The 115,343-nt window shown below is 41.8% G+C and carries 92 protein-coding genes, 1 tRNA gene and 1 pseudogene (2 of these 94 cut by a window edge); 61 read left to right on the top strand and 33 right to left on the bottom strand.

Features of this window, described 5'->3' with window-relative positions; translation table 11 throughout:
• From PSF28_RS13850 to PSF28_RS13780, 15 genes and pseudogenes are all read right to left on the bottom strand, one after another.
• A protein-coding gene (locus tag PSF28_RS13850; RefSeq protein ID WP_272685207.1) for an ImcF-related family protein crosses the window boundary here: on the bottom strand, window positions 1-3,113 show its 5' portion. 244 nt of this gene lie to the left of the window's left edge; 3,113 of the gene's 3,357 nt are visible here — the first part of the coding sequence; it begins with the start codon at window positions 3,111-3,113; its stop codon lies beyond the left edge, outside the window.
• A gap of 1 nt (window position 3,114) precedes the next feature.
• On the bottom strand, window positions 3,115-4,197 hold the full coding sequence (locus PSF28_RS13845; RefSeq protein ID WP_210839123.1) for a hypothetical protein: 1,083 nt from the start codon (window positions 4,195-4,197) through the stop codon (window positions 3,115-3,117).
• Between the two features lie 21 nt (window positions 4,198-4,218).
• On the bottom strand, window positions 4,219-4,476 hold the full coding sequence (locus tag PSF28_RS13840; protein ID WP_210839121.1) for a PAAR domain-containing protein: 258 nt from the start codon (window positions 4,474-4,476) through the stop codon (window positions 4,219-4,221).
• Between the two features lie 189 nt (window positions 4,477-4,665).
• The gene (locus PSF28_RS13835; protein WP_272685206.1) at window positions 4,666-5,778 is read right to left on the bottom strand and encodes a T6SS immunity protein Tli4 family protein; all 1,113 of its coding nucleotides are present in this window, start codon (window positions 5,776-5,778) and stop codon (window positions 4,666-4,668) included.
• Window positions 5,759-7,477 carry an esterase/lipase family protein gene (locus PSF28_RS13830; RefSeq protein WP_272685205.1) on the bottom strand — a complete coding sequence of 573 codons (1,719 nt, stop codon included), beginning with the start codon at window positions 7,475-7,477 and terminating at the stop codon, window positions 5,759-5,761. Before PSF28_RS13830 ends, PSF28_RS13835 begins: the two co-directional genes overlap by 20 nt.
• Window positions 7,478-7,518: 41 nt before the next feature.
• Entirely contained in the window at window positions 7,519-10,041 is a 2,523-nt protein-coding gene (locus PSF28_RS13825) for a type VI secretion system Vgr family protein (RefSeq protein ID WP_272685204.1), read from the bottom strand.
• Complete coding sequence (gene tssH / locus PSF28_RS13820) at window positions 10,038-12,701, bottom strand: type VI secretion system ATPase TssH (RefSeq protein WP_272685203.1); 2,664 nt, start codon at window positions 12,699-12,701, stop codon at window positions 10,038-10,040. Before tssH ends, PSF28_RS13825 begins: the two co-directional genes overlap by 4 nt.
• 168 nt (window positions 12,702-12,869) lie before the next feature.
• Complete coding sequence (locus PSF28_RS13815; RefSeq protein ID WP_004912469.1) at window positions 12,870-13,361, bottom strand: Hcp family type VI secretion system effector; 492 nt, start codon at window positions 13,359-13,361, stop codon at window positions 12,870-12,872.
• Window positions 13,362-13,363: 2 nt separating this feature from the next.
• Entirely contained in the window at window positions 13,364-15,100 is a 1,737-nt protein-coding gene (locus PSF28_RS13810; RefSeq protein WP_272685202.1) for an OmpA family protein, read from the bottom strand.
• 2 nt (window positions 15,101-15,102) lie between these two features.
• On the bottom strand, window positions 15,103-15,759 hold the full coding sequence (tssL, locus tag PSF28_RS13805; RefSeq protein ID WP_210836355.1) for a type VI secretion system protein TssL, short form: 657 nt from the start codon (window positions 15,757-15,759) through the stop codon (window positions 15,103-15,105).
• Window positions 15,756-17,093 (bottom strand): type VI secretion system baseplate subunit TssK, encoded by a 1,338-nt coding sequence (gene tssK / locus PSF28_RS13800; RefSeq protein WP_210836358.1) that lies wholly within the window; start codon window positions 17,091-17,093, stop codon window positions 15,756-15,758. The genes tssL and tssK overlap by 4 nt, the downstream gene beginning before the upstream one ends.
• A 22-nt stretch (window positions 17,094-17,115) precedes the next feature.
• Complete coding sequence (gene tssC, locus PSF28_RS13795; RefSeq protein WP_210836360.1) at window positions 17,116-18,660, bottom strand: type VI secretion system contractile sheath large subunit; 1,545 nt, start codon at window positions 18,658-18,660, stop codon at window positions 17,116-17,118.
• Between the two features lie 19 nt (window positions 18,661-18,679).
• On the bottom strand, window positions 18,680-19,177 hold the full coding sequence (tssB, locus tag PSF28_RS13790) for a type VI secretion system contractile sheath small subunit (RefSeq protein WP_210836361.1): 498 nt from the start codon (window positions 19,175-19,177) through the stop codon (window positions 18,680-18,682).
• 700 nt (window positions 19,178-19,877) lie between these two features.
• Window positions 19,878-19,991 (bottom strand): annotated as a pseudogene (locus PSF28_RS13785) (Arm DNA-binding domain-containing protein); the annotation flags it as partial.
• Between the two features lie 176 nt (window positions 19,992-20,167).
• A tRNA-Arg gene (locus PSF28_RS13780) sits at window positions 20,168-20,242 on the bottom strand.
• A gap of 353 nt (window positions 20,243-20,595) precedes the next feature.
• Between PSF28_RS13780 and mlaA the strand changes: the two genes are divergently transcribed.
• Complete coding sequence (gene mlaA, locus PSF28_RS13775; protein WP_004912414.1) at window positions 20,596-21,348, top strand: phospholipid-binding lipoprotein MlaA; 753 nt, start codon at window positions 20,596-20,598, stop codon at window positions 21,346-21,348.
• 571 nt (window positions 21,349-21,919) lie between these two features.
• Here the strand turns inward: mlaA and fadL are convergent.
• The gene (fadL, locus tag PSF28_RS13770) at window positions 21,920-23,203 is read right to left on the bottom strand and encodes a long-chain fatty acid transporter FadL (protein WP_210836363.1); all 1,284 of its coding nucleotides are present in this window, start codon (window positions 23,201-23,203) and stop codon (window positions 21,920-21,922) included.
• A gap of 353 nt (window positions 23,204-23,556) precedes the next feature.
• Here fadL and PSF28_RS13765 point away from each other — a divergent pair, with 353 nt between their 5' ends.
• From PSF28_RS13765 to sixA, 4 genes are all read left to right on the top strand, one after another.
• Complete coding sequence (locus tag PSF28_RS13765; RefSeq protein ID WP_210836365.1) at window positions 23,557-23,853, top strand: YfcZ/YiiS family protein; 297 nt, start codon at window positions 23,557-23,559, stop codon at window positions 23,851-23,853.
• A 271-nt stretch (window positions 23,854-24,124) separates the two neighbouring features.
• Window positions 24,125-25,444: an acetyl-CoA C-acyltransferase FadI gene (gene fadI, locus PSF28_RS13760; RefSeq protein ID WP_210836366.1), complete on the top strand. Its 1,320-nt coding sequence runs from the start codon at window positions 24,125-24,127 to the stop codon at window positions 25,442-25,444.
• The gene (fadJ, locus tag PSF28_RS13755; RefSeq protein WP_272685201.1) at window positions 25,444-27,666 is read left to right on the top strand and encodes a fatty acid oxidation complex subunit alpha FadJ; all 2,223 of its coding nucleotides are present in this window, start codon (window positions 25,444-25,446) and stop codon (window positions 27,664-27,666) included. Before fadI ends, fadJ begins: the two co-directional genes overlap by 1 nt.
• 345 nt (window positions 27,667-28,011) lie before the next feature.
• Complete coding sequence (gene sixA, locus PSF28_RS13750; RefSeq protein WP_272685200.1) at window positions 28,012-28,494, top strand: phosphohistidine phosphatase SixA; 483 nt, start codon at window positions 28,012-28,014, stop codon at window positions 28,492-28,494.
• Between the two features lie 19 nt (window positions 28,495-28,513).
• On the opposite strand, the gene smrB is transcribed toward sixA, so the two are convergent.
• Complete coding sequence (gene smrB, locus PSF28_RS13745) at window positions 28,514-29,056, bottom strand: endonuclease SmrB (protein ID WP_210836373.1); 543 nt, start codon at window positions 29,054-29,056, stop codon at window positions 28,514-28,516.
• Window positions 29,057-29,280: 224 nt separating this feature from the next.
• On the opposite strand from smrB, the gene hutI reads away from it, so the two are divergent.
• The 11 genes from hutI (at window position 29,281) to PSF28_RS13690 (ending at window position 41,335) form a co-directional block, all read left to right on the top strand.
• Window positions 29,281-30,519, top strand: coding sequence for an imidazolonepropionase (hutI, locus tag PSF28_RS13740; RefSeq protein ID WP_272685199.1), 1,239 nt, complete (start codon window positions 29,281-29,283; stop codon window positions 30,517-30,519).
• Between the two features lie 264 nt (window positions 30,520-30,783).
• Window positions 30,784-31,521, top strand: a complete 738-nt coding sequence (gene hutC / locus PSF28_RS13735) for a histidine utilization repressor (protein WP_210836383.1) — start codon at window positions 30,784-30,786, stop codon at window positions 31,519-31,521.
• Window positions 31,522-31,844: 323 nt separating this feature from the next.
• Window positions 31,845-33,524: a urocanate hydratase gene (hutU, locus tag PSF28_RS13730; RefSeq protein WP_272683803.1), complete on the top strand. Its 1,680-nt coding sequence runs from the start codon at window positions 31,845-31,847 to the stop codon at window positions 33,522-33,524.
• Between the two features lie 12 nt (window positions 33,525-33,536).
• Window positions 33,537-35,069 carry a histidine ammonia-lyase gene (hutH, locus tag PSF28_RS13725; protein ID WP_109911528.1) on the top strand — a complete coding sequence of 511 codons (1,533 nt, stop codon included), beginning with the start codon at window positions 33,537-33,539 and terminating at the stop codon, window positions 35,067-35,069.
• An 89-nt stretch (window positions 35,070-35,158) separates the two neighbouring features.
• Window positions 35,159-36,550 carry an amino acid permease gene (locus PSF28_RS13720; protein WP_272685198.1) on the top strand — a complete coding sequence of 464 codons (1,392 nt, stop codon included), beginning with the start codon at window positions 35,159-35,161 and terminating at the stop codon, window positions 36,548-36,550.
• Between the two features lie 213 nt (window positions 36,551-36,763).
• Window positions 36,764-37,696, top strand: a complete 933-nt coding sequence (prmB, locus tag PSF28_RS13715) for a 50S ribosomal protein L3 N(5)-glutamine methyltransferase (RefSeq protein WP_210836390.1) — start codon at window positions 36,764-36,766, stop codon at window positions 37,694-37,696.
• 115 nt (window positions 37,697-37,811) lie between these two features.
• Complete coding sequence (gene aroC / locus PSF28_RS13710) at window positions 37,812-38,900, top strand: chorismate synthase (protein WP_210836396.1); 1,089 nt, start codon at window positions 37,812-37,814, stop codon at window positions 38,898-38,900.
• A gap of 176 nt (window positions 38,901-39,076) precedes the next feature.
• Window positions 39,077-39,880, top strand: coding sequence for a TSUP family transporter (locus tag PSF28_RS13705; protein ID WP_004912371.1), 804 nt, complete (start codon window positions 39,077-39,079; stop codon window positions 39,878-39,880).
• Window positions 39,881-39,897: 17 nt separating this feature from the next.
• Complete coding sequence (locus tag PSF28_RS13700; RefSeq protein ID WP_272685197.1) at window positions 39,898-40,446, top strand: elongation factor P hydroxylase; 549 nt, start codon at window positions 39,898-39,900, stop codon at window positions 40,444-40,446.
• Between the two features lie 28 nt (window positions 40,447-40,474).
• Window positions 40,475-40,747 carry a YfcL family protein gene (locus PSF28_RS13695; protein ID WP_210836397.1) on the top strand — a complete coding sequence of 91 codons (273 nt, stop codon included), beginning with the start codon at window positions 40,475-40,477 and terminating at the stop codon, window positions 40,745-40,747.
• Between the two features lie 69 nt (window positions 40,748-40,816).
• Window positions 40,817-41,335, top strand: coding sequence for a GNAT family N-acetyltransferase (locus tag PSF28_RS13690; RefSeq protein WP_272664617.1), 519 nt, complete (start codon window positions 40,817-40,819; stop codon window positions 41,333-41,335).
• 4 nt (window positions 41,336-41,339) lie between these two features.
• Here PSF28_RS13690 and mnmC read toward each other — a convergent pair whose 3' ends face one another.
• The gene (gene mnmC, locus PSF28_RS13685; protein ID WP_272685196.1) at window positions 41,340-43,382 is read right to left on the bottom strand and encodes a bifunctional tRNA (5-methylaminomethyl-2-thiouridine)(34)-methyltransferase MnmD/FAD-dependent 5-carboxymethylaminomethyl-2-thiouridine(34) oxidoreductase MnmC; all 2,043 of its coding nucleotides are present in this window, start codon (window positions 43,380-43,382) and stop codon (window positions 41,340-41,342) included.
• A 201-nt stretch (window positions 43,383-43,583) separates the two neighbouring features.
• On the opposite strand from mnmC, the gene fabB reads away from it, so the two are divergent.
• The gene (gene fabB, locus PSF28_RS13680) at window positions 43,584-44,798 is read left to right on the top strand and encodes a beta-ketoacyl-ACP synthase I (RefSeq protein WP_210836399.1); all 1,215 of its coding nucleotides are present in this window, start codon (window positions 43,584-43,586) and stop codon (window positions 44,796-44,798) included.
• A gap of 55 nt (window positions 44,799-44,853) precedes the next feature.
• Here the strand turns inward: fabB and PSF28_RS13675 are convergent, their stop codons facing one another.
• The 4 genes from PSF28_RS13675 to PSF28_RS13660 form a co-directional block, all read right to left on the bottom strand.
• Window positions 44,854-45,315 (bottom strand): hypothetical protein, encoded by a 462-nt coding sequence (locus tag PSF28_RS13675; RefSeq protein ID WP_272685195.1) that lies wholly within the window; start codon window positions 45,313-45,315, stop codon window positions 44,854-44,856.
• 555 nt (window positions 45,316-45,870) lie between these two features.
• Window positions 45,871-47,376 carry a tripartite tricarboxylate transporter permease gene (locus PSF28_RS13670; RefSeq protein ID WP_210836401.1) on the bottom strand — a complete coding sequence of 502 codons (1,506 nt, stop codon included), beginning with the start codon at window positions 47,374-47,376 and terminating at the stop codon, window positions 45,871-45,873.
• Window positions 47,377-47,387: 11 nt separating this feature from the next.
• A complete protein-coding gene (locus PSF28_RS13665; RefSeq protein WP_210836402.1) occupies window positions 47,388-47,819 on the bottom strand; it encodes a tripartite tricarboxylate transporter TctB family protein in 432 nt (143 codons plus the stop codon).
• A gap of 11 nt (window positions 47,820-47,830) precedes the next feature.
• Entirely contained in the window at window positions 47,831-48,805 is a 975-nt protein-coding gene (locus PSF28_RS13660; protein WP_210836404.1) for a Bug family tripartite tricarboxylate transporter substrate binding protein, read from the bottom strand.
• Window positions 48,806-49,116: 311 nt separating this feature from the next.
• Between PSF28_RS13660 and tctD the strand changes: the two genes are divergently transcribed.
• Window positions 49,117-49,785 (top strand): transcriptional regulator TctD, encoded by a 669-nt coding sequence (gene tctD, locus PSF28_RS13655; RefSeq protein ID WP_210836406.1) that lies wholly within the window; start codon window positions 49,117-49,119, stop codon window positions 49,783-49,785.
• Window positions 49,782-51,209, top strand: coding sequence for a sensor histidine kinase (locus tag PSF28_RS13650; protein ID WP_272685194.1), 1,428 nt, complete (start codon window positions 49,782-49,784; stop codon window positions 51,207-51,209). The genes tctD and PSF28_RS13650 overlap by 4 nt, the downstream gene beginning before the upstream one ends.
• Before the next feature lie 65 nt (window positions 51,210-51,274).
• On the opposite strand, the gene PSF28_RS13645 is transcribed toward PSF28_RS13650, so the two are convergent.
• The 3 genes from PSF28_RS13645 to PSF28_RS13635 form a co-directional block, all read right to left on the bottom strand.
• On the bottom strand, window positions 51,275-53,365 hold the full coding sequence (locus PSF28_RS13645; RefSeq protein ID WP_272685193.1) for a hypothetical protein: 2,091 nt from the start codon (window positions 53,363-53,365) through the stop codon (window positions 51,275-51,277).
• Window positions 53,366-53,605: 240 nt separating this feature from the next.
• Window positions 53,606-58,270: a tetratricopeptide repeat protein gene (locus tag PSF28_RS13640; protein ID WP_272685192.1), complete on the bottom strand. Its 4,665-nt coding sequence runs from the start codon at window positions 58,268-58,270 to the stop codon at window positions 53,606-53,608.
• 355 nt (window positions 58,271-58,625) lie between these two features.
• Window positions 58,626-59,546: a DMT family transporter gene (locus PSF28_RS13635; RefSeq protein WP_004912327.1), complete on the bottom strand. Its 921-nt coding sequence runs from the start codon at window positions 59,544-59,546 to the stop codon at window positions 58,626-58,628.
• Window positions 59,547-59,647: 101 nt separating this feature from the next.
• Here PSF28_RS13635 and PSF28_RS13630 point away from each other — a divergent pair, with 101 nt between their 5' ends.
• The 12 genes from PSF28_RS13630 (at window position 59,648) to PSF28_RS13575 (ending at window position 71,346) form a co-directional block, all read left to right on the top strand.
• On the top strand, window positions 59,648-60,460 hold the full coding sequence (locus PSF28_RS13630; RefSeq protein WP_004912323.1) for a helix-turn-helix transcriptional regulator: 813 nt from the start codon (window positions 59,648-59,650) through the stop codon (window positions 60,458-60,460).
• A gap of 86 nt (window positions 60,461-60,546) precedes the next feature.
• Window positions 60,547-61,683 (top strand): 4-phosphoerythronate dehydrogenase PdxB, encoded by a 1,137-nt coding sequence (pdxB, locus tag PSF28_RS13625; RefSeq protein WP_210837024.1) that lies wholly within the window; start codon window positions 60,547-60,549, stop codon window positions 61,681-61,683.
• 74 nt (window positions 61,684-61,757) lie between these two features.
• Window positions 61,758-62,768, top strand: a complete 1,011-nt coding sequence (locus PSF28_RS13620; RefSeq protein ID WP_210837023.1) for an aspartate-semialdehyde dehydrogenase — start codon at window positions 61,758-61,760, stop codon at window positions 62,766-62,768.
• Window positions 62,768-63,583 carry a tRNA pseudouridine(38-40) synthase TruA gene (gene truA / locus PSF28_RS13615; RefSeq protein WP_210837022.1) on the top strand — a complete coding sequence of 272 codons (816 nt, stop codon included), beginning with the start codon at window positions 62,768-62,770 and terminating at the stop codon, window positions 63,581-63,583. Before PSF28_RS13620 ends, truA begins: the two co-directional genes overlap by 1 nt.
• Window positions 63,584-63,648: 65 nt before the next feature.
• The gene (locus tag PSF28_RS13610; protein ID WP_042851864.1) at window positions 63,649-64,335 is read left to right on the top strand and encodes a DedA family protein; all 687 of its coding nucleotides are present in this window, start codon (window positions 63,649-63,651) and stop codon (window positions 64,333-64,335) included.
• A 104-nt stretch (window positions 64,336-64,439) separates the two neighbouring features.
• Entirely contained in the window at window positions 64,440-65,411 is a 972-nt protein-coding gene (accD, locus tag PSF28_RS13605) for an acetyl-CoA carboxylase, carboxyltransferase subunit beta (RefSeq protein WP_210837021.1), read from the top strand.
• On the top strand, window positions 65,401-66,690 hold the full coding sequence (folC, locus tag PSF28_RS13600; RefSeq protein ID WP_210837019.1) for a bifunctional tetrahydrofolate synthase/dihydrofolate synthase: 1,290 nt from the start codon (window positions 65,401-65,403) through the stop codon (window positions 66,688-66,690). The genes accD and folC overlap by 11 nt, the downstream gene beginning before the upstream one ends.
• A 5-nt stretch (window positions 66,691-66,695) precedes the next feature.
• Window positions 66,696-67,337, top strand: a complete 642-nt coding sequence (dedD, locus tag PSF28_RS13595) for a cell division protein DedD (protein WP_004912302.1) — start codon at window positions 66,696-66,698, stop codon at window positions 67,335-67,337.
• A 179-nt stretch (window positions 67,338-67,516) separates the two neighbouring features.
• Window positions 67,517-68,020 (top strand): colicin V production protein, encoded by a 504-nt coding sequence (gene cvpA, locus PSF28_RS13590; RefSeq protein ID WP_004912301.1) that lies wholly within the window; start codon window positions 67,517-67,519, stop codon window positions 68,018-68,020.
• A gap of 14 nt (window positions 68,021-68,034) precedes the next feature.
• Window positions 68,035-69,552 (top strand): amidophosphoribosyltransferase, encoded by a 1,518-nt coding sequence (gene purF / locus PSF28_RS13585; protein WP_004912298.1) that lies wholly within the window; start codon window positions 68,035-68,037, stop codon window positions 69,550-69,552.
• Window positions 69,553-69,844: 292 nt separating this feature from the next.
• Window positions 69,845-70,669: a YwqG family protein gene (locus PSF28_RS13580; protein WP_210837017.1), complete on the top strand. Its 825-nt coding sequence runs from the start codon at window positions 69,845-69,847 to the stop codon at window positions 70,667-70,669.
• 104 nt (window positions 70,670-70,773) lie between these two features.
• Window positions 70,774-71,346 carry a UbiX family flavin prenyltransferase gene (locus PSF28_RS13575; protein ID WP_210837015.1) on the top strand — a complete coding sequence of 191 codons (573 nt, stop codon included), beginning with the start codon at window positions 70,774-70,776 and terminating at the stop codon, window positions 71,344-71,346.
• Between the two features lie 3 nt (window positions 71,347-71,349).
• On the opposite strand, the gene PSF28_RS13570 is transcribed toward PSF28_RS13575, so the two are convergent.
• Complete coding sequence (locus PSF28_RS13570; protein WP_272685191.1) at window positions 71,350-72,261, bottom strand: TIGR01777 family oxidoreductase; 912 nt, start codon at window positions 72,259-72,261, stop codon at window positions 71,350-71,352.
• 475 nt (window positions 72,262-72,736) lie between these two features.
• Between PSF28_RS13570 and yfcD the strand changes: the two genes are divergently transcribed.
• The 4 genes from yfcD (at window position 72,737) to PSF28_RS13550 (ending at window position 76,409) form a co-directional block, all read left to right on the top strand.
• The gene (yfcD, locus tag PSF28_RS13565) at window positions 72,737-73,279 is read left to right on the top strand and encodes an NUDIX hydrolase YfcD (RefSeq protein WP_210837010.1); all 543 of its coding nucleotides are present in this window, start codon (window positions 72,737-72,739) and stop codon (window positions 73,277-73,279) included.
• 238 nt (window positions 73,280-73,517) lie between these two features.
• On the top strand, window positions 73,518-74,762 hold the full coding sequence (locus PSF28_RS13560; protein ID WP_210837008.1) for a M24 family metallopeptidase: 1,245 nt from the start codon (window positions 73,518-73,520) through the stop codon (window positions 74,760-74,762).
• A gap of 10 nt (window positions 74,763-74,772) precedes the next feature.
• Complete coding sequence (locus tag PSF28_RS13555; protein WP_210837007.1) at window positions 74,773-74,970, top strand: DUF3311 domain-containing protein; 198 nt, start codon at window positions 74,773-74,775, stop codon at window positions 74,968-74,970.
• On the top strand, window positions 74,967-76,409 hold the full coding sequence (locus PSF28_RS13550; RefSeq protein ID WP_272664627.1) for a sodium:solute symporter family protein: 1,443 nt from the start codon (window positions 74,967-74,969) through the stop codon (window positions 76,407-76,409). Before PSF28_RS13555 ends, PSF28_RS13550 begins: the two co-directional genes overlap by 4 nt.
• A 58-nt stretch (window positions 76,410-76,467) precedes the next feature.
• Here PSF28_RS13550 and PSF28_RS13545 read toward each other — a convergent pair whose 3' ends face one another.
• Window positions 76,468-76,938: a DMT family transporter gene (locus PSF28_RS13545; RefSeq protein ID WP_210837003.1), complete on the bottom strand. Its 471-nt coding sequence runs from the start codon at window positions 76,936-76,938 to the stop codon at window positions 76,468-76,470.
• Window positions 76,939-77,033: 95 nt separating this feature from the next.
• Between PSF28_RS13545 and PSF28_RS13540 the strand changes: the two genes are divergently transcribed.
• Window positions 77,034-77,930, top strand: a complete 897-nt coding sequence (locus PSF28_RS13540; RefSeq protein ID WP_210837001.1) for a LysR family transcriptional regulator — start codon at window positions 77,034-77,036, stop codon at window positions 77,928-77,930.
• A gap of 54 nt (window positions 77,931-77,984) precedes the next feature.
• Here PSF28_RS13540 and pta read toward each other — a convergent pair whose 3' ends face one another.
• Together pta and ackA are read right to left on the bottom strand one after the other, a co-directional pair.
• A complete protein-coding gene (gene pta, locus PSF28_RS13535; RefSeq protein ID WP_210837028.1) occupies window positions 77,985-80,114 on the bottom strand; it encodes a phosphate acetyltransferase in 2,130 nt (709 codons plus the stop codon).
• Window positions 80,115-80,201: 87 nt separating this feature from the next.
• A complete protein-coding gene (ackA, locus tag PSF28_RS13530) occupies window positions 80,202-81,404 on the bottom strand; it encodes an acetate kinase (protein WP_210837000.1) in 1,203 nt (400 codons plus the stop codon).
• 596 nt (window positions 81,405-82,000) lie between these two features.
• On the opposite strand from ackA, the gene yfbV reads away from it, so the two are divergent.
• From yfbV to PSF28_RS13500, 6 genes are all read left to right on the top strand, one after another.
• Window positions 82,001-82,456 (top strand): terminus macrodomain insulation protein YfbV, encoded by a 456-nt coding sequence (gene yfbV, locus PSF28_RS13525; protein WP_004912272.1) that lies wholly within the window; start codon window positions 82,001-82,003, stop codon window positions 82,454-82,456.
• 139 nt (window positions 82,457-82,595) lie between these two features.
• On the top strand, window positions 82,596-83,090 hold the full coding sequence (locus PSF28_RS13520; protein WP_210837027.1) for a YfbU family protein: 495 nt from the start codon (window positions 82,596-82,598) through the stop codon (window positions 83,088-83,090).
• Window positions 83,091-83,542: 452 nt separating this feature from the next.
• Window positions 83,543-84,217, top strand: coding sequence for a sugar phosphatase (locus tag PSF28_RS13515; protein WP_272664629.1), 675 nt, complete (start codon window positions 83,543-83,545; stop codon window positions 84,215-84,217).
• Between the two features lie 88 nt (window positions 84,218-84,305).
• Window positions 84,306-86,135: an SLC13 family permease gene (locus PSF28_RS13510; RefSeq protein ID WP_004912265.1), complete on the top strand. Its 1,830-nt coding sequence runs from the start codon at window positions 84,306-84,308 to the stop codon at window positions 86,133-86,135.
• A 194-nt stretch (window positions 86,136-86,329) separates the two neighbouring features.
• The gene (locus PSF28_RS13505) at window positions 86,330-86,734 is read left to right on the top strand and encodes a hypothetical protein (RefSeq protein WP_210836995.1); all 405 of its coding nucleotides are present in this window, start codon (window positions 86,330-86,332) and stop codon (window positions 86,732-86,734) included.
• A gap of 63 nt (window positions 86,735-86,797) precedes the next feature.
• Window positions 86,798-87,196 carry a hypothetical protein gene (locus PSF28_RS13500; protein WP_210836993.1) on the top strand — a complete coding sequence of 133 codons (399 nt, stop codon included), beginning with the start codon at window positions 86,798-86,800 and terminating at the stop codon, window positions 87,194-87,196.
• 78 nt (window positions 87,197-87,274) lie between these two features.
• Here the strand turns inward: PSF28_RS13500 and yfbR are convergent, their stop codons facing one another.
• A complete protein-coding gene (gene yfbR / locus PSF28_RS13495) occupies window positions 87,275-87,856 on the bottom strand; it encodes a 5'-deoxynucleotidase (RefSeq protein WP_004912262.1) in 582 nt (193 codons plus the stop codon).
• Window positions 87,857-88,259: 403 nt separating this feature from the next.
• Window positions 88,260-89,474: a pyridoxal phosphate-dependent aminotransferase gene (locus tag PSF28_RS13490; RefSeq protein ID WP_004259802.1), complete on the bottom strand. Its 1,215-nt coding sequence runs from the start codon at window positions 89,472-89,474 to the stop codon at window positions 88,260-88,262.
• 792 nt (window positions 89,475-90,266) lie between these two features.
• On the opposite strand from PSF28_RS13490, the gene PSF28_RS13485 reads away from it, so the two are divergent.
• The 14 genes from PSF28_RS13485 to nuoN all read left to right on the top strand — a co-directional run bounded on the left by PSF28_RS13485 (window position 90,267) and on the right by nuoN (window position 107,284).
• The gene (locus PSF28_RS13485; RefSeq protein ID WP_272685190.1) at window positions 90,267-91,190 is read left to right on the top strand and encodes a LysR family transcriptional regulator; all 924 of its coding nucleotides are present in this window, start codon (window positions 90,267-90,269) and stop codon (window positions 91,188-91,190) included.
• Window positions 91,191-92,309: 1,119 nt separating this feature from the next.
• Entirely contained in the window at window positions 92,310-92,753 is a 444-nt protein-coding gene (locus tag PSF28_RS13480) for an NADH-quinone oxidoreductase subunit A (protein WP_004259806.1), read from the top strand.
• 18 nt (window positions 92,754-92,771) lie between these two features.
• Window positions 92,772-93,446, top strand: a complete 675-nt coding sequence (locus tag PSF28_RS13475) for a NuoB/complex I 20 kDa subunit family protein (RefSeq protein WP_004912254.1) — start codon at window positions 92,772-92,774, stop codon at window positions 93,444-93,446.
• Between the two features lie 74 nt (window positions 93,447-93,520).
• On the top strand, window positions 93,521-95,323 hold the full coding sequence (gene nuoC, locus PSF28_RS13470) for an NADH-quinone oxidoreductase subunit C/D (RefSeq protein WP_442958813.1): 1,803 nt from the start codon (window positions 93,521-93,523) through the stop codon (window positions 95,321-95,323).
• A 2-nt stretch (window positions 95,324-95,325) separates the two neighbouring features.
• On the top strand, window positions 95,326-95,874 hold the full coding sequence (gene nuoE, locus PSF28_RS13465; RefSeq protein WP_004912250.1) for an NADH-quinone oxidoreductase subunit NuoE: 549 nt from the start codon (window positions 95,326-95,328) through the stop codon (window positions 95,872-95,874).
• Window positions 95,871-97,229 carry an NADH-quinone oxidoreductase subunit NuoF gene (gene nuoF, locus PSF28_RS13460; RefSeq protein ID WP_004259820.1) on the top strand — a complete coding sequence of 453 codons (1,359 nt, stop codon included), beginning with the start codon at window positions 95,871-95,873 and terminating at the stop codon, window positions 97,227-97,229. Before nuoE ends, nuoF begins: the two co-directional genes overlap by 4 nt.
• Window positions 97,230-97,318: 89 nt before the next feature.
• Complete coding sequence (gene nuoG / locus PSF28_RS13455; protein WP_272664634.1) at window positions 97,319-100,051, top strand: NADH-quinone oxidoreductase subunit NuoG; 2,733 nt, start codon at window positions 97,319-97,321, stop codon at window positions 100,049-100,051.
• A complete protein-coding gene (nuoH, locus tag PSF28_RS13450; RefSeq protein ID WP_004912244.1) occupies window positions 100,051-101,028 on the top strand; it encodes an NADH-quinone oxidoreductase subunit NuoH in 978 nt (325 codons plus the stop codon). The genes nuoG and nuoH overlap by 1 nt, the downstream gene beginning before the upstream one ends.
• 14 nt (window positions 101,029-101,042) lie before the next feature.
• Window positions 101,043-101,585 (top strand): NADH-quinone oxidoreductase subunit NuoI, encoded by a 543-nt coding sequence (nuoI, locus tag PSF28_RS13445; protein ID WP_004259834.1) that lies wholly within the window; start codon window positions 101,043-101,045, stop codon window positions 101,583-101,585.
• 12 nt (window positions 101,586-101,597) lie between these two features.
• The gene (nuoJ, locus tag PSF28_RS13440; protein WP_004912236.1) at window positions 101,598-102,140 is read left to right on the top strand and encodes an NADH-quinone oxidoreductase subunit J; all 543 of its coding nucleotides are present in this window, start codon (window positions 101,598-101,600) and stop codon (window positions 102,138-102,140) included.
• Window positions 102,137-102,439 (top strand): NADH-quinone oxidoreductase subunit NuoK, encoded by a 303-nt coding sequence (gene nuoK / locus PSF28_RS13435; RefSeq protein WP_004912233.1) that lies wholly within the window; start codon window positions 102,137-102,139, stop codon window positions 102,437-102,439. Before nuoJ ends, nuoK begins: the two co-directional genes overlap by 4 nt.
• The gene (nuoL, locus tag PSF28_RS13430; RefSeq protein WP_210839115.1) at window positions 102,436-104,277 is read left to right on the top strand and encodes an NADH-quinone oxidoreductase subunit L; all 1,842 of its coding nucleotides are present in this window, start codon (window positions 102,436-102,438) and stop codon (window positions 104,275-104,277) included. Before nuoK ends, nuoL begins: the two co-directional genes overlap by 4 nt.
• 19 nt (window positions 104,278-104,296) lie before the next feature.
• The gene (gene nuoM, locus PSF28_RS13425; protein ID WP_115167032.1) at window positions 104,297-105,817 is read left to right on the top strand and encodes an NADH-quinone oxidoreductase subunit M; all 1,521 of its coding nucleotides are present in this window, start codon (window positions 104,297-104,299) and stop codon (window positions 105,815-105,817) included.
• A gap of 6 nt (window positions 105,818-105,823) precedes the next feature.
• Window positions 105,824-107,284 carry an NADH-quinone oxidoreductase subunit NuoN gene (gene nuoN / locus PSF28_RS13420; protein WP_210839117.1) on the top strand — a complete coding sequence of 487 codons (1,461 nt, stop codon included), beginning with the start codon at window positions 105,824-105,826 and terminating at the stop codon, window positions 107,282-107,284.
• 55 nt (window positions 107,285-107,339) lie between these two features.
• Here nuoN and PSF28_RS13415 read toward each other — a convergent pair whose 3' ends face one another.
• Window positions 107,340-108,323, bottom strand: a complete 984-nt coding sequence (locus tag PSF28_RS13415) for an alpha-xenorhabdolysin family binary toxin subunit B (RefSeq protein WP_272664636.1) — start codon at window positions 108,321-108,323, stop codon at window positions 107,340-107,342.
• Window positions 108,324-108,334: 11 nt separating this feature from the next.
• Entirely contained in the window at window positions 108,335-109,543 is a 1,209-nt protein-coding gene (locus tag PSF28_RS13410; RefSeq protein ID WP_210837241.1) for an alpha-xenorhabdolysin family binary toxin subunit A, read from the bottom strand.
• Between the two features lie 749 nt (window positions 109,544-110,292).
• Between PSF28_RS13410 and PSF28_RS13405 the strand changes: the two genes are divergently transcribed.
• The 5 genes from PSF28_RS13405 to menC form a co-directional block, all read left to right on the top strand.
• Window positions 110,293-111,627 (top strand): isochorismate synthase, encoded by a 1,335-nt coding sequence (locus tag PSF28_RS13405; RefSeq protein ID WP_210837243.1) that lies wholly within the window; start codon window positions 110,293-110,295, stop codon window positions 111,625-111,627.
• Between the two features lie 117 nt (window positions 111,628-111,744).
• Window positions 111,745-113,418, top strand: coding sequence for a 2-succinyl-5-enolpyruvyl-6-hydroxy-3-cyclohexene-1-carboxylic-acid synthase (gene menD, locus PSF28_RS13400; protein ID WP_210837245.1), 1,674 nt, complete (start codon window positions 111,745-111,747; stop codon window positions 113,416-113,418).
• Entirely contained in the window at window positions 113,418-114,182 is a 765-nt protein-coding gene (gene menH / locus PSF28_RS13395; RefSeq protein ID WP_210837246.1) for a 2-succinyl-6-hydroxy-2,4-cyclohexadiene-1-carboxylate synthase, read from the top strand. The genes menD and menH overlap by 1 nt, the downstream gene beginning before the upstream one ends.
• A gap of 12 nt (window positions 114,183-114,194) precedes the next feature.
• Window positions 114,195-115,052, top strand: a complete 858-nt coding sequence (gene menB / locus PSF28_RS13390; RefSeq protein ID WP_210837248.1) for a 1,4-dihydroxy-2-naphthoyl-CoA synthase — start codon at window positions 114,195-114,197, stop codon at window positions 115,050-115,052.
• A protein-coding gene (menC, locus tag PSF28_RS13385; RefSeq protein ID WP_272685189.1) for an o-succinylbenzoate synthase crosses the window boundary here: on the top strand, window positions 115,052-115,343 show its beginning. It continues 680 nt past the right edge of the window; the window shows 292 of its 972 coding nt (coding positions 1-292); it begins with the start codon at window positions 115,052-115,054; its stop codon lies beyond the right edge, outside the window. The genes menB and menC overlap by 1 nt, the downstream gene beginning before the upstream one ends.

The following is a 115,343-nucleotide window of genomic DNA, read 5'->3' as shown; positions in this document are numbered from 1 at the left end:
ATCCAAGACAATGAGGCGCCTGACGCGACGGTATCGGCAGGCCATACAAACCGTTGCCATTGTGGGAACTGGTTATCGTAGGTAAGATTTTGTTTATCGATCACCAGTACGGTCTGCATCACCTGTTTACTGGTTCCCGGACGCATTTCAAAATAGAGACGTGCTTCTCCGTTTGCGAACGCTACATCGCCTAGCTCACTCAAGGTATTCATCGCCTTTATAAACTCCGGGTTAAACCGCAAGCCTTGAGCATTCGTGCTATTGGGTACCCAATGGTTACCTTCTTTGCGTAAGACACCTTGCAAACGTGTTTCTAAGAAGCGCTGAATACGTCCATTATCAGGGCGAAGATATTGTGCCATCAGAGGCAAAGAAATATCACTTTGCGTGTCTTTCAAGGGATAGCGACCGCCAAAGGCGTTGTTCCATTCATTGACAATCGCATTTTGCCATTCGCTATTGATCCCTTGAGCGGTAGGTGTGAGTAGCTGTTGCCATGCCTGAGTCATGGGCTCCACTAACAGTGCATCGCCAAAAGGTTGCCACTCTTGCCCAAAACTGGCAGCAATCAAGCTCCCCATATCCCGCGTTTCGGCAAAATCGACACTTTTACTTTCTAGAATACTTTGTGCGAAGGCTTGGGACATGGCTTGTGGGTCGGGGGCATTTACCACTTGCTGAAGTTTTAAGCGCACACGAGTAATACGGGTTAAATACGCTTGTAAACTCAGATTATCACCGGTTTGTGAGGTGGCTTGAGGATCAACAAAGTTTAGGATAGGACCAAACGTCTCTTCCAATGGCCCCGTAAAATCGGCTTTTTGGTTAATCACCGGTTTTTGTTCTTTGTTGAGCAGCTCTTTTGCCGAGTTAACAAAAGAGTCGGCTAGTTTTTCTGTTTGGCGTCCGGTTTTTCCTTGGTAGGAAAGGGTATTCATCAGTGCAATGACCGGAGATTGGCGCACATCGCTCATTAGTGAGAGTTGGTCAATGGTATCGGACAGGTTTTCGGTATGCCGCCATTGCAAACTGTTTAAAAAATTTAACCAGCTACTTGAAAAATCGGCAAAATAACGCTCGGTGAGTTGCTGTTTAAGTACGTCAGGCGAAATATCTTGGCTAAGTTCATGCTGGTTGTCGCTCAATACCCAGTCAATTTCATTGCGGCGCGACTCGACCGTTTTTTTGATGGCGGGTTCAATGGACTCTTCCCACGCTTTGCGGGTAAAAATACCCGGTACGAACTCTTCTGTCGTCAATAAAAAACTAACATCAGTATCGTTTGTCATGTCATTGAGGGTCATATCCGGAAATTGGTTCTGTGCCTGCAAAAGCACTTTTTGGTATAACGAAGCACTTTCGCTGCGTTGGCCGATTTGTCGAATGAGTAAGGTACGGCTTTGATTAATCAGGTTATTGTTAGCTGATAATTGCCAGTCAGGGTGCTTGGGTAGCTGCTGCGCGTAGAACATGAGCAACTCTTTGCCGAGAGTGTGCCATTCCCCTTCATCCATTCCCTGAGGGGCGGGTAGGGTAGTTAGGATACTATCAGTGAAAAAAGCAGGTTCCATACGCTCAGGCGTACTCATCATGAGATAAGTTTTTAAATCTTGATATGCACGTTGTGTCGCTTGGCGACGCTCATCACTGTTTGGCGATAATTGTGCATAGGCTTGCAATCGTTGCTCAAGTTGTTGACGGATATTATCTCGCAGAGGAGGGAGTACCGTCTGCTGATACAACGGCCATAAATGTGCTAAGAGCGGCTCATTGCTATTCAAGCCAAAATGCAGCCAAAAAGGCACTGAGTTCTGTTCCCGATGCGTTAACAGTCCCAGAGTTTGCTGAAAGTCGTATTGGGCTTTAAGGCGTTCAGTTTCCGGTAATTGGCTGTTAGCGGCGACGCTCGCACTTTGGTAGCTCTCTTCGATAAGCTGGCGATTGGCGAAGTAAGAGACAATCATGCCTGCGCCCCACAAGGTCATGGCCGTGGCCGCGCCGTATTGAACGAGACGTTTTTTATCAAAGCCTAAAGAGGCCGGCTGTAAACCGGATGCTAGTTCAGATTGCAGGTTTAACCAGCTTTGCCAGCGGGTATCGGGGTGCCAGCTATTTGGCAAACGTTGCTGATTTAACGGATTGATAGAAGGGCTAAATGCGATGCCGGAAAAAGGCAGCGTACGTAATTGGGTATTGAGTGGGGCTAATGCGGTAGCGAGCTGTTGGCTGCCACCGTTTTGTAGAAATTGGGCTAAGGCGAGTAGATAGGTGTGTTTCTGTTCGCGAAGTAATGCTTGAGTTCCGTTGATCACAAGTGCAGGGATCAGGCTTAACAAGCTAGGCGATAGTGCCTCGGCTGGCATATTTTGCTCTATCATGCAGAGGGTCGAGGGCGTTTCAACAGCACTGAGGGATTGTTGATCACTGACACTCCATACCCAAACAGGCGCACGCCAACCTAATGCTTGAAAGAGGTTTTGGATTGCACGCCCTGCATTGTGGGCTGTTGCGGTATTGAGGTTAGTGAAAGTGACGTTGTTGTCTAAAAGCTGGGATGAAATGCTGTTTTCAGTCACCCAAATCACACCATCGAGCGGACGACGTCGGCGAAGTTGTTTGAGGGTTTCTAGTCGTTCAGAGTCTATGGAACTCCCGATATCGCCACCGTAGATGAGTAGGGTGCCATCACACTCTTGCCAGATTTCTTGCGTCAGGCTAGGGGCGAGTTTTTCGACGGCGGAATGGGAGCCGAGGAGGAGCTGAATGGAGACTTTGGAATGCCAGAAAGTGCCGTATTGGTTACGTAGTGCTTGAATAATTTCATCATGCAATAAGCTTATTTGTTTAATCGGCGCATGTAAATCGACTGAGCTATTCTGGGGCTTAAACGTTTTCTGCTCTTGCTTTTGTGAAAATTTATTTTTCATAGGATAAAAATAAATACTGAATAAAACAATGATACTGAATGTCGATATTCCAATATAGTAAGGTGTTAAGTCAAATGGTTGATATTGATAAGTGACAAATAAAACGATTGATAAACTTAGGAGTAAGACTAAAAAAATCACAAATAGCTTCCCACGAGGAAAACTCGTGGATATTTTATTTTTCATATTAAGACCTACGAATGTAAACCGCGTAACTGGCACCATGAGGATTTGGATGAATGAGAACTTGGTCTAATTCTGTTTTTAATGATATTTCTGTTACAAGTGAAAGGTATGTTAAAAATGCATTGGGATGTGGTGTTGAATAAGATAATGCTAAAGAACGAATTGGAATAGTTTTATCAAACTCAATATTTTTTTCGGTATAAGTGATTAGAAGATTATCGACTAAATCTTGTTTGGAATCGGTTATCCATGTTTGAAATTTATCTTTTTTTGATATTCCACTGTAATCAATGTATTTCACGATATCATTGTCAATATCTTGATTATCAAACTCTATTATCCTTTCTATCTCAATACGAGAACGACTTGAGTTAATTAGTTTATCATCGTTAGAAAATAGTTGAGCTGAAATAAATTCACTAAATTGTGATGCTGACTGGATAGTAATAACTAGAAATGTATCATTTATTTTATTCTCATAAATAGAGAAAATATCTTTATATAGAGATGGTTTAATAGGCTTAAGATGCCATTGATTATAAATTAGAACATCACTGTCATCGCTATTATTATCTAAAATATAAATTGTTGTTAGATAAAAACGATAATTAGGGCACTGTTTTTCGAGTTGCAGGTCGATGGCTGTAATAAAATTTTCATCAAGTTGCAGATTATTGAATAAACGACGTGGTTTATCAGGAAACATCGGAATGGCTTCCGCTTCTTTCAAAAACACGTCAGTGCCGTCTTTATCAGGGGTATAAATAACATTTGCGATAGAGCTAATTGAAGATTGACACCATGCTTGCCATTCCTGTTTTGTGATTTCTTTCTCTTTTTCCCAATTATCAAATGTTATAACCGCGTGTTGGTAGCGGATATACAAAAAACTTATAGATAGAAAAAATAGCAGTGCGACTACTGGCAATGAAAAAAGAAATAAACGTGTTTTTTGCTCAGTTGGTAATGTGGCTCCATACATATAAATTGCAGCGGCTAACGTTGTAAAAAATACGACTACAATTTTATAATTAGGTTTGGTTAATAATGTTTTATCGGGAATGGTAGGGATTTTCCAATACATTGATTCGATATCCTTATCTGCTTATTTTGTATGGGTTTTGGGCTCCGAGCTGATCACTCGGCACCCACATGCACAGAGGCACTGATCCACTACAATGGCAATACCATTATCAAAAGCAGAATCAGCCCCTTCTATAATGGTGTTATTTCCGTGTTTGGGGCAGGAAACAAGATCTCCAACGAGTGCAACTTGTTTACCATCAATGTACATTGTGGATGAAGCCGAGAGCACATGGCCTCCATGGGTATTTTTGTCACAAAGACAGACAAATCCTTTCATTGTGAACCTACTTTTTGGAAATAACGTTATTATCTTTATGCGAAAGTTCAGTCATTGATAATGGAAGACCATTTTTATCTGAACCACCAAAATACTCAGTGTTTTTTAGCCGTTATTTATCGTTCCCTTTCGGATTCGTATCAGAAATGGGGCTTACTGTTTAGATATTTATTATCCCTCTTGTATAGATTAAAACGCATTGGGTTTATATCGTAACGAGCCGACAATTCGATCCCATATTTCGACCATTTCGGCATCACTGTATGTTGTTTCTTTATCATTGTTAAATAAAGTTATACTTAAAAATGGTTTAGCGAAAGAGGATGTACCTTGATTTGCCTTCAAAAGAAAAGAATAATAAGGAAATCCTGACTCTTCGTTATTTTCTTCGTTATAAACTTTTTGTCTCCCATACATTAGCCATTCTTGAGCAGGAACGCCATTAGGTTTTATTTCACCTTTTTTAAACGTGTGCATATTATTTAACACCATTGCTTTTTTTATTTCAAAAGATTTATTTAATAATATTTCATCTTGAGGCGTCTCATGATGATCCATGTTTATGGCTAAACTAAAATCACTATTTTCATATAAAAAATAGATATCTTCTTGTTGTTTACTATTATCATCTAAAATAAAACCATTTGGAATGCAAACTCCTTTTTCTGTGGGAACGACATGATCTAACCGCCCACTTAATCGTGAGATCAAAGATTGCATAGCAGCTAATTTAGCTGGTTTTTGGTTTGATTGAAATTCTGTTCCACCTCTAGCTAAAAAGCTAGCTTTTCTTTTTTCATATTTTTTATCAGAAAGATCTCGGATATCAGTAGTAATTATAAACGCGATATGATTAACATACACATGAGCTTCTAATGTTCTATAAGCATCATTAGATCCAGACTGATTCGCATCGAAAATAATGCCTTTTCCATCTGGCAATTGTATAACCTCCTTCAGTACAGGTGTATTTTCTTTACTCGTTGTTCTTTCTATTAACTCCTTTTCTCGTAACTCAATTCGTTGCCGAAATGCAGGAGGATAAATAAATTTGCTCTCAATTTTAAAATCATCAATAAATATCTTATCCTGCAATTTATTATTAAATGATGCAGGAACATCAATAACATAACGACCAATACATTGAGGTTTCGCTTTATCAAACAGAGTTTCTATCACAATCTTTTCCTTGTCACTTAACGGAGCTGGAGCAACTTCACGAATGAGCCATAAAAATGAAATTATGAGCATAACCAAAATTATCATGAACCATGCTTGTAATTTAGTCAGCTGCACTGGCATCAACCTCTTGTACAATTTTAATTATTGATCTTAATGTAAATTTAATGGCATCACTAAATTCAGAATAAGCCGTATCATCTAATGCATAAGCATTTTGATGATCAACATTTGTCGCCAAGACACTTTTAATTGATGCATGTATTTTTATTTTATTGAGTGACTCAATGGGAACAGTGCTATCACCTTTGCCTAACGACGAAACTAACTCATAAACATTATCGTCATCTATTTTGTAATAATAATGCGGAACATCTCCTGTAGGAATAACATACATTTTACCATCTGATTGTTTTTCAAATCGAACATTTTTAACGGCCGGTAAACGTCGCAATGCATCCTCACTCAGTTGTATTTCTCGTTTATATGAAACTCGACTCCATGATAGATAATTATCGGATTCTTTTTCATTACCATAAAATACGTAAGTGTTAGGGTGATAAAAACCTTTTTCCTGATGCTCCATAAAAGGTCTAACCGAACCTTCCATTAATTTATCATATTCATCCCAATTACTCGTGACCTTCGCATTATCGGAATCAATAATGTCAGATTGATACAGTTTCCACCACACATCATTACGTAAGTAAATTTCGTCAAAAGGGTCTACTTTAGGATATTCACTCTCACCATCAATTTTTAACCATCCTGATGGGTATGACGGATACGGCAGTAATTGTAATGGAGCAGGCGCTCTAGCTAAAACAGGCATTAATTTTTCTGCGTTTCCTCCTAGAACTTGCCCTGGAATATCTTCTTTACCCGCTCCGGTTTTCATTCGGCGATAAGCTGCTGGAGACCCTAAATCAGGGATAACCCCGTGAACAACGCCTAAAACCTTATCTTGACAACCTTTAAATTCAACCCCTTCAGGGGGATTCATTGCGTAACGAGCGACTAATCCCCCCATAGAATGCGTGACTAAAATGACTTTTTCTACTGCTAAACCATACCCATACTTATTTTTGTAGATATCTAAAACATCATCAATATATTTAGTCAGTTCTTCAGCGGATATAACATTATCCTTCAGCCAATTATAGCCAAAAACATGAACAGAAAAGAGGAAGCGTTTAAAGTGCGTTAGCTCAGGATCGGTTAGCGGAGAGTCATGAGTATCCCCTAATTTTCGGTTAACTAAGTTAGCTAATACACCTGAACGTTTGAATTGTTTTAGTTTAGCGTCAGAATACATACGATAAACATCAGTCTGCCAATCATCCAACAAAGCATATTGAAAAAATTCTAAAAATTTTCCATAACTTAAATATAACGCTTCACCCCAATGCCGCTCCTGTCTAGTAGGGAGTAGATTTCCATTATCAGGGAAGAGAGAATGAACTCGAGAGCTAATACTTGTTTTCCTGTTTTCAACAGTAGTAGTGTCTGGGTTTAAAGTTTTTCTACGTTCATGACCGTCTTTAGGAACAAACCAAAGAGTATCTGCCCCCTTAATCGATTCCGCTTTCCAAGAATCTTCACCAACACTACTTTTAAGATTCGTTCCCATGACCCCAGGGATAAAAATAATAGGTATTACCTTTGTTGGCGGAACAATGCATTTAGCTTCTGCATTGAGTGATTTATGTTGAAGTTGAATATCAACCCAACGGCATTTCCCGTTTTTATCCCATTGTGGTAAGTAATACGAAATATGTTGGCATTCACTGGATATTGCTGAATTGTCTAATTTATCTGTCATAAAAGCTCCTAAAAATAAATTCTCTGACCGTTAGAACGTCACTACTTACCATCAAGTTTAATGTCGAGCTGATCTAACCCTAAGCCCTTACGCTCAGATAAATTTCCTTGGGTATCACTAGTATTGGTGCTCTTCGTACCTTCGGCATAAATACCAACAGGTTTTGGTAGATGAGGACTGCCTAAATCGTCTAAATGTACCAATTGAGGCTTAACTGCAAACTCAGAACTTTCCCATGACTGCATCGCTTCATTGATGCTTTTCCCGCCAAATTTTTGCCAAACAGCACCGCGTTCGATGATTTTATCAGGGGCTGCACATTCCACCGTGCCATCGGCAATGCGAATATAGCCACCACCACTGGTTAAAATAATTTCCTTTTTGGCTTTGATGATGACTTTGCCATCATGGCTGCTAATGCTTATATCCTTTAAGGCATCTAAGAACATTTCATCATGTTGAGCCTCAATCGCGATTTTGCCTTGATTGGCAAAGATTTTGATCCCGAGCTTTTGGGCGAATAGGCTAATAATTTCGCCAGCAGCCACGGTGAACTTTTTGGCAATACTAAAATCTGCATTTTTACGGGCAGTACTGATGATATTTTCACCTGCCGAGGTTTGAATGCTTTTGGGGGTGGTCTGTGCAATACCTTCGGGTGAGGAAACCAGCAGAGCGGATTGCTGAAGTTCATTGAGTGTTTCAGACAGGAGTTCTTTCTGTGTTTGTAAATCAGCCAGCTCAGCTTTTGCAACGTTAGCGGCTTCTTTGAGAGATTCCGTTAACTGCTGTGCTTGTTTTAACTGTGCTACCGCCTCTTCCATCGCCAGCACATCTCCACCGGCCTTATCCTGCTTATCGGTGGTAATAAACAACCCGTTACCCGCACGGATCGCGCCCCAGCTATCTGTACGTAGCTCAAAACCGTCACCACGCTGCTCGCGTTCGGCGTTCACCAAATGCCCCAAGTTTAACTGGGTTTTTCCACCATACTCGGTGCTGAGCTTAATATGCTCTTGTCCGCGCTTATCCTCCATGCGCAGTTTGTTATTCGCAGGCGTGCGGATCACATTGCGGGTGTTATTTTTATCGGTCACGTGGTCGGGGTGGCGGGAATCATGCAGTGCATGAGCGATGTAAGGGCGGTCTGGGTCACCCTCATGGAAGGCGATAGCGACTTCAGTCCCTTGAATTAGCGGGAAATGCATCCCATACGTATCCCCCGCATAAGGTTTCGCCAACCGCACGGGCATACTTTCATAGCCCTTGGTTTTATCATCTCTGTCCGCATCGAATTTGACCCAGTAAAACCCGTGTTCATTTTGGTGGGCATAAATATCGTGGTCTTTTGCGCTGGTGACGCGTGCCATTAATGTTCCGGCAATGACAGGGCGTGGTTTTAGAGCAGGACGCCAACACAGTGATTCCGTGTAAGGCACAGCGTCGAAACGGACGGTTAGCGCTTTATCTCGGCTGGCGGTAAAGCGTAATCGCGTAATTAAAATCGGTGATTTAAAGACGGCCGGTAAGGTCGAACTGAGCGGGTTATCTTGAATGTTTAATACCAATAATGGCGTCAGGTCTGCTGCGCTGCTTTCTCCGCGTAGCAAAGTCTGGCGAGCCAAAAAGCGCTCGTGATCGAGTCTTGCCCAGAAGTTAGCGGTTTCAGTTTCAGGGCGAATTTTGTCCCCGCGGGTTAGGTGACGACCTTTATAGTGGTAAACATCGCCGTAGTTGGTTTTTTCGCCATCACCACGAGTCATGTCTGCGACAGCGGAAATCAACGTATCTTCCGCCAGTCGGTGGTTATAGTCTTTGGCAAAAACAGTGCTTTCAACTACTTGATGACGTAAAGATAATCCCCAAACACTGTCGACATGGTTATCGCTCAGCCCAGATGGGCTATTTAATGGCAGCGTTTTGTCATACACATAGCCGCGTTGGCTGTCCGTAAAGTGGAGCACTTCAGTTTGGGTATCATCTTGTAAACCAAAGCGGTAAAAAATACCCACTTCACTGAGTAAGCGTTCGATAAATTGGCGGTCACTTTCGTTGATCTGGTTGATTTGTTCGCGTTTGGGGTACGCTTTTTCGAGATGAAATTCGAATTCCCAGCCTTTGAAATTATGTTCACGCAGAATTTGTTCAACCACATCAGGGATGGATTGATTAATAAAGAAACGGTGGCTGCGAATTTGATGGCGGAGTAGCGCAAAAAAAGGCTCAATAACTAGCTGGTAGCGAGCTTCATCCGCAGAGCCTGAGAGGCGACGAAAATCTGTGACCACGCCATGCACACGTTTGGTAACAGTAGGTTGAGTGGCGAGCCCCATTAAGTTATTTATCGGTGCCGAAAAGGTCAGGCTAGCATTACGACGCAGTAATTGTTGAGCAGAAAGGTCTTGAGCGGAACAGGTAAACGTAATTTGGTAGCGATAGGGTTCGCTAGCGGCTTCACGCCCCGTAAAATGTTCAACGTCCAGTAGGTCTGAGCAGCCTTGAACTTCTAGGCGATAGCGGTTTTGGCCTTGGAGGAGGTTTTTGGCTGTGTCGAGTAGGCTCATAACGTTACCTCCTTAATATCACTGAAACTCAGGGTGATCCCGTCTTCTTCGCTATACCCCAAAGTCAGGCTTTGCGCTTGCTGGTGGTTAGCTTGACGCATGAGTAATTGTTGGCTAAGTACCGGTAAAATCTGCTGATTGAGTAGGCTGTCTATATTACGGGCGCCGGTGTCAGGTAATAAACAGGCGCTCACGAGGGTGTCATACAGCGCTTCTTCTATAATGCCTTCAAGCTTGTAGTGGGTGTAAAGACGCTTAATGACGCTGCTCAGTTTCATTTCAACAATTTGGCGCAGTGCGACAGGGCCTAATGGGCGATAAATCAGGGTTTGGAAGCGGGCAAGTAATGCAGGTTGGAAGTGGTCACGCAGTGTCGGGCGCAACAACTCTTGCAGTTCTCCGTCTGTCGATTCTGGGAACTCGTCTAATTGCTGCATCAGTAAGTCGCTGCCTAAATTGGCGGTCATTAAAATCACGGTATTGCGAAAATCAATTTCACGACCTTCGCCATCGCGCATGAAACCACGGTCAAAGACTTGATAAAAGAGGTTAAGTACGTCTCGGTGGGCTTTTTCCACTTCATCAAGTAACACGACGCTGTAAGGTCGTTTGCGCACGGCTTCTGTTAAAATCCCGCCTTGACCATAACCGACATAACCTGGGGGCGAGCCTTTTAATTGGCTGACGGTGTGGGCTTCTTGATACTCGGACATGTTGATGGTGATTAAGGATTTTTCGCCACCAAATAGGACATCTACCAAGGCTAAGGCAGTTTCGGTTTTCCCTACACCACTCGGGCCAACCAGTAAAAATACCCCTTGCGGGCCATTTTCTGAAGCGAGTCCTGTACGCGCCGCACGTAACCGTTGTCCAAGCGCCAATAATGGATTTTCTTGACCCACGACACGCTTGCTAATCGAATTTTCTAACTCAAGTAGCTCGGTTTGTTCATCTTTTAAGAGGCTGGATAATGGCACGCCTGTCCAATCCGCGATGACGGTGGCAACGGTTCTGACATCCACATCTGGAGTGATCAGCGGTTCATTTTGTTGTACGAGTTCTAACTGTGATTGGATATTGCTGACATCTTGGGATTGACGGCGTTGTTCTAAGAGCTCACTGATAAGATTTTTTTCTTTCTCAAAACACTGTTCTAATTCAGTCAGCTGTATGGCGATTTGCGCATCTTGAGTGACTAATTCGCTCAGCAGGGATTGGTTGGTGGTGTTGCCAATGGCTAAGTCATCAAGGATCGCTTGCTGCTCAAGTTCTAAGGCATTACGCTTGGCTTTTAAACGCGTCAGTTCTTCAGGGAGTGTATCGAGACTCATGCGGATACGAGCGCTGGCGGTATCGAGTAAATCCACAGCTTTATCGGGGAGTTGGCGACCAGTTAAGTAACGGCGAGATAAGGTGACAGCGGCTTTGACCGCATCATCGGTAATGTGAACACCGTGATATTTTGCATAGCGAGGTTTTAATCCACGCAGCATTAAACAGGCTTTTTCATCATCAGGTTCATCGACTTTGACCACTTGGAAGCGGCGTTCTAAAGCGGCGTCACGCTCGAAATATTGCTTATATTCAGACCAAGTGGTTGCGGCAATCGTGCGTAATTCACCACGGGCAAGAGCGGGTTTGAGCAAGTTAGCAGCATCCGCGCCACCCGCTTGGTTGCCTGCGCCAATGATGGTATGAGCTTCATCAATAAACAGTAAAATCGGAGTCGGGGATTGTTGTACGGCTTCAATCACATTTTTTAGGCGCTGTTCAAATTCGCCTTTTACGCCAGCTCCCGCTTGCAGTAGCCCTAAATCTAATGTGCGTAATGATGTTGTTTGCAGGCTGACAGGAACGTTGCCTTCAACGATGCGTAGAGCTAAACCTTCTACTAAGGCGGTTTTACCCACCCCCGGTTCGCCCACGAGAATTGGGTTATTTTTACGACGGCGGGAGAGGATATCCACCATTTGGCGAATTTCATCATCACGTCCAAAGACAGGGTCAATCGCGCCTTCGCGTGCTTTTTCGGTCACATCCACCGTAAATTTATTCAGGACGGCCAGTAGAGCTTCACTCAGAGTGTCGCCAATTACATTTGAGTTTTTCGCCTTTTCTACCTCGTTAGCGTCAGATGGCGTTTCTTGGGATAAAGACTGATTATGTGCGGCGAGTTGTTGTACATCAGGTCGTTCATCGGATTGCGCGTCAAGCATCGGCCTTAAGCGCTGAAGTTGGGTCGTACTTAATGTCATTAACGGCCACAAATTATCATTCGGTACCAGTGACGGTTGCTGAGTCATGGCAGACAAGAGATGCACGCTGCGAATGTGTTCGATGTCTTCATCCAGAGACGCAATCACCCACGCTTGTTGAATGAGTTTAAGGAGAGGTTTCGATAAGGAAGGGCGGGTATGAATGGAGCGTGGTAAGCTGTCGATATCTGTCAGTAAACTCTGCCAAAGGGCTGACATATCCCACTCATAGCGACGAGCTAACACCGTGATATCGCTTTCCCCCATTTCCAATAATTTGAGCAACCAATGTTCAATGGTAATTTCCGCATGCGCCCGTGTCTGGCAAAGTGAAGCTGCCGCTTCTAATGCGCTGGCACAGTAAGGGTTTAGGCGACGTAATAGCATCACGGATGAATTGTCCATATTCTCTCTCTTGTATTGGGGGGGAAATGGTTAGAGACAGCAAGGAACGCTACCGCCCCTAACCGTTAACCGAGGTTCATTAGGTATCAAGATAAATTGTGTGTTGTGTGTCATCGGCGTACGAATACGTACAAAAAAGCAGACGCCGAAACGCCTGCTTGTTCTTAATTAAGCGGTAGCACGCTCATTCCACGAGTCGGAATGAATGATGTTGCCGTCTTTGTATGTCCAAGTGATTTTTTCATAGCGCAGCTCAATCTCTTCGAGATGGTTGTGCTTCTCTTTATTAGGGTCTTTAATGTCGTGCATTTTTGGCGCGACTTTGACCACTTTGACGTTTTCGAGCTTGGTATTGAAATATTCGACTTCTTGTCCTGCATCATCAATGCGGTACCATTTGAATTCGGCTTCTTTCAAGGTTTGGCCAGTCGTTACCGCTTTGTACAAATAAGGGCTTGATGCATCAATTTCTTTCACGAAAATAAAGGGTGTATGAATACGTGTACCTGTTAACTTACCGGTATTGTTATCGGTTGGGATGTACAGGTTATGGTCTTGTGCGACCACTTCAATACTACCTTCACGGTCTTGTACATTAACAGAGCCCTTGATATCTGCACCGCCGTCATCTTTTAGCCATAAATAAACAGGAATAGCCATTGTTACTTCTCCTTTCGGGTCGAATGTGTGTCATCGTCCATCGGTGACACGGTTTGATTATCTGTCTCTTGGCAAGCATCTGCCTGAGGGATGAGTCGTATTTCAACGCGCCGATTCTTCGCTCGGCCTTCAGCGGTTTGATTATCGGCAACAGGGTTATTCTGGCCATCTCCTCGAACGGCAAAACAGGCTGGACTGATATCACTGGTCTTTATCATCCAATCTCTAACCGATTCAGCGCGTTTCAAGGATAGTGTTTGATTGAGTGCTGGGTTTCCGGTGTTATCGGTATAGCCAGAGACGACAATCAACCAACCGGGCTTCGCTTTAATATTGAGTAAGGCGTTGACTAAAACCTTGGTGGCACCTACTTTTAGCGACGATTGTCCCACATCGAATAGCGATAAGCTGTCAAGGCTGACCATTTCGGGGGCATTTTGAACAATGATAGGCGCAGGAGGTGGTGGGGGCGCCCAACCACTTAATAGTGCATGCAAGTAGGGTAATATTCTCGTTCCCTGATATAACGCTAAAGAATGAGAGGTTGGAACGCCTTCGCGTTCCCAGCGCGCTAATTGAGCAGCATCATCTTGTAGTTGTTGGTAAGCAGTCTGTTTTGGTGCAAGTGGTGTATCCGACAGTTGCGAAAAACGCGCAATATCTTCGCCAATATGACGAATGAGTTGCTGATTATGGTAGTAACTTCCGATTAATGTGCCTATTAAGAAAACACCAAAAATAATTCCGATAGCGCCGAGGGTTCTTTCTGTACGGCTTAAGCTAATATCATGATGTAAGCGACGCAACATTACATCGGGCAAAGGTAGCAAATCCGAGGTTTGAATTGATGAATATAGAGGCAGCATGGTTTTTTCTTGAATAAATTGCTGCCATAAATTGTTTGGGTGGCTAGTGATATCAATCCACTGAATAGCCCATGCTGAAGGGATTTGTTTCGGTGCTCCAGCTTGAGGTAGTATGAATTGAGGAACTAAAACTTGGTTTAGCCAGCTTTGTAAGGTATCTAGCCATAGAGAAAATTGCAGGCTTTGTTCTGATTGTCCGATATGCGTGGGTAGCCACACAGAGTAAGGGACTGACATTGCACCTTCTTGCTCTACCTGAAATTCAGTTTGGTGGCTGAGTAACGTCATCCAAGGTGTATGTTTATCATCAACTTGCATAGCGGTATCAGCGTGATGAGGTTTAGAAAGGTATACCGTCACCCAAAATGGTAATTTAACCCCTGTTTTTTGACGGCTTTCCCCAATAGCTCGACGCCAATTGAGTAGCGTTTGTGTCAGGGTTTCTTGTTGGGTAAGTTGCTCAGGTAATACAACATAAAGTAAGGATAAGTGCCCAGATAGCGAAGGCGCATATTCCACCAATGCGGCAATTAGATTAACGAGCTCAGTGGGTGCGGATACGCGGATATACCAACCTTGATTTGTTTCTCTGTGTAATTGGGCATCCAGAAATAGCGCTTGAGATTGACCACAGACTAAAATGACAGGCCCTTGATAATTATCAGCCGGAAATGCACCTGTATAATCATGTTCAGTGGATAACACTTGGCGTCGTTGTTTATATTGCCAAAACAGCATTCCACCCGTCAGTACTAAGACGAAGATGGAAACAAAAATGGTGACACTTTGCCCTAGAGACCAAAACCCCCAAAGTAGCCACAAGAAAAGCCCCGTAGCAAAAAGTGTCAGACACGGTTTGATTGGATTTTGCATGCCTATCCTTGTGTCATCCACTGTTGTAGTAAATGTTCTAGCGAAGCACTGAGCCCCCACCACATGGCGGCGAGTATGAGAATGCCGCCTATCCAACCAAACCAGTAAAGTCTGCGACGGCTAAACCGTAATTTAGGTTTTACGACGAGAGGTAATTCTGAAGTGACCAGATAGTCCGGAAGTTGAACATTCAGTTGAGCGACGATCCGCTCACGTTCTGGCGCTTCTTTTTGACGAAACTTACCGACAAACCCGAGCGTAAGCACACGATGAAAACAGAGCAAAACGTCAGGATTAGGCGCGGTTTCATTTAAAATACCGCGTAGGCGATCCCAAAGTTTGTCTCCCGCTTCTAATGTATTGAAGTAGCGGGCTTGCAAAGGAGATTGGATCCAAGTGTTGTACCCATCATCTTGGTGCTGGCGATTCATCACGCTTTCATCAATTAGCGCACATTGGGCATATTGCATATGTTCAATGGCTGATTCGGGGTAGCCATGTTCGAGCAATTTTTGGCGTGTTTCATCAATGAGTTGGCAAACGCGACGATAAAAACTATCACCTTGAGTGATGGCAGTGCCTTGATGTAATTGACAAACCATCAACCAAGTTTGAGCGAAGATCATATCGATAGTATGGTGCGATGTTGTATTGTTCATGAGCGAAGTACCGCAAATAGCTCTAATTGAATGTCACCTAACGTGCTTGGAACATAGAAAGCACATTGCCCTGAAGAGAGCATGGCTTGACCTGCAGGTGTTTCAATATCTAGCGCAAAATATTGATTCTCTAAACGAAGTGGAACCGCGGTTGGTACATGGTTGAGTGGTTTTAAGGGGATACCATTGAGTGCCACATTGACCACATCGGCAACATCATCACGACTACCTGCTTTGCACAGTAAAGGAAACTGAGCAATAAGCAGATGAGCAGGTAAAGATGAGCGAACGGATAAATAGAAATCCGCCTCTTCACGTAAGCGGCCATCATGAAGCTGCCCTTTCCAGAAAGGACCTTCTTTTACTAATTCAATACTGATAACACGCGAAGGTAAGCTGGCTTCAAGTAGCGTATTTAATAAAGAAAAAAGCGGTGGAAAAACCTGCTCAGGCTGCTCATGTTTGTATAGTGGAATATCTTCCAATTTATGTTCTAAAGAGAATGTTAATAAGCTCCCTGCTAAACGAGCAAGTTCTCGATAGAGTAATTCAGGATGACGATGTAATGCAGACCCGAGTTCATTGAGTACGGGTTCAGCGCTGTTTAGTGAATTCAATAGCCAAAATAATGAGACATCAGCAACGACAAAGTCGGCCATTTTTTCATTACTTTCGCGACGTAGAGCCATTAAACGGCGGCGTTTAGCCACTAATCTATGCATAAACTCAGAGAGTAATGAACGTAATTCAAGGCTACCCTGACAAGCAAGCAAGGGGGGAATAAAACGGTTGTCGAATTCCCACATCCCTTGAGCGTTGCGGATAAGCCGTGCAACCGGACAGGTCATATAGGCTTCATTCTCATCATGTGCAAAACGTAGCGTTGCCACATGACGCAATACGGCAATATCCGTTTCCTCATGTCCGAGCAGATCTTGAACTTTAACCCACTCTTGACTAAATCGACGAGGGCGATCAGTGCCCGCTTCAGAGGCTAAGTTGCCACCATTTGCTAGCATTAAAGGTAATGCTAAAACGATGTCTAATGACTGGCGGTCTGCGTAGTCAGCAAGGGATAACACCGGAGGAAGCGCATCAGCCAGAGTAGTGTCAATAAGTGTACCATCATGGAAACGCACAACCATTTTTTGTGCGCTAACGCGAGATAAGGTTAAAGCACTGGCATCAAATTCCGCGCTAATCACCCCCCACGTTGAGGCAATACCCATTTGAGCAACGACTTCAGCGACATGGTTGTCCCAGCGGGCTTGTTGTTGAAATTGCTGAGGGGCCAAAAAGGCCCCGTCTGTCCATAGGGGACGGTAGATTTTCATCCTGAATGACCTTTATGAACCGTTAGGCTTTGGCTTTAGGCATTTGTGAAACTAACGATAAATCAACATCCATACCTTCGACTTGGAAGTGTGGGACGGCATACAGTTTCACGCGGAAGAAGCCAGGGTTATCTTCAATATCTTCGACAACCACTTTTGCATCGCGTAAAGGATGAGAGGCTTGTAAATCATCCCCCGGATCGGTCATTTCAGTCACTAAACCACGCACCCAGTTGTTGAGTTCTAATTCAAGAAGGCGTCTATCTTTGGTGGTACCAATGTTTTCACGTTGGATCAGTTTCAAGTAATGTGCGATACGAGATAATAGGAAAATATAGGGCAAGCGGGCGTTGATTCGACTGTTTGCTGTCGCATCGGCGGTGTCATACAGTGCTGGCTTCTGGGCTGAGTTGGCAGAAAAGAAACAGGAATAATCACGATTTTTGTAGTAAGACAGCGGGATAAAACCAAGATTCGCAAACTCAAACTCGCGGGTTTCTGGGATCATCACCTCAGATGGGATTTTGACCTGACTACCTGTTCCTAAATCAAATAAATGAATAGGTAAATCTTTCACTGCGCCACCTGCTTGCGGGCCACGAATTTGCACACACCAGCCATTATTGATAAAGCTTTTTACCATATTAGCAGCAAAGGCAAATGTGGCATTCGTCCACAAATATTTCTCGTGATCTGGCCCTTTTACTTCTTCGACGTAATTGAAGCTACGAACAGGTACAGTATCTGGACCATAAGGTAGGCGACCCAATACACGCGGCATGGTTAAACCAATATAACGGGCATCATCCGAGTCACGGAAGGCTTTCCATTTGATGTATTCTGCACGGTCAAAGTAGTTACCAATATCTTTGATTGCAGCCACTTCTTCCATGGTTTCTTTACCAAAGAATTTTGGTCCAACAGAGCCAATAAATGGCATATGGGCAGATGCGGAGACTTTAGAGATACTACGTAATAAGGCGATATCTTGAGGGCTGCGATCGAATTCATAGTTAGAAATCATCGCTGCAATAGGCTCACCACCTGGAGTGTCATATTCCGCAATGTAGGTATGGTGGTAAAGGCCACTTTGGATAATTTCTGGGCTATCTTCGAAATCTTGGCGTAGGTCATCTTTGGCGATATCCAGTAGCTCAATTTTGACGTTTTGACGAAAATCAGTGCGATCAACGAGGAATTTTAAACCACGCCAAGTAGATTCAACTTTTTGGAAGTCTTGATGGTGCATCACTTCGTCAAGTTGTTGACTAATTTGATTATCAAGTTCAGCAATATGATGATCAAGTAAGTTGCGGTCTAAACGTTCCACTTTTTGACCGGATGATTTTAAACGGTCTAAAAAGACTTGAACAGCAACCGTGACACGTTCATCCGCAGTTGCATCCGCTAGTGCAGTATTATCTTGGAATTCATTAATATCACTAATTGTAGCAACAGGGGTTAAATTAATTTTTTCAAATAAAGAAGCATAAACACCATGATTAGACGTATCATCAAGTACAGTTGTTGCACCTTGGGTTGATTCAGTTTTTACAGACATCAGCATAATCCTTTAGTAATCCAAATTAATCTTTCTTCGGTGCAAGTTGGGCTAGCTCTTCGCGCAGTTCATCACTGAGTGTTGGATCCTTAAGGATATTTTCCAATTCACGGCGAAACGTGGCGTTATCGAGGAGATTAGATTTTAGGTCGCGTAGCAGATTACGCATGGCTAACATTGCGCGCAGTTGTGGGATTTGACGAGCCACTTGCTCGGGTTCAAAGTCCGCCATGTTTTTAAACGTTAATGCGACACTTTCTTCACTTCCATCCCCTGCTAAGGTGTTTTTAACCGTTAGATTGACTGACGGTGAGAATTCATTGAGGACGCTGTCAAAGTTATTTTTATTGATATTTACTTTTTCACGTTCAGATAGCGCACGATCATCTTGCCCATGACTATAATCACCAACCGCTAACAGCTTCAGGGGTAACTCGACTTTTTTCTGAGTCCCCCCCGTGTGCAGATCTAATTTAATATTAACCCGCGCTTTAGGGACTTCATTTTGAAAGCTATCTGACATGAGTGAATTTCCTTGAATTTTAACAGGTATATTTCTTGTATATTGTTAAATAGTTACAATTGAATTTGATATATTTAACTTATGTAATTATTTTATTTATATCTTCACCAAGTAAATAAATCAACTTTTCTTATCAATAAATGTGAATGCAAATTAATGTATTTTTTTGAGTTATCTTAGTTTTGTAATTTTAAAAACCAATAATATCAATATGTAATGGATTTTTTTCTTATGATTGTGATTATTCTGTGTCAATTAAACCTTTTTGTAACACTTTATTTCAAGTTGTTACAGAGTAATTCATAAGAATATTTACTCGTTTGTTGTGTGGGAACCCTAATTTTGAATAGAAAATTACTTTATTAAAAGGAATTGATGAGCCTTATGAAAAATCATCACTTTTAATGATCTTTGATAGAAATGCGTGACATCGAGCATTATTACGACCGCAGTAAAAAAGGGATATTGCAAAACAGCCACGGCCATTTGATGACAAACGCAAAAATTGGGTTGTCATCAATCTAAAACGCTATTTTGATGTGAGGATGAAAAGGTAAATACATCAAGCTTGCGTAAAGCTTTAAAAGAAGAATATGTTGCTGAAGTTTCAAGGCTGATTAATAAGGAGAATGGTGAGATCTCTGCGAAGGGCTCCAAATGATATTTTTTTCTCTTTTCCTGCAAATGGGTATTTCATTCACCAGTATTTTGAACCGTTAATAATGACTTGCAGGTATAACTCGTCTCAATCAGCCATCTTATAGGCTTTTTCTCTAGGCTTAGCTGTATCTACTTGACGTGCATTAAGTAGCATTGAGGGCCTGATTTTTTATTGAACAGGATGAGCCCCTATTTATTAAGCCTCCAATTATAAGTTGATTTAGGTTTTATTGGGTAGAAGCCGATTGACTTCATAATGCTTAAATAAAGAGATTTAATTGATTAGAAAGGATTTTTATTGAGTTAGGTAGACTTCGGGAGAGTTAGGCATGGTGTCCCCTGCAGGAATCGAACCTGCAACTAGCCCTTAGGAGGGGCTCGTTATATCCATTTAACTAAGGGGACTTTTGGCGTCATAATTGCGACAGCGAAGGCATTTTACTGTTCAGACCTAATTGAATCAAGTTGTTACGGGCAAATAATCGAATTTATCTACCATAAATATTTTTTTGACTGTTTTTTATTCGAAAATAGGGGGTTATCATTTTTAAAGTTGAGTGAGGGAACATTTCTGTTTTGTACTAATTGTTCAATTTTCTTATAATAAGAATATGATTAATTGGCTTATAATTAGCCTTTATGATAATCAAATAACTCAAAAGGATTAACATAATTCTTTTTTTAGCCTTACTATAAGCAAAACAGTTATTACAGTGGAAAGTACCGTAGTAGGACGGTGCAGGGAATGGAGAAATGTTATGAAGTTTCGCATGACGGGTGTTTTTCTGGCAGGGGTGCTGATTGCAGGTTGTGCAAGTAGCATTGACCCAGAAACACATGAGCGTTCAGACCCTTTAGAAGGGTTCAACCGAGCAATGTTTAATTTCAACTATAACGTCCTTGACCCTTATGTCTTGAGGCCTGTAGCGGTTGCTTGGAATGATTATGTCCCGATGCCTGCTCGTAATGGATTAACCAATTTTTTCGTTAACCTTGAAGAACCTGCAAGTATGTTAAATAGCTTCCTACGTGGTGAAGTGACTCAAGGTTTCAAACATTTTAACCGCTTTTTCCTTAATACCGTCTTTGGTATGGGTGGCTTGATTGATGTGGCATCAATGGCCAATCCTCAGCTAGTTAAGGAAGAACCCAAACGCTTTGGTAATACCTTGGGTTATTACGACGTGGGCTATGGTCCCTATGTGGTGCTACCGGGATATGGCAGTGCAACACCAAGGGAACAAGGTGGTGATTTAGTTGATGATTTATATCCAATGCTAAGTTATCTCACATTCTGGATGTCAGCAGGTAAGTGGGCACTGGAAGGAATTGAAACCCGAGCAAGGCTATTAGATTCAGATGGATTGCTGAAAAACTCTTCAGACCCGTACTTAATGATGCGAGAAGCCTATTTCCAACGTAATGATTTCTTATCAAGTGGTGGCGCGTTAAAAGCAACAGAAAATCCAAATGCGGCAGCGATTGAAGACCAGCTTGATTCGATAGATTAGTAAATTGAATTGTTTTGGAAGGTTTATCACTCTCTTGTATACGAATGATACTAGAGAGTGATAAATAAAAAGCTAATCATTGTCTCTTTTTCCTCGTTGAGAGATAGTGTCAATTAGGGCGATTACCCCTAATACACCAATAAAACCGACAGTAAACAGTGTTCCCATAAAACCTCCTAAGTTTTTGTCATTGTTGCCTCTTTTACATGCCTTCACGGCCGTAGCCAATAATAGAATATAGCGTGATTAATACAGTTTGATGAAAAGCCATACATATTAGTGGATATCATCAGTATAAATTATGCTATTGGGTTGTACTTGCAAATAAGAACATTCAGAGAATGAATTATAATTTAATGAAATATAAAACGAATTATCTCAAAAGTGAGGTTGTATCTATTTTATAAAGAAATGATAAAGTGAATTATATGTTTAACATTTAATTTACATATGATGTGGGTTAGGGTCAAGAAAATTTATGTTAAGTTTTGAAAATTAGTGGGATGGGAAAGTTGAAATCGAAAATAATATCAGGGAGAAAGCACTCCCTGATATTTAAAAACTCAATTAATTAGAATGCGTAGTTGAAGTTCACGCCGTATAACCAAGCGGAGCCTTCAGATTTGAAGCTTGTCATCGTGGTTGGATCGTCTTCTTTTAGTCTCTCATTAATATTGACTTTTTTGCCATGCATGTAAGCAATACCAACATCAACAGAGGCATTTTCATTAAAGGCATAAGTGGTACCTGCACTTAACCAGTAACGGTCTTGGTCAGGAATGGAAATTGAACGGTATTTGGCAGGTACAGGGCTTTCATCGTAAGCAATACCTGTGCGGAAAGTCCAATTCTCATCATAGAAATAGGTCGTACCCAGTGCTAAACGCCATGCATCCTTAAAGTGCTCTGGTTTATGGAATAGCTCTTTGCCATCACTTTTTTGATAGGCAGTTAAATCTTTAAATGTACTCCAGCCAGTATAGGAAGCACTGTAGTGAAGAGCCCATTTAGGTGCCACTTTATGGTAACCGGAAAATTCCCAGATATCTGGTAAGTTAAGATCAAGTTTACCTTTAACACTAGAACCATTTAGCCCGCCAACCATTGCTGGAAGGTCGTTTGAGAATTTACCATCTTCAAACTTAACTTTAACTTTCGAACGGTAAGTGAAGCTTAAACGGTTGTCTTGATTAAATTCATATAAGATACCGGTATTCCAACCGTATCCCCAGTCATCACCTTTAAGCTTGGCTGCAGTTGTGCTTGGCGTCACGCCTAAGAATGGTGGGATTTGTGAGGCTCCAACTCCCATATGACGCGTTATTTCGGCATCTGCATAGACAGCGTTAACGCCTAAACCAAAACTGAAATTATCATTGAAACGATATGCACCGCTCAAATTTAAGTTAACGGTTTTTAAATCAGTCTTACCACCAACAGGCCCACCAGCATAATCTTTAGGGAAATCAGTTGCTAAGCCAAAGTTGGTGGTCATTGATGTACCAACAGCCCACTTATCATTAATTGGGAAAATGAAATGGGCATTAGGTACAACTGCGCTTGGAGCAATATCATTGGAAGTAAAAGCACTATTATCGCGGCCTTTAATATCAACACTTGGGTCAATATAAACGGCACCAATAGAAAGAGAAGGGCGATCAAACAACATCATGGCAGCAGGGTTTCGGCTTCCCTCACTTGCGTTGTCGCCCATCGCACCAGCTCCCGAAAACGCGCGTCCCAGTGCGGATGTAGAATATTCATTAAGCAAAAAACCAGCCGCGCCTGCGTTGGATGATACAATTGCCACTGCTATTGCTAAAGCTGATCTAGAGAACAGGTTTTTCTGGCTCATGACCAAAACCCTCTTATGTTTTATTTTGAATAAAGCGACTTCTATCGCAAGAAGCGCAGAATTGTAGGGTCCCTTGCCGTTATGACAAATCAGACCAGTTACTAGAGTATAGGTCTGACCACCTGATATGTTGCAAGCTTGTTTTGCTATTATTGTGATATTGTTTTCAAAAATGCGACATATTTAACAAAATGGCAACATAAGCGGATAAGTTGAGAACAATAAGTATGCGAATACGGGGTAAGATCAAACTTATGTTTAATTATTAGCGATATATTTTGATACACACTAGTTTTTAGCACTTTTTCAGCGTTATGATAGCGACTTAACAGTTTGTTTATTTGGAGAGTAAAATGACTGATGCGATTAACCGTTGTAGCGCGGATGAAACCGCAGCCTGCTGCTGTGTAGATGTGGGAACAGTATTGGATAATAAAGACTGTACTGCGTCGTATCAGCATGTTTTTGCTACACAAGGTGAAGCTGAAACCATGCTGAAAACACTCACAGAAAAAGCAAAATCTGTTGAGTCTGATCCTTGTGTAATAACCCATTCTATTAAGCCTGTAGAGGGTGGTGCTGAGCTGACGGCTGAATTTAGTTTTAGCTGTGAAGCAGAAAGCTTAATTTTTCAATTAGGCCTTCGTTAATCAAACGTTTGAATTTGCTCTGATTTGCCTTTTATCGCTAAAACGGTGGTCTGATTAACACTCAGTGATAAAAGGCTTCCTTCATCCCCTCATTTTCCCTTACTGCAATTTGTTGCGTTTTTACTCTAAGTTGCGTACCTGCTCGCATTTTTTATTAATACCCATTGATAATTGTGAATTTTATGTTAACAATCATTACAGGTCAGACCTCTTTATCCGGTTAGTGAGTTAGTTAACTATAATTTTCATTTTTGCTTTAGCAGGAGCGACCATGAATCAACATCTCCACCATGGTGAAAATACAGATAAAACAAATGAAAGGATCGCCATTGTCAGTGGTCTACGCTTGCCTTTTGCAAAGCAATCTACGGCATATGCAGGAATTCCAGCAGTCGATTTAGGTAAAGCGGTAGTTGCTGAGTTATTAGCCCGTAGTGATTTAGACAAAAACCTGATTGAGCAACTGGTATTTGGCCAAGTGGTACAAATGCCCGAAGCGCCTAATATTGCGAGGGAAATTGTTCTCGGAACAGGTATGAGCGTCTCAACGGATGCTTATAGTGTATCCCGAGCGTGTGCGACGAGTTTTCAAGCAATTGTTAATGTTGCACAAAGTATGATGGTAGGTGATATTTCTATCGGTATTGCTGGCGGGGCGGATTCATCTTCTGTGCTTCCTATTGGCGTATCAAAAAAATTGGCAGAGACATTGTTAGCTTTAAGTAAAGCAAAGTCTGTTGGGCAAAAATTATCACTGTTAACGAAATTACGCTTGAAGGATTTAGCGCCTGTCGCACCGGGTGTTGCGGAATACTCTACGGGGCTACGCATGGGGGATACCGCGGAGCAAATGGCGAAAAGTTATCAGATCAGCCGAGCCCAGCAAGATGAACTCGCTCATCGTTCGCATATGTTAGCGGCAAAAGCGTGGGAAAATGGCGTTTTAAATGATGAAGTTATGACTACCTATATGCCTCCCTTTAAGCAAGCATTTTCCCAAGATAACAATGTGCGTACAAACTCAGTCTTGTCATCTTATGCGAAATTAAAACCTGCATTTGACCGCAAGCACGGTAGCGTTACTGCAGCAAATAGCACGCCGTTGACGGATGGTGCCGCTGCGGTGTTGATGATGACAGAATCTCGAGCAAAATCGTTGGGTTATACACCGCTTGGTTATATTCGAAGTTATGCGTTTTCCGCGATAGACGTATGGGAAGATATGCTATTAGGGCCTTCTTATGCCACACCACTCGCTTTAAAACGAGCAGGGTTATTGTTGCAAGACTTATCCCTGATTGACATGCATGAGGCCTTTGCTGCACAAACTCTTGCTAATTTACACATGTTTGGTAGCCGTAAATTCGCTCAAGAGAAACTGGGAATGGATCACGCAATTGGCGAAGTGGATATGGAAAAATTTAATGTCTTAGGCGGTTCTATTGCTTATGGGCACCCATTTGCGGCGACAGGCGCACGAATGGTGACACAAACCCTAAATGAGTTACGTAGACGCGGTGGTGGGTTTGGGTTAACGACAGCTTGTGCTGCGGGTGGTTTAGGTGCAGCAATGATTTTAGAGGTGGAATAATGGCTCAAAATTCTGCTATAGAAGTTACAAGAGAAAAAACACAACAGGCCTTTAGCTTAGAAATTTATGACGAAAATGTGGGGGTGATCTTCATTGATGTCCCCAATGAAAAAGTAAATACACTAAAAGCGCAGTTTGCGGAGCAATTCCTGGCGATTTTACAACAAGCGCAGTCTACCTCAGGTTTGAAAGGGCTAGTTATTACCTCAGGAAAAAAAGACAATTTTATTGCAGGCGCTGATATTAGCATGATAGCAGGCTGTGAAAATAAATCCCAAGCCAGTGAGCTGTCAAAAGCAGGTCACGTACTGTTTGATAAAATCGATAACTACCCATTGCCCATTATTGCTGCGATACATGGTGCGTGTTTAGGGGGTGGGCTAGAACTTGCTTTGGCATGTCATGCGCGGGTTTGTTCCAATGATGATAAAACCAAATTAGGCTTGCCTGAAGTACAATTGGGGTTATTACCTGGCTCCGGGGGAACTCAGCGTTTACCTCGGTTGATTGGTATTCCGCATGCATTGGATTTAATGCTGACAGGCCGCCAGCTAAAAGCTAAACAGGCGCTGAAAATAGGGTTGGTTGATGATGTGGTTCCTGAGCCTATTTTACTCGACGTTGCGGTGAAAATGGTGAAAAAAGGGGGTGTTCAGCGTCCCGCTATCCATTGGCAACAGCGTTTATTAAGCAGCAAATTACTACGTAATAAAGTGTTTGAGAGTGCCAAACAAAAAACACTAAGCAAAACTAAAGGCCATTATCCAGCCCCAGAAAAAATTATTCATGTTGTGAAAACCGGCATGAATAAAGGTTTGCAAGCAGGCTATACGGAAGAAGCGAAAGCTTTTGGTGAGCTCGTGATGACACCAGAGTCTGCTGCATTACGTAATTTATTTTTTGCGGTTACTGCATTAAAAAATGAAACGGGGGCACAAGCAACACCATTGAAAATTGATCAAGTTGGTGTACTTGGCGGCGGGTTGATGGGGGGAGGAATTGCTTATGTCACCGCTTTTCAAGGTAAATTACCTGTCCGCATAAAAGATATTTCAGACAAAGGTGTCACACAAGCCTTGCGCTATAGCTGGGATCTACTGACTCAGCGAGTTCTCAAGCGGCGGTTATTAGCCCGAGAACGTGCAGCTGTTATGGCTAAGGTATCAGGCACATTAAATTATCAAGGGCTTGAAAATGCAGATATTGTTATTGAAGCGGTATTTGAAGATCTAGCACTGAAACAAAAAATGGTTGCTGAAGTTGAGAAAATGTCGAAACAGAAAGTCATTTTTGCTTCTAATACATCATCTTTACCTATTCACCAAATTGCACAGAAAGCGACTCATCCCGAAAGAGTGATTGGCTTACACTATTTTAGTCCCGTCGATAAAATGCCTTTAGTTGAAGTGATCCCTCACCAACAAACAGATGAAACTACAATTGCGACAGTGGTTACTTTAGCGAAACGCCAAGGTAAAACAGCGATTGTTGTCGGGGATGATGCAGGCTTTTATGTCAATCGCATTTTAGCGCCATTTTTATGTGAAGCCGCGCAATGCCTTGTTGAAGGTGAATCAATTGAACACATTGATCGCGCTTTAGTTGAATTTGGCTTCCCTGTTGGGCCATTTAATTTGTTAGATGAAGTGGGCATTGATGTAGGAACAAAAATTTTACCGATTTTAGTTGAACGTTTTGGCGAGCGTTTTAAGGCGCCTGATATCCTCGACAAAGTGGTTAAAGATGACCGTAAAGGTAAGAAAAACGGCAAAGGTTTTTATGAATATGGTCATCACACCAATAAGTTGTGGTTTTGGAAAAAAGCCAGTAAACGTCAAGTTGATAAAACCATTTATTCACTAATTGAAGTGGTTCCCAACAATAAACTGACTAAAGCGGATATTGCACAGCGCTGTGTCATGATGATGCTTAACGAAGCTGCCCGCTGCCTTGATGAAAACATCATTAGAAATGCTCGTGATGGGGATGTGGGAGCGGTATTTGGTATCGGTTTCCCGCCCTTCTTTGGTGGTCCGTTTAGGTATATGGATAGCCTAGGGATTGCAAAAACGGTGGAAACTCTGAATAACCTCGCCGTGAAATATGGTGATAAATTCCAGCCTTGTGAATTGCTATGTGACATGGCAGAGAATAATCGAACCTTTTTTTCTGCCAATGTAGAAGGTGGGGTTGATGTAATAAAACCAAGTAATGAACAATAATGGCGTGGTGAGCTAGCCTATTAACTGTTTGTTGCTTTGTTCAATAAAACCAATCAATGCCTGATACCAAACATATTTTTGGTTATCAGGCTTTTTTACGTAAAGCTCGTATGATTAGAATAAATCATTATATTAAATTTAACTAATTGATAATAAATACTAAAATTTAACATGCGACATGGCCTGCTAAAAAAACATACACAAAAATTTACTCAAATCATTTTCTTTGTTGATCATTTCATGCAGAATCACATTTCACCCCAACTGATGGTTACTTTTACAACAATTAGCTTAACAACAAAAGAATAACCGCCTTAATCAGGTAGGTTACTCAGATGGTGGATTATGCAAGTTTATATTATGCGTCACGGTGATGCAGCGATACACGCGCCTAGCGATGCTGAGCGCCCATTGACACAAAAGGGAAAAGACGAGTCAGTATTGATGGCTCAATGGCTACAGAATCAAGGTATTAAAATTGATTCGGTATTAGTGAGCCCCTATTTAAGAGCAGAACAAACTCGGCAAGTTGTGAGCCAGCACCTTGATTTGCCAGCAAAGTCGGAAGTTTTAGGGCAATTAACGCCAGGAGGGAATGCCGCATTTGTGGCTGACCATATTCGGGATGTTGCTGTGCTAGGCGCAAATGCGATATTGGTTGTATCTCATTTGCCACTGGTTGGCTATTTAGTGTCGGAGTTGTGCCCACATAAAGAACCACCAATGTTCACGACATCAACAGTGGCATGTGTTGATATTGATGTGGCTCATCAAAAAAGTCAGTTTGAATGGATGTTGAGCCCATCTCAATTGCTATTTGCTAAATAATACAGAACAACATGAGCGCTTAGCGGCGAGCGCTCTCAGCAGTTTCTATAAGCAGCAATAAGGCTGCATTACCGCCCCATTCTTTAGGTGCTTGGTGAAAAGCAATAATATCAGGATGTTGGGCAAGCCAGAGTGGTGTTTGCTGCTTTAAAACATGTTTACCATGGCCGTGCATAATGCAGGCGCAATAGACATTTTCACGCTTACAGGCCGCAATAAGCGCGCCAATTTCTTGCTTTGCTTCCATTTGTGTTAAGCCATGTAAATCTAAAAACAACTCCGGAGCGTAGTCGCCGCGGCGAAGTTTTTTTAATTCATAAGGGTTAGCATCAGGCCTTAAATAACGCGTTGGGCCTTCATTTTCAAGTTGAGGTTGAAATTCATCTGAAAAATAAAAAGAGGCGTCAACCTGTTCCTGTATGATTTTTTTATTGGATGGTTGTGTCACTTTGGCGCGGACAGGTGCGTGCAGGACTTGGTCCTGACGGATTTTTTTTGCTCCATTAATGGCTTCTTTGAAAAGACGAACATCTTCATCTTCTAGACCAAATTTTTTCTTCATAATTTTACTAATATATTTTTGTGATTAATTTTTCTGGTTGGTAGTGTAACTCATTTTTGATGAATGGTGATAATCGCAGATTGTTCGTGTGAAGTAACATATTTATAACCTTTTTACAGGTAAGCATTGACAAAAGGGGGCTTGCTAGTCTAATTGTATATACATATCTATACGATTTATTAATGCAATGAATAAAACTGAATTCAATAACAATAGGAAAAGCGATGGTATTCAAAACACACTCTCGGGATGTCGTTTGGCGTAATGGCCGTATTGCCACTATGGATCCAGTACTATCAGCCCCTTATGGACTGATTAATCACCATGATTTAGTTATTCGTGATAATAAAATAGTTGCAATTGTTCCTACTCAAGACATTGAATTGAATGACTGCGAAGTTATTGATGTCGAAGGTAAATTAATAACTCCTGGATTAATCGATTGCCATACACATTTAGTTTTTGGCGGCGACCGAGCTTCTGAATGGGAACAGCGAATGAATGGGGTTTCTTATGAAACTATTAGTGCGCAAGGTGGCGGAATTAATTCGACTGTGCGTGAAACCCGCAAAATGAGCGAGAACGAATTATTTGATCGGGCAAAGCAAAGGCTCGAAGCATTAATTCAAGAAGGTGTCACAAGTATTGAAATGAAATCAGGCTATGGGCTCGACTATGAAAATGAAGAAAAACAATTATTAGTCGCAAAGCAGTTATCTGCACAATATCCTATTTCAGTCAGTTCAACTTTACTTTCTGCTCACACCGTCCCCGCTGAATATAAAGATAAACCTGATGAATATATTGATTTGATTTGCCAAAAAATCATGCCTGAATTATGGGAAAAAGGCCTGTTTGAGGCAGTAGATGTTTTTTGTGAAAGTGTGGGATTTTCCCTTGCTCAAAGTGAAAAGTTATTTTCAGCGGCTCAGAAGTTAGGGATCCCAGTAAAAGGGCATGTGGAGCAGTTATCAAACTTAGGTGGCAGCGAGTTGGTTGCCCGCTACAAAGGTTTGTCGGTTGACCATATTGAATATTTGGACCTAGAAGGGATTAAAGCACTTAAAGCGAGCGGAACCGTAGCCGTCTTATTGCCGGGGGCATTTTATTTTTTACGGGAAACCAAACTACCACCAATTGAGCTGTTACGGGAACATGACGTTCCTATGGCGGTCTCAACAGATTTTAACCCAGGTACCAGCCCTTTTGCCTCATTGCGTATTATTATGAATATGGCGGCCGTATTATTTAAGCTGACACCTGAAGAGATATGGGCAGGGGTGACACGTAACGCTGCGAAGGCGTTAGGCCGCGAAAATAGCCATGGGCAATTAAAAGTGGGTTTTGTTGCGGATTTTGTTGTGTGGAATGCGCAAGAGCCTGTAGAAATGATTTATGAACAAGGGAGTAACCCACTGTTCATCAGAGTACATGAAGGCAAAATTACCCATCGTAACGGCTGAAATGGGTGGGCTGCAGTTCTAACCATAACAATAATGAATAGCGGTGAATGAGGTTGTTTGCCGCTTTTTACCCTAAAAATTTGCTGTTTTTTGTTTGTTTTTATTAAAATTGCATCATTTAATTATGTTAATGCTTAATAATTAAGCATGATGTTTTTATTCGCGACTGTCAGGATAAAAAATGTCCGATAGCACTAAGGTCGTGTTGTATGCTATTCAACGAATAGCATATTAATACTTAAGATTTTAATCATTAAATTGGAAATGACTGTGACAGCCGATAAAAAGGATAAACAAGGGACACCACTCCCGCTATATTTGCAAGTGAAACAATCGATAATTGAAAAGATCCACACCGCAGAATGGCAAGCAAATGACCGTATTCCATCCGAGTCTGAGCTCGTGACACAGTTTCAATGTAGTCGAATGACTGCTAACCGGGCACTACGTGAATTAACCGCTGAAGGGTTATTGGTTCGCTTGCAAGGTGTGGGAACCTTTGTGGCTGAGCCAAAAGGGCAATCTGCACTATTTGAAATACACAGTATTGAAGCGGAAATACTAGCAAGAAACCACAAATACAGCTGCAGGATAATTAAGCTCGAAGAAATTCAAGCGTCGCCCGCGCTGGCAAATGAGTTAAATATCAGCCCAGATACCATGGTGTTCCATTCGATTATTGTCCATTTAGAGAATGATGTCCCTGTTCAAATTGAAGACCGATATGTCAATGCGTTAGCAGCTCCGGATTACTTACAGCAAAATTTTTTATCGATTACACCACATGATTATTTGTCTCAAGTGGCTCCTTTAACACAAGGGGAGCATATTGTGGAGGCAGTGGAGGCAGATGAACGTTCCGCGAGGTTATTGCAAATTAATACAGGTGCATCTTGCTTGTTAATTACAAGACGTACTTGGTCTCAGTCCTTTACGGTGACAAGTACAAAATTATTGTTCCCGGGTCACCGTTATAAGCTGAAAGGCAGTTTCACGTCATAAGTTTTTTTCACCACGTCAAAGCATGGGCGGAATGATATAAAACATATTTTCCGCTTATCATATCGAGTGTATGCCTTCTCTACCTATTTTGTGTGAATTTATTGTAAATCAAATGTGATCTGGCAAGCAGATTTAGAATAAAGAAAATACAGCAAAATATCAGATAATTTATTTATTTCATTGTTTTATTTGACTAAAAATATTTTTATATCATATTTTTTTAATCTTTATGTTAAAAGATTAATTGATCGTACATGTATATACAACTATATCTATAGGAACAAGAAAAGGTAGCTAATGGACAGATAAAAGAGGGTATACAAGTGACAGCACTGAATAATAAATATCGAAATATCGAAATTAGGGCACCGAGAGGGAATACATTAAATGCCAAAAGTTGGCTGACAGAAGCTCCATTACGCATGTTAATGAATAACCTTGACCCTGATGTTGCAGAAAACCCTCATGAATTAGTGGTATATGGCGGTATTGGGCGAGCAGCACGTAATTGGCAATGCTATGACCAAATTGTCGAGTCCCTGAAGCAGCTTGAGAGCGATGAAACGCTGCTGGTTCAGTCAGGTAAGCCTGTCGGTGTTTTCAAAACCCATGAAAATGCGCCACGTGTTTTAATCGCCAATTCAAATCTCGTACCACATTGGGCAAATTGGGAGCATTTCAATGAATTAGATGCGAAAGGTCTTGCCATGTATGGGCAAATGACCGCAGGTAGCTGGATCTATATCGGTAGCCAAGGCATTGTTCAAGGAACGTATGAAACCTTTGTGGAAGCCGCTCGCCAGCACTTTAACGGTGATTTAACTGGGCGTTGGGTATTAACAGCAGGGCTTGGTGGAATGGGGGGAGCCCAACCTCTTGCTGCCACACTGGCGGGTGCCTGTTCATTGAACATTGAGTGCCAACAAAGCCGTATTGATTTCCGTTTAAGAACTCACTATGTGGATGAACAAGCGGCTGACCTTGATGATGCGTTAGCGCGTCTGAAAAAATACACATCGGAAGGAAAAGCCATTTCTATTGCACTATGCGCCAATGCCGCTGAAATTCTTCCTGAGCTTGTCAAACGTGGGGTAAAACCAGATATGGTGACCGATCAGACAAGTGCTCATGACCCTTTGAATGGTTACTTACCCATTGGTATGAGCTGGGAAGAGTACCGTGAACGCAGTGTTCAAGACCCGCAAGCCACTGTATTGGCTGCAAAAAAATCTATGGCTGAACATGTTAAAGCGATGCTGGCATTTAAACAGCAAGGCATTCCCACCTTTGATTATGGAAATAATATCCGTCAAATGGCTCTGGAAATGGGCGTAGAAAATGCGTTTGATTTCCCCGGTTTTGTACCTGCTTATATCCGCCCGCTATTTTGTCGCGGTGTTGGTCCATTCCGCTGGGTTGCGTTATCAGGAGATCCTGAAGATATCTATAAAACAGATGCGAAAGTGAAAGAGTTACTGCCGGATGATAAACACTTGCATCGCTGGTTGGATATGGCTCGTGAACGTATTAGTTTCCAAGGTTTGCCAGCGCGTATTTGCTGGGTTGGTCTTGGGGATCGCGCTAAATTAGGTTTAGCATTCAATGAGATGGTAAGAAGCGGTGAGGTTTCAGCGCCGATTGTTATCGGTCGTGATCACTTAGATTCAGGTTCAGTAGCCAGCCCAAATCGTGAAACAGAATCAATGAAAGATGGTTCTGATGCAGTTTCAGACTGGCCATTACTTAATGCGTTATTAAATACAGCCAGCGGGGCAACGTGGGTGTCTTTACATCACGGTGGTGGCGTAGGTATGGGCTTCTCTCAGCACTCTGGCGTGGTAATTGTGTGTGATGGAACGGATGAAGCAGCAGAGCGCATTGCCCGAGTACTGCACAATGACCCTGCAACTGGTGTCATGCGCCATGCCGATGCAGGCTATGACATTGCTATCGCATGTGCGCAGGAAAAAAATCTTAATTTACCGATGATTAAAACACGTTAAGGAGTGCCATTAATGACTAAGTTAACTATTCACCCAGGAAAAATGACACTCGAAGACCTGCGTATTGTTTTCCAACAATCGGTAACAGTGGCATTAGATAAACGCGCTCACGGTGCTATCGAGAAAAGTGTTGCGACGGTCAATAAAATTATTGAAGAAGATAGAACCGCTTATGGTATCAATACCGGCTTTGGTTTACTTGCTAATACGCGTATTGCGACTAAAGATTTACAATCATTACAACGCTCTATTGTGATGTCTCACGCTGCTGGTGTGGGTGAACCGTTAGATGATGACCTCGTGCGCTTAATCATGGTTCTCAAAATTAATAGCTTAGCGCGTGGTTTTTCAGGGATCCGCCTTGAAGTCATTAATGCTTTGATTGCATTAGTAAATGCGCAAGTTTATCCATTTATTCCTGCGAAGGGGTCAGTGGGGGCTTCTGGAGACTTAGCGCCATTGGCTCATATGAGTTTAATTCTGTTAGGAGAAGGAAAGGCGCGTTACGAAGGCAAATGGATTTCAGCGAAAAAAGCGTTAGAAAAAGCAGGGTTAGCGCCACTAAAATTGGAAGCCAAAGAAGGTTTAGCGTTATTAAACGGCACGCAAACATCGACGGCTTTCGCGTTGAAAGGGTTATTTGAGGCAGAAAAATTGCTGCTATCTGGCATTGTTTGTGGTGCGCTTAGCGTTGAAGCCACATTGGGCTCTCGCAAACCCTTCGATGCTCGAGTGCAAGAAGTTCGAGGGCAAAAAGGGCAAATTGATGTTGCGGCGATGTTCCGTGATGTTTTATCACCGACCAGTGAATTGGCGAAGTCTCATGAAAACTGTGTAAAAGTGCAAGATCCTTATTCATTACGTTGTCAGCCGCAAGTGATGGGCGCTTGTTTAACCCAAATTCGCCAAGCAGCTGAAGTGATATTAATTGAATCGAATGCTGTGTCGGATAACCCGTTAGTCTTTACTGATAATGGCGATATTATTTCAGGCGGTAACTTCCATGCAGAGCCTGTCGCTATGGCAGCCGATAATATTGCGTTGGCATTAGCAGAAATCGGTGCGCTATCCGAACGCCGCATTGCATTACTGATGGATACCCACATGTCACAGTTGCCACCTTTCTTAGTGAATAACGGGGGGGTTAACTCAGGATTTATGATAGCTCAAGTCACCGCGGCTGCATTAGCCAGTGAAAACAAAGCATTAGCCCACCCTTCGAGTGTTGATAGCCTGCCGACATCAGCCAATCAAGAAGACCACGTGTCGATGGCGCCAGCGGCGGGTCGTCGTTTATGGGAAATGGCAAAAAATGTCACAGGTATTTTAGCTATTGAATGGCTTTCAGCGTGTCAGGGAATGGATTTCCGTGAAGGTTTGAAGTCGAGCGAAACCTTGGAGAAGGCACGTAAAACATTGCGTGACCAAGTGGCTTACTATGATAAAGACCGTTATTTTGCCCCTGATATCGAAGCGGCAATTAATTTAATTAACCAATATAAACTGTCTGCGCTGTTCAAGGCTGGCGCTGTTTTCCCTAACTAGTTTATCAAGCAAATAAAAGGTGGCCGGCAATGTACTGGCCGCCTGAAGTATTTATCTGCACGACAATAAAATAATACGAAGGATAAATCATGCAAAGCACATCACAACTTGCGCGAGGGCTTTCTGCGCGTCACATTCGATTTATGGCTTTAGGTTCTGCGATTGGTACAGGTTTATTTTATGGTTCAGCTAAAGCAATAGAAACCGCTGGGCCTGCGGTATTACTCGCTTATATTATCGGCGGTGCCGCTGTATTTATGGTCATGAGAGCACTGGGTGAAATGGCGGTCCATCGACCACTTGCGGGGTCGTTCTCACAGTACGCCAGCCATTATTTAGGGGCGAGAGCCGGTTTTTTTGCGGGTTGGACTTATGTTTTTGAAATGCTCATTGTTTGCTTGGCAGACGTGACGGCATTTGGTGTATATATGAAGCTGTGGTTTCCTGAGGTTGCACAGTGGATCTGGGTGTTGAGCATTATTTTCTTTATTGGTGCAATAAACCTATGCCATGTGAAAACCTTCGGCGAAATGGAGTTTTGGCTGTCAATCATTAAAGTTATCGCGATTATTGCGATGATTGTTGGTGGTGCCGCCATAATGATGTTTGGTTTTGGCCAAGCGGCTGACCATGCAGTTGGGGTATCGAACTTATTTATTCACGATGGATTTATGCCAAATGGTATTGGTGGGGTGATTGCGTCCTTTGCAGTGGTGATGTTTGCGTTCGGAGGTATTGAAGTTATTGGTATTACAGCGAGTGAAGCGAAAAACCCTGAAACCACGATTCCAAGAGCGATTAATGCAGTACCAATTCGTATCTTACTGTTTTATGTTATGACTTTATTTGTCTTGATGTGTATTTACCCATGGAACCAAATTGGGCAGCAAGGTAGCCCGTTTGTGCAAATTTTCGATAGCTTAGGTATTCAATCTGCGGCGAATATCTTAAATATTGTGGTGATCACTGCGGCAATTTCGGCAATTAACAGCGATATCTTTGGTGCTGGGCGTATGATGTATGGCATGGCACATGAAGGACAAGCACCGAAAGCCTTTACTAAGCTGACAAAAAATGGTGTGCCTTGGATGACGGTATTAGTGATGGTCGCGGTATTGCTGGTGGGTGTGGTATTGAACTATGTCATCCCTGACGATGTGTTTGTGGTGATTGCGTCAATTGCGACGTTCGCAACGATTTGGGTATGGTTGATGATTTTACTGTCGCAGTTTGCAATGCGTAAAAAAATGTCGCCAGAAGAAATTGGCCAATTAAAATTCCCTGTACCTATGTGGCCTGTCGCTCCTATTTTAGCTATCGCATTTATGGTATTTGTCTTTGGTGTCTTGGGGTATTTTGAATCGACACGAATTGCATTATATGTCGGCGTTGTTTGGTTAGTATTACTGACTATCGCCTATGCACTTTGGGTAAAAAAGCCAGCGAAAGAGGCGGAAGTGGTACTGCAAAACGAAAGTTAGTATCGTGACTTCTTTGCTGAACTGGTTATTTTTCTTCACGCCCTTTAGCTAAAATAAAGGGCGTTTTTACGACCAAAGATGCTTCAATAAGCGCGATAACCAGATTTTCTCAGAAAATTTTATTACATTAATCTGCTGATTTGTCTTTCACTTCGTGGCAAACTTTAGCTATTCATATATTCCCTTTCAAAATACAGGCTGGAGAACCCCTTCTTGGAAAAGATTTTCGTTGATGAAGCCGTTGCAGAACTTCATACCATTCAAGATATTTTACGTTGGACGATGAGCCGCTTTAATGCTGCCAATGTGTACTATGGTCATGGTACAGATAACCCATGGGATGAGGCGCTACAATTGGTGTTACCAACACTTTACTTGCCTCTAGACCTGCCCGATGAGCTATTAACATCCCGCTTAACGCCAACAGAACGCCACCGCATTATTGAGCGAGTTTTGCGACGTATTAATGATCGTATTCCGGTTGCATATCTGACTAATCGCTCATGGTTCTGTGGCCATGAATTTTTTGTTGATGAACGAGTGCTTATTCCTCGCTCGCCAATTGGTGAATTAATTAATAACCACTTTGTTGGCTTAGTGGCGGATGAACCACAAACTATTCTTGATTTATGCACCGGAAGTGGTTGTATTGCGATTGCTTGTGCTTATGAATTCCCTGATGCAGAAGTCGATGCGGTTGATATTTCAAGTGATGTGCTAAGCGTTGCTGAGCAAAATATTGCTAATCATGGTTTAGAACACCGGGTGATACCGATTCGCTCTGATTTATTCCGTGATATGCCAGAGGTCAAATATGACCTGATCGTGACAAATCCACCGTATGTTGATGCGGAAGATATGGACGATTTACCGGAAGAGTTTCGCGTCGAACCTGAATTAGCACTAGCTGCTGGAAGTGATGGTTTGAAACTGGTGCGTCGTATTTTAGCGAATGCACCGCGTTTTCTGACGGAAGAAGGGGTTTTAGTGTGTGAAGTGGGTAACAGCATGGTTCATCTGATTGAACAATATCCTGAAATTCCATTTATTTGGCTCGACTTCGAATACGGCGGTGATGGTGTGTTTATGTTAACTCGTGAACAACTTGTTGAGCACCACGCACATTTTGAGCTTTATATCGATTAATCAACAGTTGCGTGATGTTCTAAGATCATGTAATCAATAATAACGACACAACGATATAATAATTAACAACCAAAATTCTTGATAAAACAAGAATGGCTTAGAATAGGAAACTCCGATGGCAGGAAATTCAATTGGGCAACTGTTTCGTGTGACCACATTTGGCGAGTCACATGGCGTTGCATTAGGTTGCATTGTCGATGGGGTTCCCCCAGGCTTAGCACTGACAGAAGCAGATTTACAAAAAGATTTAGACCGTCGTCGCCCGGGAACATCACGTTATACGACTGCGCGCCGTGAGCCTGACCAAGTGAAAATTTTATCAGGTGTCTTTAATGGTGTGACAACTGGAACTAGCATTGGCTTACTGATTGAAAACACTGACCAACGCTCGCAAGATTATGGTGCAATCAAAGACGTGTTTAGGCCCGGCCATGCAGATTACACTTATGAACAAAAATATGGCCAGCGTGATTACCGTGGTGGTGGTCGCTCATCAGCACGTGAAACGGCAATGCGTGTTGCCGCAGGCGCGATTGCGAAAAAATATTTACAAGAAAAGCTCGGCGTGCAAATTCATGGGTGTTTAACGCAAATGGGGTCAGTCGCATGTGAAATTAAAGACTGGTCAATTGTCGAAGAAAATCCATTTTTTTGTCCAGATCCCAGCAAATTAGAGGCTCTTGACGAGTTATTGCGTGGCTTAAAGAAAGAAGGTGATTCGATTGGCGCTAAAATTACCGTTATTGCAGAGCATGTGCCTGCGGGCTTAGGTGAGCCGGTATTTGACCGTTTAGATGCCGATCTCGCTCACGCGTTGATGAGTATTAACGCGGTGAAAGGTGTGGAAATTGGTGATGGCTTCGGTGTTATTGCGCTCAAAGGCAGTGAAAACCGTGATGAAATTACCCGTAATGGTTTCACATCAAACCATGCAGGCGGTATCTTAGGCGGTGTTAGCAGTAGCCAGCCTATTATTGCGCATATTGCGTTAAAACCGACATCCAGTATTACCGTTTCAGGTAAAACACTCAACCGTGATGGCGAAGAAGTTGAAATGATCACCAAAGGGCGTCATGACCCTTGCGTGGGGATCCGTGCAGTACCGATAGCAGAAGCGATGATGGCGATTGTTCTAATGGATCACTATTTACGTCATCGTGGTCAGTGCGCGGATGTAACGCCAGCAATGGAACCGTTTGAGTAATCGTTTTACTGTATGTTATGTAGTGCTGCGGAGCGGCCTAATTAGGTCGCTCCATTAATGATGAAGGTTCGGATGAAGCCTCCTAAAAATACCTCATCTAGGTTGTGATATTACCAAACCTGTTTGGCGATATATTCACATCAACATCATGATATTTCTTCTCTTTGGATAGTAAAATGGATTGGCTAACCGCCGTTGCTCCTGAAGTTTACGCTTTACTCTTCTTTGTTGCGCTATTTGCAGGGTTTATTGACTCCATCGCGGGTGGTGGTGGGCTATTAACGATCCCAGCTCTGTTATCCGTGGGAATCACACCAGTTGAAGCGTTAGCAACCAATAAATTGCAAGCTGTTGGCGGTTCGTTTTCTTCAACACTCTATTTTGTCAGGCGCAAAGCCATAGATTTACGAGAACAATTGTTTCCGTTCATTATGACCATGATTGGTGCCATGCTGGGTGCGATTGTCATTCAAATGATTGATACCGCGTTCTTAAAACAACTGTTGCCTATCTTGGTGATTTGTGTCGGTTTATACTTTTTATTAACGCCATCAATCGGTGTGCAAGACCGCCAACAACGAATCAGCATGCCATTTTTCGGGGTGGCAATTGGGATGACACTGGGCTTTTATGATGGTGCATTTGGCCCCGGAACTGGTTCCTTTTTGGCGTTAGGCTATGTTCTGCTGCTCGGCTATAATCTTGCTAAAGCCACCGCCCACGCGAAGTTACTTAATTTTGCCTCTAATTTTGGCTCTTTAGTGTTCTTTATTATCGGGGGTCATGTTCTTTGGGCATTAGGTTTTGTTATGCTAATCGGCCAAATGGTAGGCGCTCGTTTAGGAGCGCGTTTGGTCTTAACCAAAGGACAAAAACTGATCAGGCCAATGATCGTGGTGATTTCGTTACTGATGAGTATTAAATTACTCCATGATAGCCATGGTGACGTGATTAAAGCTTGGTTTCTCTCATTATTTTAAGATGATTTAAATTATTCATGAGTACACATAATTATCAGGATCTAATCAATATCTTTGATGAATGTTTTGGTGTGACATATAACACCAGGCTGGTAAAAGGGGATGATGAACCCATTTATTTACCTGCTGATGAGGCTGTGCCTTATCATCGTATCGTATTTGCACACGGTTTTTTCACCAGTGCGCTGCATGAAATCTCACATTGGTGTATCGCAGGGGAAGCAAGGCGCCAGCAAGTCGATTACGGCTATTGGTATTGCCCAGACGGTCGAGATGAAAAAACACAGTGTGAGTTTGACGTGGTAGAGATTAAACCTCAAGCGCTAGACTGGCTGTTTTGTGTTGCTGTTGGCATTCCATTTAATGTCAGTTGTGACAACTTAGAAGGGGATTTTGAGCCTGACCGCATTGCGTTTATGCGCAAAGTTCATGCGCAAGTGATGCTTTATTTAGAAAATGGTATCCCTGAACGCCCATTACGCTTTATTAATGCGTTACAATTGTTTTACAATACGCCACCTCTTTGTGCAGAAGCTTTTCCTTATCCGGAAGATATTTTTGCCTAATGAACACACATTTAAGTAAGGATTAAGCATGCTTGCGGATTTAGAAACACGCATACTAACGAAGATTGATGATATGGTTGAGCACGCGAGTGATGATGAACTCTTCGCTGGCGGCTATTTGCGTGGTCACTTAACCCTTGCTGTGGCTGAGCTGGAAGAAGAAAACGAAATCAGCTCTGAAGCATTATATCAACGTGTCGAAGTCAGTATTCAAAATGCCATCAAAGCTGGCGAATTGACACCACCAGACCAAGTACTGGTATTAGATATGTGGAAAAACTTATTAAATAACGCAATTTAATTTGTAATGTTATACATTGAAAGCGGGGAAACCCGCTTTTTTGTTAGCTAAATTTTGTTGTGAGTAAAAATGATGGCGAATATTCGTTTAGCAATCCCCCTCGATGCCAAACATCTTCCTACCGTAGAAATTTCTGCAGGGCAGGCATTCACGAGTATCGAAAAATATCAATGGCTTGCCGAAGGTGATGGGCAAACAGAGCAAGATCACCTCGATTTCATTTCCGAGCAATTAGAATGGGTTGTAGTGAATGATTGTGATGAACCAATTGGCTTTATCAATGCTGAAGATCATCATACTAGCCTACATATTTGTGAGGTTTCTGTCTGCCAGCAATGGCAGGGGCAGGGGTTGGGTAAAAAGCTGATTAAGCAGGTCCTTGATGCCGCTTTGGCACGGAATATCACGGTAGTGACATTGACCACTTGCCGTGATGTACCTTGGAATGCACCTTATTACCAACGCTTAGGTTTTAAAATTCTTGAAATTAATGAGTTAACCACCGAGTTACAGGCTATTTTACAGTCTGAAGTCGAGGCGGGGTTTGCCGCTGAAGACCGTTGTGCAATGGCTATCTCATTAACATAAGGTATTAATAAGGGAGTTTAATCGGGCGACCTAATAATAATTTCCTTACCCAAAAACGGTTTGGGTTCAATTCTGCAAGGGTTTCATCGTCAAGCGGAAGTATTTGCCCAAAAATTTGAGCAGCGAGCAATTCCGCACAAAGGGGGGCAGTGGATAACCCTCTTGACCCTAATGCCCCAAAAATAAATAAATTCGGGTGCACAGGCGCTAATGCAATAGGTTGTTCTTTGGCTATTTTACTGGGTAAATCATGGTAATGTGCCAGATGTTGTTCAAAATCAGGCACATTGCCTAATAAAGGGAAGTGGTCGCGGATAACACAACGAATACCTTGGCGTGAATGTTGCTGCGAGATGTCGATGTCCCTAGGCCAAGCCACATCAGGTAGGTTATCAATTAGTTTTTGGCGGTTTCCTTGTTGCTCTTCTTCACTATAATCTAAATCAAGTCGCTCACGTTGGTAGCTAGCACCTAAGCAATGTTGTGTACCAGAGGCATCGGCAGGGGTTAAATACCCTTCAAAGCACAGAACATTTTTCAGTTGTTGTAAGGTGTGATTGGTGGGAATGTGGCTCACTTGCCCACGCACAGGTGAGATGGGTAAATTGCTGGTTTGAGAAAATTGACGCAGTTTGTGCCCATTGGCAATAACGACAGTTGAGTGAACACGTGTTAGCTCGTTTTGCGACCCTGTTACCTCAACCAATAGCTGCCAATCTTGTTCAGTTTGTTTTAATTCCACCACATTATGTTCAAAACAGAAGGTAACGCCTTTTTGCTGCAAATATTGCTGCAAACTCTCACAAAATTGGGCAGGGCAAAGCCATCCTCCAGACGCATAATGAATGCCATCATGGTTGACATCAACGCCACAAATATCACTCAGTTGTAGACGATTTTTACCCATAGCAAAATCGTCAGGCCACTCGGTTTCTAACATTCCCGCTATTTTACGAGCCACTTTGTCGTTATACGCTAATTGACTGACACCGCACCATTGTCCTTCAAATGCGAGCCCTTGTTTCGCCAATTGATGGTAAAAGCGAGAAGCAAAAGGGAAAGCGCTGACAAAAAAGCGCTCAAGTGGGTCGTTATTGCCTGTGAGTAAGGGGTAAATAGCGCCTTGGCGATTGCCAGAAGCATTCTGTGCAACTTGGGCATCTTGGCAGTATAAGGTGACTTTAGCACCGCGGTTATGAAGAGCGTAAGCCGCCGTTAAACTGGCGAGCCCACCACCTATGATAGCAACATCCGTTGGGTTGTCTGCTTTTCGTCTTGCGAACCAAGGGGTTGGGATATCAATTTCTTTTTCAGCTAATACTCCAGTTAACATTTCTCGCTTGTTACCAAAGCCTTTGACTTTTTTAAGGGTGAAACCCGCTTGTTGCAGGCCTCTCTTGACCGCACCTGCCACGGTAAATGTCGCAAAAGTCCCATTGAGACGGGCTAACGTTGCCATATTAGTGAACAGTTGTTCATTCCACATTTCGGGGTTTTTTGAGGGGGCGAAACCATCTAAAAACCAAGCGTCTATCTTGTTGTTTAAGTTGTTTTTTAGTAAAGATATTTGCTCATTAACATCGCCAAACCATAAATCTAATATGATATGGCCATTTTCTAAAATGATCCGTTGGTTACCCGGTAAGGCTTGTGGCCAGCTTTCACAAAGGGTTTGCGATACGTCAGCAAGCTCAGGCCAGCAGCGATGTGCAGCGATTAAATCTGTTTTTGTTAAGGGGTATTTTTCGAAACTGATGAAATGTAGTTGCTGCAATGCTGCATTTGGATTTTCGGCTTTAAATTGGTTAAAAGATTGCCATAATGCTAAAAAATTCAAGCCTGTACCAAACCCTGTTTCGGCAACTACGCAGGTTGCAAAAGGGTGCGTCGCAAAGCGGTCAGGAAAATGATTTCCTTGCAAAAATACATGGCGAGCTTCTTCTAGGCCATCTTGGTTAGAAAAATAGATATCTGCAAACTGTTCAGACATAGGAGTACCTTCGTCATTCCAGCTTAGGCGTGCGGTTTGTACAGCGTTCTTTTTCACGGTAAGCCTACATTGTTTATATAATTTCTAAATTTTACCGCTGATATCGGTGTAAGGCTACCGTCATAAAAATGTCTGATTAGCGTCACAAAGAAAAAAATACAAATATTTACCCTGATCGGACTTGTTCAGCGTACAAGTGTAAGCTAAAGTGACAACCTGTAATCCCGCAATCATATAATTATAGTCATGAGGTAACGAATGAAGCGTGCAGTCATCACTGGTCTAGGTATTGTTTCCAGCCTTGGTAATAACCAGGAAGAAGTACTGGCTTCTCTGAAGGAAGGTCGTTCCGGGATCACTTTCTCAGAAGAATTCAAAGAGGCAGGGCTACGTAGCCATGTCTGGGGTAATGTCAAAAACTTAGACCCGAAAGACTTAATCGACCGTAAAATTTTCCGTTTTATGAGTGATTGCTCCGCCTATGCTTATTTATCAATGGAACAAGCGATTGCGGATTCAGGTTTAGCAGAAGAACAAGTTTCAAATTTACGTACAGGTATTGTTGTTGGCTCTGGTGGTGGTTCTCCACGTAACCAAGTTGCGGGTTCTGACGGTATGCGTGCCAAAGGTTTACGTGGTGTGGGCCCATACATGGTGACTCGTGCAATGGCATCGGGTATTTCTGCTTGTTTAGCAACACCGTTTAAAATCAAAGGTGTAAACTACTCAATCAGCTCAGCTTGTTCAACATCAGCGCACTGTATCGGCCATGCCGTTGAATTGATCCAATTAGGCAAACAGGATGTGGTTTTTGCTGGTGGCGGTGAAGAGCTGAGCTGGGAAATGACCTGTGAGTTTGACGCGATGGGCGCATTGTCGACTAAATACAATGAAACGCCAGACAAAGCATCAAGAACTTACGATAAAGACCGTGATGGTTTCGTTATCGCAGGTGGTGGCGGTATCGTCGTTGTTGAAGAGTTAGAGCATGCTTTAGCACGTGGTGCGCATATCTATGCTGAAATTGTTGGCTATGGTGCAACGTCTGACGGTGCAGATATGGTTGCGCCATCAGGTGAAGGTGCTGTACGCTGTATGCAAATGGCAATGCAAGGTGTTGAAAAAATTGATTATATCAATACACACGGTACATCAACACCAGTGGGTGACACCAAAGAGTTAGAAGCTATCCAAGAAGTGTTTGGTAGTAACTCCCCAGCAATTTCTGCAACGAAAGCGATGAGCGGTCACTCATTAGGTGCTGCGGGTGTCCACGAAGCAATTTACAGCTTGCTAATGTTAGAACACGGCTTTATTGCACCAAGCATTAATGTCGAAAATCTAGATGAGAAAGCAGCAGGCCTGAATATCGTGACTAAACCAACGGAGCAAGCGCTGGAAACAGTCATGTCTAACAGTTTCGGTTTTGGTGGAACTAACGCCACATTAGTGATGAGCAAATACAAAGCATAATTTGTATCAGACTAACTAATTGAATAAACGAGAACTTCGGTTCTCGTTTTTTTGTTTAATCACTACCTCCGCCATCACTTCCCCCTGAATCGGATGATGAGCAATCTGAACTTGAGTTATCATTTGAACAATAATGGTTACTTGAGCGGTGGTTATTATCACTGGATGCGCTGTCATAATAAGGGGGCGTGTAGCTTGAACTCGAATTATTTGAATTCACTCGATATGCAGTTTCTTTCATATTTTTACGCACTTCAAATATTTGACTTTTGCCTTTCGACCAACCAATAGTCACTAAAGTGGTATTTTTCTTTACGCTGATATGCAGCATTTTGCCACAAAAAATATGCATTTTACCCAGCGCTTTTATTTGGATATAACCGCTATCTTTTTCCGTGATAGTTACGGGTTTTTGGCTATGAATGGTGTAACGGTCGCCATAGACATCAATGGTACGCGTATACGCTAACGGTTTCGGCTGGATATTAAAAAGGATGAAAAGTAATCTATCGAACATTATATTTAATATTTTAATGAATGAGCCTAACAAAATAATTCATCAAAAATCTTTCTTCACTCGTCTTTATCTGATTAAACAGTTGTAGTTCATTGTTCGAATAATAAATCATCACTTTATGCAATTTTTGGTAGGGTATTTATGCCATGATGACGACGAGATTAAAGACATTAGGGGATTATATGAATTTCACAAGATGTAGATATTGGAAAAATGACTTTAATATTTTAACGCATCGTGTACTTAAAATTATTACCACGAAATTTAGTAACATGATTTATAGAGTGAGAAATTGTTCTATTTCCTGCCCATTATTTACTAAAAAGCACACAAATAGGCAACAGATAAACGGCCATGTACTGCCTAATTTTATCTATCGAAACGAAGTGATAGCCAGTGCTAGCCAAGTCATTCGTTCTCAAGAGTCGCTGTACTCAAAATATTAAAAATAAAGTCGAAATACAAAATTTAAGTAAAAAAATGCCCCAAAATCATACTGGGGCAAAGTTTTACAGAGATTGTATGAACAGCAGTTATCGTATGAACAACCATGAATTATGAAATAGTGGAATGTTTACGTTTACGAATACGCTTTACAATAGGCGGAAGAATTAGCACTAATACTGCCAGTATTAATAAACTTTGAGAAATCGTACTGCTCCAAAGAATATCGAAATTCCCATTACTGATGGATAATGAACGGCGTAAGTTTTGTTCTAGCATTTCACCCAATACAAACCCTAAGATTAATGGCGAAAGTGGGAAGTTCATTTTTCGTAGAATAAACCCAAATACGCCAAGCCCCATCATGAGTAACAAATCAAATGTCGTACTGTGAACGGCATATACCCCGACAGCAGAAATGCAAGCAATCGCAGGGACTAAAAACCATAATGGAACCGTTAACATACGCGTGAATAAGCCAATTAATGGAATATTCATGATGAGCAGAACTACGTTAGCAATTAACAAAGCTGCAATTAACCCCCAAACAATATCAGGTTGCTCAGTAAACATACCTGGGCCTGGGGTGATATTATAGAGCGTTAGCGCCCCCATCATTACTGCAGTTGTCCCCGATCCTGGAACGCCAAGGGTTAACATCGGGATAAATGAGCCACAGGCAGAGGCATTATTGGCTGCTTCTGGTGCAGCGACACCGCGAACATCGCCATTACCAAAATCGCCTTTTTCGCCACTGATTTTCTTTTCAGTCATATAGGTGATAGCACTGGCAATGGTGGCACCGGCACCCGGTAAAACGCCAACAAAGAACCCAATGAAAGAGGAGCGTAAAGCAGGGCCAGCACAAGCTTTGGCTTCTTTGCGATTAAACAGCATTCTGCCTGTTTTACGGATCAGTCCTTGGCCTGTTGCCGTGCCTTCTAGCATCAATAAAATTTCACTAACAGAGAACAAACCAATAACCACGACGATAAACTGCACACCATCTGATAAATGTACGCTATCAAAGGTAAAACGATATTCCCCAGAATTGGCATCTACGCCCACAGTGGCAAGTGATAAACCAATTAATGCCGCTAATAGTGATTTAATTGGGTTTTGACTCATCATACTGCCCAAGCAGGCAATAGCAAAAACCATCAAAGCGAAATACTCAGCAGGCCCGAAAGCCAAAGACCATTGCGCTAATAAAGGAGCAAATAAAATAATTCCCACAATCGCAATCGTTGAGCCAATGAATGAACTCACCGCAGAAATTGACAGTGCAACGCCACCTTTACCTTGTTTTGCCATCGGGTAACCATCTAGCGTGGTCATGATTGCCGCGGCATCGCCAGGGACGTTGAGCAATATTGATGAGATGCGCCCACCATATTCACAACCTAAATAAACCGTGGCGAGTAAGATTAATGCAGACTCGGCTGGCAATTTAAGTGCAAAGGCCAGTGGTAGCAAAATAGCGACACCATTAATTGGGCCGAGGCCGGGAAGCATCCCAACGATAGTACCGATAAAGCAGCCAATTAAGGCGATCAAGATATTTTGAGGAACAAGAGCAACCTCAAAACCTTGTGATAGGTACATCCAAGTTTCCATGATTTCGTTCCTTAATTAAGCAAGCTACCAATAGGTAAGGTTACATCTAGCCATTTATCAAAGGCATAGAATAGAAAGATACCTAAGACGGGGCCGGAAATAATCGCGGCGATAGGCGTTGCACCAAATAGCAGAGCAATACTGATGGTGAGTAAACTGGTGGCAATCGGGAATCCTAACCATTCAAAAGCCCATGCATAGATAACAAGTGCAACGACTAACAAAACTAAACGACGTAATACATAGGGTTTTGGCCATTCAACGGCTTCTTGCTTGCCAAATAGTAAGGCAAGGGCACAAAGCGCCATTAAAGAGAGTATGACAACCGGAAAAGGGCGGGGGCCCAGTGGTTCATAACTAAACTCACTTTGGATCCCCCAACCAATATAAATTCCGATAGCACACAGTATTAGCCAAACTATGGCAAATATGCGTTGGCTCATCGTTCACCCCATTATTTGGCTAAACCGAAGGCACGGGCTTGTTCACGATATTGCTCGATTTCTTTTTTGACATAGCTATCGAGTTCTTGCCCGGTTAAGTTGTATTCAAATAAGCCGCGGAGTTCGCGCTGTTTTTTGAATTCGTCGGTTTGTTGCAGTTTTTGGAAGGCTTCAACCCATTGGTTATAGTCGGCATCAGACACTTTGGGCCCCATATAGAAACCGCGAATGATTGGCCAGACAATGTCGTAGCCTTGTTCTTTAGCTGTTGGGATGTCGGATAAACCATCTCCAAGGCGTTTGTCTGAGTAGACAGCAAGGATACGAATTTTGCCTTCATTGATATACGGCGTCATTTCGCTGATATCCCCTGAAAGGACTTGAATATGGTTACCCAGTAGTGCCGTTAAGGTTTCACCGCCCCCTTCAAAAGCCACGTAACGCATTTTGCGAGGGTCAATATCAATGGCTTTGGCTAACAAGGCCGTTTTCATCCAATCTTGGCTACCAATCGACCCTCCAGCACCAAAGACGATGCTGTTCGGATCCTTTTTGAAGGTATCCATTAAATCTTTCAGAGTCTTATAAGGTGAATCTGCACGCACGGCAATCATACCGTAATCGCTTCCGACACTAGCCAGCCAACGCACATCGTTTTCGTTATAGCGACCAAACTTACCTTGAGCAAGATTGAGTAAAGAACCGCCGGAGAAAGCAACAATGGTGCCAGGTTCTGCAGGGCGTTGAGCGACTATGGCGTTATAAGCGACCGCGCCAATACCGCCAGGCATGTAGGTCACTCGCATTGGTTTTTCGATTTCTTTGGTTTCTAATAGGGAAACTTGGACTAATTTACAGGTTAAATCAAAACCACCGCCGGGTTTGGCGGGGGCAATACATTCTGTTCGTTCAGGTAGGGCATTTGCTTGGTTGATGCCAACTAAAAATATTGCTGTTGCTAAGGCCTTCTGTGTGAATTTTTTCATTCTTTTTTCCTTACTAAGACAATAATTAGAGGTATATATTGTTTACTTCTTGTTGTGTTGGTATGGCATCATTGACCGACGAAGCTTTCATTTACCTTTCATTAACAAATATTATTATTTTTATGTGATATATATCAGATTGTTTTGTATTTTTGCTTTTTTGTTATGTTAATTTAATGTTAAATTAATCACGTTAATGGTGTTTATTAACAATAGTTGTGATGGACACAGTAAATATGCGCACATTTGCTTTCCATTCATTCAATGGAATGCCAACGTATACTGATAAATAATTATAATGAGTATGCGGAATGAGAATTTTATTGGTTGAAGATCATGACGAATTGTCATTATGGTTACAGAAGGCTTTGTCGTCATCTGGGTTTGCAGTTGATGTTGCTAGTGATGGCGCGATAGCAGACCAGTTATTACAAACTGAGCACTATGAATTAGTCGTGTTAGATGTATCACTCCCGAGAATGAGCGGGCTTGAGGTATTAGCGCAAATGCGCAAACGTCATCAAGAAACGCCAGTCTTGTTATTAACGGCGAATTCAGACGTAGCCGACCGAGTACAAGGGCTAAATGCAGGGGCTGATGACTACCTGACAAAACCTTTTGATATTGCGGAATTAGAAGCGCGTCTTCGCGCTTTATTACGACGTAGTCAAGGGCAGGTGAATGAATCACAACAGTTTGGTTTGCTTAGTTACCATGAGGACGGTTATTTCATATTAGGACAAGAACCACTTGGCTTGACGCCAAGAGAATATGCGGTGTTAAACACCTTATTTCATCGACGAGGGCGCCCTGTTTCTAAAATGCAATTATTTGAGCAGGTGTTTTCGTTGTCAGATGAAGCCAATTTACAAAGTATTGAGTTATACGTTCACCGTGTTAGAAAAAAACTTGCCGGTTCGGATGTTAACATCAATACCTTACGCGGATTGGGATACCGATTAGAGCAGTGTAGTGTATGAAATTAGTCTCTCATCCACGCTCTCTCTTTCATCAGTTGCTGCTCTTCTTCGGTATCCCCCTCATTTTATTGGGGAGTTTTTCGGTTTATACGCACTACTACAGTGCAAAAAATGCCGCAAACTTAGCCTATGACCGCACATTATTAGCTTCAGCGCGAACCGTCGCGGAGCGCTTGCAAGTCGTCGATGGGCACCTCTCAGTCAGTGTGCCTTATGTCGTGCTTGATAGCTTTGAGCTGAATAATAATGACCGAATTTTTTATCAAGTTATTTCCCCGGACGGTGAAACTATCTCTGGTTATGATGACTTACCGCCGATTCCCCCGTATTGGATGCGCTCACAGCATTATACTGCGCTAGTTTATTTTTATGATGCGCAGTACAAAGGCTTACCTATCCGCATTGCTGCATTTTATCAACCCATTAATGAAGGCGGTATCACCGGGATGGTTGAAATCCGTGTTGCGGAAACAGTTTATTCGCGACAAGATCTTGCTAATCAATTATTAATTTCTGCACTGATGAGCCAAGGCACTGTGGTGTTTTTAACTTTGGTACTTGCCTATATTTTGCTTAGCAAGTTATTGGCACCGCTAAAAAAATTATCCCATTTAATGTTAAGCCGTTCCGCTAATGATTTAACCCCTTTGCCTGATTTACTGCCATGGTCTGATTTATCACCATTAATTGATGCATTAAACCGCTATATTTCCCGCCTAAAGCGGATGGTTCGACGGCAAGAACGGTTTAGTGCGGATGCCTCTCACCAACTTAAAACGCCGCTAACTGTTCTCAAAACACAGGTTTCTGTCGCGATTAATAGTCAGGATGAAACCCAAAGGCAACAGAGTTTACAAGCCATTGATAAAACTCTTGATAACACGATCAATTTGACGGATAGGCTTTTGCAGCTATCACGCTTAAAAGCCCATGAGAAAGAAGCCATTACACAGTATCGCGCCATAAATTTGGTGGATATTGTTCACCAAGCCTGTTTCACTCGGTTACCCCAAGCAGAAAGCCAACACATTGATTTAGGTTATGAAGGTGCGGAAACGGCATGGATTAAAGGCGAGCCTATTTTATTAGCAGAGATGTGTGCAAATTTAATTGATAATGCTATCAAATATACCCCTGCAAATGGAGTGGTCACCGTTCGTGTGGTCAGCAGTGATGACCATCTTCATTGGATTTTGGAGGTAGAGGATTCAGGTCCTGGGATCCCAGACGCTAAAATTAACCGTTCTATGGAAGCTTTTACTCGATTAAATAACGCGTTAGGAAAGGAAGGTGCAGGACTAGGGCTTGCTTTAGTGAAAGATATTGCCAGTTATCATGGTTCTGAACCACAGTTATTAAAAAGTGAGTTACTTAATGGATTGTTGGTTAGAATTGCATTTAAAGCAAGCCAAGCGCCAGATTGAAAAGAACACCCTAATTAGGGCGTTCCATTAGTGACAAAGTTTAAGAATAATAAAACTTGATGCACTTAGTTTCGTATTGGTACTAACACCTGTGGTAGTGTGTTATTTGAAAGCTCTGAGTTAAAATTACTGCTTGTCATTTGTTGTGAGAAGCCGGCTATGAATCGGATTAATGTGTCTGCGAGATTATAATAATCGCTAGTATTTGTAGGTACGTTATGTATGCCCAGCAGGTGTATTTTTCCTTTTTGTTCCATAAGTAATTTTTTTTCTCTTATTTTTGAGTCAGTTTGGTATATTTCCTTAACCAAAGAAAGTGTGTCTTTATGGGACCATTTTCTATCGCTATAGTCCAAATGCTGATAAATAAATTCTGTTAGATTTATTTCTTCATCTTTTTGTTGAATTATTAGTGTATTTCGTTTATCAATGTCTATTGACATATCTGGGTTTTGTTTCAAGTCAATCCCTTCATTAAGGGATTCAATTAAAGAAGTAGTATTTCGTAATGCATTTATTTTATCGCTAATCGTTTGGTAATAATTTCCCTCACTGGTTTCAGAGGAAATCGATTTTAATGGAACAAAATTATGAATCTGAGAAATATAAGTATCTGCTTTCATATTTAGATTTTCATATTCTATTGTTATATTAACGTCTTCTTCATTAATATTAATAATGAAAGGCATCGGACTAGAATATTGAGAAGATAAATATAAGTTATTATTTAGTTCTAAATTAATGAGTCTCAGGGAAGCTTTTGTTTTTATTAGTAAATCATAATGCTGAGATATTAAATATTCAATGTCGCTACGGATTTTTTTTGGGTTTTTCAGTATCGTATTTTCAGCGAGATAATTAGATAAATTATCCTTTATGATAGACATGTCGTTTTCTAATTTATCTATTTCGTGTAAGAATGTCTGTTTGTTTTTATATAGATTCGCTTCATTTTTTAATTCAATTTGAATTCGTTGGTAAATTAGGCTAAATAATTTGTCTAATTTATTTTCGATGTTTTTATGATATCTTTCTTTATCAACATAAATAAATGGAGGCATTAACTCAGAAGTTAATATTTGATTTTTTATGGTTAATTCAATGTTAATTTTAAATCTATCAAATGATTTTAATGACTCAGTAAGCAAACTAAACTTATTATTATTTGATTGGCTTTCGATAAAAGCATTTCTGTCGAATTCTTTATAATTGTTAAAGTGTTTAATGGTGTGATTTAAATTTTTATGGTTTTTTATTTCTTGTATATTTGAAGTTAAATGTTGAATTTCTGCGTTATCAGCATTTAGTTCTAAAATATATTTACTTATTTTATTAATAGTGTTTTTATCTTTATGATAATTAGAGTTTTCATTGTTTAGGCTTTCTAGTGATTCTTTGATTTTATTTGTTGTATCTTTGTGGGTTATAGCTAATTGCTCTGCTTTTAATTCAAGTTTGTACGTTTTATCTATAATAGATAACCTTTTTTCTTGAATATCGACTGTTTTTTCTAAGTATAGTTTGAATAAAACATCGGTATCATCTAACACTTTATTAAAATTATTGACTTCTATATTTATAGAGTCTAAAAGATCAACGATTTCTTTAGGTGTATTTTTTTCTTTTGAATTAAATATGTTGTGTACCTGATCGTTTAGCTCCAATAGCCTTTTAATATCTAAATCTGATACCTCTATGGATTTATATTGAGATAATTTTGTTTTTAATTGGCTGGTTAATTCTAAAATGTGTTCTTTATCACCTAGTGAAGAATTTTTAGTGGTATTGTTTTGGAGGATTTTATTATATTCATTATTTGCTTTATCTAGTGTGTTTAATTTATCCATTTGTTTGATTAATAGGTTTCTAACTTCAGTTTCTATGTACTGTAATTTGAACCATTCTACGCTTGTATATTTTACATGAGTTTGTAGCTTGCCAATTTTATTTAGTATTTTAATATAAATATTATTGCTTTCTTTTAAGTTTTCATGGGAATCTTTGACTATCTTTTTTAAACGAGAAGCGTCATTGAATGGTTTTTCAAAAATTGATAGGGTTGCAGAATGATTAGTTTCCTGAGATATATTGTGGTTGTTTATATTACCTTGTGGTTTTTCTTTTTTGTTTAAATTTGATATTTGGTTTGTATTCATAGTAAACACTCCATGTTAATGATTATTAGACCTGCATGTAAACAGGTTTAATATAATCGAACAAAAGGAGAGGGACTAATTTTTATTTTATATAACAATGCGATTAATATAATTTAAATTATTAGCCAATAATTTCTTAAATCATACTATAAATGGATGTTATGAAATGTTTTTATCTGGTTATAAAAATGATAGTTGTAGATAAAGGCGCCAAAGGAAATTAGCGCCTTCATAATGTAATTATTTATTAATTAGACTGAAATCCCACTCTTTGAGAGCTTTAATGGAATCCTTATCTTGGTATTTAGCACCTAGTTCAAGGTAGTCATGGGCTTTTTGGATATCTTCCTTGGTTTTGTTACCTACCCAGCCGTTATAGTACATATAAGCAAGCTTATATTTTGCCATGGCGTGGTGGTTACCTTGTTCAAGGTTGGTCATATCGTAATATTTTGCTGCGCGGACATAATCTTTTGGCATGCCTTGGCCAAAATAGAGCATATCCCCAGCTAAATGTGCGGTATTACTGTCATTTTGTTGCGCGCCTAAATCAAAATAATAAAGCGCTTTCGGGAAGTCTTTTTCAATGCCACGCTCATTATCTTTACGGTAAAGATTGCCTAAAATATTATAAGCACGAGGGTAGCCATTTTTCCCTGCTAATTCATAGTAGTAGATCATCTTTTGTGTATCTTCGGGGACACGTTCTCCGCGTGCGTAAGCGATACCTAATGAAAAGGCTGACATTTTGTCTCCTGCCTCAGCTTCGACTCGCTGCTTTTCAATTTGCTCGGCAAAACGGCCATATTTCTCGTAGGCTTTTTCATCGGCAACTTGTTTCTCAACCTCTTGTTTATCTTGAGCTGAAAGTTTATCCATTAGCTCAATAGAACTTGGTTTTTTATCAAGTTGCAATGCGTAGTAATAGGCTTGTTTGGCATCACCTTTTTCTACATATGCTTCATAAATTGCGTTAAGTGCATATGTTGGATGGTAATATAACGAAATTTTATACCATTCGATGGCTTTGTCGATATTGTTATCAACATTGCAATCGCCTTTTAAATAGGTGGTTCCCATCTCTTCAGAAAGACTTTCTGGGTAATGAATATAGTGTTTGTCGGTATTTTTCTGGAAATTGCTTTTTTCAATCCACTCCTTCAAATATCGGCTTGCTTTATCCATATCTACATTGTCGCTGTTGCTACAATATTTACCGGGGTAATAGATCTGATAGAGCTTTTTGGTTGCGGCTAAATCGCCCTTATCATAAGCCTGTTGTAAATAAGTTAAGGCTCGAGTGTTATCACTATTGGCATAATAGTGATACAAGTTCACTAGTGCTCCGGTACGATGGTTTTCTTCACTGAGTAGCAACGCTAAATATTTTTGTTCATCTTTGGGGCGGTTGAGCTTCCTTTTTTCATCTTTAATCCCATCTCGATACAAATCCACCAGCGTATTGAAGGCGTTATTAGAAAGTTTCTCATCGGTTGATTTCATACCTTCTTGTAGATATTGAATGGCTAAATCATATTCAGGAGAGCCAGAAAGAATTTCGCTATCATATAAATGAGTTTGGGCTAATTGAATTTTAGAGAAAAGGTCTCCTTGAGCCGTACCTTCAATGTAATTCTGACGTTTTGCTTGGCTATCTTCAGTCACTGAATCAAGGGGTTGATAAGCGGCTAAATTGCCAGCCTTGATACTTTTCTTATACCAATCTTGCGCCGCGAGATCTCTACCGCGCGAACTATACCAATCCCCGAGTTTAATATAAGCGGCTGTATCGCCTTTTTGGGCAGGAACAACGAGGGTTTCATAGACTTCAATATAATCATCAACCCGTTTTGGATTAGAATGTTTGCGTAAATAAATGATGGCTTCATTCCAATCAGGTGCCATTAACCAAGCGTTTTTTTCGTCATTTAGCACGCCCATATAGCGCATCTCACTATAGAGTGCGATGGCGTAGTCATTCCCTTCATCACTCGCTTGTTTTAGGTATTTAGCCGCTTCAAAACGATCTTCCTTGACACCTTGGCCATAGAAATAAGCTCGGCCCACTTTGTATTTTGCAGAAGGGCTGTCATTGAGCGTTTTCATGCCAATATCATAATCATCCATGTACTTGATGAATTCATTACCCCAACTGCCTGATTTAAGGTAATACTCACGTGCTTTTTGTCGATTAGGCTGAACAAGCTGGCTACCTTTTAAATATTGATGTGCCAGTTTACGGGTATAGTCTTTGCTACCAAGGGCGGCTAATTGGTCGTAATAACCTAATATTTTCGCTTTATTGGCATCAAGGTATTGATCTTGTTGGTAATAATCAATGAGCTCTTCAAGTGCGCTTTCTTGATTGAATTTTGCACTTTTCTCTAAATATTCAAGCCATTTTTTCTGATCGACTTTCTGTCCATAATTACCATATTTATATGCATTGGCCAGTGTGCGTAACGCGTCAGGGTCGTTTTGCTTCGCTTTTACTTGAATATTGGCAAACGAGGCTGTGGATTTTTCAATTTCTCGTTTACGGGATTTTAAAAAGCTATAATCAGGATCAGAAATCTGGTTGTAATAGAAAAGGGCGGTATCATAATTGGCATCTTCCCCGTAGTTACCTTCTTGGTAAATTTCCCCTAACTCATATAAGCAGCGGTTGTTTTTAAGTGCCGCACATTTTTTATATTGAGGAATTAAATCTTTTTGAGTCAGTCCAGTAATTTGTTGGAAGCGAGATTTATAATACGCCTTATCATTGTGATAAGTGACGCCATCAAGGTTTTGTGCGATATATAAATAAGCGGATGCACTGCCTAATTCTGCCGCCTTTAAAATATAATCGTATATTGGTTTTATTTCAGCATCACTTAACGTGTCAACTTGAGTTAATTGAGTCAGTTTATTGATCCCATATAAATAGGTGATATCAGAATCATGATTAGTGAGTGGCTCAATTAATTTTTGTGCCTCAGCATGGTTATCATATAACGCCATTTTTACCAATATTGCTTTTGTGTCAGCGCGATTTAAACCAGTTTTTAACAAAACATCTTGAGCGATTTGTAGCTCATGTGGGAGTAATTCGGCTTGAGCTTGAGGTGAATGGAGCACATTGACAATCAGGTTAGCGATTTTATCGGTTTCTGTTGGTCGGTATTTTAATAATGCAGCGGCATAATAAACTTGGCTGTTAAAATTCTGATTGATTGATTTTTCATATAAATCAAAAGCGTGACCGTTATTTTTTTCTGCATCCTCTTTGAGTAAATAATCAGCATATAAATAAGCTAAGGAGTAATTTTCGCGTTTAATGACATCCTCTTTGAGGATATCGATAATCGTTTTTTCATCGATAAGTGCTTTAATATCATAGCGATAATATAATTGTACTAATAGGCGCTCAGCGGTGGATGGATAACCGTTTGTATTAAGGTTGTCGATGAGTAACTTAGCCGCTTTTTGCACATCCTGCTTAGTACCAAATGCAATAATATAATAACGTGCTAATTGCACTTGAGCATCATAAGTGGGATCTATACGATTTGCTTTTTCTAAAGCAGCGAAGGCTTTTTCTGGTGAAAACAACGGACTGCCTTTAACACTATAAACATCACTGGCTACCATTAAAGCTTCTGCGGAGTTCGGATGTTTTTCTATTAAAATAGGGGTGTATTTAGCGACAGTATTACTGAGTTTTTGGGTTGGAAACTCGTAACTGGAAATCGCTCGTTGATTGATGGTAACTAGCGCGTCTAAATCACCAAGATCTGCGGCAGCGGTGAGATATTTTTCAGCTAAAGCGTCATCACGCTTAACGTCGCTAAATGTACTGCCTGAATAAACTTTATAAGCCTGATACATTGCGGGAGGATATTGGCCTTCAGCGGCATCAGTTAAATCCTGAATACGATCTTTGTCGGCTTGGTAATTTAAATATAAGGCTTTAGGTTGTTTGGCCTCTACAAGCGGCCGGATATAAGCCATCGCACGGTTTTTATTTCTCCGCACGCCATCGCCAGTCATATATTTTTGGTACAGAGCATAGATAGCGTTCTCGTCACCACGGCTAGCACGCTCTTCTAAATTAGTGATGACTTTTTGTTTTTCTTCTTCTGTTTGTGAGCCATACAATGATAAAGCTCCTGGTTCTAATTCACTTGCGTCAGAAATGTATTCTAGCGCAGAGGAAAAAGAGAGGCGTTCGTACTTTTTGGCTAGTAACGGGTTCGGTGGTACGCCGTTACCGCCATCTTCATAAATTGATGCGAGTAACATCGCGGGTAAGGGAAAGTCGTTGCTAACAAGCGGTGTTAATATTTCAACGGCTTTTTTACTGTCATTCTCTATGTCATGAGCGATATAACCCAAGGCAAATTTGGCCAATCTTGAGCCTTGGTCAGAGGCCAACGTAAAATATTGGCGAGAGAGTTCGATATTTTGCGGTACTTCTTCGTATTTATCAGCTAAATAAATACCTCCAACCATTTCTTGTGCTTCTTTTACACCGAGGTCAGCGGCTTTAGTTAAAGAGGTTAAACCATTTTCATCTGTTGAAGTGTCTTCTATTAGGTGTTTATAACGGAAAAAGCCAAGGTTATATAACGCATTTTTATTGTTAGCTTCCGCCGCTTTAATTAGCCAGTTTTGAGCTGCTACATCATCGGCTTTCGTGCCAATACCATCTTTATACATCATAGCTAAGGCAAAAGCGGATTGTGAGTCTTTCTCTGCGGTTTTTTGGAATTGTTCAAACGCAGCTTGAGATTCACCTTGTTGATATAAATCATAGCCTAATTGTGAGGGAGAAGATGAGTTGGTGGTATTGACGAAATAAATGCCAATGGCTACAGCAATTATTATCAATACGAACAACCCAACTTTAAACGGCTTAGTCATTGTCATTCCTTATCATAGTGGTTACTTGCCACGATCCATTTAGATTTATCGCGCTATAACGGCTTATTGAGTGGAGTTGATACTCCTAAAGGGGTATTTGATTTTGCTTAAGTCTAATTGGAATTCCAGAAGATTCAATCGGATTATCCTTCATCTGAAAAACGGTAATCCGATAAATGATACCAATGATGGGCGAACTAAAGGTGAATTGAGTGATTTTAAAATGTCACAAAGTATTAATAATGAGGAATATTAAAGGAAAATAAACGAAGGAATGAAGAGGATTTCAAACATAGCCCCACAACGTGGGGCATATGAGTGACGACATTGCATTTATTGCTTTTGTAACTCTATTCTACTGGCAAGAATCCTCTTGAACCACCTTTTTTTCACGGCGGAATAATTCTGTCAGTGGCGTACGTAATTGTTGCGCTAACATTACCCCGAGTAAGACCACACCACCACCGATTAAATGGTAACTTTTGAGTTCTTCACCTAAGGCAAAAATGGCGATAATGGCGGTGAAAACGGGTGCTAGGTTCATAAAAATGGAGGTTGTATTCGCCCCAAGGCGCATAACTCCTTGGATCCATAATGCAGGCGCAATAATGGAAGCCGCAATACCTGCAAATACCACTAAACCGATATTTTGGCTGTTCAGCGAGACATCTTCAGCTAATAAGAAATTAGGGAACAGCATGATAACGCCAAAGAAAACTTGAACGTACAGTGAGTCCCAACTGGATAACTGGATTGACCAACGTTTAGTAAGCACACCGTACAGGGCATATGCCGCAGACGCAACCAACATCATGGCTTCCCCTTGGCCTAAGCCTTGTGAGAATAACGCGCTTGGGCTTCCTTGGCTCACTAACCACACTAATCCACATAATGAAAGAATTGAACCTAGCACAATCCCCACGGTAGGAATAACGCGTAGTACAAAAATACTAATAATTACTGTTAGTAATGGGATCATGGAGTTCATAATTCCCATAAAAGTAGCGCTCACGCTGTGCGCGGCATAATAAGCTAAACTTTGGTATAGCATCATCCCTAAAGCGCCTAAAATGGCAAGCTGCCACCAATGCTTCCTGACCATTTTAAAATTTCGAAGCACAGAACGTAATACAAAAGGCGTCATTACAAGCAAGGCCAGCGCCCAACGGTAAAAAGAGATTGCCGCAGGGTCAATAGCGGTTGATGCCGCTTTGTTAACAATGGCATTAATTGACCATAATAAAACCGCAATCAGCGGAAAAAGAAGATTTTTCATTAAAACACTCTCCCATATTGAATGGGCGCTAGTATACATCTGTCCGATTTTTTATATATACTGATAACCAGACAATCGATAACGCTTTTCAGACAGGTACCATGGAAAATTTAAAATCAGACATTTGGCAAATCAGCGAATGTAATATCGCAGAGCCTGAATTGGTTGCTTTTCGGCATGAGCAAACTGCCGCACTCACTGAGTATAAATCCCATTCGCATCCTTTTGGACAAATGCTGTATGTGGTGTGTGGCATCATGGAAATGGAGGTGGCTGGCCAACATTATTTAGCGCCGCCAGAGTTTTGCATTTGGATCCCTGCGAATATCCCCCATGCTAGCTTTAATAAAGAAAGTGTCAAATTTCGGATTATAGATTTTGCTCATGAATACAATCAAGTGCTGGCTCAACGGCCGTGTGTGATTAAGCTTAGTCCGATATTTCAATCAATTATGACGGATATGTATCAACGCGGTATTGTTCAGCCTGAAACAGAGCAAGACTTGCGTTTGGCTCATGTGCTGATTGATCAATTTCCATTGTCTCCATGCCAAGACACCTATTTACCTGTTTCAAAAGATAAATTTCTTGCTCCCATCTTGTTAGAGCTACAAGGTGACCCTGCAGATAACACAACGTTAGCACAATGGGCAAAACGCTATTATACATCGGAACGCACATTATCAAGGCGCTGCCAGCAAGAGTTAGGAATGTCGTTTAGTGAATGGCGTCAACGTTTACGCTACCTACACGCCGTTGCCGGGCTAGAAAAAGGAAAAAGTGTACATGAAGTTGCATTGGATGTTGGATATAGCTCGGCATCCGCCTTTATTGCGATGTTCCAGCAAATATCAGGTGTGACACCAGACCGTTTTCGAGCGAAAGAATTTACAGTAGAAGGTAACCTCTCATAGGCATCTGGCTTAAACCGTGGCAAAATATTGCTCCACTTATCTATATAACGACACACAACAAACAAGTGATTGATTGGGACAACAGCGTGAAAATTTTAGTCGATGAGAATATGCCATATGCTCAAACTTTATTTAGTGAGCTTGGTGAAGTGAAAGCGGTACCGGGGCGTCCTATACCAGAACAAGAATTAATTGATGCAGATGCATTAATGGTACGTTCTATCACTAAGGTTAATGAATCACTGCTCGGTAATACACCGGTTAAATTTGTTGGAACCGCGACAGCCGGTTTTGACCACATTGATACCGAGTGGTTATCAACCGCAAATATTGGTTTTTCATCAGCACCGGGTTGTAATGCGATAGCGGTCGTTGAATATGTCTTTTCCTCACTATTACTGCTAGCGGAACGCGACAACTTTGATTTGCGTGATAAAACAGTAGGAATTATTGGTGTTGGTAATGTCGGAGGGCGTTTAGCTGCTAGGTTATCGGCTTGGGGAGTCAAAACATTACTCTGTGACCCACCGCGTGCAGCCAAAGGGGACGACGAGCTATTTGTTTCTTTTGAAGATGTGCTCAAGCAAGCTGACGTGATAACCTTCCATACTCCGCTGAATATGTCTGGGGAATATCAAACTTTCCATTATATGGATGAAACGGGTTTAGCAAAATTACGAGATGGCACCATTTTAATTAACGCAAGTCGAGGTGAAGTAGTTGATAATAAAGCATTATTATCTGTACTTAATCGAGGAAAAAAACTGAGCGTTATCTTAGATGTGTGGGAGCCAGAACCAGATTTAGACACTGCACTTTTAGCATTAGTGGATATCGGTACTCCGCATATTGCGGGCTATACGTTAGAAGGCAAAGCCCGAGGAACGACGCAAGTTTATGAAGCTTACTGCCAGTTTCTCGGCAAATCGTCACAAATTTCCCTTTCATCCTTATTGCCTAAGCCAGATATCAATCAATTAACTTTCAATGGTAAATTAACGCAAAACCAGCTCAAAAGGTTAGTGCATCTCGTGTATGATGTGCGCCGAGATGACGCAGCGTTAAGAGCGGTTGCAGGGGTAAAAGGCGAATTTGATAAACTGCGTAAAAATTATCAAGAACGTCGTGAATGGTCATCCCTTGAAGTGATTTGTGATGATGAACAAACGGCATCAAAACTCAATATACTGGGTTTTAAGGCAAGTTTAGTTAGCACAAAATAAATGAGTTAAAATGATCACCTATTAAATAGCGCCAATTGGGGCTATTTAATTTTTTATTTTTTAGAGGAATAGCCATGACTGAAGGTTGGAATATTGCAGTATTAGGCGCAACCGGTGCTGTAGGTGAAGCTATTATTTCACTGTTACAAGAAAGAGAATTCCCAGTCGGCGAGCTGTATTTACTGGCCAGTGAGCGTAGTGCAGGGGAGAGCGTACGTTTTAATGGCAAAAGTATTCAAGTTGAAAACGTGACTGATTTTGATTGGTCACAGGCACAAATTGCCTTTTTTGCAGCGAATGAAGGTGTCAGCCTACAATACGCTGAATTAGCGGCGCAGGAAGGGTGTATTGTCATTGATACTAGCGGCGTATTTGCTCAAGAACCCGATGTACCACTGATTGTCCCAAATGTGAATCCGCAAGTACTCGCTGATTATCGCAACCGTAATATTATTTCATTGGCAGACAGCTCAGTGAGTCAATTATTAACGGCAATCAAACCGCTGATGGACGCGGCAGGGTTAGGGCGTATTACCTTAACCAATATGTTGTCGGTTTCCAGTTATGGTAAAGCCGCTGTCGACGAGCTGGCAGGGCAAAGTGCGCGTTTATTAAATGGTATTCCTGCTGAAGAAGGCCGTTTTAGTAAGCAATTAGCCTTTAATATGTTGCCATTATTGACTGACATGGAAGGCAGTGTCGTTCATGAACGTCGTTTGGTTGAGCAAGTGCGTAAAGTACTGCAAGATGATGGCTTACCAGTGGCCGTTAGCTTTATTCAATCCCCTGTTTTTTATGGGAATGCGCAAGTCGTTCATTTAGAAACGTTGCGCCCAATGAGCGCAGAAGAAGCTAACGAAGAACTTGAACGTTTTGAAGATATTCAGGTCTCAGAAGAGGGTGATTATCCTACCCAGGTGACTGACGCGTCTGGTCATGACCAATTAAGCATAGGTTGTGTACGTAATGACTACGGCATACCAGAAATTTTACAGTTTTGGTCAGTGGCTGATAACGTGCGTTTCGGTGGCGCGTTGATGGCGGTAGAAACAGCAGAGAAACTGGCTCAGGAGCTGTTTTACTAATGTCTGAGTCTACACAGTTGTATCGAATCGCATTAGGTATTGAATACAACGGCAGTCGTTATTTTGGTTGGCAACGTCAGCAAGAAGTTAAAAGTGTTCAAGGCTGTTTAGAGGAAGCTTTGTCAAAAATTGCCGCGGAGCCAATTAGTGTGTTTTGTGCAGGGCGTACAGACGCGGGTGTCCATGCTACGGGGCAAGTGGTGCATTTCGAAACCTCTGCCATTCGTAAAGAAGCGGCTTGGACAATGGGGGCGAATACCCATTTACCTGCGGATATCGCTGTTCGCTGGTGTAAACCGGTGGCTGAAGAGTTTCATGCACGTTTTAGTGCAACAGCGCGTCGATATCGTTACGTGATTTTTAATCATCGTTATCGGCCTGCGATTTTATCGAGTGGCGTAACGCATTTTCATTATCCACTCGATGAAAAAAGAATGCATGAAGCGGCACAGGCACTATTGGGTGAGCGTGATTTTACCTCATTCAGAGCAGTCCAGTGTCAGTCAAGGTCGCCATGGCGTAATGTGATGCATGTGAATGTCAGTCGCCACGGTAATTATGTGGTGGTAGACATCAAAGCCAATGCATTTGTTCACCATATGGTGAGAAATATTGTCGGAAGTCTGTTGGAGATTGGATGTGGTAACCAAAACATTGATTGGATGGCGCATCTTCTTGAATTAAAAGACCGTACAAAGGCAGCTGCAACTGCAAGAGCAGAAGGGTTGTATTTGGTGAGTGTCGATTACCCAGAGAAGTTTGAGCTACCTCAGAATGTGATGGGGCCGCTTTTTCTGGCAGATGAACTGATGTAAAGCGAATTTTTATTTATCTCATAATTATTGCAAATAGCATGGATGCTATTATTGATGAGGATTATATGGAATTTATCACTTTTATTATCGACTTTATTTTACACATCGATGTACATCTTGCTGAACTGGTCAGAGATTATGGTACGTGGGTCTATGGTATCCTGTTTCTGATCCTATTTTGTGAAACAGGGTTAGTGGTCACACCATTTTTACCGGGAGATTCGTTATTATTTGTTGCTGGCGCGATTTCGTCATTAGACAGCAATGACCTGAATGTCCATTTAATGGTCGCGTTAATGATTACTGCAGCGATTATTGGTGATGCGGTAAACTACACCATTGGGCGTATTTTTGGTGAGAAATTATTCAAAAATCCGGACTCGAAGATTTTTCGTCGGGTTTATTTAGATAAAACCCATGCTTTTTATGAAAAACATGGCGGTAAAGCGATTATACTGGCGCGCTTCGTGCCGATCGTCAGAACTTTTGCACCATTCGTTGCAGGAATGGGTAAAATGTCTTATCGTCACTTTGCTTTTTATAATGTGACGGGCGCATTTATTTGGGTATTATTATTCACTTATGCGGGTTATTTCTTTGGTGAATTACCGTTCGTACAAAAGAATTTGAAATTACTGATAGTCGCGATTATCTTTGTTTCAATTTTGCCGGGCGTTGTTGAAATTATTCGTCATCGTCGAATAGCAGCGAAAGAAAAGCGTGCGGCAGCGCAAAAAATCGATAACCACTAGATGGTTTAACAAGTTTTTATCCACAGTGAGATATCATTGTGGTTTAATGGCAAAAAATTACATACTGGTGATAACCAGAGTGAATCAGACAAAAAGGTCCATTAATGAGCTGGATTGAAAAAATTTTAAAGAAAGGTAACTTGACCCAATCACACAAAGCCAACATCCCAGAGGGAGTTTGGACTAAATGCGATAGCTGCGGGCAAGTACTATATGGTGCTGAATTAGAGCGTAATTTATCCGTGTGTCCAAAATGTGACCACCACATGCGAATTCACGCACGTCAGCGCTTAGAAACCTTCCTTGATGAAAACTCAACAACAGAATTAGGCAGCGAACTTGAGCCTAAAGACATTCTGAAGTTCAAAGATTCAAAAAAATATAAAGATCGTATTGTTGCAGCACAAAAAGAAACCGGTGAAAAAGACGCGATCATCGTGATGAAAGGCACGTTGAAAGGTATGCCAGTTGTGGCTGCGGCGTTTGAATTTGCCTTTATGGGCGGTTCAATGGCTTCAGTTGTCGGTGCGCGTTTTGTCCGTGCTGTTGAACAAGCTCTGGAAGATAACTGCCCGTTGGTCTGTTTCTCTTCAAGTGGCGGTGCACGTATGCAAGAAGCACTGTTGTCATTAATGCAGATGGCAAAAACCAGTGCCGCATTAGCAAAACTGCAAGAGCGTGGTTTACCTTACATTTCAGTATTAACTGACCCAACCATGGGTGGGGTGTCTGCAAGTTTGGCAATGTTAGGCGATATTAACGTGGCAGAGCCGAAAGCGTTAATTGGTTTCGCAGGGCCACGTGTTATCGAGCAAACTGTTCGCGAAAAATTACCGCAAGGCTTCCAACGCAGTGAATTCTTACTTGAAAAAGGCGCGATTGACATGATAGTTCGCCGCCCTGAGATGCGTGACCGTTTAGCTGAAATATTGGCGATGTTAACCAATAAACCAAGCTTTAATGAGACACCAATCATCGTAGCGGAAACGGTTGAAATCGACATCGATGCCGTTGATGAACTTGATGCCCAAGAGCCAAAAAAGGATTCTGAAAAGCATAAAAAAGATGATGAGTAATCTAATCATTCCTAATGCCAAGTCTCCATTGGAGGCTTGGCTTTCTTATCTCACCGACTTACATAGCCAAAATATTGATATGGGGTTGGAGCGAGTCGGTCAAGTTGCTAGGAAAATGAACCTAACGCAGCCTGCCCCCAAAGTTATCACTGTGACGGGAACCAACGGAAAAGGGACAACTTGCCATACACTAGAGTCCATATTTATGGCGTCTGGCTTAAAAGTTGGGGTATACAGTTCACCGCATCTTATCCGTTATACCGAACGCGTTCGTATTCAAGGCCAAGAACTTCCCGAGTCTGATTTCTGTGAGGCATTTGCCATAATTGAAGCTCAGCGAGCAGATATTTCTCTCACCTATTTTGAATATGGCACTTTGGCCGCACTGCAATTATTTAAACAGGCTAAACTCGATATTGTGATTTTAGAAGTCGGTTTAGGTGGGCGGTTAGACGCGACCAATGTCGTTGATGCAGATATAGCCGCAATCACCAGTATCGCACTTGATCACACTGATTGGCTTGGTTCAGACCGTGAACATATTGGTTATGAAAAAGCCGGTATCTTCCGTGCTGGCCATTATGGTGTGGTTGGTGAGCCGGATATGCCAGCTTCAATCAGTCAAGTGGCAGAGCATTTAGGCACGAAGCTATTTCGTCGTGGGACGGATTGGCAATACAGTGAGCAAGCAAATAGCTGGTCGTGGCAAAGTTCACAGCGTGAATGGCATAATTTGCCGTTACCGAATGTCCCTTTAGCAAACGCAGCAACAGCACTCGGTGTGGTGAGTTGCTTATTGGAAATTGATGCTGATATTGCCCAAAAAGTGACTGAGTCCGCTATTCATCGAGGTTTGGAATCAGCTCAATTACCAGGGCGCTTCCAAATTATCGGTGAAAAACCGTTGATGATCTTGGATGTGGCGCATAACCCTCATGCTGCAGGCTACTTAGTCAGTAAATTGGCTGCCTTACCTGAAACTAAAGGTCGTCATATTCGTGCGGTTGTCGGGATGCTAGGTGATAAAGACATCAAAGGTACGCTTGAGTGTTTATCACAACAAGTCACCGATTGGTACCTTGCGCCATTAACTGAGTTTAGGGGGGCTGATGTGGCTCAACTGAGTCAACATTTACCGACAGCTAACCAGTTTGACAGCGTAGAAAAAGCGTGGCAGCAAGCTTGCATCGATGCAAACGAGCAAGATGTGATTGTGGTGTGCGGGTCATTTCATACCGTTGCTCACGTCATGATGTTATTGGAAAATCAAGAAGGATAGTGCCGGTGGCTAGTAAATTTCAGAATCGACTTGCTGGCGCCATTGTGCTTGTTGCAGTGGGGGTTATAGTGCTTCCTGCTCTGCTTGATGGCGATAAGAAATACAATGAAAATGAATTTGCGGCCATTCCTATTATCCCTAAACCGGGTGATGAAGAAGATATTGAAGCAATAGCGCCTATTGTCAGTACGACAACCACCGCTTCTTCAGAAGGTGCTTCTGAAGCCATGTTGTCAGAAGCCATTACGCAGCAACAGAATGAGCAGGTTGAAACTCGGCCATCGACGACAACTCCTGCGCCGAGCGTAGTTGAACCCGTCAAGCCGGAGCCTAAGCCTGAACCTAAAGTTGAGCCGAAACCACAACCCAAACCCGAGCCTAAGCCAGAACCTAAGCCTCAACCACAGGGCAAAGCGTTTGTTGTGCAAGTGATTGCATTGAACAACGCAAGTAAAGTTGAAGAGATTGTCGCTAAACTAAGGTTGTCCGGTTACCAAGTTTATACGGTTCCTGCCAAGCCGGTGAATAATAAACTCACGCGGATCTACGTCGGGCCTGAGGCTTCAAGGCAGAGACTAGAAGCGGCTTTACCAGAACTGAATAAGATTACGGGGACAAAAGGGATAATCCAAAGCTATAAACCTTAAAATAGAATTTAAATAATCCCTAAAAGGTAAGGGGATTTAGTAACTTACTGCGGCGATTATGATTTTTTCTTTTCGCCGCTATTTTTTTTAATTTGATAGAAAAATGGTTACGCAAACGTTTTCGTTTTCTGTTAGAATGCACTTCGCTGATGTCGTGAGTGCGAATTTTGGAATGAAATATGGTCTGGATAGATTACACAATTATCGCCATTATTGGCTTCTCGGCACTAGTTAGCTTGATCCGTGGTTTTGTACGAGAGGCGCTCTCACTGGTGACATGGGGCTGTGCTTTTTTTGTTGCGAGTACGTTTTATCCTTACTTAGCGGGCTACTTTACCCGTTTTGAGGATGTGCTGGTTAGAAATGGCATTGCTATCGCCGCACTGTTTATTGCCACATTAATTGTTGGCGCGGTGGTGAACTATGTGATTAGCTCGTTAGTACAAAAAACCGGGTTATCAGGTACAGATCGAGTTCTGGGGATCTGCTTCGGTGCGCTGCGTGGTGTGTTAATAGTTTCGGCATTACTGTTTTTTCTCGATACATTTACACCATTACCTCAAAGTGAGGACTGGCAGCGTTCGGAACTTATTCCGCAGTTCAGTCATATAATCAGGTGGTTTTTTGACTACCTGCAAAATGCGTCAAGTTTCCTACCGGAGAACATTTCTCCGTCTGGCTGATGAGGAAAGACTAAATGTGCGGTATTGTCGGTATCGCCGGTGTTACACCGGTAAACCAATCAATTTATGATGCTCTCACGGTGCTTCAGCATCGTGGGCAAGATGCAGCAGGTATTGCCACGATTGATGGCAAAAACAACATTCGTTTACGCAAAGCAAATGGTCTTGTTAAAGATGTGTTTGAAACACGCCATATGCTGAGATTACAGGGCTGCATGGGGTTAGGGCATGTCCGTTATCCAACAGCAGGTAGCTCAAGCGCTTCTGAGGCGCAGCCTTTCTACGTAAACTCACCTTTTGGTATTACACTTGCGCATAATGGTAATCTGACAAACGCTCATGAACTCACTCGGAGTTTATTTGAAACCGCGCGTCGCCATGTTAATACCACCTCTGATTCTGAGATATTACTGAACGTATTAGCGCATGAGCTGGATAGGTTTGATCATTTCCCTCTTGAGCCAGACAATGTTTTCAGCGCTGTGTCAGCCATGCATAAAAAATTACGCGGTGCATATGCTTGTGTAGCGCTAATTATTGGCCATGGTATGTTAGCTTTCCGAGACCCTCATGGGATCCGCCCGTTAGTACTAGGGCGTCGCATTACTGAAAGCGGTGAGCATGAATATATGGTCGCTTCAGAAAGTGTTGCACTTGATACATTAGGGTTCGAATTTTTACGCGATGTTGCTCCGGGCGAAGCGGTCTATGTGACGGAAAAAGGGCAACTATTTACACGCCAATGTTCTGATAACCCGCAATTGACCCCATGTATCTTTGAATATGTGTATTTTGCTCGCCAAGACTCTTTTATTGATAAAGTGTCTGTGTATAACGCAAGATTACGCATGGGGCAAAAATTGGGCGCCAAAATTGCTCGAGAATGGGAAGATTTAAACATTGATGTGGTAATTCCTATCCCAGAAACATCGTGTGATATCGCGCTAGAAATCGCACATATTCTGGATAAACCATACCGCCAAGGTTTCGTGAAAAATCGTTATGTTGGTCGTACGTTTATCATGCCGGGTCAGCAAGAGCGTCGTAAATCAGTCCGTCGTAAGCTCAATGCGAACCGCGCGGAGTTTCGTGATAAAAACGTCTTACTCATTGATGACTCCATTGTTCGCGGCACAACATCTGAGCAAATCGTTGAACTCGCGCGTGAAGCGGGAGCAAAAAATGTTTACTTTGCTTCAGCGGCACCAGAAGTGCGTTTCCCGAACGTATATGGCATTGATATGCCAAATGCAAATGAATTAATAGCACACGGTCGCGAAGTGGATGAAATTCGCAAACTTATCGGTGCAGATGGGCTAATTTTCCAAGATTTGACCGATTTAGTCGCTGCCGTCCGTGAAGAAAACCCTGAAATCACAGAATTTGAGTGCTCCGTGTTTGATGGTATTTATGTGACCAAAGATATCGACCAAAGTTATTTAGACTACCTAGAAAACTTACGAAAAGACGATGAGTTAAAGTTGAAGGATCAGAGTGAGGTTGAAGACCTAGAGATTTATAACGAAGGCTAAATTTTCGTCAATTTTCGTCATAGTTTGGGCTACAGCGTTGTTGGCTTCACAAATTCGCCCTAGTCACGTAGTTTTCTACGCTCCTAGGGTCTCTTTGCTAGCCGCCTAGCTGTAACCCTAACTATATAGAAAATCCACAGTGATTCTGATTTTTCCCATCTTTAATCTGTAGCCTAAAATATCAAGAAAACTATGACGTTAAATGAAGGCGTAAGTTACAGTTATATCTGATTTAAAATACGTAAAAATCGAGTAAGCTAGAGGGACATTAACTGCCTATTTGGAGCGATATATGGCTGATTTCAACTCCCTTCCTGATGTGATTAAACCTTTTGTAGATAAAATCAAATCCACTAAAAAATCCCTTGTTGAAATGACGTTAACCCCAGTTGAAGACTATATATTATGGGATAGTCGTGTCGGGGGAATGCCGTATTTGCCGCTAAATGAAAAGTATCCGACGAATAGCGAAGGAACGCCGCTCAAGTTACTTGCCCAAATTAATTTTGCACAAATGCCTAACTTAGAAAATTACCCTGAAAAGGGCATTTTGCAGTTTTTTATTGGTGGTGATGACTTATATGGAGCCGACTTTGAACAAAGGCAAAAACAGGAAGATTTCTGCATTATTTATTGGGAAGAGGTTATTGAAGATGCCGCCCAATTAACCCAAGATTTTTCCGCCGTGATTGCAGCCCATTCCGATGATTACTATACCCCTATAGATCACCAATACAGTATTGAATATACGCCTGCGGAACAGTTCATCAGTATTGATGATTTCCAATTTGGCCAGAAAATTTTAGGAGTTGATAACCTCTACGATTATGAGGACCAATTTGACGGTGAAGACTTTTACGACGAATGGGTTGAGCCTTACAGTGATACTTTTGAATCAGGGGCACATTGCATAGGCGGTTATCCGTTCTTCACTCAAACCGACCCAAGAGAATACGAAAAAGATATTCAACAATATGAATTACTTCTCCAAATAAATACCGATTATGAAATAGGGATTATGTGGGGAGATATGGGAGTGGGTAATTTCTTTATTCACCCCGATGACCTGAAGAAAAGGGATTTTAGTCGAGTTGTGTATAATTGGGATTGTGGTTAATTGCTTAAATTTTCATTATAGATAGGGTTGCAGCATTGTTGGTATCTGCAATTTGAGTGAATATTGTATATAATGCGCTGAGTTATCGTGAATAGGGCAGCGAAATGAAAAAACTGATCATTGGGTTAACAGGGGCGAGTGGGGCTATTTATGGTGTCCGGTTGCTTGAAGTGTTGAAACCTGTTAAAGAGGTGGAAACCCATTTGGTGATGAGTGCGGCTGCCCGTCAAACATTAGCATTAGAAACTGACTATAGTGTAAAAGAGGTTCAGCAGTTAGCTGACCATAACTATGATAGTCGCGATATCGCCGCTGCAATTTCTTCAGGTTCGTTTCGCACTGCTGGAATGGTGATCATGCCCTGCACCATGAAGACACTGTCTGGCATTGTTCATAGCTACACTGATACCTTAGTCACAAGAGCGGCCGATGTGGTCCTCAAAGAAGGGAAAAAATTGGTGTTAGGTGTACGAGAAACACCATTACATTTAGGCCATTTGCGCTTAATGGTACAAGCGGCAGAGATGGGAGCCGTGATCATGCCCCCGATGCCAGCGTTTTATCACCAACCTGAAACAATCCAAGATATTATCAACCAAACCGTTAATCGTATCCTTGATCAGTTTGATATAGAACTGGAGCAAGACCTATTTCACCGCTGGCAAGGGGGGAAATAACCCTTACTCATCTGTATGTGGAATAAGCAAGTCAGTAAGCGCTTCTTTTAATTCTATATGCTCAAACTGGAATCCTGCTTCTTCCAACCTTTTGGGAATTGCCTGTTGACCACCCAACACCAGTGCTGCAGATTCTCCCATGATGGCCTTAATCACAAAAGCGGGCGTTCGCACAAATGAAGGGCGATTGATAACATCACCTAATGTGGCAGAAAATAAGTCATTATGGACTGGATAAGGCGATGTCATATTAAAGGGTCCAGAAAGCGTTGGGCTATCCAATAGAAAACAAATTGCCCGAACCATATCGTTGATATGTATCCATGGCATATATTGTTTTCCGTCACCGATTGGACCTCCCGCTCCCATTTTGAAAATGGGGAGAATTTTAGCCAGTAAACCACCATTCGCCGATAGCACTAGGCCTGTGCGTAATAAACAAACGCGCGTTTTTTCCGATTGTGCATTAGTGGCTAACGCTTCCCAATGCTGTGTGAGTTGGTGAGTAAATTCATCGTGGGGTTGCTCGTCTTCAGTCACGACCGACTGGCCTTGGTTGCCATAATAACCGACAGCAGAACCCGATAAAAATACTTGTGGTGGCGTTTCACTAGCGAGGATTAACTCGCTCAGCTTTTGCGTCAATTTCCAACGACTATCGCACAATAACTTTTTTTGTTCTTCGGTCCAGCGCTTTTCCGCGATCGGTTCGCCAGCAAGGTTAATAACGGCATCAAAGTCATTCAGGTGAGTTTGATCATTAAGAGACGTCCAGCACTCAACCGCCTTGCAAAAATGGCTATAAACTTTCTGCGGAGAACGGCTTAACACAGTAACCTGATGTCCAAGAGAAATCAGTTTTTGGATAAGTGGTGTTCCGATTAGCCCGGTGCCGCCTGTTATGAGTATCTTCATCGCCATCCCCGTCATATTTCAAACCGCAGCGTTGTTGCTTGCGTTCTGTCAGCTTAGTCACATACTTGTGTATGCTCCTCATCCCCGTCATATTTCAAACCGCAGCGTTGTTGCCTACGTTCTGTCACCTTAGTCACATACTTGTGTATGCTCCTAAGGATGACATCTCTTAGCGCCTAGCTGCAATTTGAACTATTTAGGGGATATCCCTGAGATCAGTCACAAACTACAGCGTTATGATTTAACTATAGCATTTGTGAATACAATTTGTATGATTTGCTTGGACTACCTTAAAGAAACTTGGCCTCATTATCATTGCAATAAAGAAGTGCTTTTTATGATGGCAACTAATTACAAATTCAGCTAGGATCATCTCCATAGGCGCGGATCAATGCGGATTGATATTATCTGGCACACAATAATAATCAGTCTAATGATATAAGCATTTTTAGCTTAAAAATAAAAGGTTTACAGGATGGAACAACCAAGCGAAGTCGTTGAATGGGTCGATATTGTTGATGAAGACAATACGGTGATTGCTCAAGCAACACGTAGCCAAATGCGGGCAGAAAACCTACGTCACCGTGCAACTTACATAGTTGTTCATGACGGAATGGGCAAAATATTGGTTCAACGACGCACTGATATTAAAGATTTTCACCCCGGTTTCCTTGACGCAACAGCAGGTGGGGTCGTGACAAAAGGGGAAAACATCCTTGATTCTGCAAAGCGCGAAGCTGAAGAAGAGCTGGGTATTGCAGGCGTTCCTTTTGCGGAACATGGCCATTTTTATTTTGAAGATGCGCATTGTCGTGTTTGGGGCGGGTTGTTTAGCTGTGTGAGCCATGGCCCATTTGCTTTACAAGAATCTGAAGTTGTTGAAGTCAGTTGGTTGACTCCGAAAGAGATCAGCGCACGCTGTGATGAATTTACGCCAGATTCACTCAAAGCGCTTTCTTTGTGGTTAACTCGCAATAATGAGTTAGAAAAAACCATCACTTGTGCTGAAAATTCATAACCAATCAGATTTAAATTATTAAAGGGCTATTTTATTTAGTCCTTTTCTTTATTTTCCCCAAAATCAAATCTCTAGCAAAGTTAATTTTTGGCTAATATATAACGATTAGTTATAACCAACTTGCATGCTAAACGATGTATTCATTTCCACACTAGATATAATGTGACAGAACTTAACATTTATCGTTTGCGATATGATGCACTGCTTGATGTATATATAACGCTTCGAGAGAATAAAAATGACAATTGATAAACAGAATACTTTTTTGAAACAACAACACCTTGAGAACGTAACCAATAAAGCCCGTGAGATTATGGAACGTGAAGGGATTGAAGCATTAATCGCAACCGTAGGTGATAATTTTTATCACCTAACCGGTTTTGCAAGCTTCTTTATGTACACTTTCAGGCAAACAGGCTCTGCGATTGCGGTTATTTTTCGCGATCCTTCTATAGAATCATTAGTTATTATGAATGAATTTGAAGCAGCAAATTTGTCGCTTCAAATGCCTAATGCAAAGATTAAAACATTTCCAATATGGGTGGATGTAGACGACCCTTACAACCCTGAAAATGGCAAAGTGATGAAGGCTAGGCCAATTAATAGCCCAATTGAAACGATTTTCAATTTACTCAAAGAAGCGTTGTCAGAAGCGGGGGTTTATGGGAAACCAGTTGCGATTGAATTAAACCAAATTACACATACTGGTAAGGTATGGTTGGATAGGGTTATTCCCGGTTTAAATTTGGTTGACTCTTCCCCGTTATTTAATGAATTACGCATGATCAAAAGTGCGTGGGAAATCGCTCATCTCAGAAAATCTGCACAAATTACAGAAGCCGGTGTCGCTGCTGCGAGTAAATTAATCAGGGTTGGCTGTACTTCAGCGGAATTAACCGCTGCTTTTAAAGCTAAAGTGATGGAATTCCCTGAAACGAACTATAGTCGCTTCAATTTAATTTCAGTGGGCAGTGATTTTTCACCCAAAATGATCCCAGATGACCAACCGGCAAAAGAAGGTGACTTAATTAAATTTGACTGTGGTGTAGATGTAGCAGGTTATGGTGCTGATATTGCAAGGACATTTGTGGTTGGTCAACCGAATGAAAAAGTCGCTGCTATTTATCAAACTATCTTAAAAGGCCATCAATATATGTTAAGCCGAGTTGCACCCGGTGTTGCATTAAGTGATGTTTTTAATGAAACAATGGCCCTCATTCGTTCTTCGGGTTTACCTCATTATAATCGTGGGCACCTAGGCCATGGTGATGGGGTATTCGTTGGGTTAGAAGAAGCCCCTTTTGTGAGCGCGGCGACGACAGAGATATTTAGACCTGGGATGGTGATGAGTTTAGAAACGCCGTATTACGGGATTGGTGTTGGCGGCATTATGATTGAAGATATGCTGCTTATTACTGAAGACGGAGTAGAAATGTTAAGTCATTTGCCTCGTGAATTAATTTCTTTCGGGCAAGTGGAATAAGGGGCGGTATATGAAGTGGTATCATTATTTAGTTATTTTTCCAATCCTCGCATTAACCGTAGGTATCTATTATGCCAACCAAGTAGAACCTTTTGTTATGGGCTTGCCATTTTTAATGTTCTGGATTGTCTCATGGGTGATTATTACAGCCTTAGTTATGTTACTAATCAATGTATTAGATAATAAAAATACGAAGGAAAGCTCATGAGTTCCGCACTAATTATTATTACTATTTTTTTCCTATTTAGCATTTATCTTGCTATCCGTGCTAAAAAAGGCAAAACGATGGATCACGAAGGGTGGTCTGTCGGTGGGCGCAGCTATGGTGCATTACTGGTTTTCCTTCTAAGTGCTGGGGAAATATATACCACGTTTACTTTTCTTGGCGGAAGCGGCTGGGCTTACGGTAAAGGACCTGCGATTCTATATACCTTAGCGGTCAATGCTTTTATGGGGATCTTTTTATACTGGGTACACCCAAGAGTATGGCGCTTTGCAAAAGATAATGATGTCAGAACGATTTCTGAGTTATTTACCAAGAAATACCAAAGCCCGGGGTTAGGGCTATTGATTAGCTTGATTTCTATTGCTGCGATGGTGCCTTTATTTGTTTTGCAGCTTAAAGGATTAGGTATTATTGTTTCTCAAGCGTCTTATGGAGCAATTCCTGCGGATATTGCCATCTGGATTGGTATTATTGCAGTAACATTATTTGTGATGATTTCCGGTATTCATGGGTCAGCTTGGACATCTGCACTGAAAGATTTAATGATTTTAATTGTGGTGGTATTTATCGGTATTTATATCCCACTTCATTATTACGGTAGTTTTGGGGATATGTTTAAAGCGATAGATACAGCGATGCCAAGCTTTTTAACATTCTCCGAAACGGGTCTAAATATCCCGTGGTATATTTCCACAATATTCTTATCTGTGGTTGCCTATTTCTGTTGGCCGCATTATATGGCCGCAGTGTTTACTGCAAAAGATGAAAAATCACTGAAACGTAATAGTATTTTGATCCCAGCGTACAGCTTGATTATGCTATTCGCATTTTTCGTCGGTTATGCCTCTATACTGCAAATTCCTCATCTTGAAGGGGCGGCCGTAGATTTATCGTTGTTTGAGATATCTAAAAGCACCTTCTCACCTATTGTGGTTGGTTTTATTGGTGCTGCGGGTATGCTAACCGCATTAGTCCCAGGGTCGATGTTGTTGCTAACCACCTCTAATATGTTAGCGGGAGTTGTACAAAAAGCGATGGGTGTGAGTGAGGAAAAACGCCAGTCTGGCGTTTATGCACGCTTTATGGTGCCTGTTGTTGCGTTAGTCAGCTTGTATTTTATTTTCCACAGTAACGATACCTTGGTGGCTATTATGTTACTCGGGGTCAATATTGTTGCACAGTTTTTCCCAGCTTTATTGATGAGCTTTAAACAGAAAAACCCAATGACACCTGCGGGGGCTATTTGTGGGATTTCTGCGGGGGTTTTATTTCTTGCGGTAACCTATATCGAGAAAATTTCTTTAGCGCAATTGTTCCCTTGGTTAGGGGAAAGTTTAAGTTTCATGAATATCGGTATTGCTGCATTTATTCTGAATATTATTGTGGCAGTGGTTGTTTCGTTATTGACCCGTAAAAAATAATATTGGGATATGAAACTAAGTTAAATACCCGCCATTGATGCGGGTATTTTTATGCTGATTATTTACGAGACAATTGAACGCAAAATACTCCCGTAATCACTAAACCAATTCCAAGTATTTTTCCAAGTGGAACGGGATTTTGTGGCATTCCAAACCAACCGAAGTGCTCTATCAAGGCTGAAATCATTAACTGTCCTACAATTACCATAACAAAGAACGTCGTGCTGCCAATTCTAGGAACTAAAATCAGTGCTGAAGTTAGATAGAGCATACCGGCAAGCCCACCAAACCAAATCCAGATAGGTTGCTGGAAAAGCTCAATACTAAAATTTGGTCTTGGTACTTTAAACATAAATAATAATGGAATGAGTACGATTATACTGATAATCAAGGAAATTGCTGTTGCCCATAGTGGATGACCTAATTGACGTGCTAAGAGTGCATTACTCGCTGCTTGGATAGGTACAACTACCCCAGCAAATAGGGCCACTAATGCCAAGAGTACCCCAGATAATGACAGTGTAGACATATAAACCTCAGAGTTATCATTATTGATTTAAGATGAGCTTAATGAGCGGGAGACTGATTGGGAAATGAACAATTTTATAAGGTACTATTCGTCAAATGAATAATTTAAGAAAATTAGATTTAAATCAATTGGTTACATTGTTGGTTTTGTTGCGAGAGCGTCATGTAAGCCGCGCAGCTGAGGTGTTACATAAAAGCCAACCTGCTGTTAGTCATACATTGAACCAGTTGCGCGAGCTATTTCAAGACCCATTATTGGTTCGCCAACAAGGACAGTACCAATTAACCAGTAAGGCGGGGGCTTTGTATGAACCATTATTAAATGCATTAGAACAGCTTGATTATTTGATTTCTCAACAAAATTTCCGGCCAGAGTTATGTCATCGGCAGTTTAATATCGCTTTATCTGACTACGGTGCGGCAATTATTACATTACCGCTCACACGTTATTTGCGGTTACATGCACCTGATGTTGATTTGAAAATTTGGCATTGTAGTCGTGAAGAAATGCAGACTAAATTACAAGAAGGGAGTTTAGATTTGGCATTTGGGGTGTTCAATTCATTGGATAATACCCTACATACACAGTCTATTTTTCAAGACCAAATGGTAAGTGTGGCAGATAAATCGATTTGCCCAAAAGGAGCGATGGAGCTGAATGAATGGCTTTCATATCCACATGTTGCTGTCAGTATGAAACCTTTTGACGCAAATGAAGTAGATATTCAATTAAAGCGCTTAAATCAACAAAGGCGTGTTGCTGTTACGGTGCCTTATTGGCAAGTTGCGCCACAATTGATTGAAAACACGGATTTGATTTTAACTGTTGCCCAGAAAGTATTTTCACAAGGAATGAATGAGCAGTGTGTTATGTTTGAGCCGCCAATTGAAATTCCGTTGCTCGATTTTCAGATGATATGGCATGAACGTAGTGATACAGACAATGCATTAAGTTGGTTAAGAAACACTATTTCCGGTTTATTACAGTCATAAAAAATGCCAACCAGTTAAGTAAGCTGGCTGGCATTCATCGCAATAATCGACTAATTAAGCGTTTTCGTTTTGTACTGCTTGGATAGCGGTTAATGCAACGGTATAAACGATGTCATCAACTAACGCGCCACGAGACAAGTCATTGACCGGTTTACGCATACCTTGCAACATTGGACCGATGGAGACAAGGTCAGCAGAACGTTGTACGGCTTTATACGTGGTATTACCGGTATTTAAGTCTGGGAAGATAAATACGGTCGCTTTACCTGCAACTGGTGAATTAGGTGCTTTGGATTTAGCCACATCAGCCATTACTGCGGCATCGTACTGCAATGGGCCATCAATCATCAGATCTGGGCGTTTTTCTTGTGCTAAACGGGTTGCTTCACGTACTTTCTCAACATCACTACCCGCACCTGAATCACCTGTGGAATAGGAAATCATCGCAACGCGTGGGTCAATACCGAACGCTTTTGCAGAATCAGCGGATTGGATAGCGATTTCTGATAATTGCTCTGCAGTTGGGTCTGGGTTGATAGCACAGTCACCATAAACAAAGACTTGTTCAGGTAGTAGCATAAAGAAAACAGAAGAAACTAATGAGCTACCCGGTGCTGTTTTAATTAATTGCAGCGGTGGACGGATAGTATTTGCAGTCGTATGAACAGCACCAGAAACTAGGCCATCAACTTCGCCTTTTTCCAGCATTAGTGTCCCTAATACGACGTTATCTTCTAGTTGTTCACGTGCAACAACCTCTGTCATTCCTTTGCTCTTACGTAATTCAACGAGGCGAGCAACATATTCTTCGCGGACTTTAATTGGGTCGACAATTTCAATACCAGTACCGAGTTCAATACCTTGCGCGGCAGCAACCCGACGAATGTCTTCTGGGTTACCTAACAGTACGCAAGTTGCAATACCGCGCTCTGCACAGATAGATGCAGCTTTAACTGTGCGAGGTTCGTCGCCTTCAGGAAGAACAATACGCTTGCCTGCTTTACGAGCTAATTCCGTTAACTGATAACGGAATGCAGGTGGTGATAAGCGATTAGGGCGTTCAGAGTCTGCAACCAGTGATTCAATCCAATCACTACTAATATGACGAGCGACATAGTTTTGAATTTTTTCAATACGCTCATGGTCATCCGCAGGAACTTCTAAGCTAAAGCTTTGTAAATTCAGTGATGTTTGCCATGTATTGCTTTTCACCATGAAAACAGGCAAGCCAGTTTCGAAGGCTTGTTCACAAAGTTGGCGAATAGGCGCATCGATATTGTAGCCACCAGTGAGTAGAACTGCACCGATTTCAACCCCGTTCATTGCCGCCAGTGATGCGGAAACTAATACATCAGGGCGATCCGCTGAGGTCACTAATAATGAGCCTGGGCGGAAGTGTTCAAGCATGTGCGGGATGCTACGTGCACAGAAAGTCACAGATTTAACGCGACGAGTTTTGATTTCGCCTTCATTAACAATCTCTGCACCTAAGTGTTTTGCCATATCAATTGCACGGGTGGCAATTAAATCAAAGTTCCATGGAATAGATGCCAGTACCGGCAGATTCAGCGCAGAAAGTTGCTTAGTATCGAGGTTAGCTACAGTTGCCTTAGTTGAATCGTCAAAGATTTCAGATAGGTCAGGGCGAGTACGACCTTGTTCATCAACAGGGGCATTCACCTTGTTGATGATCACGCCAATAATATTTTTATTGCGTTGGCCACCAAATTCGTTACGTACTAGCTCTAAACGCTCTTGCATTTGTGTAATTGAGCTGTTGCCTGGTGCAGTGACGAAAACAATTTCTGCGCCTAATGTTTTGGCAATTTCATAGTTTAATGATTGAGCAAATGAGTGTTTACGCGTTGGCACTAAACCTTCAATTAAAATCACTTCCGCATTTTTTGTGTGGTCATGATAGCGAGCTACGATTTCTTCCATTAATACATCTTTTTTGGAAGAGGTCAGTAGCGATTCAACGTATTCCATTGTCAGTGGTTCAACAATGGTAGTAATACTTGAATGAGAACGCAGGACTTCAGTGGTTTGGTCTTTATTGCCAGAGACGCGTGGCTGTGCGATAGGTTTGAAAACGCTTAATTGAACACCTTTTTGTTCCATTGAGCGAACGACACCTAGGCTAACGCTAGTTAAGCCAACGCTGGTGCCAGTAGGTATTAACATAATTGTACGGGACACGGGAACCTCTTTCTTTCGGTTACTCTAATGACAAAACGATACCGCCAGCTAGTTGCTGGCGGTAGAAGTTGCTTATGCGGTTAAACGCGCAGTATCTTGGGCGATAACCAACTCTTCATTGGTTGCGATAACCAGCGCTGGGCGGCTGTTATCGGTAGTGATTAAACCTTCTTTACCGAAGCGTGCCGCTAAGTTACGTTCGTGGTCATATTCGAAACCAAGGATTGCCAGTTTCTTCAAGGTGATTTCACGAACTTGTGCTGAGTTTTCACCAATACCACCGGTGAAGATGATAGCATCAAGACGGCCTTCCATCAGTGCACTATATGCACCAACATATTTCGCTAAACGATGGCAGAAAACATCCATTGCGCGAGTTGCGTCTTCTTTAGTGCCGTAGTTATCTTCAACATAACGGCAGTCGCTTGTTACACCAGTTAAACCTAATAAACCCGATTCTTTGGTTAGCATTTTATTGATTTGATCAACACTCATACCTAAAGAATCATGTAAATGGAAAATAATTGCAGGGTCGATATCACCACTACGCGTTCCCATTACCAGGCCTTCTAATGGCGTTAAGCCCATTGAAGTATCAACACATTTACCGTTAACAATGGCAGTAACAGAACCACCGTTGCCTAAGTGGCAAGTGATAACATTGAGCTCATCAACAGGTTTGTTAAGTTTTTTCGCAGCTTCACGGGAAACATAGTAATGGCTTGTGCCGTGCGCACCATAGCGGCGGATACTATGCTCTGAATATAATTCGTATGGCAATGCATACAGATAAGCTTCCTGCGGCATGGTCTGATGGAATGCGGTATCAAAGACAGCGACATTTTTGTTGATCAGATGCGGGAAGGATTTTCTTGCTTCTTCAATACCGATGAGATGAGCAGGGTTATGCAATGGTGCGAATGGAATAGCCGCTTCAATGCCTTCGATCACTTCGTCTGTAATTAATACAGAAGAGGTAAATTTCTCACCACCATGAACAATACGGTGACCAATGGAGGTGATTTGCTCTGATAGCTCAGGTTTTTCAGCAAGAATAGTGTTAACAATGAAATCCAATGCTTCGCTATGCGCTGCACCAGCACCTAAAGGCGCTTCTTTCTTAGCACCATCCATTTTCCACTTAATACGGGCTTCCGGGAGGTTAAAGCACTCAGCTAATCCAGATAAAAATTCATCGCCATTAGTTGGGTCGATGATGGCGAATTTCAGTGAGGAGCTACCGCAGTTTAGAACCAGTACCAGCTTACTTGACATGGAAATACCTATCGTTAATTGTTGTTGTGAAGCCTTTTAAACAACATGAAAAGACTCAGATTAAAAATATACCGCTAGAGCCTAGCGTATTTATGACCTGAAACATCATGATTGATATCATGTTAAAGGCGAAAAAGTTAAAGATCGTGAGACCTCTAGGGGTTTGATAAAGCAGGCGCTATCCTTTTTTACAAAGGTATATAAAAGTAAACCTTCGCACCTAGTGTTGAAATAACGACCAAAAACCCCAATATATATAACTGTTGTCTATCTTCAGTTTCGAAAATGGATAAAGCTACAAAGTAACAAATGCAACAGCAATTCTAAATGTGGCAGATTCTACTAAAAATATTTTATATTTTATACGTTTTTTTTAAAAATAGGGACTTTGATTGATTAAAATCATAAGTGACGTATAAAGTGGTGTTATAGCACAGGGTTACATTGCTATTAGAATAGCTGATATTTAGTAAAGTGACTTAACTTAAGGTAAATGTAATGAAATAATTTCGTTATCTTAAATGTGCTATGATTTTATCATGGTGCAATCTACAGATTATTGCCTCAGTTTTTAAGAAGTCGATAGGAAACGTTTCATGAGTACATTACAAAGTACACCGCCCGGTTTTTTTAAACGCTTTAGATTAGGTAACCGCTATCTGAAGACCTTTCCTATGGAAAAAAAACTGTCGCCAATCTTCCCCGAAATTCGCATCAACAAAGCTGTCCGCTTTGGTATTCGTTTTATGCCACCGATTGCAATTTTCACATTAGCATGGCAAATCGCGCTAGGTGGGCAATTGGGGCCCGCCATTGCTACGGCACTTTTTGCCTGTAGTTTGCCAATGCAAGGCCTATGGTGGTTAGGAAAGCGTGCTTCGACGCCTTTGCCATCTAGCTTATTGAGCTGGTTTTATGAGATCCGTGATAAGTTTACAGAGGCGGGGATCGCTATGGCTCCAGTTGAACACCAACCCGATTATATGGCGTTAGCTGACTTGCTAAAACGTGCATTTAACCAGCTAGATCGCTCTTTTATGGAAGATATCTAAGGGATGATTTCCACTAAAAGGTAGATTTAACAATAAGTAATGCAAAAAGCGTGTTTAGATCAATAAAAGCGATGTTTTCACTGTCTATGATTGATGTTGAATGCGAAGATAAGCCATACTTTTTAGTGGGAGAACCATGATGGAAATGACTAACGCACAACGCTTGATCTTATCTAATCAATATAAAATGATGACCATGCTTGACCCCGATAATGCAGAACGTTATCGCCGTTTACAAACCATTATTGAACGTGGTTTTGGTTTGCAAATGCGTGAGTTAGACAGAGACTTCGGTCATTTGAGTGAAGACACTTGCCGCACTGTTATTGATATCATGGAGATGTACCATGCACTACAAGTCTCCTATAGCAACATGGCTAACAAGGAAGACATTGATGGCCGGCGCGTGCAATTTTTAGGTTTTGATGCTGCAACAGAAGCACGTTATTTGAGCTACGTTCGCTTTATGGTTAACACAGAAGGGCGTTACACCCACTTCGACAGCGGGACGCATGGGTTTAACTCACAAACGCCAATGTGGGAAAAATATGTACGGATGCTAGCGATTTGGCATGCCTGTCCTCGTCAGTATCATTTATCAGCGGTGGAGATTTCCCAGATCTTAAACGCCTAATGCTCGTCATTCTTCGCGCTGTCGCGTTGTTGACTGCGTTCGGCTACTCGGGTCACATACTTTTGTATGCTCCCCGAGATATCCTCTCTGGTCGCCTAGCGACAACGCGAATAATTTAGAGCATATTTGCTCGTCATACTTCACCTTGTCGCGTTGTTGACTGCGTTCGGCTACTCGGGTTACATACTTTTGTATGCTCCTAGGGATTAGCGCGCTTGCCGCCTAGCTACAGCAAAAACTTCTTAGAGCAAATGGGATTAATAGGTATAAAATTTCAACTTCAAATCAACATTCCTTTCCTGTTTTAACTCTCAAGTGCATTCAAATCTAAGCTTTAGTATCAATCCTTAATTATTTTTAATATTGAGGTTGCGTGTATGTGCCCATTTAGCGTTAACTAATGGGCTAGAATCGATTCAATTATTATGTGAATAGCAAATAAAGGGGTAGACGTGAAATTAAAGGCAAAAGGGTTTCTATTTGATTTAGATGGCACATTGGCAGATTCCTTGGCAGTGGTTGAGCGCTGTTGGTGTAAGTTTGGTGAACGAATTGGTGTAGACTCAGCCGAAGTCATTAATTTTATCCATGGAAAACCTGCGTTAACCAGTTTGCGTCACTTTTTACCCGAAGCGAGTGATGACGAAATTATGGGGTATTTTCGCTGGTTAGAAAAAATGGAAAGCGAAGATGTGGAGGGCGTTGTGGCCCTACCTGGTGCGATTGCCTTGCTGTCACGTTTAAATGAAATTGGGGCTCCGTGGGCAATTGTCACTTCTGGTACTGTACCGATTGCCCATGGACGCCAGCAAGCTGCGGGTTTACCAGAACCTAAACATTGGGTGACATTTGAAAAAGTCACGAAAGGAAAGCCGGACCCAGAACCGTTCTTGCTTGGCGCTCAAGCACTTTCTCTTCCTGCAAAATCCTGTATTGCCTTTGAAGATGCGCAAGCAGGTATCCATTCTGCATTAACAGCAGGTTGCCAAGTGGTTGCAGTCCATGCACCAGAAGGCATGCCGCGTCGTGATGAAATTCAAGTAATTGTAAACTCATTGGCTCAAATTTCTGTTACGGGGCCTGACAAGAATGGTGATTATGAACTTTTCGTGTCTAATTTGACTTAATGGTGATTTAATCAAAGAAATTCTCCATAAAACATGCTTAACTGAATAAAATTCTTAGCAATGTTTTTTTTCGTCGAAAGGGGATATTTTGAACGGAGAATTGCTGTGGGTCTTAACCCTCCTATTAATTGCGATAGTTCTGTTTACCACAAATAAAATTCGCATGGATGTGGTCGCATTACTTGTCATTGTCGCGTTTGTGTTGAGTGATACCTTAACATTAGAGCAAGCTACAGCAGGTTTCGCAGATCCTAACGTTCTGCTAATTGCAGCATTATTTGTTATTGGTGATGGGCTTGTTCGCACAGGGATCGCTTACCAAATGGGAGACTGGCTTGTTCGCGTTGCAGGAAGCAGCGAAAGCAAAATGCTGGTTTTCCTCATGCTCACCGTCGCTGGGTTAGGCGCTTTTATGAGCTCCACTGGCGTAGTGGCTATTTTTATTCCCGTCGTTTTAAGTGTCGCATCACGGATGAAAACATCGCCTAGTCGGTTAATGATGCCATTAGGCTTCGCAGGGCTCATCAGTGGGATGATGACACTGGTGGCCACTCCACCTAATATGGTGGTGAACAGCGAATTGGTACGCGAAGGGATCAAAGGCTTCCAATTTTTCTCTATTACCCCGATTGGTATTTTAATTTTATTCGCAGGTATTGCCTACATGTGGCTGACAAGGCGCTGGCTAGGCAGTAACGAACCAGACAAACTCCCTGAGCGCTATCGACGCACCTTTCGAGACTTAATTCGTGATTATAAATTGACAGGTAGAGCTCGCCGCCTTGCTATCCGCAAGGGGTCGCCACTCATTGGTCATACGCTTGATGAGCTACACTTGCGTTCACGTTACGAAGCGAACGTAGTGGGGATTGAGCGTTGGCGTAAATTTCGTCGAGTGATGGTGAGTGCAACTGGGGGAACAGAGTTACGCGAGCGAGATGTCTTATTAGTCGATATTTCGGTGAGTGATGACGATTTACGCCAATTTTGTAGCGAACAACTCCTTGAACCGATGATTTTACGGGGAGATTATTTTTCAGACCAATCACGTGATGTGGGAATGGCTGAAGTATCGATGAATCCAGATTCTGAACTATTGGGTAAATCTTTAAGAGACATTAAATTCCGTACTCGTTATGGCTTGAACGTGGTTGGTATTCGTCGCGATGGTAAGGCGTTGGACGGCAAGTTGGTAGATGAGCCGCTTCGATTGGGTGACATTTTATTAGTCATTGGTGATTGGAAATTAATTCGCATTTTATCGACTAAGCCACGAAATTTTATTGTCTTGAATCTGGCTGCTGAAGTAGAGGCGGTGGCACCTGCTGCATCTCAGGCTCCTCATGCCTTATTTTGTTTGGCGTTAATGGTCGCGATGATGGTGACCAATGAAATTCCTAATTTTATTGCAGCACTTATTGCCTGCTTGTTAATGGGGAAATTTCGCTGTATTGATATGGAAAGTGCTTATAAGTCAATTCACTGGCCGAGTATTATCTTAATTGTTGGGATGATGCCTTTTGCGCTCGCACTGCAAGAAACGGGAGGGATTGCTCTTGCCGTTGATGCGTTAATGAAAGTTGCTGGTGGGTTAGGGCCACATGTGATGCTATTGTGCCTATTTATTTTGTGTGCCTCTATTGGGTTATTTATTTCCAATACCGCAACTGCAGTACTAATGGCTCCGATTGCCATTGCTGCGGCTCGCCAAATGGATGTCTCACCGCTACCTTTTGCGATGATTGTTGGGATCGCCGCATCCGCAGCCTTTATGACCCCCGTTTCATCACCAGTTAATACCTTAGTTTTAGGACCTGGTGGTTATAAATTTTCGGACTTTTTAAAAGTGGGTGTGCCATTCACTATTATTGTGATGTTTATTAGTATTGCAGTCGTGCCTATTTTATTTCCATTCTAAGAAAATACATTAATGGTTAATTGATATTTTTAATTAACCATTCCTCTTTTATTTGTCAATTAAATGATATTAATTATAATTTACTCTCCTGTATTTTAACTTACCATTAATCTCGTATCAAAATGCATAATATTAACTTAATTGTTTTAATAACATTTATTATTAATTTAGAGTGTATTTTATCAGGAGAGAATATGGAATTAAATAAACAATTCGTAGAACGACATTATTATGGCTTGGCTACCTTCGAAAACTTCTGGGGTAAAAAGATTAAAAAAATATCATTAGGCCATACCGCTATGCTTTTTGGAGTGGGAATGATTAATGAATATATTTTAGAAGATATTCCTAATAAAGGTATTGTGAAAGATTGCTTCGGGTTTAAATATTATTTAGGTGTGGGATCAGATATGTGGCATATCGAATTTTGGACTGAAGATGGGGAGTATTATAAATCATCCTATAACTTTTACTGCAATTTAACTGCAAGTGACAATGGTAAAGTAATTATGGGAATTAATGGTGAGTCAAAACGGTTATATCTTGACTTTCCTTCATCAGCAAATTGTTCAACACAAATAAACAGAATAAATGAATAATACATATTTTTTCTATCTTTTAATAAACACTAAAAATAGATTTAATTATTAAGAGGTGAATTTATGGAACAAGTTAAAAATGTATCAGAAAAATATCATTATGGTTATGCAACATTTGAAAATTTTTGGGGAAAAGATATAAAAAATGTGACGCTAACACATAGTGCAGGTGTTCCTTGGGGGAATATGAAGGATTGGCAACATATTGAACATATTCCGAATAAAGGTATTTTAGAGAATTGTTTTGGATTTAAATACTATATAGGTGTTGGCTCTGATATTTGGCATATTAAATTTTGGACTTACGGTCGTGAAGTTTATGAATGTAAACATGATTTTAGTTGTAATATAACATCGGGTGATGGTGGTAGAGTTATATTAGGTATTAATGGTGAGTCTAGAAAGTTATACGCCCACTTTTCTTCATCTTCAGATTGTTCAACAGGGATTAGTTCGGCATAAAAAACTAAAGAATTACATTTAAATATAAAGTTATTGAGTATTAAAATAAGGAACGATACGCTCATTCCTTATTTTAAATTAATTACTAATTTCATCTAATGATAAGGTGAAACTTGGCACAAACGTTTTCATAAAATATTCCATTTCTGGGCTATTTCTTTCCGCAAGCATTTTTTCTAGCCGTCTTTTGGCTAATTTAAATTCACTATTGCCCGCAGATAGCTCTTCTAAACATTTTAAGTAGGCACACAGCGTATCAGCTTGTTTAACAATAAAATGCTCTTCTTCTGATTGTATATCTTCAATTAGTAGTGCTTTAAAATCCTCTTGTAGTTCTTCTGGGAGCATATCGAGTAGTTTTTGCTGAGCGAATTTTTCTATTTTTTTGTATTCATGAGCAATTTGTTGGTTGTGATACTTTATTGGCGTTGGTAAATCCCCCGTAATCACTTCACTGGCATCATGGTACATCGCATATAAAGCGATTTTTTCTGCATTAACGTTCCCTGCGAACTTACGATTTTTAATAATAGCGAGCGCATGGGCTACCATGGCCACTTGAAGACTATGTTCAGAGACATTCTCTGTTCGGACATTACGCATTAACGGCCAGCGGTGGATTAACTTCATTCTAGCAAGATGGGCGAAAAAGTAGCTCATAAGTCCTCTTTTTAGTGTCTGCAAACGACAAAAATTATAGCGGAAATAATGTAGCAGCGATATAATTTTATTGTTTTTTAATAAGTTACTCTTTAGTGACTATGTTTTAATATTTATTTGGCATATTAAGATGCTCATAATAATATAATCAAATTTAGACTTTAATTTAACTGCTATTTTAATTGTGTTGAATTATATAATCAAAAAAATATAATGGATGTTCAATCCGAAAATAACGAGGCAATATGAAATATTTTCCATTTATATTATTGGGCTTTTTCCTTGTGGCAATTTATTTTATTTCTATCCTTTGATTATCAGAATAATACAGTCTATTAATGATGGCTAAATTTAGAATAAAAAAAGCCTCCGACTCCGGAGGCTTTTTATTTTTAATAAATTTTTATTGGCGATAGCCTTCAAGGAAGCGGCCGAATTTATTAATCGCCATTTCGAGGTCATCTGCATAAGGTAGCGTTACGATCCGGAAATGGTCAGGTTCAGGCCAGTTAAACGCGGTGCCTTGAACTAACAACACTTTTTCTTGTAGTAACAGGTCTAAAATCATTTTTTGGTCATCATAGATATTAAATCGTTTAATATCTATTTTCGGGAACATGTACAGTGCACCTTGTGGTTTTACACAAGATACTCCTGGAATTTGATTAATTAGTTCCCAAGCACGATTACGTTGCTCATATAAACGACCACCAGGTTGAATAAATTCGCTAATACTTTGGTAGCCACCCAATGCAGTTTGAATGGCATGTTGCATCGGGACGTTTGCACACAGGCGCATAGAGGCTAACATTTCCAAGCCTTCAATATAGCTTTTCGCATGTTTTTTCGGGCCGTTTAATACCATCCAACCTTGGCGGAAGCCAGCGACGCGATACGTTTTAGATAAGCCATTAAATGTGATGGTTAATAAATCAGGGGCGAGGGCAGCAATAGAGTGATGAACCGCATCATCATAAAGAATTTTATCGTAGATTTCATCAGCATAGATGATTAGATTATGCTGACGAGCCAATTCGACAATTTCCATTAATAGGTCTTTGCTGTAAACCGCACCCGTGGGGTTATTTGGGTTGATAACCACAATACCACGCGTTCTTGGTGTGATTTTTTTGCGAATATCTTCAATGTCAGGCATCCAACCTTGCTGTTCATCACACATATAATGAACCGCTTTTCCTCCCGAAAGGGAAACTGCAGCAGTCCATAATGGATAATCAGGCGCAGGCACTAACATTTCATCACCATTATTAAGCAGTGCTTGCATGGCTTGTACGATTAATTCAGAAACACCATTACCAATGTAGACATCTTCTACTGTCATTTCATGAATACCACGAGCTTGGTAATGCTGCACAATCGCTTTACGGGCAGAGTATAAGCCTTTTGAGTCGCAATAACCTTGAGAACTTGGCAGATTACGCAAGACATCCACTAGGATTTCATCTGGAGCTTCAAAACCAAACGGGGCCGGGTTACCAATATTGAGTTTGAGGACTTTGTTGCCTTCTTCTTCTAGGCGCTTAGCTTCTTTTAATACGGGCCCACGAATGTCATAGCAAACATTATCGAGCTTACTGGATTTAGTTAGATTATTCATAGTTCTCTCATTACCCTAAGGGTTACATTGGTCGGGCCGGCGTTATTTCTTTACTGTACTCCTCCCTCAGAAGCTTTTGAAGATGCAAGGTTATTTTTGGTGTAAAAGGTTGGTTTACGCTTAAATGTAATGTTTGGTGTCTTATTATTTATTTTAAGTTGGCTACATATTCTTATAATATAAAATTAGTTGAATTATAATATCGACATTCTTTGATGTTTTGGAGTATAAAAAGTAAAAAAGCATGAAAATAGAAGGAAAAAAGAAAATTGTATCAAAATGTAATATTAAGCATTGAATCATTAAATCAGACATGATTTTTTTGCTGTAATGGCCTTTTTTTATAATAATTAGGGTGATTTTGTTAGTAATATTGATTATTTCAAGCTGCTTTCTTTAGCCAAAAGTGCTGCTTAAAATTATAACCATTTGATATTTTTGACTATGTAAAAATAGTGAAACGAATTTTATAATGTGCTTACATTAAAATAATTGTGATTACATTAAATATGTTACTATTTAATCGTATCCTATCAAACGCGTTTTAGCGTGTTTTTTAGGAAATCACCCCCTTTTTTATTAAAATTATTTGATTTATGGAAGTATGCTATTTGTACCATGGCCTATCGTTAACGAATAGTGAGCTAGGTACAAGAAAAGTAAAATAATGAGAAGTCATTGCAGATCTATGGATTAGAAATGCACTCACTTAGTAGTCGCTATAAACTCGCTGATTCTCATGGAGGAGAGCAGAAACACCAGGTAACATAAAATTATATAAGAGAATGAACGATGATAAATTCCAATCGTCCCATCATGAACCTAGATCTTGATTTGCTACGTACTTTCGTCGCTGTCGCAGATCTTAACACTTTCGCAGCTGCAGCTGCAGCCGTTTGTCGAACACAATCTGCTGTGAGCCAGCAAATGCAACGTTTAGAGCAATTAGTCGGCCGTGAGCTTTTCGCTCGCCATGGGCGAAATAAACTGCTCACCGCGCACGGATTACAATTACTTGGCTACGCAAGGCAAATACTTCGCGCCAATGATGATGCTACAGCGTCATTAACTTATAATGACGCTGATGGTGAATTGCGTATTGGCGCATCCGATGACACCGTCGATATCTTATTACCTTTCTTACTTAATCGTATCGCGTCTGTTTATCCAAGAATTGCCGTAGAAGTGCGCATTAAACGAGCACAATTTATTGAGTCAATGCTTGATAATCATGAGATAGACCTTGCTTTAACAACAGCAAGAATTAGTCACCACCCTAAAACAGCGTTAAGAACAGTGCCTGTTTTGTGGCACAGTGCACCTGATTTTCAATTGCGTCCCAATGAGCCAGTTCCATTAGTTGTTATGGATGAAACCAATCCATATCGTAAACTTTGTACTAGTGCTCTTGATGATGCAGGTTTGTCATGGCATGTTGCGTATGAAGCAGCTTCTTTACCTGCTGTTCGTGCAGCAGTCAATGCAGAGGTTGGGGTAACCGCTAGACCAATGGAAATGCAAAATGCAGATTTACGTATTTTGAATGAATCAGATGGGCTACCACGCTTACCAGATATTCAGTATTGGTTGTATAAGAATGCAGACGAGCAAAAAGATTTTGTTCTGACAGTATTCAGTGCGATTGAAAACAAAAAAATCCCTTATGTTGCAACCTCAGCAAGTGAGTTGATGGATAGCAGCGAGGAAAGTAATTAAGTTAATCGATTCATCTGGTTATCTTAACACTAATACTTAATTAATTTATTGTAATGACGGTAATTCCAATGCGCTTGGGATTACCGTTTTTTTATGGCTTTTTTGCCAATTTATTACGGGATCACTTGTTTGTGATCAATGTGTTATTGGCTATGTACAAATAAAATCAACGTGTTAATCACAGTCTAAATAAGATGTGAGCAGGAGTTGAGGTGGTTATCTCTGATTAAATGGCTAACGTACAGACTAATTGAGCTGTTAGATAACAGATAATGTGAATTGATGCGGATGACTGAAACGATTATTTCAAATTGTGGAACTCAATTTTCAATATTGGGAAATGGTATTGAGAAATTTGCTTCTATGCATGCTTAAATAATGTTCAGTGATATTTTTAATCGGTTATCAAATTCAAATTTATCGATTTTTTATCAATATCCGCTCATAAAAAAAGCAATTAACCACTTAATAAGTATGGTTAAATATGAAAGACCATGAAATAATTGTGATGTAGCTGGCATAACCTGAATTTCATTGTTTAGTTAACAATTTGTTATGTTATTAACAATGTTTTTTTATTGAATAGATAAAATAGCACTGGAATCTCAGTCAGTTACTTGAAGTAATGCGTTAAAAAGAGTTACAAAGACTTAAAGTTAAATTGAATGCTATGTAAACAAATTGAGTACTTTTTCAATAAAAGTGTGCGTTAGATCAAATAAAAAGCGCAATTTTTCATCTGTTAAGACAGGTTTTTCCTGAGATAATGGTGTAGTAAAAACGAATAATCAGTTAAACTAGTTTGCGTGTTTACTTGAGTATCATTACACTGACACGTTTTAGCAGATTATGGTTACTTTTTGTTGTTCTATTGTTTTCAGAGTGTGAAGTTTTTGTAACGAATACGGGTTATTTTACTTAATTTAATTTAAGTAAAGTAAATTGTAATGAGAGAGGACAAACCAAACGCAGTCAACAGACTGATTTAAGTTTGGTGATATTTTAGTTTGTGATCAATTTTGGTCTTTCTTCTCGATTAACTGGGCAATTGTGGTGCAACTCTGCCGTGATGTAAAAAAGAGCAGTTAACACACCATAAGTAATGAGTAAGCAACGAGTATGTCTACATCAATCCTAGCGTTAGCCCATAACTGGGCGTTTGCGATATTCCTTATCGGCACTATCGGTCTTTGTGCTTTCATGTTGGTCGCTGGTCACTTTTTAGGTAGCCGCGCCAAAGCCAGAACAAAACATGTTCCTTATGAGTCCGGTATCGACTCGGTCGGTAGTGCACGTCTCCGCATGTCTGCTAAGTTTTATTTAGTCGCCATGTTTTTCGTTATCTTCGATGTTGAAGCCATGTTCTTATTTGCATGGTCAGTTGCCATCCGCGAAGCCGGTTGGGTAGGTTTCATCGAAGCCGCGATCTTTATTTTGGTATTGTTGGCGGGACTGTTTTATCTCGTTCGCGTAGGAGCATTGGATTGGACTCCAGTCCGTTCCCGCGGAAAAGTTAAGCATCCTAGTGAAGTTATTAAAATCAGCAATCGTCATCCGCAGTAAAAAGCGAGGCATTATACAATGGATTATACGCTCACCCGCATAGATCCGAACGGTGAGAACGACCGTTACCCACTGCAAACCCAGGAAATCGTCACTGATCCACTGGAGCAGCAAGTTGAAAACAGTGTTTACATGGGGAAACTTTCTCATGCACTTCACGATGTGGTTAACTGGGGGCGCAAAAACTCTCTCTGGCCATATAACTTTGGTCTTTCATGTTGCTATGTAGAAATGGTGACTTCGTTCACGGCTGTTCATGACGTCGCCCGCTTTGGTGCAGAAGTACTGCGTGCTTCACCTCGTCAAGCCGATTTCATGGTAGTAGCAGGTACCTGTTTCACTAAAATGGCGCCTGTTATTCAACGTCTGTATGACCAAATGCTTGAACCAAAATGGGTAATCTCCATGGGTTCATGTGCCAACTCTGGTGGCATGTATGACATTTATTCTGTTGTACAAGGCGTCGATAAATTTATTCCTGTGGATGTGTATATTCCAGGTTGCCCACCGCGTCCAGAAGCCTATATGCAGGCTCTGCTTCTGTTGCAAGAATCTATCGGTAAAGAGCGTCGACCGCTGTCTTGGGTTGTTGGAGACCAAGGGGTTTACCGTGCCAATATGCAATCAGAAAGAGAAAGAAAGCACGGTGAACGTATCGCAGTGACTAACCTGCGTACACCAGACGAAATTTAAGGCTTAAAGCCATACAGCGTAACAGAGCAATGTTGTTGCGAAATAATAAACCTGATCAAGCGTTATGGTGAAGAATGATGACAGATCAGATAGCGCAAGCGAGTAGTAACCAGCCAGGATGGCAGACACAGGATCATTTAAACGACCCTGTGCTTCTGGAACTGCGCAATCAATTTGGGCCGGATGCCTTTTCTGTTCAAGCAACTCGCACTGGCATGCCAGTGGTTTGGGTGCGTCGTGAACAGTTACTGGAAGTGGTCGATTTCCTAAAGAAATTACCAAAACCGTATGTCATGTTATTTGACTTACATGGGGTAGATGAACGTCAACGAATTCACCGTCAAGGTCTGCCAGAAGCAGACTTTAGTGTTTTCTACCACCTCATCTCTATCGATCGTAACCGCGATATCATGTTAAAAGTCGCTCTTAATGAGAAAGACTTAAACGTGCCTTCGATCGTTTCACTGTTCCCGAATGCGAATTGGCATGAACGTGAAGTGTGGGATATGTTCGGTATCACCTTCCAAGGTCACCCAAATTTACGCCGCCTTTTAATGTCTCCAAGCTGGGAAGGTCATCCGCTGCGTAAGGATTATCCTGCGCGTGCGACTGAGTTTGACCCTTTTGTGCTGACTAAGCAGAAACAAGATCTGGAAATGGAAGCTTTGACTTTCAAACCAGAAGAGTGGGGCATGGCACGTGGAAATGAAAACGAAGATTTCATGTTCCTGAACTTGGGGCCAAACCACCCATCCTCACACGGTGCGTTCCGTATCGTGCTGCAATTGGATGGTGAGGAAATTATTGACTGCGTACCTGACATTGGCTACCACCACCGTGGTGCTGAAAAAATGGGTGAACGCCAGTCGTGGCATAGCTATATTCCATATACTGACCGTATCGAATACCTCGGCGGTTGTGTGAATGAGATGCCATATGTGTTGGCCGTTGAAAAACTGGCTGGCATTGAAGTGCCGGATCGCGTGAAAACCATTCGTGTCATGTTGTCTGAACTATTCCGTATCAACAGTCACTTACTGTACATCAGTACCTATATCCAAGACGTTGGTGCGATGACCCCGGTCTTCTTTGCGTTTACTGACCGTCAAAAAGTCTACAACGTCATTGAAGCAATTACCGGTTTCCGTATGCACCCCGCATGGTTCCGTATCGGTGGTGTTGCGCACGACTTACCGCGTGGTTGGGAAAAACTGCTACGTGAATTATTAGACTGGTTGCCAAAACGTTTAGAGTCTTATGTGACTTCTGCGCTGAAAAACTCCATCTTAAAAGGTCGTTCTATTGGGACAGCAATGTACTCAAAAGAAGAGGCACTGGCATGGGGTGTAACGGGTGCTGGTTTACGTGCAACAGGTGTTGATTTTGACGTACGTAAATGGCGTCCATATTCAGGCTATGAAAACTTCGAGTTTGATATTCCTATCGCTCATAACGGTGACTGTTATGACCGCGTGATGATCAAAGTGGAAGAGATGCGTCAGAGTATCCGTATTCTTGAGCAATGCTATAAGAATATGCCAGAAGGCCCATTCAAAGCTGACCATCCACTGACAACTCCGCCACCAAAAGAACGCACGTTGCAGCACATCGAAACCTTGATCAACCACTTCTTGCAAGTGTCTTGGGGGCCGGTGATGCCAGCAAATGAGTCATTCCAGATGGTTGAAGCTACGAAGGGTATCAACAGCTACTACTTAACCAGTGATGGTAGCACCATGAGCTACCGTACGCGTATTCGTACCCCGAGCTATGAGCACTTACAGCAAATTCCTGCGGTGATCAGAGGTAGTTTAGTTTCAGACTTAATCGTCTATCTGGGTAGTATCGATTTTGTAATGTCGGATGTGGATCGCTAACCATGCATAATGAACATAACGAAAATGAGAAGCACAATGAGCTCAATGTCGTGAATGTGTTTGAACCGCAAGTCAATCATGGCTTTGTCTTAACAGAGAAAGAGCGTGAAGAGATTGAAGGTGAGAAACACCATTACGAAGATGCACGTGCTGCCTCAATTGAAGCACTGAAAATTGTGCAAAAAAACCGCGGTTGGGTTGAAGATGGTGCGATCCATGCTATCGCTGACGTCTTAGGCATCCCTGCCAGTGATGTTGAAGGTGTGGCGACATTCTATAGCCAAATCTTCCGCCAGCCAGTGGGTCGCCACATTATTCGCTATTGCGACAGTGTTGTTTGCCATATTACAGGTTATCAGGGCTTAGAAGCTGAAATCATTAAACAGCTGAATATTCGCCCGGGCCAAACAACAGCCGATGGTCGCTTTACGTTGCTGCCAACCTGTTGCTTGGGTAACTGTGACAAAGGTCCTACGATGATGATCGATGAGGACACTCACAGCTACGTGCAGCCTGAAAATATTCAAAAATTACTGGAGCAGTATCCATGACAAATTCTGTTAATCCAGTGATCCGTACTGCTGAAACTCATCCTCTAACATGGCGTTTGCGTGATGACAATCAGCCTGTTTGGTTAGATGAGTATCGCAGTAAGAACGGATACAAAGGTCTTGAGCGTGCGCTCAAAGGCATGGCTCCCGATGAAGTTGTGAATCTTGTAAAAGACGCTGGCCTGAAAGGGCGCGGCGGTGCGGGTTTCTCAACGGGTCTGAAATGGAGCCTGATGCCAAAAGACGAAAACATGAAACTGCGTTACTTCTTATGTAATGCGGATGAAATGGAACCGGGCACCTATAAAGACCGTTTATTGATGGAGCAACTCCCTCACTTGTTAGTCGAAGGGATGATCACAGGCGCTTATGCACTTAAAGCCTATCGTGGTTATATCTTCTTACGGGGCGAGTATGTTGAAGCTGCGCAAAATCTGCGCCGTGCCATCGAAGAAGCCAAAGCGGCGGGCCTGTTAGGCAAAAATATCCTCGGTTCAGGTTTTGATTTCGAACTATTTGTTCACACCGGCGCTGGGCGTTATATCTGCGGTGAAGAAACTGCACTGATTAACTCCTTAGAAGGCCGTCGCGCTAACCCACGTTCTAAGCCACCATTCCCTGCAACATCAGGTGCTTGGGGTAAACCAACTTGTGTCAATAACGTCGAAACTATTTGTAACGTGCCAGCAATTTTAGAGCACGGCGACCAATGGTATATCGATTTAAGCGCAGGTAAGAGTAAAGACGCGGGCACGAAATTGATGGGCTTCTCTGGCCGCGTGAAAAATCCGGGTTTATGGGAATTGCCATTTGGTACCACGGCACGTGAAGTGTTGGAAGATTACGCAGGTGGTATGCGTGATGGACTGAAATTAAAAGCATGGCAGCCAGGTGGGGCAGGGACAGATTTCCTGACCAACGACCACCTCGACTTACCGATGGATTTCGAAAATATTGCTAAAGCAGGAAGCCGTCTTGGTACTGCATTGGCGATGGCGGTTGATCATGAAATCAACATGGTTTCTTTAGTGCGTAACTTAGAAACCTTCTTTGCCCGTGAATCCTGTGGTTGGTGTACGCCGTGCCGCGATGGTCTGCCATGGAGTGTGAAAATTTTACAAGCGCTGGAAAAAGGCGAAGGGCAACCGGGGGATATTGAAACCCTAGAGCAGCTGTGCCGTTTCTTAGGGCCGGGTAAAACTTTCTGCGCTCACGCACCGGGTGCGGTCGAACCGCTACAAAGTGCCATCAAATATTTCCGTGATGAATTCGAAGCGGGTATCTCGCAAAAAGATCTGCGTAACATTGTGCAGATTGCGGGTATCCAACCCAACCTGCTGAAGCAGCGCTGGTAATTGTTTAGCGATTGAGCAACCGCTAAATAGATTTTTCACGAAGAACGTATTTTTGATTAACGCCTGCTTTATGCGGGCCTTTGGGAAGCATGCTGACTATGGCTACAATATATGTAGACGGCAAAGAATATGACGTAAACGGGTCTGAAAACCTGTTACAAGCCTGTCTTTCTCTTGGGCTAGATATTCCTTATTTTTGCTGGCATCCGGCGCTGGGAAGCGTTGGCGCTTGCCGCCAGTGTGCGGTTAAGCAGTATCAGAACGCAGATGACACACGCGGTCGCCTAGTAATGTCTTGTATGACACCCGCAACGGAAGGGACTTACATCTCTATTGATGATGAAGAAGCCAAACAATTCCGTGAAAGTGTTGTGGAATGGCTGATGACCAACCATCCTCATGACTGTCCAGTCTGTGAGGAAGGGGGAAACTGTCACCTACAAGATATGACGGTGATGACCGGTCATAACATGCGTAAATATCGTTTTACGAAACGTACTCACATTAACCAAGACCTCGGTCCATTTATTAGTCATGAAATGAACCGTTGTATCGCGTGTTATCGTTGTGTTCGTTACTACAAAGATTACGCAGATGGCACAGACTTGGGTGTGTATGGTGCACATAACTATGTGTATTTCGGTCGTACTGAAGACGGTACACTGGAAAGTGAGTTCTCCGGTAACTTAGTTGAAGTTTGTCCTACTGGGGTATTCACTGATAAAACACATTCAGAGCGCTATAACCGTAAATGGGATATGCAGTTTGCCCCCGGTATCTGCCAACAGTGCAGTATCGGTTGTAACACCAGCCCAGGTGAGCGTTATGGTGAAATTCGCCGTATCGAGAACCGCTATAACGGTTCGGTAAACCACTATTTCCTGTGCGACCGTGGTCGTTTTGGTTACGGATATGTCAACCGTAAAGATCGTCCTCGTCAGGCTGTCTTGAGTAAAGATGGTGTGAAACAAACCATCTCTGCAATTGAAGCAATGCAAAGTGGTGCGCAAATTATCAATCAAGCGAAAAAAGTGATTGGTATCGGCTCTCCACGCGCGAGCGTTGAAAGCAACTATGCATTGCGCGCATTAGTCGGAGCAGAAAACTTCTATTCAGGTATTTCTGCGGGCGAGCAAAGCCGCTTAGCGCTGATGCAAAACATCCTGCAAAACGGCGGTATCTATACGCCAACATTGCGTGAAGTGGAAGGCTATGATGCGGTACTGGTACTGGGTGAAGATTTAACTCAGACAGGTGCACGTATGGCGTTATCTGTACGCCAAGCGGTGAAAGGTAAAGCACGTGAAATGGCCGCAGCGCAAAAAGTGGCTGACTGGCAAATCGCCGCAATCATGAATATTGGTCAACATGCGAAATATCCGCTGTTTATTACCAATGTTGATGACACGCGTTTAGATGATGTGGCTGCCTTTAATTACCGTGCTCCAGTGGCTGACCAGGCACGTTTCGGTTTTGCTATCGCCAATATGATTAATGGCGAAGCCCCTGCGGTGAATGATTTACCCGCAGACTTAAAAGCCAAAGTTGAAACCATTGCTCAGGCATTAGCTGGCGCGAAAAAACCATTAATCATCAGTGGTAGCCATAGTGCCAGCGAGGCAATGATCCAAGCGGCCGCTAACGTGGCATTTGCACTGAAAGCTAAAGGTGCGAATGTAGGGTTATCTTACTTAGCGTCTCATGCGAATAGTTTCGGTCTGGCAATGATGAACGCACAGCCATTAGACAGTGCTTTAGCTCGCATTGAAGCGAACGAAGCAGATGTGGCTATCGTTATCGAAAACGACTTGTACCGCCACAGCAGCGTGGATGCCGTCAATAGCGCATTAGCAAAACTGAGCCACTTGATTGTTGCGGATCATCAGCAAACAGACATCATGGATAAAGCAACATTGGTTCTGCCAGCCGCAAGCTTTGCTGAAGCAGACGGTACGTTGATTAACCAAGAAGGTCGTGCACAGCGTTTCTTCCAAGTCTTTGACCCAACCTATTACGACAAAGCTATCGTGATGAACGAAAGCTGGCGCTGGATGCATTCACTGCAAACTGAAGCGCAAGAGCGTGATGCGGATTGGTCGCAACTTGATCACGTTATCGCAGATTGTGTTGCCGCAATGCCACAATTCTCAGGTATGGTTGATGCCGCACCAAAAGCGTCTTTCCGTATTCGTGGTCAAAAACTGGCACGTGAACCACATCGTTACAGTGGTCGTACAGCGATGCTAGCAAATCAATCTGTTCATGAACCTCGTCAACCGCAAGATATTGACTCTCCATTTGCTTTCTCAATGGAAGGGAACAACAGCCCAACCGCGCCACGTCAGCAAATTCCATTTGCATGGGCGCCGGGTTGGAACTCACCGCAAGCCTGGAACAAATTCCAAGCGGAAGTGGGTGGCCACCTGTTATTTGGTGACCCGGGTATCCGTTTGTTCAATTCAACACAGAGCAAATTGGCTTACTTCACTGAAATTCCAGCGGCTTATCAAGCCAATGAAGCTCAGTGGGTTGTCGCACCTTATTACCACCTGTTCGGCAGTGATGAAATGTCACAGCGGTCAGAAGTAATTCAAGAGCGTATGCCTGAGCCTTATATCATGCTGAACACACAAGATGCTGCGTCACTCGGTCTGTCAGCAGGAACTAAAGCGGAGTTTAACCATGCAGGTCAAGCGTTTAACTTGACTGTCCGCCTCAGTAATCACCTGTCTACAGGTCAAATTGGCTTACCGTTAGGAATGCCAGGTATCGCACCTTCAATGGCTGGCGTGTCAGTCAATAATCTGCGGAGGGGAGCATGATGGATTGGATTTCTCCTGAAGTGATGGAAGTGTTAATTTCCATCCTCAAATCTGTCGTCATTTTATTGGTTGTTGTGACTTGTGGGGCATACATGAGTCTGGGAGAGCGCCGTATTCTCGGTCTGTTCCAGAACCGTTATGGCCCTAACCGCGTGGGTCCGTTTGGGATGGGCCAGTTAATCGCGGATATGTTCAAAATGCTGTTTAAAGAAGACTGGATCCCGCAGTTCGCTGACAAGAAAATTTTTACGCTTGCGCCAGTGATTGCGTTTTGTTCACTGTTCTTAGCATTTGCCATCGTCCCTGTTAGCCCAACATGGCACGTTGCAGACCTCAATATCGGGATTTTATTCTTCCTGATGATGGCGGGTCTTGCTGTCTATGCGGTGTTATTCGCAGGTTGGTCAAGTAACAACAAATACTCATTATTAGGTGCTATGCGTGCATCAGCACAAACCGTGAGTTATGAAGTGTTCTTAGGCCTTTCTTTAATGGGTGTGGTTGCACAAGCAGGTTCATTCAACCTGATTGATATTGTTAACTCCCAAGAAGGCATGTGGAACATTATTCCGCAGTTCTTTGGTTTTGTGACTTTTGCGATAGCGGGCGTTGCGGTCTGTCACCGTCACCCGTTTGACCAACCTGAAGCAGAACAAGAGATTGCGGATGGTTACCACGTTGAATACTCAGGCATGAAGTTCGGTTTGTTCTTCGTCGGTGAGTATATCGGTATCGTAACGGTTTCAGCACTGATTGTGACGCTGTTCTTTGGTGGCTGGCATGGTCCATTCCTGCCGTCATTCTTGTGGTTTGCTATCAAAACTGGCTTCTTCATGATGATGTTTATCTTGATCCGTGCCTCTTTACCGCGTCCACGTTATGACCAAGTGATGTCTTTCGGTTGGAAAATTTGTCTGCCGTTGACACTGCTTAATCTGCTGGGTACTGCAGCAGTGATTTTATACAACGCTCAGTAAGGGGTGATTGAACCATGACATTGAAAGAGTTATTGGTCGGTTTCGCCACCCAAGTACGTAGTATTTGGATGGTCGGCCTACATGCGTTCGATAAACGCGAAACGCAAATGTATCCAGAAGAGCCGGTTTATCTGCCACCCCGTTACCGTGGGCGTATCGTGTTAACACGCGATCCTGACGGTGAAGAGCGTTGTGTTGCGTGTAACTTATGTGCGGTTGCTTGCCCTGTGGGATGTATCTCACTGCAAAAAGCTGAACATGAAGACGGCCGCTGGTACCCTGAATTTTTCCGCGTTAACTTTTCGCGCTGTATTTTCTGTGGTCTGTGTGAAGAGGCTTGCCCAACCACGGCAATCCAATTAACACCTGATTTTGAAATGGCCGATTGGAGACGTCAGGATCTGGTTTACGAGAAAAATGACCTGTTGATTTCAGGTCCGGGTAAATATCCTGATTATAACTTTTACCGTAAATCGGGTATGGCGATTGCAGGTAAAGACAAAGGTGAAGCGGATAACGAAGCGAAACCGATTAACGTCAAAGACCTGTTGCCATAAGGAGCGATATTCATGGAATTTACATTTTATATCGCCGGTCTAGTTGCCATTTTAGCAACTTTAAGGGTGATAACGAATACAAATCCGGTGCATGCACTGTTGTATCTGGTTGTTTCTCTGCTGGCTCTGTCAATGGTGTTTTTCTCCCTCGGCGCGTATTTTGCTGGGGCGTTGGAAATCATCGTATATGCAGGTGCCATTATGGTCCTGTTCGTGTTCGTGGTGATGATGCTCAACTTAGGGCGTTCTGTTCAAGAACAAGAGCGCGCTTGGTTGACGCCGAAAAACTGGATTGGCCCTGCGGTGTTATCCGCGGTTTTACTGGCTATCTTAGTTTACGGCATTACCTCGTTGTCTTATCAAGAAGGCATTGAGGGAACCATCATTGGAGCGAAAGAAGTGGGAATTAGCCTATTTGGGCCGTATGTTCTGGCTGTCGAATTGGCATCTTTGTTATTACTTGCAGGTTTAGTGGTAGCATTCCACGTTGGACGTGACCGTAAAGAAAACGGCGCTGACCTTGTCAGCATCGAGAAGGCGGAGGAACAAAAATGATACCTCTAGAACACGGTCTGATTTTAGCGGCGATTTTATTTGTGATGGGGCTCAGTTGCCTTGTTATTCGTCGTAATCTGCTTTTCATGCTGATCGGACTGGAAATCATGATTAACTCAACTGCACTGGCATTTGTGGTTGCAGGGAGTTTTTGGGGGCAGCCTGACGGCCAAATTATGTATATTTTGGCAATCGCATTGGCTGCAGCGGAGGCGAGTATTGGATTGGCGTTGTTACTGCAACTCCATCGTCATCGTCAGAACCTGAATATTGATAAAGTCAGTGAGATGCGCGGATGAACCTACTCTATTTAACTATTCTGTTGCCTTTACTGGGGTCGGTGCTGTTAGCCTTCTCTCGTGGACGCTGGTCAGAAAACGTTTCGGCCATTATTGGTGCGGGGTCGGTTGGCTTAGCGGCCGTCGTCGCATTCTATGCTGGCAATGAATTTTTAGCTCAAGACGCAGGTAGCGTATTCATCCAGCCACTTTGGACTTGGATGTCTGTCGGTACCTTTAATATCCCATTCACTCTAATGTTAGATGGCCTGTCACTGACCATGTTAGGTGTGGTAACGGGTGTGGGCTTCCTTATCCACGTATATGCATCTTGGTATATGCGTGGCGAGGAAGGTTACTCACGTTTCTTCGCTTACACTAACTTGTTTATCGCAAGCATGGTGGTTTTAGTCCTCGCTGACAACATGATGCTGATGTATCTCGGTTGGGAAGGGGTAGGGCTGTGCAGTTATCTGTTGATTGGTTTCTATTATACCAATCCAGAAAACGGTAAAGCCGCAATGAAAGCGTTCTTTGTAACGCGTATCGGTGATGTGTTCCTCGCAATTGGTATGTTTATTCTGTGGAATGAACTTGGCACATTGAATTTCAGCGAAATGGCGGTGTTAGCACCTCAAAAATTTGCGGAAGGTTCAAGTGCGATCAACTGGGCAACCTTGATGTTATTAGGTGGTGCAGTCGGTAAATCAGCACAGTTACCATTGCAAACGTGGTTGGCAGATGCGATGGCGGGTCCAACGCCAGTTTCTGCACTGATCCACGCTGCAACCATGGTAACTGCGGGTGTGTATTTAATTGCTCGTACCCATGTTCTGTTCCTGTTAGCGCCTGAAGTATTACACTTAGTCGGTGTTGTGGGTGCAGTGACATTAGTACTGGCTGGGTTTGCAGCATTGGTGCAAACCGATATCAAGCGTGTACTTGCTTACTCCACAATGAGCCAAATTGGTTATATGTTCTTGGCACTAGGTGTACAAGCATGGGATGCAGCGATTTTCCACCTGATGACGCATGCTTTCTTTAAAGCGTTGTTGTTCCTGTCAGCGGGTTCAGTCATTTTGGCATGCCATCACGAACAAAATATCTTCAAGATGGGTGGGCTGCGTAAGCAAATTCCATTCATCTACGCTGTGATGTTAATCGGCGGAAGCGCACTGGCAGCATTGCCACTGTTTACCGCAGGTTTCTACAGTAAAGATGCGATTTTGTGGGGTGCGCAGCTTGATGGACAAACTGTGTTGTTGTGGGCAGGTATCCTCGGTGCATTAATGACCGCAATTTATACCTTCCGTATGATTTTCATCGTGTTCCACGGTGAAGCGAAAATCAAAGCGCACAAGGTTAAAGGCATCACTCACACATTACCACTGGGCATTTTGGCTATTCTTGCAACGTTTGTTGGTGCATTAATCCACCAACCACTCGAAGGGGTTTTCCCAGCCGAAGCCACAGGAAGTGAAGACGGTAAAGTCTTACTCGAAGCGATTTCTGGCGGGTTTGCTATCGCAGGTCTATTAATTGCGGTATTCCTTTACCTGTTCAGACGTTCAATAGTCGATGCTATCGCGAAAACTGCAGTGGGTCGTTTCTTCAGCGCATGGTGGTACCAAGCGTGGGGATTCGATTGGCTGTACGATGTAGTCTTTGTTAAGCCATTTAAAGGCATAGCATGGCTACTGGAGAGCGATCCGATTAACTCTCTGATGAATATCCCTGCACATCTTTCACGTTGGGCAAATAAAGGGCTTGCAGTGAGTGAAAACGGCCAAATCCGTTGGTATGTTGCCTCGTTGGGGCTGGGTGCAGTGCTGATTCTTGCTCTGCTGCTTTTGGTTTAATTAAGGGACACATTGCGCCATGCTATTACCCTGGCTAATACTCATTCCCTTCATCGGAGGCCTGCTAAGCTGGCAGGCTGACCGGTTCAGTCATCGCGCACCGCGTTGGATTGCACTGGCAACGATGGGAATAACATTGATACTTTCCGTGCAATTGTGGTTACAAGGGAGCTACTCCCTTGTCAATCCACAAGGTATTCCACAATGGCAATCTGTTTTCTTTATGCCGTGGATCCCGTCACTGGGAATTGACTTTCATTTAGCAATTGACGGTTTATCACTGCTGATGGTCGTGTTGACGGCTATCATGGGGGGCTTCTCGATTCTGAGCTCTTGGAGTGAAAACCAGAAAAACCAAGGTGCGTATCACTTTAACCTGTTGTGGATTATCACAGGTGTGATGGGGATTTTTACCGCGGTTGACTTGTTCTTATTCTTCTTCTTCTGGGAGATGATGTTGATCCCTATGTACTTCCTGATTGCCAATTGGGGACACAAAGGGTCAGAAAATAGACAACATATCAAAGCTGCGACTAAGTTCTTCATCTATACGCAAGCAAGTGGTTTGATCATGCTGGTGTCCATCATTGGGCTCGCATTGGCGAACTACAATACTTCAGGTGTATTAACATTCGACTATAACCAATTGCTGGGTGCAGAACTCTCTAGCAATGTCGCATTTATGTTGATGTTAGGCTTCTTTATCGCCTTTGCCGTTAAAATGCCACTGGTTCCTTTCCATGGTTGGATGGCAGATACTCAAGAACAATCGCCAACAGCGGGTTCCGTGGACATCTCCGGTATCATGCTAAAAACCGCAGCATACGGCCTGTTACGCTTTACCTTACCTTTGTTCCCAGAAGCGTCTATCCAGTTCACGCCAGTGGCGATGACACTGGGGGTGATCAGTATCTTCTACGGGGCATGGTTAGCGTTCAAACAAACCGATATCAAACGTCTGGCAGCGTACAGTAGCTTATCCCACATGGGGTTTGTGACAGTCGCTATTTACGCGGGTTCAACCTTGGCTTACCAAGGTGCGGTGATTCAAATGATCACCAACGGTTTGTCCGGTGCGGCACTGATTATCATCAGTGGTCAACTGTATGAACGTACACAAACGCGTGATATGCGCATGATGGGTGGATTGTGGAAACGCATTAAATGGTTACCAGGAATGTCCCTGTTCTTTGCTGCGGCAACGTTAGGAATGCCAGGTACAGGTAACTTCATTGGTGAATTCATGATCCTGTTCGGTAGCTTCAGCCAATTCACGTTAGTGACCTGCATTATGGTCTTTGGTGTGGTGTTTGCTTCTATCTATTCACTGTGGATGATGCAACAGACCTACTACGGTACACCTAAGTCTGAAAAAGAAATGAAAGGGTTAACGGCACGAGAATTTGGTGTGCTGCTGGCTCTGGCTGCTTTACTGGTTATTATCGGTTTCTACCCACAACCAATTTTAGATACCTCAATTGGTTCGATGGAAACATTGCATAACCTGTATTCTGCTTCACTTACAACATTAGGGCTGTAATTCGCCATGACAATAACTCCTCAAGAACTGATCGCAATACTACCACTGATGATCGTCGGGTTGACGGCGGTGGTTGTGATGCTGTCCATTGCGTGGCGACGCGATCACCTGACTAGTGCCGCGCTGACAGTATCAGGCTTTGTTATTGCGTTGCTTTCACTCATTTGGGTAGCCGACGGCTACCTAATGGATGTGACTTCGCTTATCCGTGTTGATGGCTTTGCACTGTTCTATAGCGCATTAGTCCTGATTGCAGGTATTGGAACGTCTATCTTTGCTTACCACTGGTTAGAAGGTTTTGGTGATAATAGAGATGAGTTCCATTTACTTGTTGCTATCGCAGTAGCGGGTGGTGTGCTGTTATCTATGTCAAACCATATGGCATCAATGTTTATCGGTATTGAGCTGATTTCATTGCCTCTATTTGGTCTAGTAGCCTATACCTTTGAGCGCAGCCGCACATTAGAAGCCGGGATCAAGTACATGCTGTTATCTGCAGCCGCGTCTTCATTCCTGTTATTCGGGATTGCGTTACTGTATGCAGAATCGGGTAGTTTAAGTTTTGCTGCGGTTGGTCAAAGTCTTTCCGATAGTCAAATTCACGCACCATTGGTGATGATTGGTTTCGGTATGCTGATTGTAGGCTTTGGCTTTAAACTGTCACTGTTTCCATTCCAACTGTGGACACCAGACGTTTACCAAGGTGCGCCAGCACCAGTGTCAGCCTTCTTAGCAACCGGCAGTAAAATCGCTATCTTCGCAGTATTAGTGCGTATTTTTCTGGAAGCACCAATCGCCAATAGCAATACACTAGCGATTGTGATTTCTGTGATTGCTATTGCATCTATCCTGTTTGGTAACTTACTGGCTATCACACAAAAAAGTGCAAAACGCTTACTGGGTTACTCATCTATCTCGCATATGGGTTATTTACTGGTCGCTCTTGTTGCGTTACGCATCGACCCTGTTGCTTCACAAGTCACTATCGCAATCTACTTAGTGGGTTACTTGTTTGCGAGTTTAGGGGCATTTGGTGTTGTGAGTATTGTTTCAAGCCCTTACCGTGGTGATGATCAGGATGACTTTAGTGCATTCCGCGGGCTATTTTGGCATAAGCCAATTCTCGCAACGGTAATGACGGTAATGATGCTTTCATTAGCTGGTATTCCAATTACATTAGGATTTATTGGTAAATTCTATGTGATTGCATCTGCAGTGAATGCAGAATTATGGTGGCTAACAGGAGCTGTAGTAGTGGGTAGTGCTATTGGTTTATATTACTACCTAAGCTTTATGGCTAGCCTATATAGCCGTGATGCAGAACATGCAGAACGTTATACAGGCCCTGAAAAAGCAACGTTAGGAACGGTTGTTGCTGTTATTTGCGCCATTGCGGTTATCGTCTTTGGTGTATGGCCACAACCACTTATTGATATGACATCAACAGCGCTTGCTGTGATTAACTAATAGGTCAAAATTTCCTATTGCTAATAAACCGGTTACTTTTGAGTAGCCGGTTTTTTTAATCGGGTAACTGGCGCTGATATTGAAACTCCATATCGTCTAAGAAAGACATGAGCACCTGGCTGGCCATATTAATTTTTTGAATATTCAATATTTTTTCAGACGATTTTTCATTAATAAAATGGCACCATCCCCACCAGTAATCCTTAATTAAGCCTATCTGAGTGATAATTGATTGTTTATGTGAGTCTATCGTGGTTATTTGATCGGCTAATAACATGAGTTGAGAAAGCTTAAATATTGTTTTATCTATATGATTAACTTCTTCTTTTAATTCCAAAATTTGATTTCCTAAATCTAATCTAACCTCGACAAGCTGTGCAAATTCTAAACCATCATCTATGACTGATAATAAATTTTTAATAAAGGCAACGGCTGATTTTAATATTTGTTTTTTATTTGTTGGCATATCAATTGAGTCAATTAATTCGTCATTTAACAAATGTTTTTTTAAGAAATCAGTGATTTTAGATTTTAATATGATATCTTCTGCGGCGGTAATAACGGAGTGTTGCTGATTAATTTCATCTATTTTTAGTATTTTACTATTTTTGGATGTGACGAGAAGTTCTTTTTGCTCAGAATATTGATGTAGTTTATGTTGATTGCTTTCTTCCAAATGAATGAGTGATAAAGAATCGGTGGTATAACTGAATTTAGTGATGATTCTTTCCAGTTCAAGTTTGAAATCCGTTAAATCCTCAATAAAGCTTATAACTAAAATCCCGTCAGGTATATTTGTATTTTCATTATTTAACTCACTTTTTAAAATATAATTTAATTTTATTTTGAGTTTCGGTATCGAGTTTCTGATTATTTCATTAATATTAAAGGATTTACTGGCTATTTTTTGTATTTTCCCATGTATAATAAAATCATAATGTATTATATTTTTATTAAATGCGGAAATTTCATTTGACATATGCCTAAATTGATAAATATCAATAGGGGGCAGTATGGGTAAATCAAGCTTATCTTGCATATTAGTACCTTTTATTGAGGGGGAGTGTTATTTGGTTGAATTTCATCAAATAACTTTATTAAATGTGTCGAGTATTCTTGAATGGTATACCAAGATGTAATAACACGCTTAAAATGGGTGATGAATTGAATAAGTTTGTCAGCGTTATTGATTTTTTTGAAAACCTCGATTGATTGAGTTATTTCGGTTAAGAGGACTAGCCACATATAATCTAAATGGTCAACGGCTAACCGGGCATCTTTAAAGAAACCATCAATTTTGTGAAGATTGATTTGAATATCAAAGATAACTTTTTTGACAAATTTTTCTTTGTTGATTTGGTCACTAATTGATTTTATTTCTGCTAATGTTTCATTCTTTCTTGCCCGAATTTTTTCAGCCTTTGAACCAAAAATCCCTCCAGTGATAAGGAGGCCGATGACACCACCAACTAAACCCGTAAAGCTGAGCTTCACAAAGTGTGAATACTCAAGTTCTAATTGCTGGAGTTCTTGTTTTTTCATTTTAAGTGATTCTTGTAAATAGGAATCGGTTGTTTCATTATTAGTGGGCTCAAGTTGTTTATATAACCCTTTAATATTGAATAGCAATGATTCAACATGTTGATAATTAGATAAATAACCTCCTGTAATATGCACCCGGAAATCAGAAATGATATTTTTAATATTATTTGTCTTAATGGATTGGTCTTTAATATCATCCCTAATTAATTGTAAGATATTAGTTAGTTCAGTAGCTATTTGCTGGTCATCATTTTGATAATATATTTCATCTAGTTCATTTTCATTAATATCATTCAAGCTTTCAGACACTTTTTTCAAAATAGGCATGTGGTTTATATATTCAATAATTTGTCCACCAGTTTGTATAATGTTTCGGCTAACTAGAGATAGATTGACAGATTGTTCTTTAACATGTTGTTCAACGTTATCCCAGCTATTGGCATGTTCTCGAATATTGATAATAGTATCAATTAGTTCGTCAGTGTCGATTGGTAAGGTTGTTGATGAAGTAATACCAAACCATTTTAGAATATCATTTTTTTTCCAAGGCAAAGAAAGAGAAAAGTAAACGTGGCGATGTATGCTAATTAAATCATCTAATGTGAAAATACCGACTTCACGGGTTGAAAGCGCATCTTGATTAGTTAATAAAGCTAAGGTTGTATGGCCTATATGTTCTTTTTCAATAATTCTGTCATAATTATCTTTTGTATTCATTTTAAATTCCACGTTGATTAAGTTAAAGACTGAATGCTTATTTTTTTAGTGCTGTTGTATGGTTGAATTACCTATTTATTGCAAATAAAAATATAAAATTCATATTTGTTAACCTACTAGAAATTGACTAAAATCTTTATACTAAAAAATGAAAAACAGAGCTAAAAAATAGCATTTTGAACAGTTTAATATGTGTTTTAAATATTATTCTCTATTATTTTTATTTGAAAATTATCTATAGTAATACTAAATAAAATAACTAATGAGAATATGATGTTAATTAAAATATACGATAAATTGTTGTTTTGAACTAAATAGGCTTGTAATGGAACATGGGTTTAAAGCTGACATACCGCTATGTTTCAAAATGAAATTTTCATTGGGTGAAAATGAAGCTATTTCGAGAAAGAAGCAAAGAATAAAGGGGATAAAATCACATTTTCCATTAATTAAATGAATAGAATGCTGTGTAATATACATAATAAGCTATACTATCAACAGCCTGAAGGTCGCTATTAGTGAGTGATAACCGGTTTATTTTGACACAGTTGCTCTTGGCTATCGTCATTTGGGCCATAAAAAATAATTATAGTGAAGTACTAAAAGCAATCTCTTAATTGCAGGTAATCTACTTTTAGCGCTGAATGGGCGATATAGCATTTACTGTTAGCTATCAATGTATTAAAAAATTGTATTGCGCTATATAATAACCGTAGTGAATTTGTGTGATGTAGCAGTGGGAATCTAAAGTGAACTATAAAAAAATTGATCTATTGATAACTGAAATTTTGGACCATTTGTCTACATTGACCCTAAAAAATCAAGAGTTTACTCGTTTAGTTTGGCAATTAGATGCACAAACCTCTTTTCCTGGCCTTTCATGGCTGTCGGCACAGCAAAGTTATCCTCAATTTTACTGGTATCAACGCACGGGGGCCGAGGAATGCAGTGCCCTTGGTATGGTGAAATCCTTTGATTCGATAGATACGGCACAAGCTTTTTTATCTCAATATCCTGATATGCCAGAGATGCGCCTATGGGGGCTTAATGGCTGGAATGCGGTTGGAGCGGGCATTCCTGAAGAGGTAAAACGCCAAGCAACTTTTTGTTTTTTGCCTCGCATTGAAATTCATCGATTACGTTCGACAATTAGTGTTAGTGTCAATATTGAGGGGGAAGAAGACCGTTTAAATGCTATTCATCTTTTACAGCAATTGAAGCCGGCTTCTCACGTGACATTGACATTGAATGCCAATATTACGGCACAAGAACATATTCCTACGCATGATGAATGGTGTCGTTTATTAAATTGCGCTATTGACGACATGAAGTCAGGGAAGATGGAAAAAGTGGTGATGGCAAGGGAAACAAAACTTACTCTGTCTAAACCTATTGCGGTTGCTGAATTTTTAGCCCAAAGCCAGCAGGTGAATCATCATTGTTACCATTTTATGATGGCCTTCAACGCACAGTCAGGGTTCATCTCTTCGACTCCGGAACGTTTATATTTACGGCAAAATGAACAACTGAATTCTGAGGCCTTAGCGGGAACTGTCGCTAATGACCCTGATGACACCGTCGCTGCAGAGTATGCTAAGTGGTTGATGGAAGATAAAAAGAACCAACACGAAAATTTAGTGGTTGTAGATGATATTTGCCAACAATTACAAGGTGCAGTGACGGGGGTTGATGTATCGTCAGCAAAAGTCATCCGCTTGAGAAAAATTCAACACCTTTATCGCTCTATTGTTGCGACATTAATCAATCCTTCTGATAGCGATTGCCTACAACGCCTTCAACCTACCGCTGCCGTATGTGGTTTACCTCGCAAAGTTGCACGGCAATTTTTAGCAAGTAATGAACCCTTTTCTCGTGGCTGGTATGCAGGAACTGGCGGATTTATTAGCTTGAATAAAAGTGAATTTGCGGTATCTCTTCGTTGTGCACAGATAGAAGGTGCACATGTCTCATTATATTCAGGTGCTGGCATTGTCAGTGGCTCAGACCCAGAGCAAGAGTGGATAGAAATTGAAAATAAAGCGGCTGGGCTTAAATCTTTGTTTGAAAATAACGAAAAACCATAAAATAAAAATGGTTATTTTCTTTTATTTCAATTAGTTCATCAAAAATTGTTCTGAGATCAAGAAATTTATTTCAATCAGTCTAAACTAATTGATAACTAATAATTTGCTGAGCATATTATGTCGAATTCTGCTTTTAATCTCCGTTGGGCTGAAGTGATTATTGAAGCACTATCTCGCCACGGAATGAAACATATCTGTATTGCGCCAGGCTCGCGCTCAACACCTCTGACCCTTGCGGCCATTAGCCATGGGAAATTGCATTGCCATACACATTTCGATGAGCGTGGTTTAGGGCATCTCGCCCTCGGCTTAGCAAAAGCCAGTCATGAACCTGTAGGGGTCATTGTTACCTCAGGGACGGCAGTGGCAAACCTTTACCCCTCGTTGATTGAAGCGGGTTTAACTGGGGAAAAAGTGATTTTTCTTACCGCAGACCGGCCTCCTGAACTGATTGATTGCGGTGCTAACCAGGCTATTAGGCAAACGCATATTTTTGCATCTCATCCTACTCAATCATTAATGTTGCCAAGGCCGACGCAAGATATTTCAGCTAAGTGGTTGGTAACCGCTATTGATAATGGCATGAACCAATTACGCCATGGTGCATTTCATATCAACTGCCCATTTGCCGAGCCACTATATGGTGATATGGATGGGGAACATGAGTGGCAGAAAACACTTGGGGAATGGTGGAATTCGAATCACCCGTGGCTCACTGAACCGTTAACCCATTCTGTCGCTTTAGTGGCAGATTGGTATTTTTGGCGGCAAAAAAAAGGCGTTGTGATTGCCGGTAGAATGAGTGCGAGTGAAGGGGAGCGTGTGGCTCAATGGGCCCAAGAACTCGGATGGCCAGTTATAGGGGATGTGTTATCTCAAACAGGACAGCCATACCCTTGTGCAGATCTATGGCTTCAGCATCCCGATGCTCAACAGGTTTTAAAACATGCAGAATTAGTTGTTCAGTTTGGCTCAAGCTTAACAGGAAAACGACTATTACAATGGCAAGCCAATTGTGAACCGCAAGAGTATTGGATTATCGATTCGATACCTCAACGGCTAGACCCAGCAAATCATAGGGGGAGAAAGTTAACCTGTTCAATTAAAGGTTGGCTGGACAACCATCCTGCGCAGCCGAGAGGTTTGTGGTGTGAATCGCTGCTGACGTTAGCACAAAAAACCCAACATCATGTACACCAACAGTTACATGAAAAATTTTCAGAAGCAGCGGTGGCATACCAATTACCAGAGTTACTTTCTCCACGAGGCCAACTATTTGTTGGCAATAGCTTAATTGTCCGTTTGGTGGATGCGCTAGCACAACTCCCATTGGGTTATCCGGTGTATAGCAACCGCGGCGCAAGTGGTATTGATGGTCTGATTTCTACCATGGCGGGAGTGCAACGAGCAACAGCACGTCCAACATTGGCTATCGTTGGGGATATTTCTGCCTTATACGATTTGAATAGTTTGGCGCTGTTGCGAGAACCCTCAGCACCGACAGTCCTCATCATTGTGAATAACAATGGTGGGCAAATTTTCTCTATGTTACCCACACCAGACGAAGCAAGGCAAAATTATTACTGTATGCCGCAAAATGTCAGTTTCGAGCCTGCTGCGAAAATGTTTGGCTTACAATATTGTGCGCCGACAGATTGGGGAACACTAAAAAATACAGTTCAACAATTTTGGCATAGTCAGCAAGGAACATTGCTGGTGGAATTACAGGTGGCAAGCGATGAAGGCGCGCGTACTTTAAAACAGCTGCTCAATGAAGTTGTGGAATTGTAATGTTATCCGCCCATCGACACCATTCTACCTCATCGACTCCTTGGATCATTTGGTTGCATGGTTTGTTAGGTAGTGCAGATGACTGGTCACCCGTGATTGATCAAACACGGGCTTTTCCATCATTAGCTGTGGATTTGCCAGGTCATGGCGGTTCTCATTCAGAACCATGCCAGAGTTTTTCACATTTTGATCAACAACTCAGCGAGCTTTTACAGTATCATCAAATTAATGAATACTACTTGGTTGGTTATTCACTTGGTGCTCGACTCGCAATGCATTTTGCCTGTCACTATCAGCCTAATGGGCTATTAGGTTTAGTGATTGAAGGCGGGAATGTGGGGTTAGCCAATGAACAAGAACGTGTTGCTCGAGCTGCTAATGATGGGGCATGGGCGCAACGTTTTCGTTCAGAACCCATTGAAGACGTGTTAGATGACTGGTATCAACAAACTGTATTTGCTGATTTGTCGGCCACTCAGCGCCAACAGTTAATTCAGTTACGTCATCAAAATAACCCGCACAGTATTGCTGCTATGCTAGAAAACACATCATTAGCAAAGCAACCTTTTTTAGCGGACAAATTGCGTCAATTAATCTGCCCTTATCGTTATTTTTGTGGCGAAAAGGATCAAAAATTTCGAAGCGTTTCGCAACAATATGCTTTGCCGTTAACGCTGATTGAAAATGCAGGGCATAATGCACATCGGGAAAACCCCATGGGCTTTGCAACTGCACTACACCATTTTTTATCACACTGTGGTTAAAGGAATCTGATAATGATTTATCCAAGCGAAGAAAAATTATACGCACCAATTGAATGGCAAGATTGCTCTACAGGGTTTGAAGATATTCGCTATCATAAATCTCCTGAAGGAATTGCTAAAATTACGATTAACCGTCCAGAAGTGCGTAATGCTTTTCGTCCACAAACCGTGAAAGAAATGATCCAAGCACTGTCCGATGCACGTTATGATGACCAAGTCGGAACTATCATTTTAACGGGCGAAGGTGAAAAAGCATTCTGTGCCGGTGGTGACCAAAAAATCCGTGGCGATTACGGCGGGTATCGTGATGCAAGTGGCACGCACCACTTGAACGTATTAGATTTCCAACGCCAGATTCGTACTTGTCCAAAGCCTGTTGTAGCGATGGTTGCGGGTTATTCTATTGGTGGTGGCCATGTGTTACATATGATGTGTGACCTGACTATTGCTGCGGATAACGCAATATTTGGCCAAACTGGACCAAAAGTCGGTTCATTTGATGGCGGCTGGGGTGCATCCTATATGGCGCGTATCGTTGGGCAGAAAAAGGCGCGTGAAATCTGGTTTTTATGCCGCCAATACAATGCACAAGAAGCATTAGACATGGGCTTGGTTAACACCGTTGTCCCATACGCAGATCTTGAAAAAGAAACTGTGCGTTGGTGCCGTGAAATGCTAGAAAATAGTCCAATGGCATTACGTTGCTTAAAAGCGGCATTAAATGCAGATTGTGATGGTCAGGCTGGCCTGCAAGAATTAGCCGGTAATGCCACAATGCTGTTTTATATGACAGACGAAGGGCAAGAAGGCCGTAATGCTTTTAATGAAAAACGTGCTCCAGACTTCTCTAAATATAAGCGTAATCCATAATGCGTAAAGCCCGTATTTATTCGTTCAGCCTGCCAATGGAGGCAGGCGTTATCCTTCGTTATCAGCGACTAAAAACTCGTGATGGGCTTTTAGTGTGTTTACAAGATGGGGATAATGAAGGTTGGGGAGAAATTTCGCCTCTACCTGAATTCAGTCGTGAAACATTAGAAGAAGCAACCGCCGAAACTATTAAGCGAATGAATGAATGGGCGAAAGAAGGCAAAATTTCTAATAGTCTACTACCCTCTGTGGCTTTTGGCTGTAGCTGTGCTCTTGCGGAGTTAACAGGGG

The organism is Providencia sp. PROV130 (genome assembly GCF_028482225.1).
GTDB classification, from domain to species: Bacteria; Pseudomonadota; Gammaproteobacteria; order Enterobacterales; family Enterobacteriaceae; genus Providencia; species Providencia rettgeri.
The sequence above is the reverse complement of the archived record's forward strand: the minus strand, read 5'-3'. Positions and strand labels throughout refer to the sequence as shown.

Excerpts from the sequence above, each read along its gene's own strand:
- PSF28_RS13620 (WP_210837023.1), top strand. The coding sequence starts at position 61,758 with ATGACTGAAGGTTGGAATATTGCAGTATTAGGCGCAACCGGTGCTGTA.
- hutH (WP_109911528.1), top strand. The coding sequence starts at position 33,537 with ATGACTAAGTTAACTATTCACCCAGGAAAAATGACACTCGAAGACCTG.
- pta (WP_210837028.1), bottom strand. The coding sequence starts at position 80,114 with ATGTTAATACCTACTGGCACCAGCGTTGGCTTAACTAGCGTTAGCCTA.
- PSF28_RS13640 (WP_272685192.1), bottom strand. The coding sequence starts at position 58,270 with ATGACTAAGCCGTTTAAAGTTGGGTTGTTCGTATTGATAATAATTGCT.
- nuoL (WP_210839115.1), top strand. The coding sequence starts at position 102,436 with ATGAACCTACTCTATTTAACTATTCTGTTGCCTTTACTGGGGTCGGTG.
- PSF28_RS13650 (WP_272685194.1), top strand. The coding sequence starts at position 49,782 with ATGAAATTAGTCTCTCATCCACGCTCTCTCTTTCATCAGTTGCTGCTC.
- yfbV (WP_004912272.1), top strand. The coding sequence starts at position 82,001 with ATGAGTACATTACAAAGTACACCGCCCGGTTTTTTTAAACGCTTTAGA.
- nuoG (WP_272664634.1), top strand. The coding sequence starts at position 97,319 with ATGCTGACTATGGCTACAATATATGTAGACGGCAAAGAATATGACGTA.
- PSF28_RS13720 (WP_272685198.1), top strand. The coding sequence starts at position 35,159 with ATGCAAAGCACATCACAACTTGCGCGAGGGCTTTCTGCGCGTCACATT.
- tssK (WP_210836358.1), bottom strand. The coding sequence starts at position 17,093 with ATGAAAATCTACCGTCCCCTATGGACAGACGGGGCCTTTTTGGCCCCT.
- nuoM (WP_115167032.1), top strand. The coding sequence starts at position 104,297 with ATGCTATTACCCTGGCTAATACTCATTCCCTTCATCGGAGGCCTGCTA.
- PSF28_RS13410 (WP_210837241.1), bottom strand. The coding sequence starts at position 109,543 with ATGAATACAAAAGATAATTATGACAGAATTATTGAAAAAGAACATATA.
- PSF28_RS13835 (WP_272685206.1), bottom strand. The coding sequence starts at position 5,778 with ATGCCAGTGCAGCTGACTAAATTACAAGCATGGTTCATGATAATTTTG.
- fadJ (WP_272685201.1), top strand. The coding sequence starts at position 25,444 with ATGGCTCAAAATTCTGCTATAGAAGTTACAAGAGAAAAAACACAACAG.
- PSF28_RS13500 (WP_210836993.1), top strand. The coding sequence starts at position 86,798 with ATGGAACAAGTTAAAAATGTATCAGAAAAATATCATTATGGTTATGCA.
- truA (WP_210837022.1), top strand. The coding sequence starts at position 62,768 with ATGTCTGAGTCTACACAGTTGTATCGAATCGCATTAGGTATTGAATAC.
- fadI (WP_210836366.1), top strand. The coding sequence starts at position 24,125 with ATGAATCAACATCTCCACCATGGTGAAAATACAGATAAAACAAATGAA.
- PSF28_RS13840 (WP_210839121.1), bottom strand. The coding sequence starts at position 4,476 with ATGAAAGGATTTGTCTGTCTTTGTGACAAAAATACCCATGGAGGCCAT.
- PSF28_RS13490 (WP_004259802.1), bottom strand. The coding sequence starts at position 89,474 with ATGAATAATCTAACTAAATCCAGTAAGCTCGATAATGTTTGCTATGAC.
- PSF28_RS13660 (WP_210836404.1), bottom strand. The coding sequence starts at position 48,805 with ATGAAAAAATTCACACAGAAGGCCTTAGCAACAGCAATATTTTTAGTT.
- PSF28_RS13520 (WP_210837027.1), top strand. The coding sequence starts at position 82,596 with ATGGAAATGACTAACGCACAACGCTTGATCTTATCTAATCAATATAAA.
- PSF28_RS13700 (WP_272685197.1), top strand. The coding sequence starts at position 39,898 with ATGAGTACACATAATTATCAGGATCTAATCAATATCTTTGATGAATGT.
- PSF28_RS13635 (WP_004912327.1), bottom strand. The coding sequence starts at position 59,546 with ATGAAAAATCTTCTTTTTCCGCTGATTGCGGTTTTATTATGGTCAATT.
- nuoI (WP_004259834.1), top strand. The coding sequence starts at position 101,043 with ATGACATTGAAAGAGTTATTGGTCGGTTTCGCCACCCAAGTACGTAGT.
- PSF28_RS13705 (WP_004912371.1), top strand. The coding sequence starts at position 39,077 with ATGGATTGGCTAACCGCCGTTGCTCCTGAAGTTTACGCTTTACTCTTC.
- hutC (WP_210836383.1), top strand. The coding sequence starts at position 30,784 with ATGACTGTGACAGCCGATAAAAAGGATAAACAAGGGACACCACTCCCG.
- smrB (WP_210836373.1), bottom strand. The coding sequence starts at position 29,056 with ATGAAGAAAAAATTTGGTCTAGAAGATGAAGATGTTCGTCTTTTCAAA.
- fadL (WP_210836363.1), bottom strand. The coding sequence starts at position 23,203 with ATGAGCCAGAAAAACCTGTTCTCTAGATCAGCTTTAGCAATAGCAGTG.
- PSF28_RS13830 (WP_272685205.1), bottom strand. The coding sequence starts at position 7,477 with ATGACAGATAAATTAGACAATTCAGCAATATCCAGTGAATGCCAACAT.
- PSF28_RS13815 (WP_004912469.1), bottom strand. The coding sequence starts at position 13,361 with ATGGCTATTCCTGTTTATTTATGGCTAAAAGATGACGGCGGTGCAGAT.
- yfbR (WP_004912262.1), bottom strand. The coding sequence starts at position 87,856 with ATGAGCTACTTTTTCGCCCATCTTGCTAGAATGAAGTTAATCCACCGC.
- nuoN (WP_210839117.1), top strand. The coding sequence starts at position 105,824 with ATGACAATAACTCCTCAAGAACTGATCGCAATACTACCACTGATGATC.
- folC (WP_210837019.1), top strand. The coding sequence starts at position 65,401 with ATGATGAGTAATCTAATCATTCCTAATGCCAAGTCTCCATTGGAGGCT.
- PSF28_RS13645 (WP_272685193.1), bottom strand. The coding sequence starts at position 53,365 with ATGAATACAAACCAAATATCAAATTTAAACAAAAAAGAAAAACCACAA.
- PSF28_RS13505 (WP_210836995.1), top strand. The coding sequence starts at position 86,330 with ATGGAATTAAATAAACAATTCGTAGAACGACATTATTATGGCTTGGCT.
- PSF28_RS13765 (WP_210836365.1), top strand. The coding sequence starts at position 23,557 with ATGACTGATGCGATTAACCGTTGTAGCGCGGATGAAACCGCAGCCTGC.
- PSF28_RS13665 (WP_210836402.1), bottom strand. The coding sequence starts at position 47,819 with ATGAGCCAACGCATATTTGCCATAGTTTGGCTAATACTGTGTGCTATC.
- PSF28_RS13825 (WP_272685204.1), bottom strand. The coding sequence starts at position 10,041 with ATGAGCCTACTCGACACAGCCAAAAACCTCCTCCAAGGCCAAAACCGC.
- PSF28_RS13695 (WP_210836397.1), top strand. The coding sequence starts at position 40,475 with ATGCTTGCGGATTTAGAAACACGCATACTAACGAAGATTGATGATATG.
- PSF28_RS13610 (WP_042851864.1), top strand. The coding sequence starts at position 63,649 with ATGGAATTTATCACTTTTATTATCGACTTTATTTTACACATCGATGTA.
- PSF28_RS13415 (WP_272664636.1), bottom strand. The coding sequence starts at position 108,323 with ATGCAAGATAAGCTTGATTTACCCATACTGCCCCCTATTGATATTTAT.
- tssB (WP_210836361.1), bottom strand. The coding sequence starts at position 19,177 with ATGTCAGATAGCTTTCAAAATGAAGTCCCTAAAGCGCGGGTTAATATT.
- nuoF (WP_004259820.1), top strand. The coding sequence starts at position 95,871 with ATGACAAATTCTGTTAATCCAGTGATCCGTACTGCTGAAACTCATCCT.
- aroC (WP_210836396.1), top strand. The coding sequence starts at position 37,812 with ATGGCAGGAAATTCAATTGGGCAACTGTTTCGTGTGACCACATTTGGC.
- mlaA (WP_004912414.1), top strand. The coding sequence starts at position 20,596 with ATGAAGTTTCGCATGACGGGTGTTTTTCTGGCAGGGGTGCTGATTGCA.
- PSF28_RS13485 (WP_272685190.1), top strand. The coding sequence starts at position 90,267 with ATGATAAATTCCAATCGTCCCATCATGAACCTAGATCTTGATTTGCTA.
- nuoE (WP_004912250.1), top strand. The coding sequence starts at position 95,326 with ATGCATAATGAACATAACGAAAATGAGAAGCACAATGAGCTCAATGTC.
- PSF28_RS13580 (WP_210837017.1), top strand. The coding sequence starts at position 69,845 with ATGGCTGATTTCAACTCCCTTCCTGATGTGATTAAACCTTTTGTAGAT.
- purF (WP_004912298.1), top strand. The coding sequence starts at position 68,035 with ATGTGCGGTATTGTCGGTATCGCCGGTGTTACACCGGTAAACCAATCA.
- nuoH (WP_004912244.1), top strand. The coding sequence starts at position 100,051 with ATGGATTGGATTTCTCCTGAAGTGATGGAAGTGTTAATTTCCATCCTC.
- tssH (WP_272685203.1), bottom strand. The coding sequence starts at position 12,701 with ATGGACAATTCATCCGTGATGCTATTACGTCGCCTAAACCCTTACTGT.
- menD (WP_210837245.1), top strand. The coding sequence starts at position 111,745 with ATGTCGAATTCTGCTTTTAATCTCCGTTGGGCTGAAGTGATTATTGAA.
- PSF28_RS13670 (WP_210836401.1), bottom strand. The coding sequence starts at position 47,376 with ATGGAAACTTGGATGTACCTATCACAAGGTTTTGAGGTTGCTCTTGTT.
- PSF28_RS13545 (WP_210837003.1), bottom strand. The coding sequence starts at position 76,938 with ATGTCTACACTGTCATTATCTGGGGTACTCTTGGCATTAGTGGCCCTA.
- PSF28_RS13480 (WP_004259806.1), top strand. The coding sequence starts at position 92,310 with ATGTCTACATCAATCCTAGCGTTAGCCCATAACTGGGCGTTTGCGATA.
- PSF28_RS13630 (WP_004912323.1), top strand. The coding sequence starts at position 59,648 with ATGGAAAATTTAAAATCAGACATTTGGCAAATCAGCGAATGTAATATC.
- fabB (WP_210836399.1), top strand. The coding sequence starts at position 43,584 with ATGAAGCGTGCAGTCATCACTGGTCTAGGTATTGTTTCCAGCCTTGGT.
- PSF28_RS13845 (WP_210839123.1), bottom strand. The coding sequence starts at position 4,197 with ATGTATTGGAAAATCCCTACCATTCCCGATAAAACATTATTAACCAAA.
- cvpA (WP_004912301.1), top strand. The coding sequence starts at position 67,517 with ATGGTCTGGATAGATTACACAATTATCGCCATTATTGGCTTCTCGGCA.
- nuoJ (WP_004912236.1), top strand. The coding sequence starts at position 101,598 with ATGGAATTTACATTTTATATCGCCGGTCTAGTTGCCATTTTAGCAACT.
- accD (WP_210837021.1), top strand. The coding sequence starts at position 64,440 with ATGAGCTGGATTGAAAAAATTTTAAAGAAAGGTAACTTGACCCAATCA.
- sixA (WP_272685200.1), top strand. The coding sequence starts at position 28,012 with ATGCAAGTTTATATTATGCGTCACGGTGATGCAGCGATACACGCGCCT.
- PSF28_RS13575 (WP_210837015.1), top strand. The coding sequence starts at position 70,774 with ATGAAAAAACTGATCATTGGGTTAACAGGGGCGAGTGGGGCTATTTAT.
- menB (WP_210837248.1), top strand. The coding sequence starts at position 114,195 with ATGATTTATCCAAGCGAAGAAAAATTATACGCACCAATTGAATGGCAA.
- PSF28_RS13540 (WP_210837001.1), top strand. The coding sequence starts at position 77,034 with ATGAATAATTTAAGAAAATTAGATTTAAATCAATTGGTTACATTGTTG.
- PSF28_RS13690 (WP_272664617.1), top strand. The coding sequence starts at position 40,817 with ATGATGGCGAATATTCGTTTAGCAATCCCCCTCGATGCCAAACATCTT.
- PSF28_RS13810 (WP_272685202.1), bottom strand. The coding sequence starts at position 15,100 with ATGCAAAATCCAATCAAACCGTGTCTGACACTTTTTGCTACGGGGCTT.
- PSF28_RS13675 (WP_272685195.1), bottom strand. The coding sequence starts at position 45,315 with ATGTTCGATAGATTACTTTTCATCCTTTTTAATATCCAGCCGAAACCG.
- tssL (WP_210836355.1), bottom strand. The coding sequence starts at position 15,759 with ATGAACAATACAACATCGCACCATACTATCGATATGATCTTCGCTCAA.
- tssC (WP_210836360.1), bottom strand. The coding sequence starts at position 18,660 with ATGCTGATGTCTGTAAAAACTGAATCAACCCAAGGTGCAACAACTGTA.
- yfcD (WP_210837010.1), top strand. The coding sequence starts at position 72,737 with ATGGAACAACCAAGCGAAGTCGTTGAATGGGTCGATATTGTTGATGAA.
- PSF28_RS13475 (WP_004912254.1), top strand. The coding sequence starts at position 92,772 with ATGGATTATACGCTCACCCGCATAGATCCGAACGGTGAGAACGACCGT.
- menH (WP_210837246.1), top strand. The coding sequence starts at position 113,418 with ATGTTATCCGCCCATCGACACCATTCTACCTCATCGACTCCTTGGATC.
- PSF28_RS13570 (WP_272685191.1), bottom strand. The coding sequence starts at position 72,261 with ATGAAGATACTCATAACAGGCGGCACCGGGCTAATCGGAACACCACTT.
- ackA (WP_210837000.1), bottom strand. The coding sequence starts at position 81,404 with ATGTCAAGTAAGCTGGTACTGGTTCTAAACTGCGGTAGCTCCTCACTG.
- nuoC (WP_442958813.1), top strand. The coding sequence starts at position 93,521 with ATGATGACAGATCAGATAGCGCAAGCGAGTAGTAACCAGCCAGGATGG.
- hutI (WP_272685199.1), top strand. The coding sequence starts at position 29,281 with ATGGTATTCAAAACACACTCTCGGGATGTCGTTTGGCGTAATGGCCGT.
- nuoK (WP_004912233.1), top strand. The coding sequence starts at position 102,137 with ATGATACCTCTAGAACACGGTCTGATTTTAGCGGCGATTTTATTTGTG.
- PSF28_RS13550 (WP_272664627.1), top strand. The coding sequence starts at position 74,967 with ATGAGTTCCGCACTAATTATTATTACTATTTTTTTCCTATTTAGCATT.
- PSF28_RS13560 (WP_210837008.1), top strand. The coding sequence starts at position 73,518 with ATGACAATTGATAAACAGAATACTTTTTTGAAACAACAACACCTTGAG.
- tctD (WP_210836406.1), top strand. The coding sequence starts at position 49,117 with ATGAGAATTTTATTGGTTGAAGATCATGACGAATTGTCATTATGGTTA.
- PSF28_RS13555 (WP_210837007.1), top strand. The coding sequence starts at position 74,773 with ATGAAGTGGTATCATTATTTAGTTATTTTTCCAATCCTCGCATTAACC.